An 83,270-nucleotide genomic window follows, 5' to 3' on the forward strand; every position below is an offset into this window, starting at 1 on the left:
GCGGCTTCTCGCGCGGCAACAACATCCCGGCGACCGCCGTACCGCACGGCTTCAACTTCTGGACGCCGGTGACCAACGCCGGTTCGCTGAGCTGGCTGTACGACTACGCGCGCGGCAACAACGCGGACAACCTGCCCACCCTCCAGGCCTTCAGCGCGAGCCACGAGCCGAGCCCGTGGATGGGCGACCGGCAGACCTTCCAGGTGATGCCGTCCGCGGCCTCCGGCACCCCGGACACCGGCCGCGACGCCCGCGAGCTGGCCTTCCGGCACGAGAACGAGACCGCCCGGCCGTACTACTACGGCGTGCGGTTCGAGAACGGCCTGAAGGCCGAGATGGCGCCGACCGACCACGCGGCGATGATGCGCTTCACCTATCCCGGTGACGACGCGAGCGTGATCTTCGACAACGTCACCGACCAGGCAGGCCTGACCCTGGACAAGGAGAACGGCACCTTCAGCGGCTACTCGGACGTCAAGTCCGGGCTGTCTACGGGCGCCACGCGCCTCTTCGTCCACGGCGAGTTCGACAGCAAGGTCACCGGCGGCGACTCCAGCGGCGTCAAGGGCCACCTCCGCTTCGACGCGGGCCCGGACCGCACCGTGACGCTGCGCATCGCCACCTCGCTGATCAGCGTCGAGCAGGCGAAGGACAACCTGCGCCAGGAGCTGCCGGAGCGCGCCTCCTTCGACAAGGTCAAGCGCGACGCCCAGAAGCAGTGGGACCGCGTCCTCGGCAAGGTCGAGGTCGAGGGCGCCACGCAGGACCAGCTCACCACCCTGTACTCCAGCCTCTACCGCCTGTACCTGTACCCGAACGCGGGCCACGAGAAGGTCGGCGGGACGTACAAGTACGCCTCCCCGTTCTCCAAGGCGGTCAAGGAGGACACCCCGACCGAGACCGGCGCCAAGATCGTGGACGGCAAGGTCTACGTCAACAACGGCTTCTGGGACACCTACCGGACCACCTGGCCCGCGTACTCCTTCCTGACGCCCTCCAAGGCCGGTGAGCTGGTCGACGGCTTCGTGCAGCAGTACAAGGACGGCGGCTGGACCTCGCGCTGGTCCTCCCCCGGCTACGCGGACCTGATGACCGGCACCTCCTCGGACGTGGCGTTCGCGGACGCGTACGTCAAGGGCGTCGACTTCGACGCGAAGGCGGCGTACGACGCGGCCGTCAAGAACGCCACCACGGTGCCCCCGTCCTCGGGCGTGGGCCGCAAGGGCATGGCCACCTCGCCGTTCCTCGGCTACACCAGCACCGAGACGCACGAGGGCCTGTCGTGGGCGCTGGAGGGCTACCTCAACGACTACGGCATCGCGAAGATGGGCGAGAAGCTCTACAAGGAGACGGGCCTGAAGCGGTACAAGGAGGAGTCGGCGTACTTCCTCAACCGCGCCCAGGACTACGTCAACATGTTCGACGCGAAGGCCGGCTTCTTCCAGGGCAAGGACGCGTCCGGCAAGTGGCGCGTGGACTCCGAGAAGTACGACCCCCGCGTGTGGGGCTACGACTACACGGAGACCAACGGCTGGGGCTACGCCTTCACCGCCCCGCAGGACAGCCGCGGCCTGGCCAACCTGTACGGCGGCCGGGGCGGCCTCGGCGACAAGCTCGACGCCTACCTGTCCACGCCCGAGACGGCCGGCCCCGAGTTCGTCGGCTCCTACGGCGGTGTCATCCACGAGATGACCGAGGCGCGGGACGTGCGGATGGGCATGTACGGCCACTCCAACCAGGTCGCCCACCACGCCCTGTACATGTACGACGCCGCCGGGCAGCCGTACAAGGCGCAGAAGAACGTCCGCGAGGTGCTCCAGCGGCTGTACACCGGCAGCGACATCGGCCAGGGCTACCACGGTGACGAGGACAACGGCGAGCAGTCGGCCTGGTTCCTCTTCTCCTCGCTCGGCTTCTACCCCCTGGTGATGGGCAGCGGCGAGTACGCCATCGGCTCCCCCCTGTTCACCAAGGCGACGGTGCACCTGGAGAACGGCCGCGAGCTGGTCGTCAAGGCGCCGAAGAACAGCACGAAGAACGTCTACGTGCAGGGCCTGAAGGTCAACGGCAAGCGCTGGAACTCCACGTCGCTCCCCCACTCGCTGATCGCGAAGGGCGGCGTCCTGGAGTTCGACATGGGCTCGAAGCCCTCCTCGTGGGCCACGGGCGAGAAGGCGGCGCCGCCGTCGATCACCGAGGGCGACGAGGTGCCGACCCCGCGCAGCGACGCGATCACCGGCAAGGGCGCGCTGTTCGACAACACCTCGGCGACCGAAGCGAGCGTGACGTCGGTGGACCTGCCCGTGTCCGGCGAGGGCGCCAAGGCGGTCCAGTACACGCTCACCTCGTCGGCGGACCGCGCCAAGGCCCCGACCGGCTGGAAGCTCCAGGGCTCGGCCGACGGCACCACCTGGCGGACGCTGGACGAGCGCTCGGGCGAGTCCTTCGCCTGGGACCGGCAGACGCGGGCGTTCTCGGTGAAGTCGCCGGGCACGTACGCCCAGTACCGGCTGATCCTGGACGGCGAGCACACGCTGGCGGAGGTGGAGTTGCTGGCCTGAAGCCGCAGGTGAGCACGGGATGACGTCGCGGGGTACGCCGGGTGACCGGCGTACCCCGCAAAAGGTTGTACGCCCCACGTTGCGCTTGCGTACCTGTTCTGTACCGCTCTCGTCCCCGGCCGTAAATCCGATTGACCTGTGAACGTCATGTGTAAGGATCACGAAGTATCCCGGGATCTTGCGGACTTACCCGTCCGTGATCCCTTCCGCATGACCAGATGGAGGACCCACGTGGCCAAAAGCTCCGGCCTGAACACGCGTCGCGCGCTGGCGCGTGCCACGGCTGCGGCGCTCACTGCCGCACTGGTGGCGACCGGTGCGAGCAGTGCCGTCGCCGCCGACAGCCCCGGGCGTTCCACCTCGAAGACGCCCGTCGACGCGAAGGCGTCGGACGCCTCGAAGTTCGGCGCGGGCACCGCCGAGGACGAGTACGCCCCCGTCAACCCGCTCTTCGGCACGGACGCCAGCGGCGTCATGTGGGCCTACCTGCCCGACTTCGAGGGCGGTCTTGACTCCGAGCGGATCCGGAACGGCTCCGGCTGGCAGAACTCTCGCTTCATCACGCAGGTCGACCACGACGACGACGGGTCCTCGGACGGCATCTGGGACGTCACCGGGAACCAGCTCAGCTACACGAAGTGGGGCGACGACTACCAGCAGCTCGTAGGCAACGGTTGGAACATCTACGACCGTCTGCTCTCCGCCGGCGACCTCGGCGGCGCCGGTGCCGACGACCTGCTCGCCCGGGACAAGTCCGGCGTGCTGTACCTGTACCTGGGCTACGGCAACGGCAAGCTGACCCAGCGCTACAAGGTCGGCGGCGGTTGGAACGCCTACACGCACATCGCGGGCCAGGGCGACCTGACCGGTGACGGCAAGGACGACATCGTCGCCAAGGACAGCTCCGGCGTCCTGTGGCTCTACAAGGGCACCGGCAACTACAAGGCGCCGTTCACGTCCCGCACCCGCGTCGGCGGTGGCTGGAACACGTACAACAACATCCTCTCCGTCGGCGACATCGACATCGACGGCATCACCGACCTGGTCGCGCGCGACAAGAACGGTGCGCTGTACCTGTACAAGGGCACCGGCAACGCCGCATCCCCGTACACGTCCCGCGTGAAGATCGGCAGCGGCGGCTGGAACACGTACCGCCTGATGTTCTAAGGGCGTACGCGACGCCTCTTCGAGGCGGACAAGCGCGAGGGCCGCATCCCCGTCACCGGGGATGCGGCCCTCAACCGTTGCGCTCCGCCGCCTACTTGCGGATCAGGCTGCGCAGCACGTACTGCAGGATGCCGCCGTTGCGGTAGTAGTCCGCCTCACCCGGGGTGTCGATGCGGACGACCGCGTCGAACTCGACGCCGGTGTCGGTGGTGACCTTCACCGTGCGCGGGGTGGTGCCGTCGTTCAGCTCGGTCACGCCGGAGACGGAGAAGGACTCCTCGCCGGTCAGGCCGAGGGAGGCCGCGGACTGACCCTCCGGGAACTGGAGCGGCAGGACGCCCATGCCGATGAGGTTCGAGCGGTGGATGCGCTCGTAGGACTCGGCGATGACGGCCTTGACGCCCAGGAGCGCGGTGCCCTTGGCGGCCCAGTCGCGGGACGAGCCGGAACCGTACTCCTTGCCGGCCAGGACGACGAGCGGGATGCCCTGCTCGATGTAGTTGCGGGAGGCGTCGTAGATGAACGACACCGGACCGTCGGCCTGCGTGAAGTCGCGGGTGTAGCCGCCCTCGGTGCCCGGCGCGATCTGGTTGCGCAGGCGGATGTTGGCGAAGGTGCCGCGGATCATGATCTCGTGGTTGCCGCGGCGCGAACCGTAGCTGTTGAAGTCGCGGCGCTCGACGCCGTGCTCCGTCAGGTACTTGCCGGCCGGGGTGTCGGCCTTGATGGCACCGGCGGGCGAGATGTGGTCCGTCGTCACCGAGTCGCCGAGCTTGGCGAGCACCCGGGCGCCGGAGATGTCCTCGACCGGGGCCGGCTCCATGCCCATGCCCTCGAAGTACGGGGGCTTGCGGACATAGGTGGACTCGCTGTCCCACTCGAAGGTGTCGCCGGTCGGGATCGACAGCGCCTGCCACTGGGCGTCGCCCGCGAAGACGTCGCTGTAGGACTTGGAGAACATGTCCTCGCCGATGGCGTTGGCGACGACGTCGTTGACCTCGGCCTCGGAGGGCCAGATGTCCTTCAGGTAGACCGGGTTGCCGTCCTGGTCGGCGCCGAGGGCGTCCTTGGTGATGTCGACCTTCATCGAACCCGCGAGGGCGTAGGCGACGACCAGCGGCGGGGACGCCAGGTAGTTCATCTTGACGTCGGGGTTGATCCGGCCCTCGAAGTTCCGGTTGCCGGAGAGGACCGAGGTGACGGCGAGGTCGTGGTCGTTGACGGCCTTGGAGACCTCGTCCGGCAGCGGGCCGGAGTTGCCGATGCAGGTGGTGCAGCCGTAGCCGACGAGGTTGAAGCCGACCTTGTCGAGGTAGGGGGTCAGGCCCGCCTTCTCGAAGTAGTCGGTGACGACCTTGGAGCCCGGGGCGAGGGTGGTCTTGACCCACGGCTTGCGGGTCAGGCCCTTCTCCACCGCCTTCTTGGCCACCAGGGCGGCGGCGACCATGACGTACGGGTTGGAGGTGTTGGTGCAGGAGGTGATGGCCGCGACCGTCACCGCACCGTGGTCCAGCTCGTAGGTCGTGCCGTCGGGGGCGGTGACGGGGACCGGGTTGCTCGGGGCGCCGTTGGGGGCGACGGCCGGGGCGTCGGAGGCCGGGAAGGACTCGACGCCGGCCTCGTCCACGCTGTCCACGTAGTTGCGGACGTCCTGCTTGAACTGCTCGGCGGCGTGGGCGAGGACGATGCGGTCCTGCGGGCGCTTCGGGCCGGCGATGGAGGGCACGACCGTGGAGAGGTCGAGCTCCAGCTTCTCGGAGAAGTCCGGCTCGGCCTTCGGGTCCAGCCAGAGGCCCTGCTGCTTGGCGTACGCCTCGACGAGGGCGACCTGCTGGTCGGAGCGGCCGGTCAGGCGCATGTAGTTCAGCGTCTCGTCGTCGATCGGGAAGATCGCGGCGGTGGAGCCGAACTCCGGGGACATGTTGCCGATGGTGGCGCGGTTGGCCAGCGAGGTGGCGGCGACGCCCTCGCCGTAGAACTCGACGAACTTGCCGACGACGCCGTGCTTGCGCAGCATCTCGGTGATCGTGAGGACGAGGTCGGTGGCGGTGGTGCCGGGGGTCAGCTCACCGGTGAGCTTGAAGCCGACGACGCGCGGGATGAGCATGGAGACCGGCTGGCCGAGCATCGCGGCCTCGGCCTCGATGCCGCCGACGCCCCAGCCGAGGACGCCGAGGCCGTTGACCATGGTGGTGTGCGAGTCGGTGCCGACCAGGGTGTCGGGGTAGGCCTTGCCGTCACGGGTCATGACGACGCGGGCCAGGTGCTCGATGTTCACCTGGTGGACGATGCCGGTGCCGGGCGGTACGACCTTGAAGTCGTCGAAGGCGGTCTGGCCCCAGCGCAGGAACTGGTAGCGCTCCTTGTTGCGGCCGTACTCCAGGTCGACGTTCTGCTGGAAGGCGTCGTTGGTGCCGAACTTGTCCGCGATGACGGAGTGGTCGATGACCATCTCGGCCGGGGAGAGCGGGTTGATCTTGTTCGGGTCGCCGCCCAGCTCCTTGACGGCCTCACGCATGGTGGCGAGGTCGACGACGCAGGGCACGCCGGTGAAGTCCTGCATGATCACGCGGGCCGGCGTGAACTGGATCTCCTGCGACGGCTGGGCCTGCGAGTCCCAGCCGCCGAGGGCGCGGATGTGGTCGGCGGTGATGTTCGCGCCGTCCTCGGTGCGGAGCAGGTTCTCCAGCAGCACCTTCAGGCTGTAGGGAAGGCGCGCGGAGCCCTCGACCTTGTCCAGCCGGAAGATCTCGTACGACTCGTCGCCCACCTGCAGTGTGCTGCGGGCGTCGAAGCTGTTCGCCGACACGACAGTCTCCTTCATTTATGTGCGCGTACCACCGCATCCTGCCGCCACGCCCCACTGGCCGATCCGCTAAGGTAAGGCTAAGTTAGGTAACCCTTACCGCCAGGCCCGGTAGCGGCGTGCGACTGCGGTACGCCTCGGCAGATATCTCGATGTCGAGATAACTCTAGTACATGGGGGCGGCCCGGTCATGTCCGGGCGCCATGGCGTGCACCCCGTCCCGGGTGACCCGCACGGCCATCAGTACGCCGAACGGGGGTATCCGATGCGTGCCGGACCGACCCGGCACGACAAGGAAGGGGGCACGATGCCGCTCACGTTCCGCAAGAGCTTCCGAATCCTCCCCGGAGTGCGGCTGAACATCAACAAACGCTCGTGGTCGATCACGACCGGAGGCCGCAACGGCCCGCGCCACACCCGCAGCAGTACCGGACGTCGTACGACATCGATGGATTTGCCGGGACCTTTCGGATGGCGTCGCACGACGACGAGCGGGCGCCGCTGAGCCGTCACCGGGGCTTTCTTGACGTCACGTCACCCGAACAGACCCCCCGAGAGGCGCGATCTCATATCTGAGATAGCCTCAACCTCATGGCAGACGACTACCTCGTACGCATCGGCAGGCTCATCCGTGACGCCCGGCAGCACCGCGGCTGGACGCAGTCACAGCTCGCGGAGGCGCTCAACACCAGTCAGAGCGCCGTCAACCGCATCGAGCGCGGCAACCAGAACATCAGCCTTGAGATGATCGCCCGTATCGGCGAAGCGCTGGACAGCGAAATCGTCTCCCTGGGCTACGCGGGTCCGATGCACCTGCGCGTGGTCGGCGGCCGGCGCCTGTCGGGCGCGATCGACGTCAAGACCAGCAAGAACGCCTGCGTGGCCCTGCTGTGCGCCTCGCTGCTCAACAAGGGGCGCACGGTGCTGCGCCGGGTCGCCCGCATCGAGGAGGTTTACCGCCTCCTGGAGGTGCTCAACTCCATCGGTGTGCGCACCCGCTGGATCAACGACGGCACCGACCTGGAGATCGCGCCGCCGGCCGAGCTGGACATGGAGGCCATCGACGCCGAGGCCGCCGTCCGCACCCGCTCCATCATCATGTTCCTCGGCCCGCTGCTGCACCGCATGGAGCGCTTCCGGCTGCCCTACGCGGGCGGCTGCGACCTCGGCACCCGCACCATCGAGCCGCACATGATCGCGCTGCGCCGGTTCGGCCTGGACGTCGCCGCGACCGAGGGCCACTACCACGCGGTGGTCGACCGCACGGTGCGCCCGGACCGCCCGATCGTCCTGACCGAGCGCGGCGACACGGTGACGGAGAACGCGCTCCTGGCCGCCGCCCGCCACGACGGCGTCACCGTCATCCGCAACGCCTCCTCCAACTACATGGTCCAGGACCTCTGCTTCTTCCTCGAAGCCCTGGGCGTCCGCGTCGAGGGCATCGGCACCACCACCCTCACCGTCCACGGCATGCCGGTCATCGACGCCGACGTGGACTACTCCCCCTCCGAGGACCCGGTGGAGGCGATGAGCCTGCTGGCCGCCGCCGTGGTCACGGAGTCGGAGCTGACGGTGCGCCGGGTCCCGATCGAGTTCCTGGAGATCGAGCTGGCGGTCCTGGAGGAGATGGGCCTCGACCACGACCGCACCCCGGAGTACTTCGCCGACAACGGCCGCACCCGCCTGGTGGACCTGACGGTGCGCCCCTCCAAGCTGGAGGCGCCCATCGACAAGATCCACCCGATGCCCTTCCCCGGCCTGAACATCGACAACGTCCCCTTCTTCGCGGCCATCGCGGCCTCGGCCCAGGGCCAGACCCTGATCCACGACTGGGTCTACGACAACCGCGCGATCTACCTCACCGACCTCAACCGCCTGGGCGGCCGCCTCCAACTCCTGGACCCTCACCGCGTCCTGGTCGAGGGCCCCACCCGCTGGCGCGCCGCCGAGATGATGTGCCCGCCCGCCCTGCGCCCCGCCGTGGTCGTCCTCCTGGCGATGATGGCCGCCGAGGGCACGTCGGTGCTGCGCAACGTGTACGTCATCAACCGCGGTTACGAGGACCTGGCGGAGCGGCTGAACTCGATCGGGGCGCAGATCGAGATCTTCCGGGACATTTGAAGGGTCTGAGGAAAAGCAGCGCGAAACCCCTCCTGACCTGTACAGATGCGGGGCAGGGGGGACTCGCAGTTACCCCTGGGACTTCTCTGGGACATGCAACGTCACGTGTTCGTTCATTGACAGCGGTTTTCACCAGGGGCCAGGTAATACAGCCGCAGGCCAGCGCGAATAGGCCGAGGCTCCGAGCGCCTCGCCCGAAGACCCCAAGCGTTACGTCCGGCCAGAGCAGCGTGGTCTCCGAACCCCCGCGGCCGGAATCCGGCGGCGGGTCCGCAGCACGGTGCTGGTGACGCCCACGTCATTCTTCACAGGGCCGGAAGGCTCTCGGACCATTCTGACGACAAAGGCGAAGAAGGTGCCGGGGACGACTTCCCGCTATCCGAGAGCATCGCGGTGGACATCGGTATCGGTCGCCGCCAGCACCACGACCCGAGTCCGGGCGGGATCGAGCACGGCGAAAGCCAGGTCCGAGGTGTCGTGGTGGAACCAGTCCGTGAACGCCATGAAACGCAACCACCGGTGATCCGGTGCGCGCCGCACCGCTTCCAAGAGGGGTACACCGGTGGGCAACCCCATGAGCGCGTAGAGACTCTCCCAGGCATACAGCCGCGCGTACGCACCGCCCTGCCCCTGGCCGTTCACTCCGCCGACGTACGAAGCCGAGAACAGTTCGTTGAGCACATCGTCGGGTGTCGTCACGCAGGCGAGCGCGCTCCCCCGGCGGCTGCCCTCACCCGCCAGACAGCGCAAGGGCAGTTCCTTGATGAAGGAGATGCCGAAGTCGTCGGGGCTGAGCGGGCTCGGCAGCGTGAAGAACCGTGCCTCGGGCTCACGGGCCCAGCCGCCGGCCGTGAACGGTCGGGCGGCCGCGTTCACCCGACCGCCGTCCCGGGCGTCCTCGGCCCCGCGGCCGACGGCGGCGCCGCCGTCGGTCGAGGGAGCCTCCGGGAAACGCGACCGTAGCTGCTTCGCGGTCTTGATCGACCCCAGCCCCCGGACACGAACGGCGAAACGGTGCTCGATGTCCAGTCGCGCCCCCGGCAGCCGAGCCAGCGGATGCCCCAGCTCACGCAGCTTCTCGGCGTACGCCTCCAGGGAGCGGCGACCGGCCCCCGAGCCGATCAGCGCCAGCTCTCCGAGGAGACAGGCCCGTAGCTCGACTGCCGGATCCTGAATCGCTTCCGGCACCTCACGGAACAGAGGCTCGATGTCGCGCAGATGCTGAGCCTTGGCCAGCCTCGCCGCCACGGAACGCAGCAGTCGATCGCCTTCGCCGGGAGGCATGGTCCCTTCGGACAGCAGCCGCTTCACGAGGTCCACAGCGAACGTCACACTGTCCCGGGAACGCGTGTCGGCCAGAGTCTCGGCGATCCGCCCGACAGCTCGCGCCGCCGAGGCTTCAAGGGAGCCATCGCCGGTCGTCGTCCGGCACAGCTTCTCCGCCGCTTCGTACATTCCCCTCGGTTCGAGCTCAGCCAGATGCTGCGACTCCGGCCCGGGCCGCTCCCCTTGCTGTCCGTCGGAAGCGCCGACGCCGGGTGTCTCTTCGTTGTGACTCACGCCCCGAGTCTAAGAGCTGGAGTTCAAGTAACTTTGCTGAGGCATACGTGCCTTGACTGGAGCCGTGCGACGGGGGGAAGAACGTGGGAAACCGGCCAACGGACTGACATGTCCTTGATCTGGACAAGGACCCGACCCCCGGCGATCCGCAACGAGTGCGCAGGCTGGCGAAAGTCCTGCACGACTTCGCCGACGACGCGTCCGAGGCCCTGCGCCTGGTCAAGAACATGGCAGGCGAGAGCACACTCGCGGAGTGGGCGGGCAAGTCGGCCACGGTCTTCAAGGAGGAGTTCTCGGGCCCCCGTGCCCGCGGTGCCCGCTGTGGGCAGCGGTGAGACGGCCGCGCCGAGGCCCTCCGTGGATGAGCCACGCGGCGGCGAAGCACCGGGGCGGGACCCCGGCTGGGACCGGGGTCATCGACTACCTCGACCCCGAGGAGCCGGGGCTCACGGAACTTGCCCACGCACTGGCCGACGCCGCGGTGCCCTCGCCTCAGGACGGCTACGAGCTGGACGGTCACGGCTGGCAGGCCGAGCTGGCGTGGCCCGCTGCCAGGATCGGAGTGGTCCTCGGTCCTCGCGCGGACGGCAACGAGCCGGACTACGAGGCCCAGGACCGGGACAAGGCATTCTCGGCGGCAGGCTGGACGGTCCGCACCGCCGGCGCATGGGACCCGGCGGCGATGATCGCCCGGCTCACAGAACGACGGCACGACAGCGACACCATCAGGGACGGGGAGCCGAAGCGATGAACATCTCCGGCGTCACACTGCGCCTGCTCGACAAGGCGGACAAGGAGATCCTCAAGCTCCCCCGCACGGTCAAGGGCGCGTTCTTCGACTTCCAGCACAAGTTCCGGAGCAACCCGCATACCACCGGGCTGAAACTCCAGCAGCTCAAGGGGGACAGCAGGCTCTGGTCGGCGCGCGTCAACGACGAGTACCGGGCGCTGCTGCTGCGCCTCGCCGACGACGACTGGCTGATCGTCTCCGTCAAGCACCGCAAGGACGTCTACAACCGGCTGTCCTACGGCGTCAGCCAGGTCACCGGCGGCATCGAGTACGTGGACCTGGAGGTGGTCGAGGACAGTGTCCTGCGCCGCCTCCCCGCCCCGCCCGCACCAACCCCGGCGCGCACCGAGCCGTCCACGCCGGCGCAGCCCGAACCACCCAGGCCCCTGTTCGCCGACTGGTCCGACGAGCAGTTGTCGGACCTCGGTGTCGCCGAACCCCTGCTGCCCGTCATCCACACCCTCGCCACCGAGGACCAGTTGCTCGGCCTCGTCGAGTACGCGCCGCAGCTCACCGGTGAAGTGCTCCTCGCCCTGTTCGACGGCGCGTCGTACGACGACGTCCTCGACCAGGTGACCCGGCCGGTGGCCGCCACCGAACCTGTCGACCCGGACGACTTCGAAGCGGCGGCGCAGCGGCCGGCGACGGTCGTCACCACCACCGACGACGCCCTGAAGGAGGCACTGGAGAGCGGCGACTTCGGCCGCTGGAAGGTCTTCCTCCACCCCACCCAGGCCCGACTGGTCGAACGGCGCTACAACGGCCCCGCCCGAGTGGGCGGCGGCCCCGGCACCGGCAAGACCATCGTCGCCCTGCACCGTGTACGGCATCTCGTACGGCAGCTTCCCCCCGGCCGGGACAAGCCCGTCCTCCTCACCACGTACAACAAGAACCTCGCCGCCGACCTGCGCGCTCGGCTCCTGGAGCTGGGGGGGGGGCGAGGAACTGCTGAGCCGGGTCGAGGTGAGCCACGTCGACCAGCTGGCCCTGCGCATCGTCCGCGAGGCGGAGCGGGGCAGCGGCAAGCAGGCCATCGACGACAGCCAAGCGGTGCGCGAATGGCGCGGGCTGCTGGACGAGTTGGGAGAGGACGGCTGGGACGCGGAGTTCCTGCACGACGAGTGGACGCAGGTCATCCTCGGCCAGGCCGTCGGCACCCGCACCGACTACTTCAGGGCCCGGCGCGCCGGACGGGGCAGGACCATCGGCCGTGCCGAGCGGGCCGAGATCTGGCAGCTCGCCGAGCGCTTCACCCAACGGCTGGACCGACTCGGGCGGCAGACCTGGGACCAGGTGGCAGAACGTGCCGCACGCTTGGAGATCGGCCGCGAACAGCGCATCCAGAACATCGCCCGGCAGCGGGAAGAGGCGGGTGGACTCGACCACATCCATCTCCAGGACGGCTCAGGGGGCTGGCTCCGTCACCGGTACCGGCACATCGTGGTGGACGAGGCGCAGGATCTGCGCCCCGCCCACTGGAAGATGCTGCGTGCGATGGCCCCTCGGGGCGCCGACGACCTGTTCCTGGTCGGTGACACCCACCAGCGCATCTACAAGAACCAGGTGACGCTCGGCAGCCTCGGTGTCAACATCCGGGGCCGGTCCTCCAAGCTGAGCCTCAGTTACCGTACGACGCGGCAGATCCTTCGCTCCGCCCTCGGGGTGCTGGGCGAGACCAAGTACGACGACCTCGACGGCAGCGAGGAAACGCTGGCCGGCTACAGGTCGGTGCTCAGTGGAGGGCTTCCAGCCGGGCACGCCTTCCCGGACTGAATCTCCGAACGGGAAGGCGTGGCCGCGCTCATCGAGGAGTGGGACGCCGACGCGGACACGGCTCTTCCGCACGAGCAGATCGCGATCTGCGTGCCGACGAATCAGATGGCGGCCGAAATGGCCTACACGCTCAAACTGCACGGCATCGACTCGGTGGAGATCCGCTCCGACGGGCCGAACGGCTCCACCGGTGTGCACATCGGCACGATGTTCCGGTTCAAAGGGCTCGAGTACCAGCGCATGGTCATCGCGGGGGTGACGGACGGACTTGTGCCACGTGAGACCGTCAACAGCCTGCGCGACAGGGACCCCGTCCGTTACCGGCACGAGATCCAGCGCGCCCGGTCTCTGCTCTTCGTGGCGGCGACACGGGCCCGCGACAGTGTGGACGCCTTTTGGCACGGAAAGCCGAGCCCGTTCCTCGATGACTCGTGGGTCGCCTCGTCGGCGTCGCCATCCTGAGAGTGAGGCTTCCTCATGACCCCCGGACCTCTGGGCGTCAGAGCAGTGTCACAGCAGCCCGTACGGTCGCATGCTCATACCACCCGGCGCAGATCCACCACGTACCACCGGGCCGGAGTTCCGACGGAGCGATGTCCGAGATCACCACGAGAAGATCGAAATCGGCATTTCAGCACCCCTTTGCCGCAGGCGCCAGAATTGTGCGCCCTACGTCGAGCAAAGCCGAAAGAGCATCCGTCAGTCGTGGGGCGCTCTGGGACCTTTCTGGGACAGTCGGCGCCATCAACCGGCACGATCGTGAAACAACGGAAAGGTCATTTTTCCAGGTCAGGGACCGAATCGCTCGCATCTCCACAGGCCACCGAGCTGGCTGGTATCTCCCGGGATATTTGAGAGGGTTCCGAAAAGACGCCGTCATCCCCCTTCCGACCTGTGTGAACGCGAGGCCGTAGGGGGCGTGGTGGCACCTCTGGGACTTTCCCTGGGACGCACCGGGTGCGACGCAGGCGGGGCGTGCCCTTGACGTGGTAGGCGTCGAAGGTGGGCTGGATCGTCTGGAGCAGGCCCTTGGAGGGGATGCCGTTCCGGGCGTTGACGTCCCAGTTGTTCTGCGCCTTCGGGTTGCCGGACGACTCGCGCATGATGTTGCGGTGCAGGCCGTCGTAGGTGCCCGGGATGTTCTTGACGTCCATGACGTCCAGGGCGGTGCGGATCCAGCCGTCGAGATCGTCGCCATGCTTCTTCTCGCCGGCCTTGACGATGGCCTCGATCTTGTCGGTCTGGGCCTGGGTCTGCGCGGTGGAGGCCTTGGCCGGCTCGGCGGCGTGCGCCGGGCTCGGGGCGAGGGTGAGGGTGACGGCGGCGGCGCCCGCGGCGGCGAGGGAGGCCACGGCGGACTTGCGGACGTGGGGGCGGCGCATGAGGGCGTGCACGGGTGTACCTCTCCATTCGGGAACGTGATGGGGAGGCCGACGGGGGGTCGGCGACGCGGTGTCCGCGTTGGACGCGGCTTCGCGTCATCAGGGCCGGTGTCTGGATCACGGACGGGCTCTTCCCGTCCGGTCCCGGCGCTCGGCTCCCCGGTACGCCGAACACACTGCGGAACGCTCCGGCGCCGCGACAAGTGTGTGACCTACTACGCCGCTTCGCAGACCGGCCGCGTGACGGCCCGGACAACCGGCGACCGGCCGTCCGGCGTCTACTAACCCCGGCCCCGTGTGACGTGGGCCCTGTGCGCGCCCTCACAGAGCCGGTCACCCGGCGGTCGCCTCTTGTCACGCAGCGGAGACACGGGTCTCACCCGACGGAGATCGTCTACAGAACCGTTGGACCATCGAACGCACCATGGCCCGTTTGCCGTTGCCTGGATTTTGGCCCTGGCCCTTGACCTCTCTGGATCGGCGTTCGCAGCGCGCTGATGCACCATGGCCGGCACGCCCTGAACGCCGTCCGCGCCGCTGCCGAGAAGGCCCGCCGGGCCGGTGATCGGCAAACCCGTCTTCGCCTGGTGAACAAACCCGGCGGTGATGCGAACCTCCTGTCCGGCATCCTGGCCGCCTACGCCGGTCGGCCGACGCCCGCCAGGTGGACATCCTCTTCGGCGGAGCCACCGACCGCGCCGATCACGTCCGCGACGGCCGCGCCGACGTCGCCCTGCTGTACGTGCCGTTCGACGACCTGACGGGCCTGGACCACGAAACCCTGGCGGTCGAAGGACGTGTCGCGATCCTGCCTCCGGACCACCGGCTCGCCTCCCGCGCGGAGCTCACCCTCGCCGACCTCGCCCAGGAGACACTGCCGCGCTGGAAAGGCGTGCGCTGGACCGGAGCACCCGAGGCCAGGCCGGGGTCCGAGTTCACGGACGCGGCCGAAGCCTTGCACATGATCAGGCTGGGACGCACCCTCGCGATCCTGCCGCGCTCGCTGGCCCGGCCCATGTACCCCGACCTCGTCCACCGGCCCGTGACCGATGCCCCCAACAGCGAACTCGTCCTCGCGTGGTCCCAGGACGACCGCCGCAGCCTGGTCGCCTCCTTCGTCGCCGCCGCAGTAGATGCCGCAGGGACGGCTTCACCGGGCCCCTCGTGAATCCGCCGACCACGCGGTGAGGGCGCCCCGGGTTTCGAATGAGGGAAGACGGCCGCCGGGGCGGCGCGTTTTCGCCCGTTCGCGTGATATCCCACGTTTTTCGTACCGGTGCGCGGCCGGGCCGGTGTGAATTCGGGATTGCGTAAGTATCGCAGAAATCGTTCACTCGACTGCCGCGCATCCGACGGAGTAGGCAGACGTTACTTCGGATATGACCGAGGAACACGGGGAATTGACGGCGCTTGGCCCGTACACCTATAGGCCCGGCAGAGATCACTGTCCGTCACCGGACGGCGGGACTCTGACCAGAGGCGGCCACCCCGTCCCGCTGCGGGTGACCGAACCGGTCCTGCAGCGCTTCCTGGACGTCATGACCGAGTTGGAGAGCGGCCTGGCCGAGCGCTGGGGCCGTACGCAGGGCTCCTTGACGTACACCCGGGCGGAGTGACCGGCACCTCGTGTACGAAGAACACACTCACCCCCCCATGCCGTACGGCGAAGGGCCGTTCCGCGCCACGGGCAGCGGTCGGCACCGTGCGCCCGAGGCGGACGCCTTCCAGGAGACCCTGGTGCCGCCCGAACCCGGTTGGGACCCGGCCGAGGAACTCGCGTTCCTGCTCCAGGACGCGATGCAGACCCCGACCGGCCCTCCCTCCGCGACGGACACCTCGGCGCTCGCACCCGCCCCGGGCACCCCGCTGAGCAATCTGCAGGAGATCACCGCGGAGCTGCCCCCGTTGAGGGAGTCCCCGACGAGTCACCGCAGGGTCCGCAGAGGGAGAAAGGTGAGCCGGCTGCGCGCCGCGAGCCTGTTCATCGCCGCGCTTGCCGCGGTCATCGCGGCCTCCGTGAGCCTGTTCGGCGGCATGGTGGCCTACGAGCCGCTGCGCCTGGCCGCCGTGACCCGCACCCGCGGCAGCGTCGTGTCCTGGTGGCCGCTGCTGGTCTACGGCCCCTGGCTGGTGGCCTCGCTCGCGGTGCTGCGGGCGGCGCTGCACCAGCGCCGCGCGGTGCACTCCTGGGCCGTCGTCCTGCTGTTCTCGGCCATCGCGATGCTGCTGTGCGTCGCGGAGGCGCCCAGAACCGTCAGCGACGCCGCGGCGGCCGCCCTGCCCGGCCTGGCCTCGCTGGTCTGCTTCCAGCAGGTCGTCCGGCAGATCACGCTCACCCGGCCGCCCCGGCGTGCGGTGCCGCGCCACCGGCAACGGGCCGCGGTCACTCCGGGTGACGAACCGTCGGGCAGGACGGCCGACGGGTCGTTGTCGCTTCCGCAACAGCGGCAGAATCCTGTGCGTTCACCCCGACCCGGCGCGGGTCCCGGGAAACAAACCTGAGAATCCCGCACCCATCCCCCCCACATCCATCTCCCCACACCCCACACCCACCCCCTCACACCTATTCCGCTTCCCCATTCCCCGCCCATTCCCTGTGGAGAATGTGTCGGGAATGGGGAAGCGGAACTTCTTTCGGGTCGCGTGCGGGCGGGTGCGGAAGGAAGCCGCCCACCGCGAGGGTCAGCCCGCCGTCAGGGTCACGTCCTGTCCCTGCCGGGCGTGGAAGCTCGGGAGCGGCACGATGCCCATGGGGCGCAGCTCCATCAGGGTGGCCTCGACGTGGGCCGCGCCGGGCTTGAGGACGACCGTGTCGGGCGTGCCGGTGTTGACCCAGCGGTGCTCCAGACCGTCGCAGACCGCGCGGGTGCCGCCGACGCCGTAGCGGGCGGACGGGTCGCTCTGGCTCACGGTGGAGCTGACGTAGACCGGGCCGGTGCCGCCGGCGCAGCGGTAGGTGCCGGAGAGGGTGATGCTGCCGTCGGCGGCGATGCGGCCGGTCGGGTCGACGGTGACCGACTCGGCGACGAGGCGCGCGTCGTGGGGTGCGGCCGTGGCGGCGGGTGCGGTGAGCAGGAGCAGGGCGGCGCCGGCGGCCGTGGCGAGGGCGGCTGATCGTACGGGCATGGGGTGGTACCTCCCGGTAGTGCGCGACGAGGGGTTCCACTGGTACCGGGAGGAGGGGCCGGCGGCGGTGACCGTCACCCCTTCGGTGGCGAGTCCGCTTCGGCCGACCGTCGTGGAACCGTCGCCGGCCTGTCCGGGTGTTGTCACGTTTGCCGCCCGGGCCTTGGCGACGACGTCCCGGCGGGCGCACCGTCGGTACATGCGACGGTCCCGAGGACGGGACGGTCTCCGACGTGGAGGTGCGCCATGTGTACCCACCGGTCTTCCTGCCCCGCGGCCGACTCCCCCGAGGCGCGGGCCGTCACCGCGCACGTCGTCGCCGCCCACCCGGAGCAGGGGTGGAACCTGCTGTGCGACGGCACGGTCGTCTTCGACGACACCGGCGAGCTGCTTCCCGACGGCCGTGTGGTCGCCCCGCGTCGGGTGCCCGCCGGGCGTCTGGTGATGGCCGCCTGAGACCGTCCGGTACCGGCTCAGCTCTTCTCGGCGACGAACTCCCGCAGCAGCGAGGCGAGGAGTTCGGGCTGGTCCTCGGGGATCAGGGTGCGGGTGTCCTCGATCTCCACCAGCCGTCCCCGTGGCAGGAGTTCGGCCAGGCGGCGGCCGTGGGCGCGGGGCATCATCAGGTCCTCGGTCGCCCAGACGACGAGCGCGGGCCGGTCGAACCGGCGCAGTCCCTGGGCGGCTTCGAGCAGTTCGTCGCGGCGGACGTGGGTGCCGTAGTGGCGGAAGTCGCGGCGGATCGCGGGGTCGGTGCGCAGCGGGCGGAGCCAGCCGTCGACGACCGTGTCCGGCACGGGCCGCTTGGTGAGGGCGCCGATGCCGACGGGGAGGCGGCGCAGCGGCTTGAGGCCGAGGACGCGCACCAGCAGGGACACGCCGCCGGGGGCCCGGCAGGCGGCGCCGATCAGCTTCCCGGGCAGGCCCGGTGGGTAGTTGTCGAACGCCTCGCACGCGATCAGCGCCAGCCGGGCGAGCCGCTCGGGATGCCGGGCGGCCACCGTCTGGGCGCGTCCGCAGTCGTTCTCCACGAGGGTGACCTCGGTCAGGTCGAGGCGGTCGAGGAACTCGGCGATCAGTTCGTTGACCAGGTCGGGGGTGGGTGGCCGGCGCATCGGGCGGCGGTGGGCGCCGTAGGGCAGGGTCGGCGCGATCACCCGGTGGTCGGTGCGCAGGTCGGCGAGGACCTTGCGCCAGACGGTGGAGTCGTGGACGAGGCCGTGGAGGAGGACGACGACCGGGCCGTCGCCGCCGGTGTCCTCGTACTCGACGGTCCCCGCGCTCAGTTCGATGTCCGGCATGCCGGAAGGGTAGGGGCCGGGGGCGGACTACGGCAGTACGGCGAACCCGTCCAGTTCCACCAGCGCCCGTTCGTCCCAGAGCCGTACGACCTCCACGACGGCCATCGCCGGGTAGTCGCGGCCCGCCAGCTCGCGCCAGGTGCGGCCCAGTTCGGCGGCGTGGGTGCGGTAGGCGGCGACGTCGGTGGCGTAGACGGTGACGCGGGCGAGGTCGGCGGGGGTGCCGCCGGCGGCGCGCAGGGCGGTGAGGAGGTTGGTGAGGGCCCGCTCGAACTGGGCGGGGAGGGTGTCGCCGGTGACCTTGCCGTCGGTGTCGAGGGCGGTCTGCCCGGCGAGGAACACGACGCGGGTGCCGGTGGCGACGACGGCGTGGGAGAAGCCGGTGGGCGGGGACAGTTCGGGCGGGTTGACCCGTGCGGCGGTCATGATCCGGCCTCCTCGGTCGTGGCGTCCGGCGTGCGGTGCGGCCGGTACAGCTCCTTGGCGACGATGCCGCGCTGCACCTCGCTGGCGCCCTCGTAGACGCGCGGGGCGCGCACCTCGCGGTAGAGGTGTTCGAGGAGGTGGCCGCGGCGCAGGGCGCGGGCGCCGTGCAGTTGGACGGCCCGGTCGACGACGTACTGGGCGGTCTCGGTGGCGAGGAGTTTGGCCATCGCGGCGCGCTTCGGGACGTCCGGCGCGCCCGCGTCGTACGCCGTCGCCGCCGCGTACACCATCAGCCGGGCCGCCTCCGTGCGCAGGGCCATCTCGGCCACCTGGTGGGAGACGGCCTGGAGGTCGCGCAGCTTGCCGCCGAAGGCGTCGCGGGCGGAGGTGTGCGCGAGGGTCGCGTCCAGGGCGGCCTGTGCCATGCCGACGGCGAAGGCGCCGACGCTGGGGCGGAACAGGTTGAGGGTGTCCATGGCCACCCGGAAGCCGCGGTCGGGTTCGCCGAGCACGTCGTCGGCGGTGACGGGGACGGCGTCGAAGGCGAGGGCGCCGATGGGGTGCGGCGAGAGCATGTCGAGCGGGGTGCCGCTGAGGCCGGGGCGGTCGGCGGGCACCAGGAAGGCCGTGACGCCGCGGGCTCCGGCGCCGGGGGTGGTGCGGGCGAACACGGTGTAGAAGTCGGCCTCGGGGGCGTTGGAGATCCAGCATTTCTCGCCGGTGAGCCGCCAGGCGGAGGGTCCGTCGACGCGCCCGCCGGTGTACGGCGCCGCCGGGGTGTCCGGTTCGGCCCGCAGGGTCAGGGCCGCCGCGTCCGAGCCCGCGTCGGGCTCGCTGAGGGCGAAGGCGGCCACCGCCGTGCCGTCGCTCACGCGGGGGAGCCAGCGGGCGCGCTGGGACGCGGTGCCGTGGGCGTGCACGGGGTGGGCGCCGAGGCCCTGGAGGGCGAGGGCGGTCTCGGCCTCGGTGCAGGCGTGGGCCAGGGACTCGCGCATCAGGCACAGGTCGAGGGCGCCCGAGGTGAACAGGCGGGGCAGGAGGCCGAGGGCGCCGAGTTCGGCGACCAGGGCTCGGTTGACGCGGCCCGGCTCTCCCTTCTCGGCGAGCGGGCGCAGCCGTTCGGCGGCGAGGGCGCGCAGTTCGTCGCACCAGGTGAGTTGTGCCGGTTCGAGTGAGAATGCGGTCATCGCCGGTCCCTTCCCCTGCCGCCCTGGCCACCTGACGGACCGCCTGACGGACCGCCGGACAGGCCGCCGGACGGGCCGCCGGACGGGCCGTCCGGTCACGGCCGAGGGTATCGCGCCCCGTTGACTGTCGTCACCAACACGATACGCTCGTTGCGCGAGCCCACCACGACAAAGGGGGCGAACCGCCATGGACGATCCGCGCCGCGCGGACCCGCACCGCTCCGCCCACGTCGACACCTTCGCGCGCGACCACCTGCCGCCCCCCGAGCAGTGGCCCGAGCTCCTCTTCGACCTGCCCGAGCTGCGCTACCCGGCCCGGCTGAACTGCGCCGCCGAACTGCTCACCGGTCCGCCCGAGGACCGCCCGGTCTTCCGCACCACGTCCGGGGACAGCTGGACCTACGGCGATCTGCGGGAGCGGGTCGACCGGATCGCGCACGTGCTCACCGGCGACCTCGGTGTCGTCCCGGGCAACCGCGTGCTGCTGCGCGGCCCCACCACCCCGTGGCTGGCCGCGTGCTGGCTGGCGGTGCTGAAGGCGGGCGCGGTGGCGGTCACCGTGCTGGCCCAGCAGCGCCCGCACGAACTGCGCGCGATCTGCGAGATCGCGCGGGTGCGGCACGCGCTGTGCGACGTCCGGGCCGTCGACGACCTCGCCAAGGCGGAGGTCCCCGGTCTGGCGATCACCACCTACGGCGGGGACGCGCCGGACGACCTGCACCGCCGTACGACGTCCGCCGGGGTGCCCGCTGCGCCGTACCGGGCCGTCGACACCGCCGCGGACGACGTGGCGCTGATCGCGTTCACCTCGGGCACCACCGGCCGGCCCAAGGGCTGCATGCACGTCCACCGCGATGTGCTGGCGATCGCCGACACCTTCTCCGCGCACCTGCTCGGGCCGCGGCCGGACGACGTCTTCGCGGGCAGTCCGCCGCTCGGTTTCACCTTCGGGCTCGGCGGTCTCGTGGTCTTCCCGATGCGAGCCGGGGCGAGCACCCTGCTGCTGGAACAGGCGGGCCCCCGGCAGCTCTTGCCGGCCGTCGCCGAACACCGGGTGTCGGTGCTGTTCACCGCGCCGACGGCGTACCGCGCGATGCTGGACGAGCTGGACGGGTACGACGTGAGCAGTCTCCGGCGCTGCGTCTCGGCGGGCGAGAACCTGCCCGCGGCCACCTGGCGGGCCTGGCACGAGCGCACCGGGCTGCGGATCATCAACGGCATCGGCGCCACCGAGTTGCTGCACATCTTCCTCTCCGCGGCGGACGACGACATCCGGCCCGGCACCACCGGCGTCCCGGTGCCGGGGTGGCAGGCGCGCGTGCAGGACGAGAACGGCACGCCCGTGCCCGACGGGGAGCCCGGGCTGCTGGCGGTGCGCGGGCCGGTGGGCTGCCGGTACCTGGCCGATCCGCGCCAGCGGGAGTACGTGCGCGAGGGCTGGAACATCACCGGGGACACCTACGTCCGCGAGCCCGACGGGTACTTCCGGTACGTGGCCCGTGCCGACGACATGATCATCTCCGCCGGGTACAACATCGCCGGGCCGGAGGTGGAGGACGCGTTGCTGCGGCATCCGGACGTGGTGGAGGCGGCCGTGGTGGGCCGGCCCGACCAGCGCCGGGGGCAGGTCGTGGTGGCGCACGCGGTGCTGCGGGAGGGGGCCGCGCGGGACGCGGACGCGCTGCGCGAGTTCCTGCGCTCGGAGCTGGCGCCGTACAAGTGCCCGCGGGAGATCGTCTTCCTGGACGCGCTGCCGCGCACGGCGACCGGCAAGCTCCAGCGCTACCGCCTCCTCGGCCCGTCCGGCCCGGGGTCCGCCGCCCCCGCTCCCGGTGCTCGTCCGGCTCCCCGGGGCGGCCGGGCGTGACGCCGACGACATAAGATGATCAACGTGTCCGACCAGCACCTACCGCCCGCACCGAGGTCCCTCATCGTCACGCTCTACGGCGCGTACGGTCGTTTCGCGCCGGGCCCGGTGCCCGTCGCCGAGCTGATCCGGCTGCTGTCCGCCGTAGGGGTGGACGCCCCCTCCGTGCGCTCCTCGGTGTCCCGGCTGAAGCGGCGCGGGCTGCTGCTGCCGGCCCGTACGGACGAGGGCGCGGCCGGTTACGAACTCTCCGCCGAGGCACGCCAGTTGCTGGAGGACGGGGACCGGCGGGTCTACGCGACCGCGCCCCACGGGGACGAGGGCTGGGTGCTCGCCGTGTTCTCCGTTCCCGAGTCGGAGCGCCAGAAGCGGCACGTACTGCGCTCGCGCCTGGCCGGGCTCGGCTTCGGCACCGCGGCCCCCGGCGTGTGGATCGCCCCGGCCCGTCTGTACGCGGAGACCCGGCACGCCCTGGGCCGCCTCGGCCTGGACTCCTACGTGGACTTCTTCCGCGGTGAGCACCTGGGCTTCCCGCCGACCGCCGAGGCGGTGGCCCGCTGGTGGGACCTGGCCGCGATCGCCAAGGAGCACGAGGCGTTCCTCGACCGCCACGCGCACGTGCTGCGCGCCTGGGAGCGGCGGACCGACACGCCGCCCGAGGAGGCCTACCGCGACTACCTCCTCGCCCTGGACTCCTGGCGCCACCTGCCCTACACGGACCCCGGGCTGCCCGCCCGGCTGCTGCCCGGGGACTGGCCCGGCACCCGATCGGCGGCCGTCTTTTGGGCGTTGCACGCGCGGCTGCGGGACGCGGGGGCGCGCTACGCGGCGATGGGACCGACCCCCTCTCCCGATAGGTGAGTTGCGCCACACTCCGGGGCATCAGTGAACCCTCAGCCTCCTCAGACCCTCTTCTCAGGTTTCTCACCTAGCGTCCGGACGCATGAGTCTCGCACGCAACGTGAACCGGGCCCTCGCCGTCACCACCGGCCTCCAGGTCCGCAGAGCACCCCGGGCGGCGAAGAGAAGTCCGCAGGCGACACCGGGGAAGAAGTCCCCCGCGGCCCGGCAGGCGGCCGCGTACCGATGTCCGCCGGCCAAGGAGCTGCCGGCCGAACGGCTGCTGCGACGGCCCGTGTTCATCACCTCGTCCATCCGCTCCGGTTCCACGCTGCTGCGCATGATGCTGGGCGCCCACCCGCGGCTGCACGCCCCGCACGAGCTGCACATCGGCCGGCTGGAGGTCACCTGCGCCAACTGGTTCTCCGAGCGGGCGATGGGCGCCCTCGGCCTGCGGCGCGGCGACCTGGAGCACCTGCGGTGGGACCGCGTCCTGCACCGCGAACTCACCAGATCCGGTAAGGACTTCGTGGTCGAGAAGACCCCGGCCAACGTGTACATGTACCGGCGCCTGAAGGACTGCTGGCCGGACGCGCGCTTCGTCTTCCTGCTGCGCCATCCCGCGTCGACCGCCCGCTCCTGGCACGAGACCGATCCCGTCAAGCGCCCGCTCGACACGGCCGTCACGGACGTGCTGCGCTATCTGACGGCGGTCGAGGAGGCCCGTGGGGCGGACCCCGACCAGTTCACCGTGCGCTACGAGGACATCACCGACGACCCCGAGCGCGAGATGCGCCGGCTGTGCGCGCACCTCGAACTCGACTACGCGCCCGAGATGCTGAACTACGGCAGCAGGAGCAGCGCCGAGCTGGTCAGGGGACTGGGCGACTGGCGCGAGAACATCCGCACCGGCACCGTGCAGCCGGGGCGCGCGCTGCCCGGGGCGGACGAGGTCCCCGAGCGGCTGCGCCCGATCTGCGCGGCCTGGGGCTACCCGTCCTGACGCGGGCCGTGCAGCGTGAGCCTCGGCCGGGGGGTGTCGGTGCGTCCGGTGCGCGGCGGGCGGCTGCCCGCCCGGTACGGTGCGGGCCACGGGGCGCCCGGTCCGTCGTAGCCCTGCTCGGCGGCGGCGTGCAGCGTCCAGTGCGGGTCGTACAGGTGCGGGCGCGCCAGTGCGCACAGGTCGGTGCGTCCGGCCAGGATCAGCGAGTTGACGTCGTCCCAGGAGGAGATCGCGCCGACGGCGATCACCGGGACGCCCGCCTCGTGCCGGATGCGGTCCGCGTACGGCGTCTGGTACGACCGCCCGAACTCGGGCCGTTCACCGGCGACGACCTGGCCGGTGGACACGTCGAGGGCGTCGGCCCCGTGCTCGGCGAAGGCCCGGGCGATCCGCACCGCCTCCTCGGCGCTCGTGCCGCCCTCGGCCCAGTCGGTGGCGGAGATCCGTACGGTCATGGGCCGCTCGGCGGGCCACACCTCGCGTACGGCGTCGAAGACCTCCAGCGGGAAGCGCAGCCGCTTCTCCAGTGAGCCGCCGTAGGCGTCGGTGCGGTGGTTGGTGAGCGGGGAGAGGAAGCCGGAGAGCAGGTAGCCGTGGGCGCAGTGCAGTTCGAGCAGGTCGAAACCGGCCCCGGCGGCCCGTTCGGCGGCGGACCTGAACTGCTCGCGCACCTCGGTCAGTTGCGCCCGTGACAGCTCGCGCGGGGTCTGGCTGCCGGGCCGGTAGGGCAGCGGGGAGGGGGCCAGGAGGGGCCAGTTGCCCTCGGGCAGCGGTTCGTCCATGCCCTCCCACATCAGCCGGGTCGAGCCCTTGCGGCCGCTGTGGCCCAGCTGTACGCCGATCGCGGTGCCCGGCGCGCTGTCGTGCACGAAGTCGGTGATCCGCCGCCATGCCTCGCCCTGCCGGCCGGTGTAGAGGCCCGCGCAGCCGGGGGTGATGCGGCCCTCGGCGCTGACGCACACCATCTCGGTCATCACCAGGCCGGCACCGCCGAGGGCCCGGGCACCGAGGTGGACCAGGTGGAAGTCGCCGGGGACGCCGTCGGTGGCCGAGTACATGTCCATCGGGGAGACGACCACGCGGTTGCGCAGGGTCAGCCCGCGCAGCCGGAACGGGGTGAACATCGGGGGCGTGCCGGGCGGGCAGCCGAACTCGCGCTCCACCGCGCCGGTGAAGTCGGCGTCGCGCAGCCGCAGGTTGTCGTGGGTGACCCGGCGGCTGCGGGTGAGCAGGTTGAAGGCGAACTGGCGGGGCGGCTGCCCGAGGTACCGGTCCAGGTCCTCGAACCAGTGGAGGCTGGCCCCGGCCGCCCGCTGGGTGGAGGCGACGACGGGACGCCGCTCCTCCTCGTACGCGTCAAGGGCCTCCTGGAGGGTGGGGTGCTCCTCCAGGCAGGCGGCGAGCGCGAGGGCGTCCTCGACGGCGAGCTTGGTGCCGGAGCCGATGGAGAAGTGGGCGGTGTGGGCGGCGTCGCCGAGCAGGACGAGGTTGCCGTGCGACCAGCGTTCGTTGACGACCGTGCGGAAGGTGGTCCACGCCGACTTGTTGGACCGCAGCGGCCGGCCGCCCAGCGCGTCGGCGAAGATCTTGGCGCAGCGGGCAAGGGACTCCGCCTCGTCCAGTCCGTCGAAGCCGGCCGCCCGCCAGACCTCCTCGCGCATCTCGACGATGACGGTGGAGGCGTCGGGCGCGAAGGGATAGCCGTGCAGCTGCATCACGCCGTGCTCGGTCTCGGCGATCTCGAAGCGGAAGGCGTCGAAGGCGAAGTCGGCGGCGAGCCAGATGTAGCGGCAGCGGTGCGGGGTCAGATGCGGCCGGAAGACCTCGCGGTACGCCTCGCGGGTGGCGCTGTGCACGCCGTCGGCGGCGACGACGAGGTCGTGGGTGCGGGTGAGCCGGTCAGGGGGCGGGGCCTCGGTGCGCGGGCGCAGGTCCACGCCGAGGTCGCGGCAGCGGTCGTACAGGATCTCCAGGAGGCGGCGGCGGCCGAGGGCGGCGAAGCGGTGTCCTTGGGAGGTGTGGCGGGTGTTCCGGTGGACGATGTCGATGTCGTCCCAGCGGACGAAGTGGGCCTTGAGGGCGTCGTAGACGACGGGGTCGGCGTGTTCGATGCCGCCGAGGGTCTCGTCGGAGAGGACCACGCCGAAGCCGAAGGTGTCGTCGGGGGCGCCTCGCTCGTAGACGGTGATCTCGCGGTCGGGGGCGAGGCGTTTGAGGAGGGCGGCGGTGTAGAGGCCGCCGGGGCCGCCGCCGATGATCGCGGCACGTAGGGGGTGGCTTGTCGTCGTCAGTGGGTGCGGGTTCGTTGTGGCCGGTCGCGCCCCGCGGCGGAGCCGCTGATCGACACAGCCCCGCGCCCCCGGGCCAACGGCACTTCCTTGAGACGAGAGCATCCCCCTACCTCCCTTGCCACTTCGGCGGGCGTTTCTCCGTGAAGGCGGCGTGGAATTCCGCGTAGTCCTCGCCCGTCATCAGCAGGGCCTGGGTCGAGGCGTCCAGTTCGACCGCTGCCGCCAGCGGCATGTCCAGCTCGGCCGTGAGGAGGGCCTTGGTCTGGGCGTGGGCCAGGGCGGGGCCGTCGGCCAGCCGGCGGGCCAGGGTGTGGGCTGCCTCGTCGGCGCGGCCCTCCTCGGTCAGCTCGCTGATCAGGCCGATGCGCTCGGCCTCGGGTGCGCGCACCGGGTCGCCGAGCATGAGCAGGCGGGTGGCGTGGCCGAGGCCCACGACGCGGGGCAGCAGGTAGGCGGCGCCCATGTCGCCGCCGGAGAGGCCGACGCGGGTGAAGAGGAAGGCGAAGCGGGCGGACGGGTCGGCGACGCGGAAGTCGGCGGCCAGCGCGAGGACCGCGCCCGCCCCGGCGGCGACGCCGTGCAGCGCGGCGATCACCGGAAACGGGCACTCCCGTACCGCCCGCACCACCTGGCCGGTCATCCGGTTGAAGTCCAGCAGTCTCGCGGTGTCCATGGACAGGGTGGCGCCGATGATCTCGTCCACGTCGCCGCCGGAGCAGAAGCCGCGCCCCTCGCCGGCCAGCACCAGCGCCCGCACGGAGCGCCCGCGGGACAGCTCGGCGAGCAGGTCGCGCAGGTCGGCGTAGGCCTCGAAGGTGAGCGCGTTGAGCTTGTCGGGGCGGGCGAGGGTGACGGTGGCGACGCCGTCGGCGATCTCGACGCGCAGGTGCCGCCAGTCGGGGGTGGGGGCGGCGGAGCCGGTGAAGGGACTCATGACACTCGAAGTTATCACCCATCTGTGACTGTCGTCACGGGTGCGCGATAAGACGCCGGGGTCGTGGGCGCACGGGCCGAAGGTCCCGGGGCACGCCCGTCGAAGGGCTCTGCCGGGGGGGGCGCCGTACCATTCATAAGGTTGAAAGCAGGACAGGACACCCCTGCTCCACGAAACGGACCCGTCGTGCACGATCACTCCCCCGCACCCGCCTCCTGGCGCATCGCGCTGCCGCACTCCGCCGCGGCCGTGCCGGTGGCGCGTGCCCTGGTGCGCAACGCCCTGGCCGAGCTGGAGCACACGGCCGACGGCGACACCGCGGAGCTGCTCACGGCGGAGCTGGTCGCCAACGCCGTCGAGCACACCTCGGGACGGACACCGATCGAGCTGGTGGTGGAGCTGATGCCGACCGGCTGCCAGGTGGAGGTGCACGACCCGGACCCCTCGCCCCCGGCCGACCTCACCCGGCCGGACGTGGAGCCGCCCGACCCGTGGCGGGAGGACGGGCGCGGCCTGCTCCTGATCCGCGCCCTCAGCTCGTCCTGCGGTCACCGGCCCACCGAGGCGGGCAAGGCGGTCTGGTTCAGGCTTCCTGCGGTACCCGCTCAGCGTCGCCCTCCGGCGTGACGGGCGTGTCCCCGGTCCTCGCCAGGCGGGAGTGCCGGCGCCCGTAGGCGGTGTAGACCAGCAGGCCCACCGCGAGGAACACCGCGAACTGGAGCCAGGTGGCGCCGCCCGTCTCGTACATCAGGTAGAGGCAGAAGCCGACCCCGAGCAGCGGGGTCACCGGGTGGAGCGGGACGCGGAAGGTGCGGGCGAGGCCCGGTTCGCGGCGCCGCAGGGCGATCACCGAGACGTTGACGGCGGCCATCGTGGCGAGGGTGCCGATGGTGCACAGGTTGACCACCGCGTCGAGCGGGGCGAAGGCGGCCGGGAGGGCGAAGACCACGCCGACGATCAGGGTGCCGGCGACGGGGGTCGCGGTGCGCGGGGAGACCTTCTCGAAGACCCGGGGGATCAGTCCGTCCCGGGACATCGACATCAGGATGCGGGTCTGGCCGTACATCACGGCGAGCACCACCGAGGCGATGGCGACGACCGCGCCGAAGGCGACCACGCCGCCGCCGATCGCGGAGCCGGTGACCTCGTCGACGACGTAGGAGAGCGCGGCGGGCCGGCCGCCGACCTGGTCGCCGCCGACGGCGCCGATCGCGGCGACGGCGACCGCGCAGTACAGCAGGGTGACCACGCCGATGCAGACCAGGATCGCGACGGGGATGTCCCGGCGCGGGTTCTTGGCCTCCTCCCCGGCCGTGGTGATGGCGTCGAACCCGATGTACGAGAAGAAGGCGGCGGTGGTCCCGGCGCCGATGCCGCCGAGGCCGGCCGGGGAGAACGGGGTGAGGTTGCCGTCCCGGAAGGCGGTGAAGCCGATGGCGCAGAAGGCGATCAGGACGGCCAGCTTCAGGACGGCCATGGCGGCCGTGGCACGGGCGCTCTCCCGCACCCCGCGCACCAGGAGCACGCAGGCCAGCGCGATGACGATCACCGCGGGCAGGTTGACGGCGCCGCCGTCGCCGGGGCCCGCGGACAGGGCGTGCGGGAGCCGGAGACCCAGGACGCTGTCGAGCAGCTCGTTGACGTACTGGCTCCAGCCGACCGCGACCGCCGAGACCGACACGCCGTACTCCAGGAGCAGGCACCAGCCGACGAGGAAGGCGGTGCGCTCGCCGAGTCCGGCGTAGGCGAAGGAGTACGAGGAGCCGGAGACCGGGATCGCGCCGCCCAGCTCGGCGAAGGCGAAGGCGGTGAACACGCAGGTGATGGCGGCCAGGACGAAGGAGACGACGACGGCGGGGCCCGCCTCGGCGACGGAGTCGGACAGGCCGACGAAGATGCCGGTGCCGACGATCGCTCCGACGCCGAAGCAGACGAGCTGGAAGAGCCCCATCGTGCGCTTCAGGCCGTGGCCTTCGCGGTCGGCGCCGGATTCGGCGAGGAGGAGGTGGGGGGACTTGACGCGGGAGGGGGGCATGGCGGGTGGTGCTCGTTTCTGGTGGTGCGGGGCGCGACGGTGGTCGCGCGGGCGGCGCCGGAAGGGGTGGCTCCGGAGCCGCCGGTCAGGATAACGGTCCTGGTCAGGCCAGTGTGGCCACGAGGACGGCCTTGATGGTGTGCAGGCGGTTCTCCGCCTCGTCGAAGACGACCGAGTGCTCCGACTCGAAGACCTCGTCCGTGACCTCCAGGGAGTCGAGCCCGTGGGCCTCGAAGATCTCCTGGCCGACCTTGGTGCCCAGGTCGTGGAAGGCGGGCAGGCAGTGCAGGAACTTGACGTCCGGGTTGCCGGTGGCGCGCAGGACGTCCATGGTCACCGCGTAGGGGGCGAGGGCCTTGATCCGCTCGGCCCAGACCTCCTTGGGCTCGCCCATGGAGACCCAGACGTCGGTGACGACGAACCCGGCGCCGCGCACCCCCTCGGCCACGTCCTCGGTGAGGGTGATGCGCGCGCCGCTGGCCCCGGCGAGCTGGTGCGCCCGGTCGACGACCTCCTGGGCGGGCCAGTAGGCCCTCGGCGCGACGATGCGTACGTCCATGCCGAGCAGGGCTCCGGTGACCAGGTAGGAGTTGCCCATGTTGAAGCGGGCGTCACCGAGGTAGGCGAAGCCGATCTCCCGCAGGGGGCGGTCGCTGTGCTCGGTCATCGTGAGCACGTCGGCGAGCATCTGGGTGGGGTGCCAGTCGTCGGTGAGGCCGTTGTAGACGGGGACGCCGGCGAAGGCCGCCAGCTCCTCGACCTTGGCCTGGCTGTCGCCGCGGTACTCGATGCCGTCGAACATGCGCCCGAGCACGCGGGCGGTGTCCTTCACGGACTCCTTGTGGCCGATCTGGGAGCCGGCCGGGTCCAGGTACGTGGTCGAGGCGCCCTGGTCGGCGGCGGCGACCTCGAAGGCGCAGCGGGTGCGGGTCGAGGTCTTCTCGAAGATCAGCGCGATGTTCCTGCCGGTCAGGTACCGCGTCTCGGTCCCGGCCCGCTTGGCGGCCTTCAGTTCGGCGGCCAGGTCGACCAGGCCGCGGAACTCCTCCTCGGTGAAATCGAGCTCCTTGAGGAAGTGGCGGCCGGCGAGGGCGGTCGGGACTGTCGCCATGAGGGCGCTCCAGAGGTACGGGTCGGGGAACGAGGAACTTCTGGAACTATATACGAGATCCCGAATTCTTATACGGCAGTGCGTTCGACCGGGCAGCTCATGCAGCGCGGCCCGCCCCTGCCCCGGCCCAGTTCGCTGCCCGGGATCTCGATCACCTCGATGCCCTGTTTGCGCAGGTGGGTGTTAGTGGTGGAGTTGCGTTCGTAGGCGACGACGACGCCCGGCTCGACGGCCAGGACGTTGCAGCCGTCGTCCCACTGCTCGCGCTCGGCCGCGTGCACGTCCTGGGTCGCGGTGAGGACCCTGATCTCGCCCAGCCCGAGGGCGGCGGCCATCGCGCGGTGCATGTGCTCCGGCGGGTGGTCGGTGACCTTCAGGTCCTTCTCCCCCGCCCCGGGCTCGATGGTGTAGGAGCGGAGCATGCCGAGCCCCGCGTACTGGGTGAAGGTGTCGCCGTCGACCATCGTCATCACCGTGTCCAGGTGCATGAAGGCACGCCGCTTGGGCATGTCGAGGGCCACGATGGTCCGGGCGGAGCCGGCGGCGAACAGCTTGTGGGCGAGCATCTCGACGGCCTGGGGCGTGGTGCGCTCGCTCATCCCGATGAGCACGGCGCCGTTGCCGATGACCAGGACGTCGCCGCCCTCGATGGTGGAGGGGTAGTCGGCCTGCCCCTCGGACCAGAGGTGGAAGGTCTCGTCGCGGAACAGCGGGTGGTGCCGGTAGATCGCCTCGAAGTGGACCGTCTCGCGCTGCCGGGCGGGCCAGCGCATCGCGTTGATGGAGACGCCGTCGTAGATCCAGGCCGAGGTGTCCCGGGTGAAGAGGTGGTTGGGCAGCGGGCCCAGCAGGAAGTCGTCCAGCTCCATGGCGTGGAAGCGCACGGAGGTCGGCTCCTGGTGCGCGTCCAGGAACTCCCGCTTGGTCATGCCGCCCACCAGCCACTCGGCCAGCTCGTGGGCGGGCAGGGTCTCGAAGGCGGCCCGGAGGTGGTCCGTGGCCAGCACTCCGTACTCCTTCTCGTCGAAGACCCGGTCCAGGACGAGCCGCCGGGCGGCCGGGACGTCCAGGGTCTCGGTGAGCAGGTCGCCGAAGAGGTGCACCGCCACCCCGCGGTCGCGGAGCACGTCGGCGAACCCGTCGTGCTCGGCGCGCGCCCGGCGCACCCACAGCACGTCGTCGAAGAGAAGGGCGTCCTTGTTGCTGGGGGTGAGCCTTTTGAGCTCGAGATCCGGCCGGTGCAGGATGACGCGGGTGAGCCGCCCGGCTTCGGAGTCGACTTGGAATCCCATGTCTCCATCCTGACCACTCGGGCGCCTGTTCACCCCCCGCTTTCGCGCACCCGGGCGCTCCGGCCCCTACGCCCCCGGGGGGACGCGCCCCTCGGGCGCACCGACGCCCGCCGCGCGGAGTCCGGAGCACCGGACGGGGACGACCGCCCCGCGTGCTTCCCGTGCCCCGGGCCGGGTCCGGTGTGCGACCTGCGATGCGACGCCGGGCCGCGCCCATCCTGTGGAGGTTGGCAGTGCCGGCCGGCTCACGACGGGCCGGCCTCGGACCCCGGAGCAGGCGGAAACACTTTGAGTCCTGACGCGTTGATCGCCCACCTCGTGGGCGCATCGGCTCTGATCCTGGTCGCCGCGCACGCGGGCGGCGGGCTGGCCCGGCGGCTCGGGCAGCCCTACATCGTGGGCCAGCTGGCGGCGGGCATCGCCCTCGGCCCCTCCCTGCTGGGCACCCTCGCCCCCGAGGCCTACGCCGGCCTCTTCCCGGCGGCCGTCGGGCCGGCGCTGACCGGGTTCTCCCAGTTCTCCCTGGTGGTCTTCCTCTTCGCGGTGGGATACGAGCTGGACCTGAAGATCCTCGGCGACCGGGCGCGCGTCTCGGTGACCGTGGCGCTGGCCGCGTTCGTGGTGCCGATGACGGTGGGGTGCGGTGCCGCGCTGCTCTTCCGGGACACGTTGCGCGACCTGGGCGGAGGGTGGGAACCGTCCACCGCCGCGGTGGTGTTCGCGGGCATCGCCCTGTCGATAACGGCGGTGCCCGTGCTGACCGCGATCGTGCGGGAGAACGGCCTCACCCGCACCGTGCCCGGGGTGGTGGCGGTCTCGGCGGCCGGGGTCCTGGACGCGGTGTGCTGGACGGTGCTGGCGGGCACGATGCTCAACAGCGGGGCCGGCGAGGGGGCGTTGGACTGGCCCTGGCGGGCGGCGCTCGCCGTCGGCTTCGTCACCGTGATGGCGCTCGCGGCCCGGCCGGTGCTGCGCACACTGCTGTGGCGCACCCGTCTGGAACCCTCGCTGCGGCTGGCGCTGCTCATCGGCTTCGCGCTGGGGTCGGCCTGGGTGACGCACTGGCTCGGGCTGCACGTGATCTTCGGAGCGCTGCTCGCCGGGCTGGTGACGCCCCGCGAGGAGGGCGGCACACTCGACCCGGACCTGCTGCGCCCGCTGCACGAGATCAGCTCTCTGCTGCTGCCGTTCTTCTTCGTCCTGTCGGGGCAGTCCGTGGCCCTGAACAGCATGACCGGCACCGGCTGGGCGGTCCTGCTGGTGGTGACGGTGCTGGCGGTCACCACCAAGGTCGGCAGCGGGCTGGTGTCGGCCCGGCTCGGCGGTCTCGACCGGCACGACGCGCGCACCGTCGGGGTGCTGCTCAGTGCCCGGGGCCTGACCGAGCTGATCGCCCTGAACGCCGGCCTGGAGGCGGGTCTGGTGAGCGGCCCGCTCTACACGGTCCTGGTGTTCATGGCGCTGGCCACGACCCTGCTGACCCAGCCGCTCCTCGTGCTGACCCGCCGCCTGGCGGCACGCGACCGCCCCACGGCGCCGGTCCCCGGCACCGCCGCGCAGCCGTACGCGACGGCCGAGGGCGGTGCCGAGGGAGCGGGACGCGGTGAGTGACGGTCACAGCCGCGGGTCCACCGGCTCCGACTCCAGGGCCAGCACCCCGAACACCGCCTCGTGCACGCGCCACAGCGGCTCGCCGTCCGCGAGGCGGTCCAGGGCCTCCAGGCCGAGGGCGTACTCGCGGATCGCCAGGGACCGCTTGTGGTTCAGGAACCGGTGCCTGAGGCGGGCGAGGTTGTCGGGGCGGGTGTACTCGGGGCCGTAGACGATCCGCAGGTACTCGCGGCCCCGGCACTTGACGCCGGGCTGGACCAGGCGGCCCTTGTCGTCGCGTACGAGCGCGCCGACGGGCTTCACGACCATGCCCTCGCCGCCGCGGCCAGTCATCTCCAGCCACCAGTCGACGCCCGCCGCCACCGACTCGGGGTCGCCGGTGTCGACGTACAGGCGGCGGGTGGTCCGCAGCAGGCCGCTGCCGTCGTGCTCGACCAGCCGGTCGATGAGGGCGAGCTGCTCGTCGTGCGGCAGCGCGGCCAGGCTGCGGCCCTGGACGGCGAGGATCTGGAACGGGGCCAGGCGGACGCCGTCCAGGCCGTCGGTGGGCCAGCAGTAGCGGCGGTAGGCGTCGGTGAAGGCGGCCGCGTCGGCGGACCGGTCGCGCTGGCGGTTCAGGAGCTCCCGCACCTCGACGCCGCGCGCCGCGGCGCCCTCCAGCGCGGCCAGCGCGCCCGGGAACACCGCGCCGGAGGCGGCGCCCACGGCGGCGTACTGGGAACGCAGCAGGCCGGATGCCTTCAGCGACCACGGCATCAGCTCGGTGTCCAGGAGCAGCCAGTCGGTGGCCAGTTCGTCCCACAGGCCGGCCTCACCGACGGCGGCGCGCAGCCGGTCCAGGATCTCCTCGGTGAGGGACGCGTCGTCGAGGAAGGGGCGGCCGGTACGGGTGTAGAGCGACCCGGTGGGCCCTCCCCCACCCCCGAAACGGGCGCGGGCCGCCTCCGCGTCGCGGCAGACCAGGGCCACCGCCCGCGAACCCATGTGCTTCTCCTCGCACACCACCCGCGCGACGCCGTCGGCCGCGTACTGGGCGAAGGCCTCCTTCGGGTGCTCCAGGTAGCCGTCCACGCCCGAGGTGGCGGTCGGCGCCATGGTCGGCGGGAGGTACGGCAGCAGGCGGGGGTCGGTGGCGAAGCGGCTCATGACCTCCAGGGCCGCCGCCCCGTTCTCCTCGCGCACGGTGATCCGACCGGCGTGCCGGGTCTCGACCGTCCGGCGGCCCTGGATGTCGGCCAGGTCCAGCGGCCGGCCGTCGTGTCCGCCGGGCGCCTCGGTGCGCAGCGGCTTGGCCGGCTCGTACCAGACCCGCTCGGCCGGTACGTCGACCAGCTCGCGCTCCGGCCAGCGCAGCGCGGTGAGTTTGCCGCCGAAGACGGCGCCGGTGTCCAGGCAGATGGTGTTGTTGAGCCAGGTGGCCTCCGGGACGGGGGTGTGGCCGTAGACGACGGCCGCTCGGCCCCGGTAGTCCTCGGCCCACGGGTAGCGCACGGGCAGGCCGAACTCGTCGGTCTCGCCGGTGGTGTCGCCGTAGAGGGCGTGGCTGCGGACCCGGCCGGAGGTGCGGCCGTGGTACTTCTCGGGCAGACCGGCGTGGCAGACCACCAGCCTGCCCCCGTCCAGCACGTAGTGGCTGACCAGGCCGTCGATGAACTCCCGTACCTCGGCGCGGAACTCCTCGCTCTCGGCGTCCATCTGCTCGACGGTCTCGGCCAGTCCGTGGGTGTGCTGGACCTTGCGGCCCTTCAGGAGGCGGCCGTACTTGTTCTCGTGGTTGCCGGGCACGCACAGCGCGTTGCCCGACTTGACCATGGACATCACGCGGCGCAGCACGCCGGGGCTGTCCGGGCCGCGGTCCACGAGGTCGCCGACGAAGACGGCGGTGCGGCCCTCGGGGTGGACGCCGTCGGTGTAGCCGAGCTTGGCGAGCAGGGCCTCCAGCTCGGCGGCGCAGCCGTGGATGTCGCCGACGATGTCGAAGGGGCCGGTGAGGTGGGTGAGGTCGTTGAACCGCTTCTTGGTGACGACGGTGGCGTGCTCGACCTCCTCCGTGCCGCGCAGCACGTGCACCTTGCGGAAGCCCTCGCGCTCCAGGTGGCGCAGGGAGCGGCGGAGTTCGCGGGTGTGGCGCTGGATGACCCGGCGGGGCATGTCGGCGCGGTCGGTGCGGGCGGCGTTGCGCTCGGCGCAGACCTGCTCGGGCACGTCGAGGACGATGGCGATGGGCAGCACGTCGTGCTGCCGGGCCAGCTCGATCAGCTGACGCCGGGCGTCCTGCTGCACGTTGGTCGCGTCGACGACGGTGCGGCGGCCGGCGGCGAGCCGCTTGCCCGCGATGTGGTGCAGGACGTCGAAGGCGTCGCGGCTGGCGCTCTGGTCGTTCTCGTCGTCGCAGACCAGGCCCCGGCAGAAGTCGGAGGAGAGGACCTCGGTCGGCTTGAAGTGGCGCCGGGCGAAGGTCGACTTGCCCGAGCCGGAGGCGCCGATCAGCACGACGAGGGAGAGGTCGGTGACGGCCAGGGCGCGGGCCGGCACGGTGGTGTCGGTGGTAGCGGTGGTGCTCATGCGGCCTTCGCCTCCTTCTCGGTCGAGGTCGCGGTGGTGGTCAGGGTGAACAGGGCGAGCTGGGTGGGCGGACCCACCTCGGGGTCGTCGTCGCCGACGGGGCGGAACTCCACGCCGTAGCCGTGCCGTTCGGCGACCGCTTCGGCCCAGGCGCGGAACTCCTCGCGGGTCCACTCGAAGCGGTGGTCGCGGTGGCGGACGTGTCCGGCGGGCAGGCTCTCCCAGCGCACGTTGTACTCGGCGTTGGGTGTGGTGACGACGACGGTGCCCGGTCGCGCCGCGCCGAAGACGGCGTACTCCAGGGCGGGCAGCCTCGGCAGGTCGAGGTGCTCGATCACCTCGCTGAGGACGGCGGCGTCGTAGCCCTTCAGGCGCTTGTCCGTGTAGCCGAGGGAGCCCTGGAAGAGCCGGACGCGTGCGGCCTGCCGCTCGCCCATGCGGTCCAGCTTGAGCCGCCGGGAGGCGATGGTGAGGGCGCGCACCGACACGTCCACGCCGACGATCTCGGTGAACCGCGGCTCCTTGAGCAGCTCGCGCACCAGGTGGCCCTCGCCGCAGCCGAGGTCGAGGACGCGGGCGGCGCCGTGCTCGCGCAGCGCGGTGAGGATCGCCTCGCGGCGGTGCACGGCGAGCGGGGTCGGCCTGGCCTCCTGCTCGGCCTCCGCCTCGACGGCGTTGTCGATCTCCTCGACCTCGCTGTCGTCGGTCTCGGCCAGCCGGACCAGCTCCAGCCGGTCCATCGCCTCGCGGGTCAGGGACCAGCGCCGGGACAGGTAGCGGTGGGTGATCAGCCGCATCTCCGGGTGGTGATACAGCCAGGCTCCGCCGGCCCGCATCAGCTTGTCGACCTCGTCCGGGGAGACCCAGTAGTGCTTGGCGTCGTCGAGCACCGGGAGGAGGACGTACAGGTGGCGCAGGGCGTTCGAGAGGGTGAGGGTCTCGGACTCCAGGGCGAGCCGGACGTAGCGCGAGTCGCCCCACTCGGGGAACTCGGTGTCCAGCGGGACGGCCTCGACGTCGACCGCCCAGCCGAGCGGCTCGAACAGGCGCCGTACCAGGTCGGGGCCGCCGCGGGCGGGCAGTGCCGGGATCTCGACGCGCAGCGGGAGGGGCTCGGCCGCGCGCTCGGGGCGGGCCTTGCACACGCCGCGCATGGCGCTGGAGAAGACCTTGCCCAGCGCGACGGCGAACAGGGACGAGGCCGCGTACGGGCGGTCGTTGACGTACTGCGCGAGTGCCGCGTCGGGGGCGCCGCCGCGGCCCTTGCCCTTGCCGCGCCGCACCAGCGCCACCGCGTCGACCTCCAGCAGCAGCGCCGCGGTGCAGCGCTGCTTCTCCGCCTCCGGGTAGAACACATGGGCCGTGCCGAAGGAGGTGGAGAACGCCTGCGCGTTGTCGGGATGCTTGTGCAGCAGGAATCCGAGGTCGGTCGCGGGGCGCTCGGGGGTACCGGTGGTGGTGACGGTCAGGAACATGGGCCTCTCCGGCCGGGTCGGCGGTGCAACGGACGTGCTGCGCGGGTGCCGTGCGCGCAAGAGCCCCCAGGGGGTGTTCCCCGGGGGCTCCGGCAGGACGACGGTCACACCATCGCACAGGGCGGGTGAGAGGCGCCTTCGGTTATTCGGCGGTGCGAGGGTCGGTCTCAGGCCAGTTGCGACTGGACCTGGGAGGAGATCAGCTCCAGGTGGTCCAGATCGTCGAGGTCGAGGATCTGGAGGTAGATCCGCTGGGCGCCGGCCTCGGCGTAGCGGCCGATCTTCTCGACGACCTCGGCCGGGGAGCCCGCGAGGCCGTTGGCCTTCAGCTCCTCGACCTGGCGGCCGATGACGCCGGCGCGCCGGGTGACCTCGGCGTCGTCCTTGCCGACGCAGGCGACGAGGGCGTTGGAGCAGGTAAGGGCGTCGGGCCCGCGGCCGGCCGCCTCGGCGGCGGCCCGCACCCGGCCGAACTGGCGCTCGGTGTCCTCGATCGAGGCGAACGGCATGTTGAACTCGTCGGCGTACTGTCCGGCCAGCCGCGGGGTGCGGGTGGCGCCGTGGCCGCCGATGAGCACGGGCACCTTGGCCTGCTGGGGCTTGGGCAGCGCGGGCGAGTCGGTGAGGTCGTAGAACCTGCCGTGGAAGTCGAAGGTCTTGCCCGTCTCGGTGGCCCACAGGCCGGTGACGATCGCCAACTGCTCCTCCAGGCGGCCGATCTTCTCCTTGGGGAAGGGGATGCCGTACGCCTTGTGCTCCTCCTCGAACCAGCCGGCGCCCAGGCCCAGCTCGATGCGGCCGCCCGACATCTGGTCGACCTGGGCGACCTGGATGGCGAGGACGCCGGGCAGCCGGAAGGTGCCCGCGGTCATGAGGGTGCCGAGGCGGATGCGCTTGGTCTCCCGGGCGAGGCCGGCCAGGGTGATCCAGGCGTCGGTGGGGCCGGGGAGGCCGTCCACGGCGCCCATGCGCAGGTAGTGGTCGCTGCGGAAGAAGGCGTCGAAGCCGAGGTCCTCGGTGGCCTTGGCCACGGTGAGCAAGGTGTCGTAGGTGGCCCCCTGCTGGGGCTCGGTGAAGATGCGGAGATCCATGTCTCCCATCCTGCCTGCTCGGCGCGGGTGTCGGGCTCAGGCTCCGCTCGCGGCGCGCGGAGCGCGGGGCCCAGCGGCGGTCGGCCCGGTCTCCCGGGTCGGGAGACTAGCCCGCCTCCCGCTCCGGTAAGTGCGCGTCGCGGTCCGCCAGTTTCCGGAGCATCTCCAGGACCCGGTCCCGTGACTCGTCGGCCGCGTCGATGGCCTCCATGCACTGCCAGTACGTCGCCTCGTCGTCCGCGGCGCAGGCGACGCCCACCAGCGCGATGCCGGTCTCGCCGAGCAGGGTGCCCAGGCGCATCAGGGCCTGCCGGGCGTCGCCCAGTTCGGTGAGCTGGGCGGCGCGCAGCTCGCCCGGGGCCAGCTTTGGGGTGTGCAGCACTCCGCAGCCGCGGCCCGCCAGCTCGGTCAACCCGATGGCCTCGCCGCGCAGTTCGGGTGGGCCGTGGACTGCCAGGCGGCTGCCGATCGCCTGGGCGAGGGCCTGCACCTGCCACACCTCCGTCAGCACGTCCGGCACCTCGCCACCGGCGGCCAGGGCACGCCCACTCGTCACGATGAGCCGCACAGCGTCCATGCGCTGCCCCCGTCTTTCCGACGCGCTCGCGGCGCGTCCGCCCGAACTCCGCTGTCCACTACCCAGAGTGAAGGCGTGTGGGACGAAAAGCTAGAGGAAGGGGGAAATCTTCGGACACCTTATTGATTTCTGGCCGGATCATGACTGCGGAGAGTGATAACGGAGTCGTTGACTCCTCCCGGCTCAGCCTTCCGGTTCGCCCGCCTCGCGCACGGGGAAGCGGGACTCGTTGCGCTCGATCTTCGCCTCCAGCGCGGCCAGCGGGTCGACGCCGAGCACCTCGCAGAACTGGAGGAGGTACGCCAGCACGTCGGCCACCTCGTCCCGCACCCGGTGCGCGGTGTCCGGGTCGGTCATGACGCGGGCCGACTGCTCGGGCGTCAACCACTGGAAGATCTGCAGGAGTTCGGAGGCTTCCACGCTCAGCGCGGCGGCCAGGTTCTTGGGGGTGTGGTACGGCTGCCAGTCGCGCGCGGCGGCGAACTCGGCCAGTCTGCGCCGGAGTGCCGCGAGGTCGAGGTCACGGGGATGATCGTTCACGGTTCAGGTGTACCACCGTGACGCCGCCCGCTCCGTCCGCCCCCGCCTCCCCGGCCGCCCCCGCCACCCACGACGCGTCGGCGACCGCTCCGACGAAGCGGATGTGCCCCCGGTCGCACATCCGCGCCGCCAGCCGGAGCAGTTCGGCGCGCTGGTGCGGGTCCAGCCCCCGGTCGAAGCCGTCGGCGACGACGGTGAGCGTCTGCAACGCGGCGGGCACCTCGCCGGCCGGGTCGACCGCCAGCACCCCGGGCCCGGTGAACAGCACCAGCGCGAGGGCGAGGTAGCGCAGCTCGCCGTAGCCCAGGCGGGCCAGTCCGGTGCGGATGCCGTCGCCCCGGTCGAGGAGCGCGCGGACCACACCGCCGAGGACCGGTTCGGCCAGGACGTCCTCGACGGGGCCCGCGCATCCGGCCCGTACCGCCGTGACGAACTGCGCGTGCCGCCGGCCGCACTCGGCGCGGGTGCGCCACAGCACGTCGGCAAGGTTGTCGCAGCCGCCGAGGAGCCGTCCGGAACCGGTGGGCACCGGCTCCCGCATCCGGCCCGGCCGCGGGTCGCAGGCGAAGACGGAGCGCAGGGCGACGACCATCTGCTCGGCCGCCGCGAGCACCCTGCGCTGCCCGTCCGTCTTGCCGGCCACCCGCAGCGGCAGCAGCGGGGTGCCGAGCCGGTCGTCCGGCAGCGGGGCGCGGGTCACGGATGCCGACCCGGCCGTGTGCCAGGCCGCCTGCACGGCACGGCGGCCCGGGTCGCGCAGCGCCGTCTCCAGGAGCACCACGCCGTCCGCCGTCAGCCGCTCCCCCACGATGCGCAGCTCGGGCTCGGCCTGTACGGCGACGTCCAGGTGCACCGGCCCCTCGGCCCCGTCGGCCGTGCAGCCGATGCGGAAGCCGCGGCGGTGCTGCGCGTCGGGCCGGGCCCGTTCGGGCACGCACGCGACCGGGTCCGGGAACACCGCGCCGAGTTCCGCGCCGCCGCCGAGCCGGGCCAGGGCGTCGTACGCCCTGAGCGCGCTGGACTTGCCGCTGCCGCTGGGCCCGGCGAGCACGGTGAGCGGCCCGAGCCGCAGCACGGCACGCCGGTGCCCGGCGAAGGCGGACAGCCGCAACTGGGTGACGCTGGGGCGCCCGGGGAGCACCGCGAGGGACGCGTCCGACACGGACGCCACGGACGACACGGATGAGCCGAAGGAGCCGGACGGGCCGGACGGCGCAGGTGACGCGGAGGACGCAGGTGACGCTGCCATATGCGGACCGTAGGACCGCGCCGGACGGCGAACCGTTTTGCCCGGGCGGCTTTCCTACGATCGGGGGACCGTCACACTCCCGGGACCCCCACCGCACTCTCCATCAGCCCGTTCACCTCGGTGCCCGCCGGGGTCAGCAGGAAGACGTTGCGGTCCACCCGGTGCATCCCGCTGGCCAGTCCGAAGACGACGCCGGTACTGAAGTCCAGGACCCGCTTGGCGACATCGCCCTCGGCGCTGGTGAGGTCCAGGAGCACCGGGATCCCCGCCATCAGGGTCTCGGCGACCTCACGGGCGTCCGCGAACACGTTGACCCTGAGGACGACGAAGCGGCGGCGGCGTTCCGTCTCCGCCTCCGGCATCGCCCGGTGGCCGACCGCCGACGGCCAGGCGTCGCGCCCACGCAGCGGCACGACCTGGGCGAGCCCTTCCCACTGTTCATCGGTGACGTCGTGGCTGTTCACCGGCTCCCCCGATTTCACTCGCCTTCATTGCCTGCACCAGCCAATTCTTACGCCAAGTCACCCGTTCGGCCCAACAGCGACACGGTCGACGACGCTCCGTGCGACTCCGTGCGGCTCCCTGCGGCTCCCTGCGGCTCCGTGTCCAGTGATTGTCCGCCGCCGGACCGGGTACTCAGCGACGGCTGTCGCGCCCGCGCGGACACCGCCGTCGCGCCGACGGTCGTACGCCGACCCACGAAGGAGTGCCCATGGGTGCGCTGGATCTGCCCGAGCCCGTCACGCGCGAAGAGGCACCGCCGCCGCTCGACACCGCCTCGCTCCGGGCCGCGCTGCGCGAGCGGGTCGACGGTGAGGTCAGGTTCGACGCCGGGAGCCGGGCCGCCTACTCCACGGACGCCTCGAACTTCCGGCAGACCCCCATCGGCGTGGTCGTCCCGCGCACCCCGGAGGCCGGGGCGGAGGCGGTGGCCGTGGCGCGGGAGTTCGGCGCGCCCGTCCTGTCGCGGGGCGGCGGGACGAGCCTGGCCGGGCAGTGCACCAACGCGGGCCTGGTCCTCGACTGGTCGAAGTACTGCACCCGGATCGAGTCGGTGGACCCCGAGGCCCGCACCTGCGTCGTCGAGCCCGGGATCGTCCTCGACGACCTGAACCGGCGCCTGGCCCCGCACGGCCTGCGCTACGGTCCCGAGCCCGCCACCCACGCCAACTGCACCCTCGGCGGCATGATCGGCAACAACTCCTGCGGTGCCACCGCACAGGCGCACGGCAAGGTCGTCGACAACATCGCCCGGCTGGAAGTGCTGCTCTACGACGGCACCCGCTTCTGGTGCGGGGAGACGGACGACGAGGAGTACGCCCGTATCGAGCGGCAGGGCGATCTGCGGGCGACCGTCTACCGGCGGCTGCGCGCGCTGCGCGACGCCTACGGGGACGAGATCCGCCGCCGGTTCCCCGACATCCCGCGCCGGGTCTCCGGCTACAACCTGGACTCCCTGCTGCCGGAGCACGGCTTCGACGTGGCCGGTCTGCTGGTGGGCAGCGAGTCGACGCTGGTCACCGTCCTGCGGGCGGAGCTGAAACTGGTGCCGGTGGTGCGGGAACGCTCCCTGCTGGTCCTGGGGTTCGACAGCATCGACAAGGCCGCCGACGCGGTGCCCGAGATCCTGCCGCACGACCCGATCGCGCTGGAGGGCGTCGACGCCCGGCTGGTCCGCGACGAGCGGATCAAGCACCTGAACCCGACGGCCCTGGCCCAGATGCCGAAGGGCAACGCCTATCTGATGGTGCAGTTCGGCGGCGACACCGTCGAGGAGGCCGACGCGCGGGCGCACCGGATGCTGGAGGCGGTGCACCGCTCCGAGCACGACGCCGACTGCGCGTTCCTGGACGACCCGTCGCACGAGCAGGACCTGTGGCAGGTGCGCGAGGCCGGTCTGGGCGCCACCGCGCACATCCCGGGGAAGCCCGACACCTTCGAGGGCTGGGAGGACTCGGCGGTCTCGCCCGAGCGGCTGGGCGACTACCTGCGCCGGCTGCGTGAGCTGTTCGAGGAGTTCGGGTACCTGAGCGACACCGGTCCGAGCCTGTACGGCCACTTCGGGCAGGGGTGCGTGCACACCAGGATCCCGTTCGACCTGTACACCGCGGACGGGGTGGCGGCGTACCGGAGGTTCATGGAGCGGGCGGCCGACCTGGTCGTCGAGTTCGGCGGCTCGCTGTCCGGCGAGCACGGGGACGGGCAGAGCCGGGGCGAGTTGCTGTCCCGGATGTTCGGGGACCGGCTCGTCGAGGCGTTCGGGCGGCTGAAGGCGGTCTTCGACCCGCTGGACCGGATGAACCCGGGAAAGGTCGTCGCGCCGTACGGGCTGGACGAGCATCTGCGGCTCGGCGGTGACTGGGCCCCGTTCGAACCCCGCGACCTGCACTTCCGCTTTCCGCACGACGGGGGTTCGTTCGCCCAGGCGGCCAACCGCTGCGTCGGGGTCGGAAAGTGCCGGCAGCACACCAGCGACGGCACGGTGATGTGCCCGTCGTACCAGGTGACGCGTGAGGAGGAGCACTCGACGCGGGGCCGGGCCCGGCTGCTGTTCGAGATGCTCGACGGGCACGGGGACGGCGCGATCCGGGACGGCTGGCGCTCGGAGGCGGTCAAGGACGCCCTCGATCTGTGCCTGGCCTGCAAGGGCTGCAAGAAGGACTGTCCGGCGGACGTGGACATGGCCACGTACAAGGCGGAGTTCCTGTCCCACCACTACGCCGGGCGGCCGTGGCGCCGGCCGCGCTCGGACTGGTCCATGGGCTGGCTGCCGGCGCTCGCGCAGGTGGTGGGCCGCGCCCGGCTCGCGCCGGTGGTCAACGCGCTCACGCACGCGCCGCTGCTGTCGAAGGCCGCGGTGCTGCTCGCCGGGGTGGCCGACCGGGAGGTGCCGCTGTTCGCACAGCGGACCTTCGAGCAGTGGTTCGCGGAGCACGAGCCCGAGGGTGACGGCCGCCGCGGGTCCGTGCTGCTGTGGCCGGACACCTTCACCAACCACTTCCACCCCCACATCGGCCGGGCGGCGGTGCGGGTCCTCGAACAGGCCGGCTGGCGGGTGGAGTTGCCACCGGAGCCGCTGTGCTGCGGGCTGACCTGGATCTCCACGGGACAACTGGGCACCGCCGAGAAGGTCCTCACCCGCACCGTGCGCGCCCTGGCCGGGCATGTCCGCGCGGGCGGCCTGGTCGTGGCCCTGGAGCCGAGCTGCACGGCCGTGTTCCGGGCCGACGCGGCCGAGCTGTTCCCCGGCGACCAGGACGTGCGGCGGCTGGCCGGGCAGACGGTGACGCTGTCGGAGCTGCTCACCGAGCACTCCCCCGGGTACGAGCCGCCGCGGGTTCCCGACCGGTCCGCGCGGGCGCTGGCCCAGGTGCACTGCCACCAGCACGCGGTGCTCGGCTGGGAGGCCGACCAGGAGCTGCTGCGCCGGGCCGGGGTGGACGCGGAGCGACTGGACTCCGGGTGCTGCGGGCTGGCCGGCAACTTCGGCTTCGAGCGCGGTCACCTGGACGTCAGCGAGGCGTGCGCGGAGCGGGTGCTGCTGCCCCGGCTGCGGGCGGAGGACGAGTCGACCGTCGTCCTCGCGGACGGCTTCAGCTGCCGTACCCAGATCCACGAGTTCGACAGCGGCGGCCACGAGGGCGTGCACCTGGCGGAACTGCTGGCCTCGGCCCTGCCGGGCGGCCCCGGGGCCCCGGGCAGCGCGTACGGCACCGCGCCGGGCGCCCGTCCGGCCGCTCCCGGTCCCCGGGCCAGGGCCCTGGCCCTCGCGGGCACGGCGGCGGCCGCGCTGGGCACCGCGGCGGCGGCGACGGCACTGGTGAGGAGCGTGCGGCGCCGTTGAACCCGGACACGACGCACGGTCACCACCGCGGATGCGGGGTGACCGTGCGTCGTGGTAGCCGTGCGTGGTGGGTGCGGCGTCTCAGGCTCGGCCTCGGGAGGGGTCGTCCTGGCGGCTGGCCAGCGCCCAGATCACGAACACGTCGATCGCCATCATGATCACGGACCAGACGGGCGCGTACGGCAGGAACAGGAACTGGGCGATCAGACTCAGCGAGGCGAAGACGATACCCGCCACCCGGGCCCAGGCCATGTCCTTGAGCAGGCCGTATCCGGTGACGAGCGCGAGCGCGCCGAGGACGACGTGGATGATTCCCCAGCCGGTGAGGTTCATCTCGTAGACGTAGGTGCCGATGCGGGCGTACACGTCGTCCTTGGAGATGGCCGCGATGCCCTGGAGGACGGCGAGCGCGCCGTTCAGCAGCAGCAGTACGCCCGCGAAGACGACACCGCCGGTCACCCAGCCGCTGGTGCGGTCGCCCGAGCGCTGGGCCCAGGAGGCGTCGCCGCCGTGGGACGGCCGGCCGGGAGAGGGTTCGGCGTGCTGGCTCATGAGCGGAGTCCTTTCTGTGTCCCCCGTACGGGGCAGCCGCCCGCCGGCGCCGTCGGCACCGACAGGTCGTTTAGAGCCTGCGGGTGGCCGCGAACCCCGGCCAGGCGGGCCCGCCGAACGGGTGAACCGCGTGCCGGGCGTGCGCATGCGGGCGGCCCCGGCCTGGCGTTAACTGAGCGGCACCCGCGGGCCCCGGTGACCGACGGACCGCGGGGCGGAAGAAGGAGGGCGTGTGACGAGTCGGCCGCTGCCCCGGCGGGGCCCGCGCGGGCGGATGCCGTGACCGCCCCGGCCAACGCCGCCCCGGACCGGGCCGAGCAGTCGCTGCGGCAGACCCTGCTCAGCCCCGGCTACCGGCGGCTGTTGCTGCTGTGCGTGCTGCTGGGCGTTCCCCTCGCGCTGGCCTGCTTCTTCTTCGTCGCGTTCCAGCACGAGTTGCAGCACTGGGTGTGGACCTCGCTGCCCGAGGCGGCCGGTTACGACACCCCGCCCTGGTGGTGGCCGCTGCCCGCGCTGGTCCTCGCCGGGCTGATCCTGGCGCCGATCGTGACCCGGATGCCGGGCGGCGGCGGCCACCTCCCGGTGAACGGCCTGGGCGGGGCGCCCGTAGGCCCCCGCGCGCTGCCCGGCGCGGTGCTGGCCGCGCTGGCCACGCTGCCGCTCGGCGTGGTGCTGGGTCCCGAGGCGCCGCTGATGGCCGTCGGCAGCGGGCTGGCACTGCTGGCGGTGCGGCGGGCGGGCGCCGGCGGTGACCAGCGGGCGAGCGCGATCCTCGCCACGGCCGGCTCCACCGCCGCGATCTCCACCATCCTCGGCGGTCCGATCGCGGCAGCCGTCCTGCTCATCGAGGGGGCGGGGCTCGCCGGGACCCAACTGGTGGCGCTGCTGCTGCCCTGTCTGCTGGCCAGCGCGGCGGGGGCCCTGGTCTTCACCGGCTTCGGGCAGTGGACGGGGCTCGACATCGGCGCGCTGGCCCTGCCCGACCTTCCGCCGCAGGCCGGACCGGACGCGGGCGACTTCCTGTGGGGCCTGCCCACGGCCGCCCTGATCGCCGTACTGATCACGCTGGCCCGCGCGCTGGGCCGCCGGACCGTCACCTGGACGCGGCAGCACACGGCCGCGCGCACCGTCGCCTGCGCCACCGCGGTCGGTGTCTGTGTCGCCGCGTACGCGCTGATCACCGGTCGTTCCCCGGCCGAGGCGGCGCTGTCCGGCCAGGCCACCCTCGCCCAGCTCGCCGCGCACCCGCACGCCTGGTCCGTGGGCGCCCTGGTCGCGCTGGTCGCCTGCAAGGGGCTGGCCTGGGGCATCGCGCTGGGTGCCCTGCGCGGCGGCCCGATCTTCCCGTCCGTACTGCTGGGCGCGGCGACGGCCCTGGCCTGCTCCGGGCTGCCCGGCTTCGGCGCGACCCCGGCCCTCGCCCTCGGCATCGCCGCCGCGGCGGCCGCGGTGACGGGGCTGCCGCTGGCCAGCTCGGTCCTGGCGGTGCTGCTGATGGGCCGGGACTCGCACGACCAGATGCCGCTGATCGTCGTGGCCTCCGTCGTCGCGTTCGTCGTCGCGCAGCTGGTGCGCGGGCCCGGGCCGGAGGCGGGCGGGGCCCCGGGCGGGGCGCCGAGGACGGGAGCGGCACGGTGAAGGACCGCCGGACCGCACACCCGCACCCGCACCCGCACCCGCGTACCGTCTGGCACGCCGTCCGGCCCTGGCTCCTGCGGATCGGGATCGCCGTCGCCGTGGTCGTGGCCTACTTCCTGCTCCCCCTCGACAACCTGGGCCCGCAGCGGCCCGTGCTGAGCTGGACGCTGTTCACCGTGCTGCTGACCGTCGTGGCCGTGCTGCTGCTGCGGCAGATCCGGCACGTCCTCCTCGACCGTCCGGACAGCCGCCCCGGGGTGGTCATCTCGCTGCTGATCGTCCTGTCCGTGCACGTCTTCTCGGCGGCGTACTACTCCCTGGCCAAGTCGCCGGGCGAGTTCCACGGCCTGGAGACCAGGATCGACGCGCTGTACTTCACCGTGGTGACGCTCGCCACCGTCGGGTACGGGGACATCACCCCGCGGGGCCAGGCCGCGCGGGTCGTGACCATGCTCCAGATCACGTACAGCTTCGTCTTCCTCACGGCCGCGGCCACCGCGCTGACCACCCGGCTGCGGAGCATGGTGGTCCGGCGGCCCGAGCGGGGCCGCTCCCGCTGACCTCCGCGCGGCCCCCGCACGCGGTGCCGGGCGTTCGCACAGGGCCGGGGCCTGCTTGTGTCCACCCCCGCAGGAGCACTACTGTCGCCACGCCTTGGTGAACGGGAAATCCGGTGTGATGCCGGTGCGGCCCTCGCCACTGTGAATCGGGAAGTCCGGCTCCGGCCCCCAGGGGCAGCCACTGGACCGCTTGCGGTCCGGGAAGGCGGAGCACGGGCGGTGGTACCCGTAAGCCAGGAGACCGGCCAAGGCGCGTCGTCCATCCACGAGGTGCTGGAGAGGGTCTGCTGAGCCATGCACATAGCCGAGGGCTTTCTGCCACCGGCGCACGCGATCGCCTGGAGTGTCGCGTCCGCGCCGTTCGTCGTCCACGGAGTCCGGTCACTCACCCGTGAGGTCAGGGAGCACCCGGAGAGCACGCTGCTCCTCGGCGCCTCCGGAGCCTTCACGTTCGTGTTGTCGGCCCTGAAACTGCCGTCCGTCACCGGGAGTTGCTCGCACCCCACCGGCACCGGTCTGGGCGCGATCCTGTTCCGGCCGCCGGTCATGGCGGTCCTGGGCACCATCACCCTGCTCTTCCAGGCGCTGCTGCTCGCGCACGGCGGGCTGACCACGCTCGGCGCCAACGTCTTCTCGATGGCCGTCGTCGGTCCCTGGGCCGGGTACGGCGTCTACCGGCTGCTGCGCCGCTGGGGCGTGCCGCTGATGGTCACCGTGTTCTTCGGGGCGTTCGTCGCCGACCTGTCCACGTACTGCGTCACCAGCGTGCAGCTGGCGCTGGCCTTCCCCGACCCGGGCAGCGGATTCCTGGGCGCGCTCGGCAAGTTCGGGTCCATCTTCGCCGTGACCCAGATCCCGCTCGCGGTGAGCGAGGGTCTGCTCACGGTGATCGTGATGCGGCTGCTGGTGCAGTCCAGCGGGGGCGAACTGACCCGGCTGGGCGTGCTGCTGACCCGGTCCGGCGAGCGGAAGCGGGAGGCGGTGGCCCGATGAGCCGCAACGCGAAGATCAACGCCCTGCTGCTGCTCGCCGTGGCCGCGCTGGCGGTCCTGCCGCTGGTCCTCGGGCTCGGCGACCACAAGGAGGAGCCGTTCACCGGGGCCGACGCGGAGGCGGAGACGGCGATCACCGAGATCGAGCCGGACTACGAGCCGTGGTTCTCCCCGCTGTACGAACCGCCCTCCGGGGAGGTCGAGTCGGCGCTGTTCGCCCTTCAGGCGGCGCTCGGCGCGGGCGTGCTGGCGTACTACTTCGGGCTGCGCCGGGGCCGACGGCAGGGCGAGGAGCGGACGTTGGCGGCTGCCGGGGCCGCGGCGGCGCGTGACACCCCCGAAGGGGACTGAGTGCTGCCGATCGACGCGGCGGCGCACGCCAGTCGCTGGCGGCGCCGCCATCCCGTGGACAAGGCCGTGCTCGGTCTGGGCCTGACGGTGCTCGCGATCTCGCTGCCGCCCTGGCCGGGTGCGGCGCTGGTGCTGGTGGCGGCGCTCACGGTGCTGCTCGGCCCGGCGGGCGTGCCCGGGCGCCGGCTGTGGCGGGCGTACCGGGTGCCGCTGGGCTTCTGTGTGACGGGGGCGCTGCCGCTGCTGGTGCGGGTCGGCGGCCCGGGCGGGTTCCTGACGGCGGCGGACGGCGGTGCGGTCCGCGCGGGTGGGCTGCTGCTGCGCACCTCGGCGGCCTCGCTGGGGGTGCTGCTGTTCGCGTTCACCACGCCGATGTCCGACCTGCTGCCGCGGCTGGTGCGGGCCGGGGTGCCCGCGCCGGTCGTGGACGTGGCGCTGGTGACGTACCGGATGAGTTTCCTGCTGCTCGACTCCGTGCGCCGCGTCCGTCAGGCGCAGGCCGCGCGGCTCGGGCACACCACCCGGGCGGCGTCCTGGCGTTCCCTCGGCGGGCTCGGCGCCACGGCGTTCGTGCGGGCCTTCGACCGGGCGGCGCGGTTGCAGACCGGGCTCGCCGGGCGCGGTTACGACGGCACCCTGCGGGTGCTGGTGCCCGAGGCCCGCGTCTCGGTGCCGTTCACGGCGGCGAGTGTCGCCCTGCTGGCGGCGCTGGCCGCTCTCACCTTCGTACTGGAAGGACCCCTGTCGTGAGCGGACCGGCGCAGTCACCACAACCGGCCCTGGTCGCCCTGCGGGGCGCGTCGTTCGGGTACGAGGAGGGCCCGGACGTGCTGGTGGGCCTGGACTTCGCGGTGCGCGAGGGGCGGGCACTGGCGCTGCTGGGCCGCAACGGCAGCGGCAAGACGACGCTGATGCGGCTGCTCAGCGGCGGACTGCGGCCGCGTACGGGGACGTTGACGCTCGGCGGGGAGCCGGTGTCCTACGACCGCAGGGGGCTGACCCGGCTGCGGACCACGGTGCAGCTGGTGGTGCAGGACCCCGACGACCAGCTCTTCGCGGCCTCGGTCGGCCAGGACGTGTCCTTCGGTCCGCTGAACCTGGGGCTGCCCGACGGGGAGGTCAGGTCCCGGGTCGGGGAGGCGCTCGCCGCACTGGACATCGCGGCGCTGGCCGACCGGCCCACCCACCTGCTGTCGTACGGCCAGCGCAAGCGCACCGCGATCGCCGGGGCGGTCGCGATGCGGCCCCGGGTGCTGATCCTCGACGAGCCGACCGCCGGGCTCGACCCGGACGGCCAGGAGCGGCTGCTGGCCACCCTGGACGGGCTGCGCGCGGGTGGCACCACCGTGGTGATGGCCACCCACGACGTCGACCTCGCCCTGCGCTGGTCCGACGACGCCGCCCTGCTCACCCCGGACGGGGTGCGCGCCGGCCCGACCGCCCCGACGCTGGCCCGCACCGATCTGCTGTGGCAGGCCGGGCTCCGGCTCCCCTGGGGCGTCGCGGCGGCCGGACTGCTGCGGGCGCGGGGTCTGCTGGCGGACTCGGCGAGGGGCCCGCGCACGGCGGAGGAACTGGCGGCGCTGGCCGAGTGAGGGGTCGCGGGCGGAACCGCCCAGTCCAGGGAACGGAGTTGCCCAGTTCGGCGTCCCGGTCCCGCGCCGAGGAGGAACCGGCGGCCCCGGCCGAGTGACGGACCGCGGGCGGGGCCGCCCAGCCCTGGGAACGGCCCACGCCTCGGCGCTGTTCAGCCCCGGGGCGCGGCTCACCCCTCGGCCCGGCCCACCCTGGGCGCGGCTCAGCCCCGGGAGTTGCTCAGTTCCGCGTCCCGGTCCTGCGCCGAGCCCTGTGCCGGGGCCTGCGTCGTCTGCCGCTCGGCGGCCTGCCGGGCGCGGCGGCCGGGCAGGACGGCGAGGACGATCAGGGTGCCGGCCGCCATGATGATGCCGCCGACGAGGCTGGTCGTCGCGACGCCGTGCGCGAAGGCCCTGTTCACGGCGTCGGCGAGGGCCTGCGCCTGCTCGGGTCCGGCGGCCGGGCTGGTGGCGAGCCGCTCGGCGACGGCCAGTCCGCCGCCCACCGAGTCCTGGGCGGTGTCCAGCGCGGCGGCCGGGAGCCGGTCGCCGACCAGGCCGGCCAGTTCGTCCCGGTAGGCCGTGCCGAGCAGGGAGCCCAGGACGGCGATGCCGAGGGAGCCGCCGAGCTCCAGCGCGGTGTCGTTGGCGCCGCCGCCGACGCCCAGTTCGCTCTCCGGGAAGGATCCCATGATGGTGTCGGTGGCCGGGGAGACGCTGAGGCCGATAGCGAGGCCGAGCAGCAGCATCGGGGCGAGGAAGTCGGCGTAGGTGGAGCCCTGGTCGATCAGGACCAGCAGGAAGACACCGACGGTGCCGATGGCCATGCCGGAGCCGACCATGGCCTTCACGCCGAGCCTCGGTGTCAGCCGCCCGGTCACCGCCGCGCCGACGAACACGGCACCGGCCAGCGGCAGCAGCCGTACGCCGGTCTCCAACGCGCCGTAGCCGAGCACGAACTGGAGGAACTGCGTGGCGTAGTAGATGGCGCCGTAGGTGCCGAAGAAGAAGAACAGCACCGCCAGCATGGAGCCGCTGAAGGGCCGCAGCAGGAAGCGCCGCACGTCCAGCATGGGGTGCGGGTGGCGCAGCTCCCAGGCCACGAAGCCGATCAGGCCGACGGCGGCGACGACGGCCGCGGTGACGGGACCGGCGCCCCAGCCGAAGTGCGGTCCCTCGATGGTCGCGTAGACCAGGCTGCCGACGGAGACGATGGAGAGCAGGCCGCCCACGAAGTCGATACGGCCCATGCCGGCCGCCCGGGACGGCGGTACGAGGACCAGCGCGCCGACGACGGCGAGGACCGCGACGGGGACGTTGACCAGGAAGGTCGAGCCCCAGGCGTGGTCCTCCAGGAGCCATCCGGCGACCAGCGGACCGACCGCGATGGCGAGCCCCGAGGTGGCGGTCCAGGCCGTGATGGCGCGGGCCCGCTCTCCCTTCGGGAAGACCGCGACCAGCAGGGACAGCGTGGCCGGCATGACGACGGCGGCGCCGACGCCCATGACCGCCCGGGCCGCGATGACCAGCCCCGTCTCGTGCACCAGGCTGCCCATCACCGAACCGCCCGCGAAGATCACCAGACCGGTGACCAGGGCACCGCGACGGCTGTACTTGTCGCCGATCGCGCCGAGCACCAGCATCAGCGCGGCGTACGGGACGGTGTAGCCGTCGATGACCCACTGGAGGTCGCTGCTGCTCAGGCCCAGGTCGGTGGTCATGTCCGGGGCGGCCACGATCAGGGAGGTGTTGGCCATGACGACGATCAGCAGGCTCAGGCAGAGCACCAGGAGGGCCCACCAGCGCCGGGCGTAGGGCCCGGTCATCTTCTCGACGGGGGTGGTGGCCAGTAGGGGCATGGAGGCTCCCGGAAACAAGCGAGGGCGAGTTAATTGCCCATGAGTGAGCAGACAAGAACAGAGTAGTTTGTTGCACACGGGCGTGCAAATAAGGCGCCCCCGACCGGGGGGCGCCTGCTGAACGGGGGTGGCCTACTCGGCCGGGACGGACTGCGCGAGCACCGCGGGACCCACGCCCTCGACCACGGTCCGCGCGGGCTGCTCCGGCACCCCGGCCGCGATGAGAATGGCCACGGCCGCCCGGGTGCCGTCGTCCTCCAGGACACCGGTGTTGACCTGCTCCAGGAGCGCGACGACCATCGCCTCGAGTCCGGCGCTCAGCGCGGCGGGCGGCAGATGGGCGGGGAAGACCCCGTCCCGCTGGCCGCGCTCCAGGATGGCGGTGACCTCGGCGCGGGCCGGGGCCAGGATCTCGGACACGCGCTCCACGCCCAGATCGTGCCGGGCCAGCGCCAGCAGCATGCGGTAGCGGTCGCCCACGGGCCACATCAGCAGCGTGAAGTGCGCGAGCGCCCGGTCCGCCGGTTCGGCCGGACCCGGTGCCGCGGCCATCGCGCCCCGCAGCACCTCGGACGCCTCCTCGGCCAGGGCCTCCAGGAGCGCCGCGCGCCCCGGGAAGTGGCCGAAAAGCGTACGCCGGACGACACCGGCGGCGCGGGCCAGCTCCTCCAGGGTGGTGTCCGGGTTCCGGCCCAGCTCCCGGCGGGCGGTGGCCAGGATGCGCGCCCGGTTCGACCGCGCGTTGCGGCGCTGCGGTTCACGGGCGGCGGGCTTGCTCACGGGATCCTCGGGAGGGACGTGCGGGGGGCGCGGAACGGGCGGCGTGGACGTGGTCGTACATTCTGGCACGGGGGGCGCGACCAGAAGGACACCGAGAAGAGCGAGGTCTCCGCGATGGACTCGACGTCGGCAGCCGTGGCGGGCGCCGTCATCTTCCTGTGGCTCGGCATGGTGCTCGCGATCTCCTTCCTGGAGGCACCGCTGAAGTTCCGGGCGCCCGGGGTGACGATCCCGATCGGACTCGGCATCGGCCGGATGGTCTTCCGCGCGCTGAACCTCGCCGAGACCGTCCTGGCCGTCACCGTGGCCGTCGCGGTCGCCACCGGCGGGCCCTGCGCGGCGGTCGTGACGCTCACCGCCGTCGCGGTGGCCGTGCTGGTCGTACAGCTCGGCCTCGTGCGCCCCCGCCTGAACCGCCGGTCCGACGCGGTGCTCGCGGGCGAGGACCCGGCCGAACACCGCTCCCGCGCGCACCTCGCCTACATCGCCCTGGAGATCGTGAAGGTCCTCGCCCTGCTCGCCCTGGGCTGCGCGGCCCTGGCGGGCCGAATGCGCGGGTGACGGCTCCGCGCCCCGGCCTGGGGCACGTTCGGTGTCCTCGGCGCGGGCACCGTCGTCCCCGCCAGAAGCGCGGGCGCGGCCATCGCCGTCAACGCGGCCCTCGTTCTCGCCGGAGTCGTCGCCGCGCTCTTCCTGCGCGACCGCGCCGGCACGGTCTAGACGAGCAACGCGTACTCCGCCCACACCGACTTGCCCGGCCCTCCGGGCCGCGGGTGCCACCCCCAGCGCTCGGCGAGCGCGGCGACCAGAAGCAGCCCCCGGCCACCGGTGCCCTCGTCGTCGGGAGCGCGCGTTTCCTCCGGCTGCGGCGGCATGCGCTCGCCACGACTGTCGGTGACCTCGATCCGCACGGTGCCATGGGGCGCGGTCACGTGCAGGAGCAGGTGGAAGTCCCGGCCGGGGACGTGGCCGTGCCGCACGGCGTTCGCGGTCAACTCGCCGAGCACGAGCACGATCTCCTCGTGCGGACGGGTCCCGTACGGGATGCCCCAGGCGTCCAGCCGGTGCGCGGCCAGCCGGCGGGCGAGGCGGGCGCCGCGCGGGGTCGAGGTGAAGCGCATCTCGAAGGTCCGCCTCAAGGTGCCGCCGGCGAGGACGGGTTGGTTCGTCATGCCGACAACGGTGGCGCCGGTCGCGTAGCGTGACCAGTGGTGACGCACCGACGCGGCCCGCTGTACGCGCGACGGCGGCACGGGTACGAGGCGCGCGGCGTGACGGGTCCGCGTGCACGGCGTTGGGGCAGGGAGGCGGTGGGGATGAGCGAGGGTGCGGACACATCGGGGCAGCCGGTGGTCGTCGCGTTCGGCCAGACGTTGAAGACGCTGCGGGTGCGGGCGGGGCTGGAGCGCGAGGAGTTCGGCCGACGGCTCGGCTACTCGGCGGCCACGGTCGCGTCGTACGAACAGGGGCGGCGCATCCCGTCGCCCAGGACCATCGAGCGGGCGGACGAGGTCCTGGACGCGGGCGGGTTGCTGACGGTGTGGAAGGAGCAGGTGGAGCGGGCGCAGTACCCGGTGTTCTTCCAGGGGATGGCGACGCTGGAGAAGGAGGCCGTTGAGCTACTCGCGTACGACACCCATGTACTCAACGGTCTGCTTCAGACAGAGGAGTACACACGGGCAGTGCTCGACATGCGTCGCCCGGTGCTGGACCAGGAGACCGTCGAGCAGCGGGTAGTGGCCCGTCTGGCACGACAGGACATCTTCGGACGCTGGCCTGCGCCACTGCTCGGCTTCGTGCTCGAAGAGGCGGCCCTGCGGCACCCCTGGGGCGGCAGAGCCGTGCATCGCGGTCAGTTGGAGCACCTGCTCATCATCGGTGAGAAGCAGAACGTCGAGCTGCAGGTCATGCCAACGGACCGCGAGCAGAATGCCGGTGTGGACGGTGCGTTCACTGTCATCGCGCGCAAGGACGGGATGAGGTTCGTCTACACCGAAGCCCAGGGCACCAGCGCCCTCCAGACCCAACCGGAACAGACGACCCTCGCCGCCGCCCGTTATGGGATCATCCGATCGCAGGCTCTCCCGTCCCGAGAGTCATTCGACTTCGTGGAAAGGTTGCTGAGATCGCTATGAACGGATCTGAGTCCTCAGCCATCCCGTCAGGTCTCGTATGGATCAGGAGCAGCTACAGCGGAGCCGAGGGCGGCCAGTGCGTCGAGGTCGCCTGGGTCAGGAGCAGCTACAGCGGAACCGAAGGCGGCCAGTGCGTCGAGATAGCCGCCGACACGCAAGCCGTACTCGTCCGGGACTCCAAGGCCGTGCCCGGCCCCGTCATCCGCGTGTCGCGCGAGGCGTGGGCGGGGTTCATCGGCCGCTGAGGCTCAGCAGCCGTTCGTTGCGCTGTTCCAGGGCCCCGGCGGTGGTCGGGAACAGGATTCCGCCACCCTCACCGATCCGGTCCTGGGTCAGGGTCACGAAGTCGCGCGTGCCGCGCTCGTACGCGGCGAAGCCCGCCACGTGGTCCCCCTCGGCCAGCGCACCGGCGAGGTGGTACGCGCCGATGAGGGCGAGGCTGGTGCCCTGGCCGGTGAGGAACGAGGGCGCGTGCGCCGCGTCACCCAGCAGCGCGGCCCTGCCCTTGGACCAGCGGGGCATGCGGATCTGGCCGACCGCGTCGAAGAACACCTCGTCCGCGTCGTGGAGGGCGGCCAGGATCCCGGGGACCTCCCACCCCGCGTCGGCGAAGACCTCGGTGATCAGGGCCCGTTGGGCCTCCGGGTTCCGGAAGGTGTCGTGGGGCGGTGTGGGCCGGGCGAAGTCGAGGAAGGCGTGCACCTCTTCCTCGTCCCCCACGGCGTAGAGGGCGGCGGCCCGGCCCGGGGTGTTCCACATGACGGTCTCGTGAGAGAGACCGAGGGTGTTGCGCATGGGGAACACGGCGAAGCAGTGGCCGAGGTACCGGTGGAACCGCTCCTCGGGGCCGAACAGCATCTCCCGGGTGCGCGAGTGCATGCCGTCCGCGCCGAAGACCAGGTCGAACCGGCGACTGCCGCCGCCGCGGAAGGTGACGTCGACGCCTGCTCCGCACTGGTCGAGGGTGTCGACGGAGTCGTCGAACAGGAACTCCACGTCGTCCCGGACCGCCGTGTACAGCGCGTCGGTCAGGTCGCCGCGCCGTATCTCCAGGTCCCGTCCCGTGGCACCGCCGGTCACGGCGTGCGGGTGGATTGAAGCCACCTCGCTGCCGTCCCCGTGCAGGAAGGTGAGCCGGCGCAGGTCGATGTGCGCGTCGCGCAGGCGCGGCAGGAGCCCCATCTCCTCCACGACGTCGAGCGCGGTGCCGCGTACGTCGACGGGGTAGCCGCCGCTGCGGATCGTGCCGGCCTTCTCCACGACGGTGACCCGGTACCCGTGGCGGTTGAGCCGGAAGGCCAGGGCGGGACCGGCGATGCTGGCCCCGGAGATCAGGACGGTGGGCCTCGGTGCGGTGCGGGTCATGCTGTGACTCCCTTGCGCAGGGTGCGGGTGACGAACAGGGCCAGCGACACGACGACGCCGGCGATGACGAAGCCGGTGACGTAGGCCGATTCGGCCGCGACCTCCGACCCGGCGGGGGTACCGGCGGTGAGCAGCGCACCGCCGAGCTGCCCGCCGACGGCGGAGCCGAGCACGCGGCTCACCAGGATCAGGCTGGTGGCGATGCCGGTGTCGTTCCGGTCGACGGCGGTGGCGGTGCTGGTCATCATGGCCGTGACGCACAGGCCGTTGGCCAGCGCGATCAGCGTCTTGCCGACGACGAGGTGCCAGACCTCGGTGTGTACGGCGGCCACGGCGAGCAGGCCGACGGTCATCATGACGACGCCGGTGGTGACCACGGCACGCGAGCCGAACCGCCGGTCCCCCATGCCGCCGAGCGGCCCGGCCAGCGTGGCGGCGATGGCGCCGGGCAGCAGGAAGAAGCCGATCTCGGTGGCCCCGGCGCTGAACCCGTATCCGTCACCGCGCTCGTCGAGCAGCTGCGGGATCAGATAGACCGCCGTCGTGCTGCCGAGGCAGATCACGAACGTCAGCACGCACGCCTTCCCTATCGCGGGCCGTGCCAGCATCCGCAGATCGATCATCGGCGCGGTCGCCCGCCGTTCGACCCGCACCCACCCGGTGACGAGGACGGCCAGCAGGACGACCAGCGCGACGAGCGCGAAAGGCTGCGAACCGGCCTCGGGTGCCAGCGCCAGGACGAGCATGAGGGTGACCAGCATCCCGCTCAGGAGCAGCAGGCCGGGCCAGTCGATCCCGGCGCCGTCCGTGCGGCCGGGCGGATCGTCGGGCATCAGCCTGTTCACGACCAGGGTGGCCCCGGCGACCGCGATCGTCGGCAGCGCGAACATCCAGTGGCGGGAGAGCTGTTCCGCCACCGGACCGGCCGACAGCATGCCGACCATCGACCCGCCGACGAAGAGTCCGCTGACCACGCCGATGGCCACCTTGGACTCCCCGGCGGTCAGGTGCTTGCGGACCACGATGAACGACAGGGGCAGCGCGCCCACCATCGCGCCCTGCAACACCTGACCGAGCAGCAGCACGGGCAGGTTCGGCGCCAGGGCGGACACCGTGCCGCCGGCCGACACCACCGTCATCAGCCGGATCAGCACCTTCTTGCCGCCGTAGCGGTCGCCGAACTTGCCCGCCAGCGGGGTGACGAGCGCGCCGGTGATGAGCAGGACGATGCTGAGCAGCGCCCCCTCGGACTGGCTCATGTCCAGTTCGCGTTCCAGGAGCGGGATCGTCGGTGACACCACCGACTCCAGGGCGCCGGTGGACAGCGCCAGTATGCCGAGGGCTCCGACGGCGGCCTTCCCGAGGGGGACCGCGGGGGCCGGGGTTGTGGTCATGTACGTCCTTCGCGTGGGAGACGCCTTCCATGGGTGCCTGACGGCGAGGTACACAGTGGAAGGGCGGCCACGCGCCGGGCGTCATACCCGGGAGCCAACGTGCGGTGATACGGCGGTAGGGGGTGGGGCGCCCGGGAGCGCGGGCTACTGCTCGTCGGTGAAGATCGGGTCCTCGGTCTGGTCGTAGATCTCCTTGCCCGACGCGTCGTAGGCGTGGACGTAGGGGCTCGGGCCCGTGTAGCGCGGGCCGGGAGGCGTGTCGGGGGAGAGCGCGGCCCCGTAGACGAACGCGCCGCCCGCCATGCGGGCCGGGTACTCCTTCGGGTCCTCGCCGAAGCTGACGGTGACCTTGGCGACGTCGGACGCGTAGTGCCCGGCGCCCAGCATGAGGTACTCGCCCCGTCCGGCGGGCTCCACCAGGGAGTCGAAGTACGAGATGACCCGACCGGTGCCCCACAGGCGGTCGTTGATGAAGGTGGGCGGGGAGTCCGGACTGTTGCCCTTGTCGCCCTTCGACTGGCACTGCGCGTACTGGCCGGCGGAGTCCACGGCGACGACCACGCCGTCGGAGTCCGCAGAGGCGAGCGGGGTACGGACCGCCACGACGGGGTCGTACCGCGAGGCGTCCGCCCCCAGGCAGGAGGCGAGGATCCGCGTGACGGTCCCGGCGTCGATCGGCGTCGTCGCCGCGTCGGTGATGGTGAATCCGGACTCGGTGGACGTCGCGCCGGGCGGGGACGAGGCGCCCGGGCCGGGTGCCGTCGTGGAGGGGGCCGGTCCTGCGCCGCCGCGCCCGGGGTCGGCGACACCCGGCCCGGCGTCCCCCGTCCCGCCGAGGACGACCACGGCCGCCAGGCTCACCGCCGTCACACCGGTGGCGACGCCGAGCGGCACTCCCCACCTGCGGTGCAGCGAAGCCCTGTTGGTCTGGGGACCGATCTTCATCAGTAGTTCCTCTCGGGTCCGCCGATGGTTCGGCAGATCACGATCGGAAGGAGCCACGGGAATGCCCTGCTCGTCATTCATCGTGCGGCCTCCTTCGCGTTGACGGGATTCCTGGAACGGAACGGCGGCGGGGCGCAGGCTCCGCCGAGGTCGGCCCCGAGTCGGCGGCGCGCCCGGTGCAGTCGGGACTTCACGGTCCCGACCGCGACCTTCAGCACCGCCGCGGCGGCCTGCTGGTCCAGGCCCGACCAGACGCAGAGCTCGACGACCTCGCGTTCGTGCCGCGGCAGCCGGGCCAGCGCCCGGTGGATCTCCGACATCCGGCGCTCGTCGTCGACCAGTGAGGCGACTCGGTCCGCGTGGTCGCCCACCGACTCCTCGTGCGAGACGAGCCGGTGCAGCAACGCCTCGGCCCGTCTCAGCCGCCGCCTGGTGTTCGACAACTGGCCGTTGGCGATGCCCAGCAGCCACGGCAGGGCCGAGTCGCGGTCCAGCACCGTCTCCGATCGGCGTCGCCAGGCGTGCAGGAAGACCGTCGACGTGAGGTCCTCGGCCTCGGACCAGTCGGCCGTCCGCCGGAACAGGTGGTTGTAGACGGCCTTCCCGTGCCGGTCGAAGATCCGGCCGAACGCCTCGCGATCACCGTCGACGGCCCTCGCCCACAGCTCCCGGTCGGACGTCGCGCCGACCGGTTCGTCGGGACCGTCGTCGTTCAGTTCCATGTCCCATCCGTGTCCGGCACCCGGCCGAAGGTTCCCACGGGATCAGGTCGAACGACGCACCGGGCCGGCCGGGGCGACCGCGAGGCCCCGGCGCTCCAGGAATCCGGGGGTCAGCGCCGCAGGGTGAGGACGCCCGGCCGCCACGGCAGCTGGTCGTAGGGGCCGCCCGCGGTGGGCGACTTGCCCTGGTAGAGGAATTGCAGGTCGCAGGGGTCGACGGTCATCGTCTGGTCGGGGTTGTCGCGGACCAGGTCGCCGTGGCTGATGTCGTTGGTCCAGGTGGCGCCGCTGTTGGCCTTGCCGGCGAAGGGGTTGCTCTCGCTCGCGGCCTGTGGGGTCCACGAGCCGCTCAGGCTGGAGGCCGTGAAGGAGCGGAAGTAGCGCCCGTTCGCGCCCATCGCCTCGACGATCATGAGGTACTGGTTCTGGCCCTGGACCTTGTAGACCTGTACGCCCTCGAACAGGTTGGCCTTCGTGTCGCTCATGACCGTGGTGTACGACGAGCCGAAGCTGCCCGGGAAGTTCCCGATCGGCATGCTCGCCCGGTAGATCTTGCCGTTGTCACCGGCGAAGAACAGGTACATGTTCTGGCCGTCGGCGATCAGGGTCTGGTCGATGGGGCCGGTGTCGGAGCCGGAGATGCTCCCGGTGAACAGCGGCTGCGGGGCGGACCAGCCGTTGGGGTTGGTGGGGTCGCTGGACGTGCGGTAGATGAAGGGCCACGCACCCCACTGGTAGGCCAGCACCCAGATGTTCTTGGGCGCGAAGTAGAACAGCGTGGGCGCCACGGCGGCCTGGCTCATACCGGTCTGCCCGGCCGACGCCATGTCCGACCAGTCGGTGAAGGGGCTGAACATCATCGAGCCGTAGGAGGAGCCCGCCACGTTCGAGGCGTAGACCAGGTGCTTGCCGTTGTGCGTGACGGTGGTGAAGTCCTTCACCGCGGCCCATCCGTTCGCCGGCTGCGCGAGCGCGCCCGTGGACGTCCACCGGTACGTCGACGGGAGGGAGCACGGGCCGTCCGTCGGCGGTGTCCCGGTCAGGCCGGTCCACTTCTGGTTGCTGCCACCGTTGCACGTTCCGATCTGCACGGCCGTGCCGTTGGCCGTACCGGCGCCCGCGGCCTCCAGGCACAGGCCGGACTCGACGGCGACGACCGTGCCGTCGGAGTTCACCCGCCACTGCTGGTTCGCACCGCCGGAGCAGGACCAGATCTGCACCCGCGTACCGGGCGTGGTGGCGTGCCCCGGAACGTCCAGGCACTTGGTGCCGTACACGGTGAGCCGGCCGGTGTCGGTCGACGTCCACTGCTGGTTGTCCCCGCCCCAGCAGTCGTACATCTGCAGGAGCGTGCCATCGGTCTGGCTGCCGCCCAGCACGTCGAGACACCGGTTCGAACCGACCCCGAGCAGGGCGCCGCTTTCGGCTGCCCGGGCCGGGGTGGCGACGAGCGTCGCCGCCAGCGCGGCGAGCGCCGCGAGCGTGGCGGCGAGCACCGCGGACGGGCGCCCGCGGCGGAAACTTGCTCTGTGCATGGGAACTCCCTCGACTCGGGTGGGTGGTTCCTTGCGGTGTGATGGAGCGACTCGGCGACACGATCCGTTCGTGATGTCGAACAGCAGTCGGGGTGTCGAGCGCTCTGCATCATAGGGAGCCGGGGAACGCCGTCAACAGCTCTCGCACGTTCGTATGACTCTTCGAAACATTCAGGCCAGATACCCGGCGTGAAACCACATTCCATACGGAACGAGCGCCGGGACAAGCCGCACCCTCCCCCGACCTGCGCACGTGTACAGAAGGTCGAAACTTTCGGAAGAAAACAGAAATTTTTCTTGCACGGAGTGTTGACCGAGCATCGACAAGAGCCCAATCATCCGTGTCTGGGAAACCGACCTCCCCGCGCTCCAGTCCTCCCGTGACTACTCCCTTGGAGGCACAGCCATGGGCTCCTACGCCCTCCCCAGACCCGATGTCCGCCACAAGGCCCGCGGCCTGCTGCTGGCGCTGCTCGTCGGCGTCCTCGGCACGGCCACCGCACTGGTGGCGCCGCCGCCGACCGCGCACGCCGCCGAGAGCACGCTCGGTGCCGCGGCGGCGCAGAGCGGCCGCTACTTCGGCACCGCCATCGCCTCGGGCAAGCTCGGCGACTCGGCGTACACGTCGATCGCGGCCCGTGAGTTCAACATGGTGACGGCCGAGAACGAGATGAAGATCGACGCCACCGAACCGCAGCGGGGTCAGTTCAACTTCTCCGCCGCCGACCGCGTCTACAACTGGGCGGTGCAGAACGGCAAGAAGGTGCGCGGCCACACCCTGGCCTGGCACTCCCAGCAGCCCGGCTGGATGCAGAGCCTCAGCGGCAGCGCGCTGCGCCAGGCGATGATCGACCACATCAACGGCGTGATGGCCCACTACAAGGGCAAGATCGCGCAGTGGGACGTGGTGAACGAGGCCTTCGCCGACGGCAGTTCGGGTGCCCGACGGGACTCCAACCTGCAACGCACCGGCAACGACTGGATCGAGGTCGCCTTCCGCGCCGCACGCGCCGCCGACCCGTCCGCCAAGCTCTGCTACAACGACTACAACGTCGAGGACTGGACCTGGGCCAAGACCCAGGCCATGTACGCCATGGTCCGGGACTTCAAGCAGCGCGGCGTGCCGATCGACTGCGTCGGCTTCCAGTCGCACTTCAACAGCGGCAGCCCCTACAACAGCAACTTCCGCACCACCCTCCAGAACTTCGCCGCCCTCGGGGTCGACGTGGCCATCACCGAACTCGACATCCAGGGCGCCCCGGCCTCCACGTACGCCAACGTGACCAACGACTGCCTGGCCGTGGCGCGCTGCCTCGGCATCACCGTCTGGGGTGTGCGCGACAGCGACTCGTGGCGGTCGGAGCAGACGCCGCTGCTGTTCAACAACGACGGCAGCAAGAAGGCCGCCTACACCGCCGTCCTCAACGCGCTCAACGGCGGCGGCTCCTCCGAGCCCCCCGCGGACGGCGGACAGATCAAGGGCGTCGGCTCGGGCCGCTGCCTGGACGTGCCCAACGCCGGCACCGCCGACGGCACCCAGGTCCAGCTGTGGGACTGCCACAGCGCCACCAACCAGCAGTGGGCCGCCACCGACGCGGGCGAGCTCAGGGTGTACGGCGACAAGTGCCTGGACGCCGCCGGCACGGGCAACGGCGCCAAGGTCCAGATCTACAGCTGCTGGGGCGGCGACAACCAGAAGTGGCGCCTCAACTCCGACGGGTCCATCGTCGGCGTCCAGTCCGGCCTCTGCCTCGACGCGGTCGGCACCGGCACGGCCAACGGCACCCTGATCCAGCTCTACACCTGCTCCAACGGCAGCAACCAGCGCTGGACCCGCACCTGACTCTCCTCCCCGCCCCCGCGAGGCCGGCCCAGGGCCTCGCGGGGGTGGGGGGAACTCTCAGGCCGGTGCCCCGTAGCGGGCCGCGATCACCGTCGCGCGACGGTGCAGTGCGGCACGCAGCCACTGCGGCTCCTCCACCTCCGCGTACATGGCGTGCTGCCACAGCGCCCACTCCGCGTGCCGCGCGTCCTGGAAGTCGACGTGCAGCCGGAGCCGGCCGCCCTCGTCGGTCTCCTCGGAGCGGACCGCGAGGGCGGTGGCGACCAGGTGCTCCCGGCGCTCGGGGTCCACGCTGACGACCACGGTGGTGGTGTCGCCGCCGGTCCGGAACCGCACGTTGCGCTCGCGCCAGGCACGGTCCAGGTCGACCGTGTCCGAACGCTGCGCCGGTTCGTCGAGCTCCTCGGCGGCCAGGACCCGGCTCAGCCGGTAGGTACGGTCCTCGGCGCCCCGCTTGGCCAGCAGGTAGCCCTGGTCCCTGACGGTGACCAGGCCGATCGGGTCCACCGTGCGCCACTGCGGGAGCCGGCCCACCGCCTCGTAGTAGATCCGCAGCTTGTGCCCGGCGAACACCGCGCGCCGGACCTCGGCGGCGAGGGAGTCGGAGACCTCCTCGGGGGCCACACGACGCGAGAGCAGATCGGTCTCGGGGTCGATGAGCAGCCGCTGCGCCGCTCCCACGGCCGTGTCCCGCAGCCCCTCCGGCAGCGCGTCGACCACTTTCAGCACGGCTGAGGCGAGCGCCGATCCCAGACCGAACAGCTGCGCGCCGCGCCGTGATCCCGCGACCACGAGGGCGAGCGCCTCGTCGTGGTTGAGGCCGGTGAGCGCCGTCTGGAAGTCCGGCAGCAGCGCGAAGCCGCCGTGCCGCCCGCGCTCCGCGTAGACCGGGACCCCCGCAGCGGACAGCGCCTCGATGTCGCGCAGCACCGTACGGGTCGACACCTCCAGCTCGCGGGCGAGTGTCTCGGCGGTCATCCGGCCTCGCTGACGCAGCAACAGGACCAGGGAAACCAACCGGTCGGCGCGCATGGGAAGACCCTAGCGAATACATGACCAAGGGTGTCACGTTTTCCTGGCAGGGTTCATCGCACGACGTCAGAGCGCGGCGGTCGCCGATGTGACGAGCGTGCGCGGTGTCATGAACCGAATGGAGCAGGTGCGGCAATGGAACGTAACGCGGTCAACCCGGTGTCGTGGTCGGTCGAGATGGGCTTCAACCAGGGCGAGGTCGTCTCCGGGCACTCGCGCACCCTGTACATCTCGGGCCAGACGGCGATGAGCAAGGAGGGCAAGCCCGAGCACGACGGTGACATGGCGGCGCAGCTGGCGCTGGCCGTCGACAACATCGAGGCGGTCCTCGCCGAGGCGGGCATGACCCTCTCGAACCTCGTCCGGCTGAACGTCTACACGACCGACGTCGATGTGCTCTTCCAGCACTACGGTGTGCTGGCGGGCCGCCTGGGAGCGGCCGGCGTCGCGCCGACCACCACCATGCTCGGCGTGACACGGCTGGCGATCCCCGGTCAGATGGTCGAGCTGGAGGGCACCGCCGTCGCCTGACGCGGACCCGCCTCCCCCGCCGCCCGGGCCCGTCGGGACGGCTCGTGCGGCGGGCGGCCGGCGCCTCGCCCGCCGTGCGACGCGCCCCGGCACCGGCCTCACACCCATGAGGCCGGTTCCTCGGTTGCGCGACACCTTTCGCGCCCTCCCGGCGCTACGGCTCCTCGCCCCTGACGACACGGCGGAGCCTGGTGAGGCGCTCGTGCAGGTCACGCTCGCCGCCGTGCCGGGTGGGGCGGTAGTAGTCCTTCGCCACGAGGTCGCCCGGCGGGTACTGCTGCGCCAGCACTCCCCCGGGGGCCCGGTGCGGGTAGCGGTAGCCGACCCCGTTGCCCAGTTCCCTGGCGCCCGTGTAGCGGCTGTGGCGCAGGTGCGCGGGGATCTCGCCGACGGCGCCCGCCCGGACGTCGGACATGGCCTCGTCGATTCCCACGATCACCGCGTTCGACTTCGGTGCCGTGGCCAGGTGCACGGTGGCCTGGGCCAGGGCCAGGCGGGCCTCGGGCATGCCGATCAGCTGGACCGTCTGGGCCGCGGCGACGGCGGCCTGGAGGGCCGTGGGATCGGCCAGCCCGACGTCCTCGCTCGCGTGCACCACCAGGCGCCGCGCGATGAAGCGCGGATCCTCGCCGGCGACCAGCATGCGCGCCAGGTAGTGCAGCGCCGCGTCGGGGTCCGAGCCGCGGATCGACTTGATGAACGCGCTGACGACGTCGTGGTGCTGGTCGCCCTGCCGGTCGTAGCGCACCGTGGTCTCGGCGACGGCGCGCTCCACCGCCGCGACGTCGACCACGGTGCCGCCGGTACCCGTCACCCCGTCGGCGCTCGCTCCCAACGCGGTCATGGCGCTGCGGGCGTCACCGGCCGCGAGGCGCACCAGGGCGTCCTCGGCCTCCGGTGTGAGCGAGACCGCGCCGTCGAGGCCGCGCTCGTCCTTCACCGCGCGGCGCAGCAGCTCGCGGAGGTCGTCCTCGCCCAGGGGCTGGAGTTGCAGTACCAACAGGCGGGAGAGCAGCGGGGACACCACCGAGAACGACGGGTTCTCCGTGGTGGCGGCGACGAGCAGGACCAGCCCGTCCTCGACGGCTCCGAGCAGCGCGTCCTGCTGGGTCTTCGAGAAGCGGTGCACCTCGTCGACGAACAGGACGGTGCGCAGGCCCCGGCCGTCGCGGAGCCGGCGCGCCTCGTTCATCACGTCGCGCAGTTCCTTGACGCCGCTGGTCAGCGCCGACAGGGCGACGAACCGGCGGGCGGCGCCGGCGGCCATCAGGCGCGCCAGGGTGGTCTTCCCCGTGCCCGGCGGGCCGTAGAGCAGCACCGATGCCGCCTCGCCGCCCTCGGCCAGCCGCCGCAGGGGAGCGCCGGGGCGCAGCAGGTGAGCCTGGCCGACGACCTCGGCGAGCGACCGCGGCCGCATCCGCACGGCGAGCGGGGCGTCGGCCCGAGCGCTCGCGGTCTGCGCCCCGGGCGGACCCGGTGGAGTGTCCTGCGCCTCCGGCAGGGCGAAGAGACCGTCGTCCTCGGCCGTCATCCCGCCACCCGCCCCGCGGTGAGACGCCGGACGCTCTCCCGCGCGCCGGGGCCCGACGGACGGTGCTCTGCTGGACACAAAGGGCGGCCCTTCCTCGATGGGTCGGTCACGCGGGATTCCGGCGGCTACGCGAACAGCGTGCCCCGGGCCACCACGACGGCGGCTCCGGCCACTTGGACCGATTCGATCCGTTCCGGTGTCCCGGTCGCGCGAGCGCGCATCGTCGAGGAACGCCCCATCTCGACCCCCTGACGGATCTCGATCCACTCCCCGAACGGGACAAGTCCGTGCCGCGCCAAGTGTACCGCCACCGCCCCCGCGGCCGAGCCGGTGGCGGCGTCCTCGACCACCCCGTAGGCGGGCGAGAACATGCGCAGCCGCCAGTGCGTTCCGGAGCCCGCGAAGCAGTTGGCGGCCATGTCGGGCAGCCTCGCGAGGAGGCGCTGGTCCGGCTCCAGCGAGGAGAGGGCCGGCACGCCGTCCAGACCGACGAACACGTGCCGGGGCCCGTTGTCGTACACCTCGACGGGCAGGGTGCTGCCGGTGTCCACCAGGTCGAGGGCGGTGAGGAGTTCGGCCGCCCGGTCGTAGGGTTCCCAGACCGGGAGGGGCTGCCGCATCTCGGCGCCGACGGTGCGGCCGTCGGCGTCCCGCTCCAGTTCGAAGGACACGGTGCCCTTGGCGGTCTCCATCCGCAGCTCCTTCGCCTCGTGCGACGCGCCGAGCACCACGGCCGTGCCGAGGGTCGGGTGCCCGGCGAAGGGCAGCTCGTTGACGGGGGTGAAGATGCGGACCCGGATGTCGCCGTCGTGCTCCGGGGGGAGCACGAAGACGGTCTCCGACAGGTGCAGTTCCCGCGCGATCTGCTGCATGCGCCCGGCACTGAGGCCGGAGGCGTCCGGGAAGACCGCGGTGGGGTTGCCTTCCAGCGGCACGTCGGTGAAGACGTCGGCCACCACGTACTCGTACGTACCCATGGGTTCCCGTCCGGTTCAGTGCGTGTCGAAGAGTGCCTGGTACTGGGCGACGGCCTTCTCGGTGGCCGCGCGTTCGTCCGGGGTGGGGGCGAACGGGTCCGCGGCCGGGGGCAGGGCGCCGAACCTGAGCAGCGCGGCCATGAGGAGCATGCGCGCCTTGGTGGCCGTCAGGTTGTTGCCCGAGACGAAGACCGGGTCGGTGCGGTACGCCATGCCCCCGGTGGTGCCGCGGCCGGTGCGGACCACCGGCAGGCCGGCGAAGACGGCGACGCTCAGCGCCGCGTTCTTCGTGGGGTCCGCCATCCCGAACGGTGACATGCCCTCGCACACGAAGCCCGAGAGCGGGAAGCCGGCGAGGTTGGCGTCGATCCGGGCGAGGATCTCGACCTCCTCCTCGGCGACGGGCGGGTCGTCGGTCCCGGTGCCCGTCGCCGCGTACCGGCTGTACTTGGTGATCGAGACGTGCGGCATGGCGGAGGGCACGAGCCCGTCGGCGTCCTTGATCCGGACCTCGGCCGGGGTGACGCCGGCGTCCAGGCTCCCGGTGACGCCGACGACCGTCTCGGGAAGCACCGTGAGGCGCACCTCCGAGCGCTGGGTGTGCCGGCGGGCGGGGAGGTAGGTGAGCTGCGGAGGCCCGTAGCCCCCGAGGTCGGCGACGACTCCCCCGTGGCCTCCGGTGACCTCGTAACCGCCGGGCCGGGCGTCGACCTTGGTCACGTCCCGGGCCGAGTAGACGAGTTCGTCGACGATCACGCAGGCACCGACGCGGCTCTCGCCCCGTTCGTCCAGGGCGACGCCGGACGCGATGAACTTGACGCCGTCCACCACGTTGCGGTCGCCGTCCGCGCTCAGTGACTGGTGGCGGCGCTGCGCGGCGTGTCCGACGAGCGGCACCCCGGTGTCGATCAGGAGGCCGAACCAGTAGAGGGTCTCGTCGACGGTCGGGCTGCCCTCCAACCACTGCACGCCGGTGAACTCCCCGGTGTCGAGCACGGCCTGGACCTGGTTGGTGGCCAGGGCCAGGTGCGCGAGGCCGGGCTCGCTCTGGAGGTGGTACGGGTAGTAGACGAAGAAGTCCCGCCCGAGCCGCTCGGACCCGGCACCCGTCGTGTACCCGCCGGAGGGAGCCGCGCGGAAGAACGCGAAGTCGGCGACGGAGCCCAGTTCGACGGGGGTGCCGTGGTCGGCGAGGCCGAACCGCTCGATCTCCTCGTAGAGGCGACGGGCGTCCGGGTAGAAGGTCTGGCGGGCCTCGGCCGGGGCCGCGTACGGCGCGGCCGAGGTCTCCTCCCAGGCCGAACCGTCCGCCTGTCTCCCCATGTAGGGCAGGGGGTAGAGGCCGTCGGCGGGGTCGAGTTCGACGACGTACACCGGCTTGGCGCCCTCGGACGGCCGTACGGTGTGGAAGGCGCCGTCCTCGTCGAGCCAGCCGTCGGGCGGGGCGTACAGGCCGGCGGCGTCCTCTTCGAGCGGGTGCGCGCTGAACGCCTCGACGTACAACGTCACCGGGGCCGCCAGCCGTTGGGGCCGCAGGACGTCTGACCGGCCGGGCCTCAGCGGCAGGCCGTGGCGTGCGCGCGCCTTGTTCGAGGTGATGAGGTCCGGGGTGTTCAGGATCGTCGCCGTCGGTCCGGCGAAGACCGCGATCCGCGGTCTCGGTGCGCCGGCCGGGAGCAGCTCGCCCCTCACATCGGCCTCAGGTGTTCGACGGTGACGCCGTAGTCCTCGACGAGCCGCCGGGCGACCAGCGACCGGTGGCAGGCCTCGGGGTCGCGCTCGACGCAGAAGAGCGCCGCCCTCCCGCTGTTCGGCAGGGCCGCCACGACCGAGTCGAGGTCGGCCGCCTCGAGTATCTCGGCGGTGTAGCGCCGGGTGTACTCGGCGGCGAGCTCCCGGCGTGAGCGTTTGCCGACCCCTTGGCGGTCGTCCTCCGCGTACTGGAGTTGCCGCAGCTCGGTCGTCGGGGCGAGCTCCCGGCGGTGCGCGTAGGCGATGCGGGCCTCGGCGAGGGTGGCCTGGAGCCGCCGGGAGTTCGCCCAGGCGTATTCGGGGCCGCGGACCCCGCGGCGCTGCCGTACGTCGAGCAGCAGGCGCACCTCGGCCTGCCGCAGTCGTTCGAGGTAGGACTCGGCGTCGAAGCCGTAGACGCCGATCGTTGCCAACTTGAGCACGGGTCTTCTCCTGTTCGCGCTGCCGCTTGTACTCCGCTCGCATCCGGCGGCGACCGGGCCGTGCCGGGTGCCGCTACGGTGTGCGCGCCGCGACGATCAGGGCGGTCGTCTCCATCGGCAGTTCCGCGGTGCTCTCGACGGACAGGCCCGCCCGTTCCAGCAGCCGCGCGATCCGGTCGAGGGTGCGGTGCTCGCCGCCCGTGGTCACCAGCAGGTGCAGGTCCCACAGCGCGGGAAGCACGGTGGAGTCCTCGTCCGCGACGAAGCGGTCGAGTACCAGCAGCCGGGACGAGGGACCCGCCATGGCGCGGCGGCAGTGCTCGAAGACACCGACGACGTCCTCGTCGTCGTGGCCGGCCAGCACCCGGCACAGGATGTAGACGTCCCCGCCCTCCGGGACGCCCTCGAACATGTCGCCGCCGACCACCTCGGCGCGGTCCGGCCCGACGGCGGCGGTCAGGTGCTCGCGGGCCTTGGGCGTCATGTGGTCGCGGTCGAGGAGGGTGCCCGTGGCGTCCGGCGCGGCGGCGAGGATCGTGGCGAGCAGGTTCCCCCCGCCGCCGCCGACGTCCACGACCTTCTTCCCCGCGAAGTCGAAGACCTCGGGTACCTGGTGGAAGAACATGCTCGCGGCGTTCATGGTGAGCTGGAACCGCCGGGCAAGGGCCGGGTGATCGCCCAGATAGTCGTAGAACGGCCGGCCGTAGGCGACTTCGAAGCCGGAGCTCTCGGTGCTGATGGCGTGGTGGGCGTGGTCCCAGGCGGAGTAGAACTCCTCGCCGTACAGCAGGCACATGTCGCGCAGCGACCGGGGGCCGTCGAGCAGCGCCGCGCTCACCCGGGTGCCGCGGTAGCCCGCCGAGTCGCTGCCCTCGAAGACGCCCAGGGCCACGAGCAGGCGCATCAGGCGGTGCACGCCCTGCTCGCTCGCGCCGCTGGCCTTGGCGAGTTCGGCGTCGTGGGCGCAGCCGGCCGCGACGTGGTCGGGCAGCCCGAGTCTGACCGCGGTGTAGAGCGCCTGCGCCCGCCACCCACCGGTGATGATGTCGACCACGTCCCGGGTGGCCTGCACGTCGGCTGTCATCGAGACCTCTCCCTCACGGTCCGCCGGCCGGTCACGACGGCTGCCTGATGTTGCACATCCAGGTGATCTGGAACCTGTCCACGAGCGTGCCCGCCTCGTCGCCCCAGATCTGCTTCGCGAGGGGCATGGCCACCGTGCCGCCCGCGGACAGCTTCTCGAAGTACTCCCGCAGGCGGGCGTCGTCTCCGCCGAGGTAGAGGGCCACGTTGGTGCCCGGGTCGAAGGGGACCCGTTCCGGGACGTCCCACGCCATCACCGTGAAACCGGCCTCGGTGCTGAGCGTCGCGTGCATGATCTTGTCGGGGTCGGGCATCTCGGCCGACCCGAAGTCTCCGTAGGTGCCCAGTTCCAGCGTGCCGCCGAGGACCTCCTGGTAGAACTCCATGGCCTGACGGGCGTTGCCGTCGAAGGCGAGGTAGGGGTTGAGCTGGGATGCCATCTGTCGCTGCCCTTGCTGTGTGTGCGGACGACGTGGACGCGCGAACGCGTTCCCTAGGTGGGGATTCCGCCGCGGTTGATCTTCGGGACCTCGATGCCCAGCGCGCGCAGTTGCTGGAACGGGTTCATGAACTCGCGTTGCCGCTTGATCCTTCCGTCCTCGAGTTCGAAGGCGTGGATGAAGTGGTTCCTGTAGTGGCCGGGCGGGTAGTCCGGGTAGAGGATCTGCCCTTCGCCGTCGCACTCGACCCAGAACCTGCCGGGGTCCTGCGTGTCGAAGATCTCGACGTTCTTCCACTCCCAGTCGGGGAACATGCGCAGCGACCACTCGCCGTGGGCCTTGAGCTTCACGTGCCCCTGGGAGACGACCGGTTCACCGGTGTCGCTGGTGTACAGGCCGGCGCTGCCGTCCTCGGTGAAGAGCAGGTAGCGCGTCAGCCGGTTCTCGCCCTTGCGGGTCATGTAGTCCGCGACGACGGCCCGGTGCCGGGCGCGCGGGTCGAGGCCGGCGTCGGTCCCCTCCGGCATGGCGTTGTCCGTTCCCATCTCGTCTCCCTCGATCCGTGGTTGGGGTGCGGGCCGTCCGGCATCCGCTCTCAGAGCCGGAGCTCGGGCCGGTAGATGTCCAGCCAGGTACTCAGGTCGAGCACGCGCTCCATGCCGTTGCGGACGTCGATCGGCATGGTGGCGGAGTCCTGGCGCGTGATGTTCTCCAGCCAGCCGCGGTCGACCAGGTCGAAGACCGGGTCGTCGGTGGTGAGGAGCTCCTTGGACTGCTGGAGCAGCGCGCCGGTGTAGTGCGGGTCCAGCGTGGCCGGGTAGGGGGCCTTCACCCGCTCCAGCACCGACTTCGGCAGCAGGTCGGCGGTCGCGGCGCGCAGCAGGCTCTTCTCCCGGCCGTCGAAGCTCTTCAGCGACCACGGGGTGTTGTAGACGTACTCGACGAGCCGGTGGTCGCAGAAGGGGACCCGGACCTCCAGGCCGACGGCCATGCTGATGCGGTCCTTGCGCTCCAGGAGCATCCGCACGAAGCGCGTCAGATGCAGGTGGCACAGCTCCCGCATGCGCGCCTCGTGGTCGCTCTCGCCCTCGGCCCGCTCCACTTCGCCGAGCGCTTCGGCGTACCGGTCCTTGATGTAGGCGGGCAGGTCGAGGGCGGCGGTGATGTCGGCGTTGAACCGGTCCGACACCTGGGCCCGTGCGCCGCTGACGAACACGGCCATCCAGGGGAAGGTCTGGGCGGCCTGGACCTCCGGCAGGTGGAACCACCGGTACCCGCCGAAGACCTCGTCGGCGGACTCGCCGGACAGGGCGACCGTCGACTGCTGCCGGATCGCCTTGAAGAGCAGGTACAGCGAGGTGTCCATGTCGCCGAGGCTGAGCGGGCTGTCCCGGGCGGTGATGACGGCCCGGCGCACGTCCGGGTCGGCGATCGAGGCGTGGTCGAGCACGATCGCCTCGTGCTGCGAGCCGACGTGCGCGGCCACCTCGCGGGCGTACGGGGCGTCCGTGGTGCCCCGCAGTTCGTCGGCGACGAAGTCGTCCTCCCGGCCGACGAAGTCCACCGCGAAGCTGCGGACCTTCTCCCCGGCCTCGCCGTGTTCGCCGGGCCGGCCCAGCTTGGCGGCGGCCAGCGCGGTGATGACGCTGGAGTCGAGGCCGCCGGAGAGGAGGGTGCAGCGGGGGACGTCGGAGACCAGCTGGCGGCTGACGATGTCCTCCAGCAGTTCCCGCACGGTGGCGACGGTGGTCTCCCGGTCGTCGGTGTGCGGGCGGGTGGGCAGCGTCCAGTAGCGGTGCTCGCGCAGGCCCGAGCGGTCGACGGTGACCAGGCCGCCGGGGACCACCTCGTTCATCCCGCACCACACGGAGCTGCCGGGTGTCTGGGTGAAGCTGACCAGCTCCCGCAGTCCGGCCAGGTCGACGGCGCGGTCGGCGAGCGGATTGGCGAGGATGGCCTTCGGCTCGGAGCCGAACAGCACGCCGTCGTCGGTGGCGTAGTAGTAGAGCGGCTTGACGCCCATCCGGTCGCGGATCAGGACCAGCTTCTCGACCCGGGAGTCCCAGACCGCGAAGGCGAACATGCCGTTGAGCCGTTCGGCGACGGCCTCGCCCCACTCCACGTAGCCGTGGAGCACGACCTCGGTGTCACTGCGGGTCTCGAAGCGGTGGCCCCGGCGCAGCAGTTCGCTCCTGAGCTCGGTGTAGTTGTAGACCTCACCGCTGTAGGTGATCACCACCGGCCCGTCGTCGGTGGGCAGCACCATCGGCTGGGTCCCGCCCTCGATGTCGATGACCGCCAGCCTGCGATGGCCGAGCGCCGCCCGCCGGTCGAGCCAGACACCGCCGGCGTCCGGGCCCCGGCAGTCCATGGTCCGGGTCATCGCGTCCAGTCGCTCGCGCTGCTGCGTCAGATCCCGGTCGAACGAGACCCAGCCCGTGATTCCACACATCGACTTGCCCTTCTTCCTTTCGAGTCCTCGGTCCTTGAGCGGGTCAGGGTTGGAGCCGGCTGGTGAGCCAGCCGGTGCCCTCGCGCTCGTAACGCAGCCTCCGGTGCAGCCGGTCCTCGGGTTCCAACTGCCAGAACTCGACCGACGCCGGCTCCAGCAGGTAGCCGATCCAGCGCTCCGGGCGGGGCAGCGCCGAGCCGTCCCGGCCCAGTCCCCGGGCCTGTTGGCGCAGTGCCTCCTCGTCGAGCAGCGGCGCGCTCTGGTGGGCCGCCACGGACATCGGGTGGGTGTCGACGGGCCGGGCCTGCCAGAGGGCGTCGGACTCCTCGGCGGGCAGGGGCCGGGTCGGGCCGCTCACGCTCACCTGGCGTGCGGCCTCGCGCCAGTAGAAGAGCCCCGACGCCCAAGGGGTGTCGGCCAGTTCACGCCCCTTGCGGCTGTCGGAGTGGCTGGCGAAGACCAGGCCCGTCTCACGCACGTGCAGGACCTGGACGATCCGGGTGGAGGCCCGGCCCCGGGTGTCGGCGGTGGCCAGTGCCAGCGCGCCCGGCTGGAGGACGGCGTCCGCGACCGCGCGGTCGAACCAGGTCCGCAGCAGCGCCATGGGGTCCGCGGGCGGCGCGGCGAACTCGTCGGCGGTCGTGGAGGGCTGTGACGCGCTCACGACGGATTCCCGATCCCTTCGAAGGCCAGGCCGCGTTCGGCGGGGCCGCCGGAGCCGGCCCCTTCGACGAGGGCCTCGACGTCGGACAGCATCCGGACGGTGGGCGGGTAGCCGATGAGTTCGGTGGCCCGGTTCGGGGGCATCGGCGCCGTCAGGTCGGCTCCGGAGTCCCACAGCATCACGGCGCCCCAGCGGTTGGTCTCGCGGTCGGAGATCCAGAACTTCAACCGCATGCCGTGGACCTCCTTCCACGGCTCGACGCCCTCGTCGCGCAGGTAGACGCGCAGGGAGTCGATGGTCTGGCCGGACCCGGTGAGGTCCCACCAGGAGAGGGTGGCTTTCATGCGTTCAATACCTCCGCGGTCTCCATCAGCGGTGCGAGCAGCTCGGCCAGGACCCGTTCGCTGTCCCGGGTGAGTACGGATTCGAGGTGGAACTGCACCGAGCCGAAGTGCGGGCCGCGCAGGGCGTGTACCTCGCCCGTGCCGGCGTCGAGGCAGACCGTCACCTCGCCGATGCCCGGGCACTCCAGCCGCTCGGCCCGGGCGCGGGCCGAGAAGGAGTTGTAGAAGCCCACCCGTTCGCGCGAGCCGAACAGGTCGATCTCGCGCTGGGTGCCCTGGTTCGGGACGTCCCGGCGCCGCAGTTCGAGTCCGAGGCGGCGGCTGAGCAGCTGATGGCTCAGGCACACGGCCAGGAAGGGGACGCGTCGAACGAGCAACTCCTCGATGGCGGCGGTGAGCCGGGCCATCCTCGGGTGGTCGCTCTCCCGCGGGTCGCCGGGTCCCGGGCCCATGACGACGAGGTCCCAGTCGTCGAAGCGGTGGGCCGCGTCGAAGCGGCTGAGTGTCACGGTCAGCCCGATGGAGCGCAGTTGGTGGGCGAGCATCACGCTGAAGGTGTCCTCGGCGTCGACGACGAGCGCCCGGCGGCCGTCCAGCGCCGGGTGGGGCCGTGCGCGCTGCTCCGCCTCGCTGAGCCAGAAGTTCGCGATCGTCTCGTTGCGCCCCTCCAGGGCCTCCTGGATCAGCGGGTGGGCGTCGAGCCGCTCCTGCGCGCCGAGGGCCGCGAGGACCCCCGCCGCCTTGGTGTGCGTCTCGGCCACCTCGGCGTGCGGGTCGGAGTGCCGGACCAGGGTGGCACCCACCCCGACCCGCACGTGACCGGTGCCGTCGGTCTCCGAGGCCACGATGTCGGCGGTGCGTATGAGGATGGCCGAGTCCAGGGTGTGCGCGCCGGCGGCGTCGCGGCCGATCAGCGCGGCGACTCCCCCGTAGTACCCGCGGCCCTGGGGCTCGTAGCGGGCGATGACCCGGCACGCGTTCTCCAGCGGGCTGCCGGTCACGGTGGGGGCGAACATCGTCTCCCGCAGGATGTCGCGGGGGTCCAGGTCGCTGTTTCCCTCGATGGTGTACTCGGTGTGCGCGAGCCGGGACATCTCCCTCAGATACGGCCCCTTCACGCGGCCGCCGCCCCGGCAGACCCGGGCCATCATCTTGAGTTCCTCGTCGAGGACCATGTACAGCTCGTCGGTCTCCTTGCCGTCGGTGAGGAACTCCATCACCTCCGACAGGACCGGTCCGGTGGCCGGGTAGCGGTAGGTACCGCTGATCGGCGTCATCGCGGCGACGCCGTCGCGCAGGCTGACGTGGCGTTCCGGGGTGGCCCCGACGAAGGTGCGCGCCCCGGTGTGCACGACGAACGTCCAGTAGGCGCCGCTCTCCCGGGCGAGCAGCCGGCGGAAGAGGCTCAGCGCGCTGCGCGTCGAGTAGCCGGTGATGCTGGTGACGTACGAGCGTCTGATGACGAAGTTCGAGCCCTCGCCGGTGCCGATCTCCCTGTCGAGGACCGCGCGGACGGTGTCCGCGTAGGCGTCGTCGTCGGTGTCGAAGCGTCCTTCGGTCAGGGTGAGGGGCTCGTCCGGAAGCGCCCTGAGCACCTCGGAGGCGCTGGTCAGCTGCTGGTGGGTCACCTCCATCGCGAGCAGCGGGGAGCCGTCCTCGGCGGTGGCGAAGCCGCGTTCGGTGATCTGCCGGTGGGGTACGAGGACCAGCGTCTCGTGCCGTGCCTCACCGGGCCGCCCGGACCTCTCGGCCGACGCGGACGGGATGTCGGCGAGCCGGGCCGGGGTGCGGATCCGGCCCAGCAGGATCTCCACGCTGTCCGGTCCCACGGTCTCGGGTCGGTGCAGCAGGGCGAAGGCACCCGGTTCGGGGCCCAGCAGGTGGTCGAGCAACCGTGGGTCGTTCATCGAAAGACCTCCTCGGTGGTGGTGACCACCGAGCACCGAGCGGCCGCGTAGTCCAGGGCCAGCCGGTGGTGGTCGGCGGAGAAGTCACCGAGGGCGTCGGCGACCAGGAAGGGCTGGATGTCGTTGGTGAACGCCTCCAGGGCGGTCGCCAGCACGCCGACGTGGGCGTACACCCCGCACAGGATCAGCTGGTCGCGGCCGAGGGCGCGCAGTCGCGCCAGCAGATCCGAACGGAAGAAGGCGCTGTAGCGCCATTTGGTGAGCACCCGGTCCGCCGGCCCGGGCGTGAGCTCCGTGACGATCTCGCGGTCGGCGGGGTCCACGCGCATGCCCGGGCCCCAGAAGTCCTTGAGGAGTCCGCGTTCCTCGTCCGTCATGCCGCCGGGCTGGGCGGTGTAGAAGACGGGGACCCCGAGTGCGGCGCACCGCTCCCGCAGCTGCGCGCAGTGGCGCACGAGCGGGTTCCGTACGGCCGGGGGGAAGGGGGCGAGGAAATACCTCTGCATGTCGTGGACGAGCAGGGCCGCGCGGGCCGGATCGGGGGTCCAACGCGCCGTGGCGGGAGGCAGTTCGGCCGCCGTGGGCAGCGCGTAGGCGGATATCGGTGCTAAGCCCGGCACGGTTCTCCCTCGGCTCGGTTCGTCATCGTCTGCGGTTGCCAGGCCGACACCACCGACACGGCCTGGCGGGGGTTGAGCCGTGGGTCGCACAGCGTCGTGTACGTGGCGCCGACGCGGTCGGTGGTGTCCGGGGTGTCGGCGCACTCGGTCACCGCGTCGGGGGTGGTCTCCAGGTGGATGCCACCCGCCGTCCCGCCGCCCGCGCGGACGGCCGCCTGAAAGGCGGTGACCTCGCGGACGACGGTTTCCACCACCCGGGTCTTGCGTCCTTCGGCGGTGGTCACGGTGTTCGCGTGCAGGGGGTCGACCAGCCAGATCACGGGATGCCCCGCGGCGCGCACCGCCCTGACCAGCGGCGGCAGCAGGTCCGACGCCGCGTCGGCGCCCATGCGGGCGATCAGGGTGAGTCGGCCCGGTGTTCTGCCGGGGTCGAGCCGCTCGCACAGACCGAGCAGTTCCGCGGTGGTCACGCGGGGGCCGACCTTGCAGGCCACGGGGTTGACCACGTCGGCCAGCAGGGCGACGTGGGCCCCGTCGAGCCGCCGGGTCCGTTCCCCGACCCACGGCCAGTGGGTGGAGGTGAGCGCGAGCCGGCCGTCCCGGTCGGCGCGCAGCATCGGGATCTCGTAGTCGAGCAGCAGGGCCTCGTGACTGGTCCACACGGCCGGGTCCCGGGGCGTCGGACAGAGGTGGCCGACGACCTGCCGGGCGGCACGGTAGCCGGCGAGCAGGCGCCGGGGGTCCGGTCGCCGTGCTTCGGGGTCCGGCTCGGGGCCGTTCACCATGTGTCCCCGGTAGACCGGGATCTCGACGCCGTCGACGGTCTCGGTGCGGGCCGAGCGGGGTTTGGCGTACTGACCTCCGATCCGGCCGACCCTGATGACCGGCTGCTTGGTGATCGCCTTCATGACCCCGGCGAGCAGATCGAGGTGAGCGGCCTTCCGTCCGACGTCACCCGCGGTGCACTCGGCGAAGTCCTCCGCGCAGTCGCCTGCCTGCACCACCTGTGCCCGCCCGGCCGCGACCTGGGCGAGCCGGGTTCGGAGCGTGCCGAGCGACTCGGTCTCCACCAGTGGAGGCAAGCCCGCCAGCGTGTCCCGGACCCGCTCGACCTCTGCCGGGTCTTCCCACTGGGGTTGCTGCTGCGCGATGAGGGATGGTGAATCGTGGAGGGATATGGCGTTCAATTCTGCTCCCCACTCTCCGACGTGTCGGCACACCGTTTCGGCACGACAGTGCGGCCGACGCCCGACCGTCCATGTCCCCCGGAGTTCCTCGATTCGACATGCCGGGAGGCAAAAAGAGCGACCCGTCGGCGAACTCCGAAAAGGCGACGCATTACGCGCGCGTGAGCACGGTCAATTCACCGGTCGCCCGACTGTTGGGAAATACGGAGAGGAATGTCGAGTACGTCGGGTCAGTGGTGGGCGGCCGTCGGCGCGGCCGGGCCGCCGTGCGGCGGGTACGGGTTGTCCTGCACGTACAGCCAGGTGCCGTCCAGCTGCTCCTGGACGGTGTCGCAGAAATTGCCGGTGAAGCTCTCGCGGGTTCCGTCCGCCGCGTCCTGCTCCAGGGTGTAGTCGCCCATGATGGCCGCGGTGCGCTGACGCACCTTGTTGTCCCACCCGCGCCATCCGCCCGCCAGTACGGTCTGGCGGGGGTTCACGGTGAGCACGGGGTTCGACTTGAACCAGTCGACGTAGAAGGCACGGATCGCCGCGTGGCCCCGGATGACCGACCCGTCCCAGTTGACGATGGCGGCCTCGGGCTCCTGCAGCGCGACGATGCCGTCGACGTCCTTGGCCACGATGCGCTCGCCCAGGAGCCTCAGCAGCTCCTCGGGGGACGTGGCGGCGACCCGTATACCCGCCTTGGTCTTGGCCGCGGCGTCCACGGAGGCCGCGGCGCCGGGCGAGGTGTCGGTGGTCGACGAGGCCCCGGTGGTCGACGAGCTCTCCGCGGTGGCGGCCACCGACTCGGTCTGGATGACCCTCGGGCCGGCGATGCTTCCGGCCGTCAGGATAATACCCGCGACCGCGATCGGAAGTGTGTGCTTGATCTTGCTCATTTCGTCTCCCCCTACCGGAGACGGCAATGGTCAAAACGACGCCGCTACGACGTCGGACCTACCGGCTGGTCAGCCTTTTGCCGTCTCTCCCCCTGGATGACAGTCATACAACAGTCCGGAACCGGCTTCTGTCAACGTCTTGGGGAATGCGAGCGATGCCGGCTCACTTTCCCTTTCTCCAACAGGAGAAGCGGAATTCAGACGGCAGCACAATGACCTGCGCCTATGCGTGGACAACGGAACTTCGACCATCGGAGACCTCGCACAGCGAGGGTCAACGGAGAGTAAAGAAAGTGGAAAGTGATATTCCAGAAAGGACCCTCAAGCTGTTCAATGGTAAATAAATCTCGCCACCGATACATTTCCAGCCGCCCCATGGCCGAAAATCGCTGAACCAATTCGGTGACACGGCACAGCCCGACCGGCGGGCACAGCCACGAGCGGGCGAAGAAGGCCCACCTCACGGAGCCGGACGCCGGCAACGGGACAGAGGATCTCGGTTGAGATCGACGACCCCGAGCAGCAACACGCGCGCGACGAACCCCAGCACATCGCCTGCACCGATCGAGCAAGGGTGGGACGCGCCCTGGTATCGGGTCCGCCGGGCGGACTCCCAGGCGTCGTTCCTGCCCAGCGACGGCGAGGACTTGGACGAGGTCTGCAATGTCGATGTCTTCGTGACGCCGAAGGACGGTTCCGCGGCGGCGAGTCTGGTGCCACGGGCGATCGCCCGCCCGGCCAAGGCGTACCCCCGCACGGCTGCGCCGCCTGCGCGCGGGACGCATCGAGGTGGCCGTGGTGACGATCGGCGAAGACCTGCCTGCCTACGACCTCACGGACCTGCGCGTCGAGGCCGTACCCGCCGGCCGGGGCATGGGCGTGGCCGTCGGCGCCGACCACCCGCTGGCCTCGCGGGAGGAAGTGGGCGAATGCTGCCCGTTGGAGCACTGGCTATGGCGTGATGTCCAGGACCGCCTTGCCGCGGAGGCTGCGGCCCAGGACGGCGGCGACGGCTTCATCGGCCTGGTTCCAGCTGCCGCGCCAGGAGATGTGCGGGGTGAGGTCCCTTGCCGCGAGGCGGTCGGCGAGCCAGGTCAGGTCCGGGCCGGGGAGGGGACCGTCCTGGAGGTGGAAGGTGACGATGGAGCGTCCGTGGCGTCCGTCGTTGCCCAGGAACGCGCCGGGCGGGAACTGCACGGGCTGCATGGTGACATCGCCGACGACAACCAGCGTGCCGTGCGGTGCCAGTCTGTCGAATGCCCGCACCAGTTGAGGGCCTCCCACGCGAGGCACTGGCTGAGGGCGACGACTCCGAAGAGCCGCCGCCCTCAGCGGTGGTCGTACGCTGACGTTGCCGTCAGCGTTGCCGTCAAACGGCGTTACGCAGGACTCTGGCCATCTTCTTCCACAGGAATATGGGCCACAGTCACTACGCCAGAGAACGAACTCTCCACCACAATGCGGTCACCTGGGGAATAGATCCAGAATTCTGGTACGGATTCTGCAATATCCAGCAGGCGAGAGATGGAGAATTCAAGCCCCATCTCTACACTCGGAACCGCCAAGCTCTCCCAGAAAAAGATGAGACTGTCAGCCCTCGGGGCGAACTGTTGGATTACGGTGCTCAGCTCGATGGAACCCAACTCCATCGAGCTGAGCACCAAACCATCAGCCACCGCGCCCCACGAGATCGCACCGTCAGAGCTGCGCGGGTAATGACTGAGGCTTTCGCGCTCGTACTGGAGATGCTGATCCAGGTTCAGCAGATGCACACCCGGCCGGCCAACCCAAGTCAGCCGTCGACCACCCTGCTGATCTGCACGAACCACTCGAATCATAGATTTGGGCAGGAGGTCCGGCCTGGTTCCGTATACATCGTCGAGCGTCACGAATTACCGCCAAGCATTCTCGCGAAATCGTCTTCCGTTCCATTCCATGGCACTGCCCACTTACGTGCCGAATCCCCCTTGCCGACTTCCACGTTGATATGGGGACCCTTCACTGGATCGTAATCCATCCTGAACCTCTTGAATTCACCGTTAACCCGAGTAGTGATTCCCACTACCTTGCCGTAGGTCGTCGGCGCAGATTCGAGACGTCCGATGTACGGCTGCCGAGTAGCTGGATCAACCTCACCCAACAGATCAAGCGCTTTGTTGCGGGCTTGTTCGAAGCTGTCGAAGCTAGGCAGGGTTACTGAACTCGCGAAACTCACCGCCAAGAACATCCGCACCTGGCTGAACGAGCTGCGCACCATCTGCCAGTGCTGCGCCCACGGCATCGACGCCCGACGCAAACCCGACACCCAGACCGGCCGACGTCCGCGCTGCTGCGCACTCGGCCACTGCTGTCGCAAGCACCTCTCACCCCTGACGCTCGCCTACATCCACTCCTTACTCAAATCCGCACTGGAGCACGCCGTACGCGAAGAAGAGATCCCCCGCAACGTCGCCCGCAACGTCCGCACCGGCACGCCCCGCCCCCGCCGCTTCAACCCCCTCACCGCCGACGAAGCCCGCCACTTCCTCGCCGCCGCCCAGGGCCATCGACACGCCGCACTGTTCGAGCTCGCCCTGCGCACAGGTCTACGCAAGGGCGAACTCCTCGGCCTGCGCTGGGAAGACCTCGACTTCGACGGCCATACCGCCTCCATCCGCCGAACCCTCCAACGCACCCGCAGCCAGGGCCTGGTCACCCTGCCCACCAAGACCATAAGCTCCGAACGACGCATCGCCCTGCCAACCTCCTGCGTCACCTCCCTGCACGCTCACCGCACCCTGCAGAACCGGGAGCGGGAACAGACGGGCTCACGGTGGCAGGGCAGCGGATACGTCTTCACGCGAACGGACGGCCACCCGATCGAGCCCGCCACCCTCACCCGGCACTTCAACGCCCTGCTCCGAGACGCCCACCTGCGCCCCATCCGGTTCCACGACCTCCGCCACTCGACCGCCACCCTCCTCCTGGAACAGGGCGTCGAACTCTTCGTCATCAAAGAACTCCTGGGTCACGCCCACATCGGCGTGACCGCCACGGTGTACGCCCACGTCCGACTCCGCCTCCAACGCAACGCCATCGACACCCTCACCACCACGCTCGGCGGCCCGGAAACAGCACGCCCCGACGGCGACGAACCGCCACCCCAGAACGCCCTCGTCCGCTGACGTTGCCGTCAACTACTGCCGTCACCCCACGCAAAAGCCCCGCCAGGACACGCCTGACGGGGCTTCATATTTGCACGAGCGATCACATCATGACATTTAGCTTCCACCGCCGAGCGGCAGATCCGGCAGGCTATTAAGGAGAGCCCTCACCTGATCCTTGGTTGCCCCTACGCGCGTCTGAAAGTCCCGGTCATCCCCAGTCTCTAGCGCTTCCATCATGAGCGCTTCGACTAGAAAGAATTCCGCCCTAGGGATCGTGATCACGATCTGATCTCCGTGATCCTCTACGTGCATCAGAACCATCCTCTCACTGCGACCTGAAGTTCCTGGTGAAGTAGCTATAGCCCTCTTGAGGTGCGAAGACAGTACCACCGTCCCTCGATCCGGGGTTGCGGATCACAATTACCCCGTTCCGCCAATAGGCAGATGCACCATCGGATCGCACGCGACGCTCCCCGTTTAGAATTACATCTTCAATCATGTTGGAGAATTGCGCACGAGTCCGGATTCCAGGGAATTCTCCCTGCTCTACGACATGCTTCTGGAAGGCGTGCCCGTCTGCTCCAGCCAGCTCTTCCGCTGCAAGCTTCGCCTGAAGTCGGGGACCATCCGCAACGTTGCAGCCGCCAGAATTGTGAACGAGTACCGGCGTGGCCCCAGCGAGTACATAGTACGCGTGGATGTCTTCGATCGTCAGGTCGTGTGTACGCTGGCGCTTGGTGTAGTGGCTGACTGCGGTGACTTGGACGTGAGTCCCTGCGCTGGTGCGCAGCAACTGGCCGGGGTGAATGTTTCCCGCGTCGGTCCATTCGTGGCGGTCGACGGTCCAGAAGGGGTGGGTGTCGGTTGCGACGATGACGGATGGTTCATCGTCTGTTGCCACGGTCAATTCGGTGAAGTTCTTGTCGTCTTCGGTCGTTATGGTGTCGACGACCTTCTTTTCTGTCGTTTCACCTGACTTCACATCAGTGGTGACGACACTGTCGCCAACTTGAACGTCTTCGATGGCTTTATGTGTGCCGTCTGCCATGAGAACGCCGGTTCCTGGCAGGAAGCTGTGGAGGCACGGGCGGAGCTTGGACGCGATCCCGTAGGCAACAACGCTCGATGCTGCGCCCCACGCAGCAGCGTTGAATTGTTCTTCGAGTTGGCCGGTTGCACTGTGGTCCGCGTCTGGTGTCAGGGCATTTTCCGTAGCCGCGCCGGCGGCACTCGCGAGGGCTCCGCAGCCTGCACTCGCCGCAAGGCTCACGCCTCCGGTGGCCAGACTGGCGCTTCCGGCTGCGGAGTAGCACGCGACACCGACGGCTACTTCAGCGACATAGCCGCCGATTACCGCCTTGTTTTCTGAGGCCCATTCCTTGGCCTCGTCCACAGCATGCGACCAGCCGCAGGGCGAGTACCAGCTGCAGTCGGGCCTTGACCCCGAGTTCTGGACACGGGTTATGCGGCTTGCGTCAGCGTAGTTGATGTTGTTTCGGACGCTATCTCGTAAGCGATCGGGCTGCGGTGT

The 83,270-nt window shown here is 71.4% G+C and carries 70 protein-coding genes, 4 pseudogenes and 1 riboswitch (1 of these 75 only partly in view); of the genes and pseudogenes, 28 read left to right on the top strand and 46 right to left on the bottom strand.

Going from position 1 to position 83,270, the window contains the following annotated elements:
- Together IE94_RS0106220 and IE94_RS0106225 are read left to right on the top strand one after the other, a co-directional pair.
- Nucleotides 1-2,561, top strand: the 3' portion of a protein-coding gene (locus IE94_RS0106220; protein WP_030179371.1) for a GH92 family glycosyl hydrolase. The gene continues 1,243 nt to the left of window position 1, outside the view; 2,561 of the gene's 3,804 nt are visible here — the last part of the coding sequence; the start codon falls outside the window, past its left edge; it ends in the stop codon at nt 2,559-2,561.
- Nucleotides 2,562-2,792: 231 nt separating this feature from the next.
- Nucleotides 2,793-3,728 carry an FG-GAP repeat domain-containing protein gene (locus IE94_RS0106225; RefSeq protein ID WP_030179375.1) on the top strand — a complete coding sequence of 312 codons (936 nt, stop codon included), beginning with the start codon at nt 2,793-2,795 and terminating at the stop codon, nt 3,726-3,728.
- 91 nt (nt 3,729-3,819) lie between these two features.
- Here the strand turns inward: IE94_RS0106225 and acnA are convergent, their stop codons facing one another.
- Nucleotides 3,820-6,537 carry an aconitate hydratase AcnA gene (acnA, locus tag IE94_RS0106230; RefSeq protein ID WP_030179377.1) on the bottom strand — a complete coding sequence of 906 codons (2,718 nt, stop codon included), beginning with the start codon at nt 6,535-6,537 and terminating at the stop codon, nt 3,820-3,822.
- 304 nt (nt 6,538-6,841) lie between these two features.
- Between acnA and IE94_RS37695 the strand changes: the two genes are divergently transcribed.
- Both IE94_RS37695 and IE94_RS0106235 read left to right on the top strand, forming a co-directional pair.
- Nucleotides 6,842-7,039, top strand: a complete 198-nt coding sequence (locus tag IE94_RS37695; protein ID WP_078606403.1) for a DUF4236 domain-containing protein — start codon at nt 6,842-6,844, stop codon at nt 7,037-7,039.
- Between the two features lie 86 nt (nt 7,040-7,125).
- Nucleotides 7,126-8,655 (top strand): helix-turn-helix domain-containing protein, encoded by a 1,530-nt coding sequence (locus IE94_RS0106235; protein WP_030179381.1) that lies wholly within the window; start codon nt 7,126-7,128, stop codon nt 8,653-8,655.
- A 375-nt stretch (nt 8,656-9,030) separates the two neighbouring features.
- Here IE94_RS0106235 and IE94_RS0106240 read toward each other — a convergent pair whose 3' ends face one another.
- Nucleotides 9,031-10,215: a DUF6183 family protein gene (locus tag IE94_RS0106240; RefSeq protein ID WP_030179384.1), complete on the bottom strand. Its 1,185-nt coding sequence runs from the start codon at nt 10,213-10,215 to the stop codon at nt 9,031-9,033.
- A gap of 119 nt (nt 10,216-10,334) precedes the next feature.
- On the opposite strand from IE94_RS0106240, the pseudogene IE94_RS0106245 reads away from it, so the two are divergent.
- From IE94_RS0106245 to IE94_RS35235, 3 genes and pseudogenes are all read left to right on the top strand, one after another.
- Nucleotides 10,335-10,511: pseudogene (locus IE94_RS0106245) on the top strand (putative T7SS-secreted protein); the annotation flags it as partial.
- Nucleotides 10,512-10,576: 65 nt separating this feature from the next.
- Nucleotides 10,577-10,966: a hypothetical protein gene (locus IE94_RS0106250; protein WP_030179390.1), complete on the top strand. Its 390-nt coding sequence runs from the start codon at nt 10,577-10,579 to the stop codon at nt 10,964-10,966.
- A pseudogene (locus IE94_RS35235) lies at nt 10,963-13,240 on the top strand (UvrD-helicase domain-containing protein). The gene IE94_RS0106250 and the pseudogene IE94_RS35235 overlap by 4 nt, the downstream one beginning before the upstream one ends.
- Nucleotides 13,241-13,554: 314 nt before the next feature.
- On the opposite strand, the gene IE94_RS0106260 reads toward IE94_RS35235, so the two are convergent.
- Complete coding sequence (locus IE94_RS0106260; RefSeq protein ID WP_425337953.1) at nt 13,555-14,172, bottom strand: hypothetical protein; 618 nt, start codon at nt 14,170-14,172, stop codon at nt 13,555-13,557.
- A gap of 479 nt (nt 14,173-14,651) precedes the next feature.
- Here IE94_RS0106260 and IE94_RS35240 point away from each other — a divergent pair.
- Both IE94_RS35240 and IE94_RS0106275 read left to right on the top strand, forming a co-directional pair.
- Nucleotides 14,652-15,328 (top strand): annotated as a pseudogene (locus IE94_RS35240) (LysR substrate-binding domain-containing protein); the annotation flags it as partial.
- Between the two features lie 485 nt (nt 15,329-15,813).
- Complete coding sequence (locus IE94_RS0106275) at nt 15,814-16,662, top strand: DUF2637 domain-containing protein (protein WP_051777292.1); 849 nt, start codon at nt 15,814-15,816, stop codon at nt 16,660-16,662.
- 180 nt (nt 16,663-16,842) lie between these two features.
- On the opposite strand, the gene IE94_RS0106280 is transcribed toward IE94_RS0106275, so the two are convergent.
- Nucleotides 16,843-17,286: a DUF6299 family protein gene (locus IE94_RS0106280; RefSeq protein ID WP_030179402.1), complete on the bottom strand. Its 444-nt coding sequence runs from the start codon at nt 17,284-17,286 to the stop codon at nt 16,843-16,845.
- A gap of 246 nt (nt 17,287-17,532) precedes the next feature.
- Here IE94_RS0106280 and IE94_RS0106285 point away from each other — a divergent pair, with 246 nt between their 5' ends.
- Nucleotides 17,533-17,742 (top strand): DUF5999 family protein, encoded by a 210-nt coding sequence (locus tag IE94_RS0106285; RefSeq protein WP_030179405.1) that lies wholly within the window; start codon nt 17,533-17,535, stop codon nt 17,740-17,742.
- A gap of 17 nt (nt 17,743-17,759) precedes the next feature.
- On the opposite strand, the gene IE94_RS0106290 is transcribed toward IE94_RS0106285, so the two are convergent.
- From IE94_RS0106290 to IE94_RS0106300, 3 genes are read right to left on the bottom strand one after another with little or no spacing between them, the layout of a single operon-like run.
- Nucleotides 17,760-18,587 carry an alpha/beta fold hydrolase gene (locus tag IE94_RS0106290; protein WP_030179408.1) on the bottom strand — a complete coding sequence of 276 codons (828 nt, stop codon included), beginning with the start codon at nt 18,585-18,587 and terminating at the stop codon, nt 17,760-17,762.
- A 27-nt stretch (nt 18,588-18,614) separates the two neighbouring features.
- Nucleotides 18,615-19,013 (bottom strand): RidA family protein, encoded by a 399-nt coding sequence (locus tag IE94_RS0106295; RefSeq protein WP_030179413.1) that lies wholly within the window; start codon nt 19,011-19,013, stop codon nt 18,615-18,617.
- Nucleotides 19,010-20,200 (bottom strand): acyl-CoA dehydrogenase family protein, encoded by a 1,191-nt coding sequence (locus IE94_RS0106300; RefSeq protein ID WP_030179415.1) that lies wholly within the window; start codon nt 20,198-20,200, stop codon nt 19,010-19,012. Before IE94_RS0106300 ends, IE94_RS0106295 begins: the two co-directional genes overlap by 4 nt.
- A 187-nt stretch (nt 20,201-20,387) precedes the next feature.
- Here IE94_RS0106300 and IE94_RS0106305 point away from each other — a divergent pair, with 187 nt between their 5' ends.
- The 3 genes from IE94_RS0106305 to IE94_RS0106315 all read left to right on the top strand — a co-directional run bounded on the left by IE94_RS0106305 (nt 20,388) and on the right by IE94_RS0106315 (nt 23,910).
- Nucleotides 20,388-22,067 carry an AMP-binding protein gene (locus IE94_RS0106305; RefSeq protein ID WP_051777295.1) on the top strand — a complete coding sequence of 560 codons (1,680 nt, stop codon included), beginning with the start codon at nt 20,388-20,390 and terminating at the stop codon, nt 22,065-22,067.
- A gap of 15 nt (nt 22,068-22,082) precedes the next feature.
- Entirely contained in the window at nt 22,083-22,928 is an 846-nt protein-coding gene (locus tag IE94_RS0106310) for a PaaX family transcriptional regulator (protein ID WP_030179419.1), read from the top strand.
- A gap of 82 nt (nt 22,929-23,010) precedes the next feature.
- A complete protein-coding gene (locus IE94_RS0106315) occupies nt 23,011-23,910 on the top strand; it encodes a sulfotransferase family protein (RefSeq protein WP_030179422.1) in 900 nt (299 codons plus the stop codon).
- Here the strand turns inward: IE94_RS0106315 and IE94_RS0106320 are convergent.
- Together IE94_RS0106320 and IE94_RS0106325 are read right to left on the bottom strand one after the other, a co-directional pair.
- Nucleotides 23,898-26,303, bottom strand: a complete 2,406-nt coding sequence (locus IE94_RS0106320; RefSeq protein WP_030179424.1) for a bifunctional salicylyl-CoA 5-hydroxylase/oxidoreductase — start codon at nt 26,301-26,303, stop codon at nt 23,898-23,900. The genes IE94_RS0106315 and IE94_RS0106320 overlap by 13 nt on opposite strands.
- Before the next feature lie 4 nt (nt 26,304-26,307).
- Nucleotides 26,308-27,135, bottom strand: a complete 828-nt coding sequence (locus IE94_RS0106325; RefSeq protein ID WP_030179426.1) for an enoyl-CoA hydratase family protein — start codon at nt 27,133-27,135, stop codon at nt 26,308-26,310.
- Nucleotides 27,136-27,321: 186 nt separating this feature from the next.
- Here IE94_RS0106325 and IE94_RS0106330 point away from each other — a divergent pair, with 186 nt between their 5' ends.
- On the top strand, nt 27,322-27,762 hold the full coding sequence (locus tag IE94_RS0106330; RefSeq protein WP_030179428.1) for an ATP-binding protein: 441 nt from the start codon (nt 27,322-27,324) through the stop codon (nt 27,760-27,762).
- Here IE94_RS0106330 and IE94_RS0106335 read toward each other — a convergent pair.
- From IE94_RS0106335 to IE94_RS0106345, 3 genes are all read right to left on the bottom strand, one after another.
- On the bottom strand, nt 27,719-29,170 hold the full coding sequence (locus IE94_RS0106335; protein WP_030179430.1) for an amino acid permease: 1,452 nt from the start codon (nt 29,168-29,170) through the stop codon (nt 27,719-27,721). The two genes, IE94_RS0106330 and IE94_RS0106335, sit on opposite strands and share 44 nt — an antisense overlap.
- Before the next feature lie 103 nt (nt 29,171-29,273).
- On the bottom strand, nt 29,274-30,281 hold the full coding sequence (gene argF / locus IE94_RS0106340) for an ornithine carbamoyltransferase (RefSeq protein ID WP_030179434.1): 1,008 nt from the start codon (nt 30,279-30,281) through the stop codon (nt 29,274-29,276).
- Between the two features lie 68 nt (nt 30,282-30,349).
- The gene (locus IE94_RS0106345) at nt 30,350-31,573 is read right to left on the bottom strand and encodes an arginine deiminase (protein ID WP_030179438.1); all 1,224 of its coding nucleotides are present in this window, start codon (nt 31,571-31,573) and stop codon (nt 30,350-30,352) included.
- A 318-nt stretch (nt 31,574-31,891) separates the two neighbouring features.
- Here IE94_RS0106345 and IE94_RS0106350 point away from each other — a divergent pair, with 318 nt between their 5' ends.
- A complete protein-coding gene (locus IE94_RS0106350) occupies nt 31,892-33,184 on the top strand; it encodes a cation:proton antiporter (RefSeq protein ID WP_245235182.1) in 1,293 nt (430 codons plus the stop codon).
- A 3-nt stretch (nt 33,185-33,187) separates the two neighbouring features.
- Here IE94_RS0106350 and IE94_RS0106355 read toward each other — a convergent pair whose 3' ends face one another.
- The 7 genes from IE94_RS0106355 to IE94_RS0106385 all read right to left on the bottom strand — a co-directional run bounded on the left by IE94_RS0106355 (nt 33,188) and on the right by IE94_RS0106385 (nt 41,145).
- Nucleotides 33,188-35,749, bottom strand: coding sequence for a polynucleotide kinase-phosphatase (locus IE94_RS0106355; protein WP_030179445.1), 2,562 nt, complete (start codon nt 35,747-35,749; stop codon nt 33,188-33,190).
- The gene (locus IE94_RS0106360) at nt 35,746-37,224 is read right to left on the bottom strand and encodes a 3' terminal RNA ribose 2'-O-methyltransferase Hen1 (RefSeq protein WP_030179448.1); all 1,479 of its coding nucleotides are present in this window, start codon (nt 37,222-37,224) and stop codon (nt 35,746-35,748) included. Before IE94_RS0106360 ends, IE94_RS0106355 begins: the two co-directional genes overlap by 4 nt.
- A 167-nt stretch (nt 37,225-37,391) precedes the next feature.
- Nucleotides 37,392-38,315, bottom strand: a complete 924-nt coding sequence (locus tag IE94_RS0106365) for an LLM class F420-dependent oxidoreductase (RefSeq protein ID WP_030179454.1) — start codon at nt 38,313-38,315, stop codon at nt 37,392-37,394.
- Between the two features lie 106 nt (nt 38,316-38,421).
- Nucleotides 38,422-38,892, bottom strand: coding sequence for a DUF6099 family protein (locus IE94_RS0106370; RefSeq protein WP_030179456.1), 471 nt, complete (start codon nt 38,890-38,892; stop codon nt 38,422-38,424).
- A 183-nt stretch (nt 38,893-39,075) separates the two neighbouring features.
- Nucleotides 39,076-39,432 carry a nucleotide pyrophosphohydrolase gene (locus IE94_RS0106375; RefSeq protein ID WP_030179459.1) on the bottom strand — a complete coding sequence of 119 codons (357 nt, stop codon included), beginning with the start codon at nt 39,430-39,432 and terminating at the stop codon, nt 39,076-39,078.
- A complete protein-coding gene (locus IE94_RS0106380; protein ID WP_245235183.1) occupies nt 39,413-40,681 on the bottom strand; it encodes an AAA family ATPase in 1,269 nt (422 codons plus the stop codon). Before IE94_RS0106380 ends, IE94_RS0106375 begins: the two co-directional genes overlap by 20 nt.
- Nucleotides 40,682-40,752: 71 nt before the next feature.
- Complete coding sequence (locus tag IE94_RS0106385; RefSeq protein WP_030179462.1) at nt 40,753-41,145, bottom strand: cell division protein SepF; 393 nt, start codon at nt 41,143-41,145, stop codon at nt 40,753-40,755.
- 248 nt (nt 41,146-41,393) lie between these two features.
- Here IE94_RS0106385 and IE94_RS0106390 point away from each other — a divergent pair, with 248 nt between their 5' ends.
- Entirely contained in the window at nt 41,394-44,525 is a 3,132-nt protein-coding gene (locus IE94_RS0106390) for an FAD-binding and (Fe-S)-binding domain-containing protein (RefSeq protein ID WP_030179464.1), read from the top strand.
- Between the two features lie 81 nt (nt 44,526-44,606).
- Here IE94_RS0106390 and IE94_RS0106395 read toward each other — a convergent pair whose 3' ends face one another.
- Nucleotides 44,607-45,077, bottom strand: coding sequence for a DUF7144 family membrane protein (locus tag IE94_RS0106395; protein ID WP_030179466.1), 471 nt, complete (start codon nt 45,075-45,077; stop codon nt 44,607-44,609).
- Nucleotides 45,078-45,356: 279 nt separating this feature from the next.
- Here IE94_RS0106395 and IE94_RS0106400 point away from each other — a divergent pair, with 279 nt between their 5' ends.
- The 6 genes from IE94_RS0106400 (at nt 45,357) to IE94_RS0106425 (ending at nt 50,213) form a co-directional block, all read left to right on the top strand.
- Nucleotides 45,357-46,715 carry a chloride channel protein gene (locus IE94_RS0106400; protein WP_030179467.1) on the top strand — a complete coding sequence of 453 codons (1,359 nt, stop codon included), beginning with the start codon at nt 45,357-45,359 and terminating at the stop codon, nt 46,713-46,715.
- A 98-nt stretch (nt 46,716-46,813) separates the two neighbouring features.
- Entirely contained in the window at nt 46,814-47,275 is a 462-nt protein-coding gene (locus tag IE94_RS0106405) for a potassium channel family protein (RefSeq protein ID WP_030179478.1), read from the top strand.
- Between the two features lie 78 nt (nt 47,276-47,353).
- Nucleotides 47,354-47,539: riboswitch (cobalamin riboswitch) on the top strand.
- A 30-nt stretch (nt 47,540-47,569) separates the two neighbouring features.
- A complete protein-coding gene (locus IE94_RS0106410) occupies nt 47,570-48,268 on the top strand; it encodes an energy-coupling factor ABC transporter permease (RefSeq protein WP_030179479.1) in 699 nt (232 codons plus the stop codon).
- On the top strand, nt 48,265-48,618 hold the full coding sequence (locus IE94_RS0106415; protein ID WP_030179482.1) for an energy-coupling factor ABC transporter substrate-binding protein: 354 nt from the start codon (nt 48,265-48,267) through the stop codon (nt 48,616-48,618). The genes IE94_RS0106410 and IE94_RS0106415 overlap by 4 nt, the downstream gene beginning before the upstream one ends.
- Nucleotides 48,619-49,368, top strand: coding sequence for a cobalt ECF transporter T component CbiQ (cbiQ, locus tag IE94_RS0106420; RefSeq protein ID WP_030179484.1), 750 nt, complete (start codon nt 48,619-48,621; stop codon nt 49,366-49,368).
- Complete coding sequence (locus tag IE94_RS0106425; RefSeq protein WP_030179487.1) at nt 49,365-50,213, top strand: ATP-binding cassette domain-containing protein; 849 nt, start codon at nt 49,365-49,367, stop codon at nt 50,211-50,213. Before cbiQ ends, IE94_RS0106425 begins: the two co-directional genes overlap by 4 nt.
- Nucleotides 50,214-50,416: 203 nt before the next feature.
- Here the strand turns inward: IE94_RS0106425 and IE94_RS0106430 are convergent, their stop codons facing one another.
- Together IE94_RS0106430 and IE94_RS0106435 are read right to left on the bottom strand one after the other, a co-directional pair.
- Nucleotides 50,417-52,051, bottom strand: coding sequence for an MFS transporter (locus IE94_RS0106430; RefSeq protein ID WP_051777301.1), 1,635 nt, complete (start codon nt 52,049-52,051; stop codon nt 50,417-50,419).
- 132 nt (nt 52,052-52,183) lie between these two features.
- Nucleotides 52,184-52,831, bottom strand: a complete 648-nt coding sequence (locus tag IE94_RS0106435) for a TetR/AcrR family transcriptional regulator (RefSeq protein ID WP_030179493.1) — start codon at nt 52,829-52,831, stop codon at nt 52,184-52,186.
- A 114-nt stretch (nt 52,832-52,945) separates the two neighbouring features.
- On the opposite strand from IE94_RS0106435, the gene IE94_RS0106440 reads away from it, so the two are divergent.
- A complete protein-coding gene (locus IE94_RS0106440; RefSeq protein ID WP_030179496.1) occupies nt 52,946-53,392 on the top strand; it encodes a hypothetical protein in 447 nt (148 codons plus the stop codon).
- Between the two features lie 155 nt (nt 53,393-53,547).
- On the opposite strand, the gene IE94_RS0106445 is transcribed toward IE94_RS0106440, so the two are convergent.
- Nucleotides 53,548-54,003 carry an ATP-binding protein gene (locus tag IE94_RS0106445; protein ID WP_209441032.1) on the bottom strand — a complete coding sequence of 152 codons (456 nt, stop codon included), beginning with the start codon at nt 54,001-54,003 and terminating at the stop codon, nt 53,548-53,550.
- A 144-nt stretch (nt 54,004-54,147) separates the two neighbouring features.
- Here IE94_RS0106445 and IE94_RS0106450 point away from each other — a divergent pair, with 144 nt between their 5' ends.
- On the top strand, nt 54,148-54,966 hold the full coding sequence (locus IE94_RS0106450; RefSeq protein ID WP_030179502.1) for a helix-turn-helix domain-containing protein: 819 nt from the start codon (nt 54,148-54,150) through the stop codon (nt 54,964-54,966).
- Nucleotides 54,963-55,211 carry a DUF397 domain-containing protein gene (locus IE94_RS0106455; RefSeq protein ID WP_030179503.1) on the top strand — a complete coding sequence of 83 codons (249 nt, stop codon included), beginning with the start codon at nt 54,963-54,965 and terminating at the stop codon, nt 55,209-55,211. The genes IE94_RS0106450 and IE94_RS0106455 overlap by 4 nt, the downstream gene beginning before the upstream one ends.
- Here the strand turns inward: IE94_RS0106455 and IE94_RS0106460 are convergent.
- The 5 genes from IE94_RS0106460 to IE94_RS0106480 all read right to left on the bottom strand — a co-directional run bounded on the left by IE94_RS0106460 (nt 55,198) and on the right by IE94_RS0106480 (nt 60,927).
- The gene (locus IE94_RS0106460; protein ID WP_030179506.1) at nt 55,198-56,331 is read right to left on the bottom strand and encodes an FAD-dependent monooxygenase; all 1,134 of its coding nucleotides are present in this window, start codon (nt 56,329-56,331) and stop codon (nt 55,198-55,200) included. The genes IE94_RS0106455 and IE94_RS0106460 overlap by 14 nt on opposite strands.
- Complete coding sequence (locus IE94_RS0106465) at nt 56,328-57,725, bottom strand: MFS transporter (RefSeq protein WP_030179513.1); 1,398 nt, start codon at nt 57,723-57,725, stop codon at nt 56,328-56,330. The genes IE94_RS0106460 and IE94_RS0106465 overlap by 4 nt, the downstream gene beginning before the upstream one ends.
- Before the next feature lie 144 nt (nt 57,726-57,869).
- Nucleotides 57,870-58,670: a hypothetical protein gene (locus IE94_RS0106470; protein ID WP_030179516.1), complete on the bottom strand. Its 801-nt coding sequence runs from the start codon at nt 58,668-58,670 to the stop codon at nt 57,870-57,872.
- Nucleotides 58,671-58,747: 77 nt separating this feature from the next.
- Nucleotides 58,748-59,392, bottom strand: coding sequence for an RNA polymerase sigma factor (locus tag IE94_RS0106475; RefSeq protein ID WP_030179518.1), 645 nt, complete (start codon nt 59,390-59,392; stop codon nt 58,748-58,750).
- Nucleotides 59,393-59,502: 110 nt separating this feature from the next.
- Complete coding sequence (locus IE94_RS0106480; RefSeq protein ID WP_030179520.1) at nt 59,503-60,927, bottom strand: non-reducing end alpha-L-arabinofuranosidase family hydrolase; 1,425 nt, start codon at nt 60,925-60,927, stop codon at nt 59,503-59,505.
- Nucleotides 60,928-61,333: 406 nt separating this feature from the next.
- Here IE94_RS0106480 and IE94_RS0106485 point away from each other — a divergent pair, with 406 nt between their 5' ends.
- Nucleotides 61,334-62,770, top strand: coding sequence for an endo-1,4-beta-xylanase (locus IE94_RS0106485; RefSeq protein ID WP_030179523.1), 1,437 nt, complete (start codon nt 61,334-61,336; stop codon nt 62,768-62,770).
- 57 nt (nt 62,771-62,827) lie between these two features.
- Here the strand turns inward: IE94_RS0106485 and IE94_RS0106490 are convergent, their stop codons facing one another.
- Nucleotides 62,828-63,802, bottom strand: coding sequence for a helix-turn-helix transcriptional regulator (locus tag IE94_RS0106490; protein WP_030179526.1), 975 nt, complete (start codon nt 63,800-63,802; stop codon nt 62,828-62,830).
- Nucleotides 63,803-63,937: 135 nt separating this feature from the next.
- Between IE94_RS0106490 and IE94_RS0106495 the strand changes: the two genes are divergently transcribed.
- Nucleotides 63,938-64,333 (top strand): RidA family protein, encoded by a 396-nt coding sequence (locus IE94_RS0106495; RefSeq protein ID WP_030179530.1) that lies wholly within the window; start codon nt 63,938-63,940, stop codon nt 64,331-64,333.
- Nucleotides 64,334-64,487: 154 nt separating this feature from the next.
- Here IE94_RS0106495 and IE94_RS0106500 read toward each other — a convergent pair whose 3' ends face one another.
- From IE94_RS0106500 to IE94_RS0106575, 16 genes are all read right to left on the bottom strand, one after another.
- Nucleotides 64,488-65,864, bottom strand: a complete 1,377-nt coding sequence (locus IE94_RS0106500) for a replication-associated recombination protein A (RefSeq protein ID WP_030179533.1) — start codon at nt 65,862-65,864, stop codon at nt 64,488-64,490.
- A 125-nt stretch (nt 65,865-65,989) separates the two neighbouring features.
- Nucleotides 65,990-66,841, bottom strand: a complete 852-nt coding sequence (locus IE94_RS0106505; protein ID WP_030179536.1) for a PhzF family phenazine biosynthesis protein — start codon at nt 66,839-66,841, stop codon at nt 65,990-65,992.
- Between the two features lie 15 nt (nt 66,842-66,856).
- On the bottom strand, nt 66,857-68,533 hold the full coding sequence (locus IE94_RS0106510) for an asparaginase domain-containing protein (RefSeq protein ID WP_245235184.1): 1,677 nt from the start codon (nt 68,531-68,533) through the stop codon (nt 66,857-66,859).
- On the bottom strand, nt 68,530-69,015 hold the full coding sequence (locus IE94_RS0106515) for a DUF488 domain-containing protein (RefSeq protein ID WP_030179541.1): 486 nt from the start codon (nt 69,013-69,015) through the stop codon (nt 68,530-68,532). Before IE94_RS0106515 ends, IE94_RS0106510 begins: the two co-directional genes overlap by 4 nt.
- Before the next feature lie 73 nt (nt 69,016-69,088).
- The gene (locus IE94_RS0106520) at nt 69,089-70,099 is read right to left on the bottom strand and encodes a methyltransferase (RefSeq protein ID WP_030179544.1); all 1,011 of its coding nucleotides are present in this window, start codon (nt 70,097-70,099) and stop codon (nt 69,089-69,091) included.
- A 31-nt stretch (nt 70,100-70,130) separates the two neighbouring features.
- Complete coding sequence (locus IE94_RS0106525; RefSeq protein WP_030179546.1) at nt 70,131-70,538, bottom strand: VOC family protein; 408 nt, start codon at nt 70,536-70,538, stop codon at nt 70,131-70,133.
- A gap of 53 nt (nt 70,539-70,591) precedes the next feature.
- Nucleotides 70,592-71,083 carry a PhzA/PhzB family protein gene (locus IE94_RS0106530; protein ID WP_030179549.1) on the bottom strand — a complete coding sequence of 164 codons (492 nt, stop codon included), beginning with the start codon at nt 71,081-71,083 and terminating at the stop codon, nt 70,592-70,594.
- Nucleotides 71,084-71,133: 50 nt separating this feature from the next.
- Nucleotides 71,134-72,990 (bottom strand): asparagine synthase (glutamine-hydrolyzing), encoded by a 1,857-nt coding sequence (asnB, locus tag IE94_RS0106535; RefSeq protein WP_030179553.1) that lies wholly within the window; start codon nt 72,988-72,990, stop codon nt 71,134-71,136.
- Between the two features lie 43 nt (nt 72,991-73,033).
- Entirely contained in the window at nt 73,034-73,654 is a 621-nt protein-coding gene (gene phzG / locus IE94_RS0106540; protein ID WP_030179554.1) for a phenazine biosynthesis FMN-dependent oxidase PhzG, read from the bottom strand.
- Complete coding sequence (locus IE94_RS0106545; RefSeq protein WP_030179563.1) at nt 73,651-73,998, bottom strand: hypothetical protein; 348 nt, start codon at nt 73,996-73,998, stop codon at nt 73,651-73,653. The genes phzG and IE94_RS0106545 overlap by 4 nt, the downstream gene beginning before the upstream one ends.
- On the bottom strand, nt 73,995-75,905 hold the full coding sequence (locus IE94_RS0106550) for an anthranilate synthase family protein (protein ID WP_030179566.1): 1,911 nt from the start codon (nt 75,903-75,905) through the stop codon (nt 73,995-73,997). The genes IE94_RS0106545 and IE94_RS0106550 overlap by 4 nt, the downstream gene beginning before the upstream one ends.
- Nucleotides 75,902-76,525: an isochorismatase family protein gene (locus tag IE94_RS0106555; protein WP_030179569.1), complete on the bottom strand. Its 624-nt coding sequence runs from the start codon at nt 76,523-76,525 to the stop codon at nt 75,902-75,904. The genes IE94_RS0106550 and IE94_RS0106555 overlap by 4 nt, the downstream gene beginning before the upstream one ends.
- A complete protein-coding gene (locus IE94_RS0106560) occupies nt 76,513-77,712 on the bottom strand; it encodes a 3-deoxy-7-phosphoheptulonate synthase (protein WP_030179572.1) in 1,200 nt (399 codons plus the stop codon). The genes IE94_RS0106555 and IE94_RS0106560 overlap by 13 nt, the downstream gene beginning before the upstream one ends.
- Before the next feature lie 230 nt (nt 77,713-77,942).
- Nucleotides 77,943-78,593, bottom strand: a complete 651-nt coding sequence (locus IE94_RS37120) for a YybH family protein (protein WP_051777305.1) — start codon at nt 78,591-78,593, stop codon at nt 77,943-77,945.
- Between the two features lie 951 nt (nt 78,594-79,544).
- A complete protein-coding gene (locus tag IE94_RS0106570) occupies nt 79,545-79,886 on the bottom strand; it encodes a zinc-binding dehydrogenase (protein ID WP_342450747.1) in 342 nt (113 codons plus the stop codon).
- 86 nt (nt 79,887-79,972) lie between these two features.
- A complete protein-coding gene (locus IE94_RS0106575; RefSeq protein WP_157849325.1) occupies nt 79,973-80,482 on the bottom strand; it encodes a hypothetical protein in 510 nt (169 codons plus the stop codon).
- 309 nt (nt 80,483-80,791) lie between these two features.
- On the opposite strand from IE94_RS0106575, the pseudogene IE94_RS0106580 reads away from it, so the two are divergent.
- Nucleotides 80,792-81,757 (top strand): annotated as a pseudogene (locus tag IE94_RS0106580) (tyrosine-type recombinase/integrase); the annotation flags it as partial.
- A 307-nt stretch (nt 81,758-82,064) separates the two neighbouring features.
- Here IE94_RS0106580 and IE94_RS37710 read toward each other — a convergent pair.
- Entirely contained in the window at nt 82,065-83,132 is a 1,068-nt protein-coding gene (locus IE94_RS37710) for a polymorphic toxin-type HINT domain-containing protein (RefSeq protein ID WP_245235185.1), read from the bottom strand.
- Between the last annotated feature and the right edge of the window lie 138 nt (nt 83,133-83,270).

The organism is Streptomyces violaceorubidus (genome assembly GCF_000717995.1).
Classification (GTDB): domain Bacteria; phylum Actinomycetota; class Actinomycetes; order Streptomycetales; family Streptomycetaceae; genus Streptomyces; species Streptomyces violaceorubidus.

What these genes read in the sequence shown, in the direction of transcription:
- IE94_RS0106545 (WP_030179563.1), bottom strand. Translation starts at nt 73,998, where the DNA reads ATGAAAGCCACCCTCTCCTGGTGGGACCTCACCGGGTCCGGCCAGACC.
- IE94_RS37120 (WP_051777305.1), bottom strand. Translation starts at nt 78,593, where the DNA reads ATGAGCAAGATCAAGCACACACTTCCGATCGCGGTCGCGGGTATTATC.
- IE94_RS0106355 (WP_030179445.1), bottom strand. Translation starts at nt 35,749, where the DNA reads ATGAGCACCACCGCTACCACCGACACCACCGTGCCGGCCCGCGCCCTG.
- IE94_RS0106315 (WP_030179422.1), top strand. Translation starts at nt 23,011, where the DNA reads ATGAGTCTCGCACGCAACGTGAACCGGGCCCTCGCCGTCACCACCGGC.
- IE94_RS0106455 (WP_030179503.1), top strand. Translation starts at nt 54,963, where the DNA reads ATGAACGGATCTGAGTCCTCAGCCATCCCGTCAGGTCTCGTATGGATC.
- IE94_RS0106325 (WP_030179426.1), bottom strand. Translation starts at nt 27,135, where the DNA reads ATGAGTCCCTTCACCGGCTCCGCCGCCCCCACCCCCGACTGGCGGCAC.
- IE94_RS0106370 (WP_030179456.1), bottom strand. Translation starts at nt 38,892, where the DNA reads ATGGACGCTGTGCGGCTCATCGTGACGAGTGGGCGTGCCCTGGCCGCC.
- IE94_RS0106285 (WP_030179405.1), top strand. Translation starts at nt 17,533, where the DNA reads ATGTGTACCCACCGGTCTTCCTGCCCCGCGGCCGACTCCCCCGAGGCG.
- IE94_RS0106280 (WP_030179402.1), bottom strand. Translation starts at nt 17,286, where the DNA reads ATGCCCGTACGATCAGCCGCCCTCGCCACGGCCGCCGGCGCCGCCCTG.
- IE94_RS0106520 (WP_030179544.1), bottom strand. Translation starts at nt 70,099, where the DNA reads ATGACAGCCGACGTGCAGGCCACCCGGGACGTGGTCGACATCATCACC.
- IE94_RS0106410 (WP_030179479.1), top strand. Translation starts at nt 47,570, where the DNA reads ATGCACATAGCCGAGGGCTTTCTGCCACCGGCGCACGCGATCGCCTGG.
- IE94_RS0106365 (WP_030179454.1), bottom strand. Translation starts at nt 38,315, where the DNA reads ATGGATCTCCGCATCTTCACCGAGCCCCAGCAGGGGGCCACCTACGAC.
- argF (WP_030179434.1), bottom strand. Translation starts at nt 30,281, where the DNA reads ATGGCGACAGTCCCGACCGCCCTCGCCGGCCGCCACTTCCTCAAGGAG.
- IE94_RS0106310 (WP_030179419.1), top strand. Translation starts at nt 22,083, where the DNA reads ATGATCAACGTGTCCGACCAGCACCTACCGCCCGCACCGAGGTCCCTC.
- IE94_RS0106305 (WP_051777295.1), top strand. Translation starts at nt 20,388, where the DNA reads ATGGACGATCCGCGCCGCGCGGACCCGCACCGCTCCGCCCACGTCGAC.
- IE94_RS0106505 (WP_030179536.1), bottom strand. Translation starts at nt 66,841, where the DNA reads ATGGGTACGTACGAGTACGTGGTGGCCGACGTCTTCACCGACGTGCCG.
- IE94_RS0106295 (WP_030179413.1), bottom strand. Translation starts at nt 19,013, where the DNA reads ATGACCGCCGCACGGGTCAACCCGCCCGAACTGTCCCCGCCCACCGGC.
- IE94_RS0106530 (WP_030179549.1), bottom strand. Translation starts at nt 71,083, where the DNA reads ATGGGAACGGACAACGCCATGCCGGAGGGGACCGACGCCGGCCTCGAC.
- IE94_RS0106525 (WP_030179546.1), bottom strand. Translation starts at nt 70,538, where the DNA reads ATGGCATCCCAGCTCAACCCCTACCTCGCCTTCGACGGCAACGCCCGT.
- IE94_RS0106440 (WP_030179496.1), top strand. Translation starts at nt 52,946, where the DNA reads ATGGACTCGACGTCGGCAGCCGTGGCGGGCGCCGTCATCTTCCTGTGG.
- IE94_RS0106335 (WP_030179430.1), bottom strand. Translation starts at nt 29,170, where the DNA reads ATGCCCCCCTCCCGCGTCAAGTCCCCCCACCTCCTCCTCGCCGAATCC.
- IE94_RS0106430 (WP_051777301.1), bottom strand. Translation starts at nt 52,051, where the DNA reads ATGCCCCTACTGGCCACCACCCCCGTCGAGAAGATGACCGGGCCCTAC.
- IE94_RS0106390 (WP_030179464.1), top strand. Translation starts at nt 41,394, where the DNA reads ATGGGTGCGCTGGATCTGCCCGAGCCCGTCACGCGCGAAGAGGCACCG.
- IE94_RS0106460 (WP_030179506.1), bottom strand. Translation starts at nt 56,331, where the DNA reads ATGACCCGCACCGCACCGAGGCCCACCGTCCTGATCTCCGGGGCCAGC.
- IE94_RS0106465 (WP_030179513.1), bottom strand. Translation starts at nt 57,725, where the DNA reads ATGACCACAACCCCGGCCCCCGCGGTCCCCCTCGGGAAGGCCGCCGTC.
- IE94_RS0106360 (WP_030179448.1), bottom strand. Translation starts at nt 37,224, where the DNA reads ATGTTCCTGACCGTCACCACCACCGGTACCCCCGAGCGCCCCGCGACC.
- IE94_RS0106300 (WP_030179415.1), bottom strand. Translation starts at nt 20,200, where the DNA reads ATGACCGCATTCTCACTCGAACCGGCACAACTCACCTGGTGCGACGAA.
- IE94_RS0106490 (WP_030179526.1), bottom strand. Translation starts at nt 63,802, where the DNA reads ATGCGCGCCGACCGGTTGGTTTCCCTGGTCCTGTTGCTGCGTCAGCGA.
- IE94_RS0106275 (WP_051777292.1), top strand. Translation starts at nt 15,814, where the DNA reads ATGCCGTACGGCGAAGGGCCGTTCCGCGCCACGGGCAGCGGTCGGCAC.
- IE94_RS0106550 (WP_030179566.1), bottom strand. Translation starts at nt 75,905, where the DNA reads ATGAACGACCCACGGTTGCTCGACCACCTGCTGGGCCCCGAACCGGGT.
- IE94_RS0106500 (WP_030179533.1), bottom strand. Translation starts at nt 65,864, where the DNA reads ATGACGGCCGAGGACGACGGTCTCTTCGCCCTGCCGGAGGCGCAGGAC.
- asnB (WP_030179553.1), bottom strand. Translation starts at nt 72,990, where the DNA reads ATGTGTGGAATCACGGGCTGGGTCTCGTTCGACCGGGATCTGACGCAG.
- IE94_RS0106290 (WP_030179408.1), bottom strand. Translation starts at nt 18,587, where the DNA reads ATGCCGGACATCGAACTGAGCGCGGGGACCGTCGAGTACGAGGACACC.
- IE94_RS0106395 (WP_030179466.1), bottom strand. Translation starts at nt 45,077, where the DNA reads ATGAGCCAGCACGCCGAACCCTCTCCCGGCCGGCCGTCCCACGGCGGC.
- IE94_RS0106485 (WP_030179523.1), top strand. Translation starts at nt 61,334, where the DNA reads ATGGGCTCCTACGCCCTCCCCAGACCCGATGTCCGCCACAAGGCCCGC.
- IE94_RS37695 (WP_078606403.1), top strand. Translation starts at nt 6,842, where the DNA reads ATGCCGCTCACGTTCCGCAAGAGCTTCCGAATCCTCCCCGGAGTGCGG.
- IE94_RS0106415 (WP_030179482.1), top strand. Translation starts at nt 48,265, where the DNA reads ATGAGCCGCAACGCGAAGATCAACGCCCTGCTGCTGCTCGCCGTGGCC.
- IE94_RS0106380 (WP_245235183.1), bottom strand. Translation starts at nt 40,681, where the DNA reads ATGGCAGCGTCACCTGCGTCCTCCGCGTCACCTGCGCCGTCCGGCCCG.
- IE94_RS0106470 (WP_030179516.1), bottom strand. Translation starts at nt 58,670, where the DNA reads ATGAAGATCGGTCCCCAGACCAACAGGGCTTCGCTGCACCGCAGGTGG.
- IE94_RS0106495 (WP_030179530.1), top strand. Translation starts at nt 63,938, where the DNA reads ATGGAACGTAACGCGGTCAACCCGGTGTCGTGGTCGGTCGAGATGGGC.
- IE94_RS0106450 (WP_030179502.1), top strand. Translation starts at nt 54,148, where the DNA reads ATGAGCGAGGGTGCGGACACATCGGGGCAGCCGGTGGTCGTCGCGTTC.
- IE94_RS0106235 (WP_030179381.1), top strand. Translation starts at nt 7,126, where the DNA reads ATGGCAGACGACTACCTCGTACGCATCGGCAGGCTCATCCGTGACGCC.
- IE94_RS0106320 (WP_030179424.1), bottom strand. Translation starts at nt 26,303, where the DNA reads ATGCTCTCGTCTCAAGGAAGTGCCGTTGGCCCGGGGGCGCGGGGCTGT.
- IE94_RS0106475 (WP_030179518.1), bottom strand. Translation starts at nt 59,392, where the DNA reads ATGGAACTGAACGACGACGGTCCCGACGAACCGGTCGGCGCGACGTCC.
- IE94_RS0106445 (WP_209441032.1), bottom strand. Translation starts at nt 54,003, where the DNA reads ATGACGAACCAACCCGTCCTCGCCGGCGGCACCTTGAGGCGGACCTTC.
- IE94_RS0106250 (WP_030179390.1), top strand. Translation starts at nt 10,577, where the DNA reads ATGAGCCACGCGGCGGCGAAGCACCGGGGCGGGACCCCGGCTGGGACC.
- IE94_RS0106480 (WP_030179520.1), bottom strand. Translation starts at nt 60,927, where the DNA reads ATGCACAGAGCAAGTTTCCGCCGCGGGCGCCCGTCCGCGGTGCTCGCC.
- IE94_RS0106345 (WP_030179438.1), bottom strand. Translation starts at nt 31,573, where the DNA reads ATGGGATTCCAAGTCGACTCCGAAGCCGGGCGGCTCACCCGCGTCATC.